We start from the raw sequence: 115343 nt of genomic DNA on the forward strand, positions 1-115343 counted from the left end.
AACGTTATGTTTTCAATGTCGTAAATTCTCTTTTTACTCTCTGGATCTTTCTGTTTATTCACCCCAATAAAGTTGATACTTCTTCGCTTGGTATAATCCGTTGCGCGTTTTTCAATTTCATCTGCCATTGCTGAAGAACCAGCTACAGATTTCATGGTTTTCAACTTCACGTCTGGGTTTGCCGGATCGAACTCTGGTGTAATAAACTCCTCGCTAATTGCATAGTTAAACGGTAGGTTAATTCTCCAGTTCTTTGGAAGTAATTGTCCCAAGTTCACATTCGTAACAATGCTATACGATTTAAAGTCTTCTTTGCTTCGTTGATTTGGCCCTTGTTCCAATCCTCCAAATCCGATGGTGCGTTTTGTTCCGGTTGCAGAAATATTAGCAAAGTCAGCCAAGTTTGCATCCACACTTAATGTCGCTGCCCAACCTCCTTTATTATCCATGTCTGACATTCTCAATTCGTCAAACCAGAATTCACCTGCTAAATCTCCTGTTGCCCCGTAACGATCTAAATCATTACGCAAACCAATCATAATCACGCGGACATTTCCAAAGTTCGGATTCCCCTTAATTCCGTATCGCAATTTATTTTCACGCGAAGCTCCTCCGCTCAATTCCTCTTCTTCTTTAAAGAAGATATCTGTTAAGCGTTCTTGCTTTCCAACCTCATTCATAAACATCACTTTCAACTTGGTCAAAAGTTCTAGTTTCAGTTCTAACTCATTCGCTTCTGGCCAGATTAAATCTGGATTTGCTTCTCCAAAATTCGTTACTTTCAACGGAATTTCCACTTGGTAGAAGTTATCCGTAATATCCGTTCCCAAACGAATAAAGGCCACCATTTCATCATCGCGTAAACGCATGGTACTATTTTCTAACGCTTCTGCGTGGATAAACATACGTAGCTTATTGTAACGACGAAGATCTAGGTTGAAGTTTTTATATACTCCTCTTGAATCACCAGGCGCTAGCCCATCTGGAGCTTTTCCTGTTTCAATTGGATATACTTTTAATGACAATGATTGCTCATTTTGTGCAACAACTGTATTGTTCACATAATATTGTTCGCGTTTAACTCCTGGAGGAATTACATACGGAATTGGTTTTCTGTCATAGTTATCTTGTACACTTACTGACGTAACATCGAATCCTGTATTTGGACGTAATGGCAATGGGTTATTATCCTTGTCATTTTGCAAACTCGCATTGTATCTTCTCCAGTCAGAACGCACTAAATCTAAACTTCCAAAACGCAAGGTGATGTCACTTTCAAATCCAGTTAAATACATACGCATAAAACGCATCGAACGGAAATCGTCAATCATTCCAATTTTCTTTCCATTTTCATCGATAGGCACTTTATACTGAACCCAACGTACTGGAGTTACAGATCCGTCTGCTAATTGCGCCGTAGTATTTCTAATATCCGTTACGTAATTTTCACCTACTTCTGGATTTGCTTTAATTTTTACTGCGTATTCAAAATAAGCATCGATGGTATTCATAGTATTATCCCCATCAATATCTTCTGCATCTGGTTGGTTATTTCCTCCTCTTGTTCCTGTTGTTGGTGAATTTCCTTCTAGTCCGTTGTAATTCTTATAACGCTCTAAGATACTTCCCTCCGCATCAAGGTAGTGTACAAAATTATCCGCAGCAGGATCAGAAAATCCAGCAAAATCTGCAAATTTTATACGTTCTTCCTCATCGCTTAATCCATCTAATCCGACGTCTTGTAAACGTCTACTTTCTGCATTTACATCAAACGCATAAATTAACGATGGAGCTGCAGGGACTTTTCCCCAAATTGTTTCAATTGTTGCAACAGTACTACCAACACCTGGCAATCCATTTTCATATTGTTTGTAACCATCACGCAAAATATCTTCCGAAATAAATCCGAAGTTCAGACGTAATTCTCCACTATTTCGTTCAGGCAACATATCATTAGATCGTCCCACATACGGGTCTAACACCCAAAATTCAACGAACTCAATATTGGCCTGTTCAAAGTTAGTTGTTGCCAATCCACGCATAACACCTCCCCAGTTTTTACGCGGTGTCTTCGATTTTAAAGACTGCAAATAATCAGGGTTAAAGTTATACGGTCCGCGTTCTTCAGGATAGAAAGACATATCTAACGTTGTAATTACGCGACTCTCACCATAGGCGATATCTTTGGTAGCAAATAACTCTTCACTATAAATTCTTCTTGTACGGTTCGAAGACATATCTTCTATACCAACTCCATTCGGTTTAGCTCCTACATAAAAAGTAGGGTCAATGGTATACCAGGCTAATTTACCTCTGCGGAATCCATCTTCTAATGAATGTGGTAAGTTATTAGGATCCTCATAGGTATTCGCATCTTTTTTGAAAAACCCAACTGGAGTACTCGATAATTTCCACGCTAAAGGTGATCGAATATCAATACGCGATTGTGCTCCTTCAAAATCATCAATATAAACGGTTGCTTCACCATTCATCTGGTCATTCTTCGAAGCTCCAGGTTGTAAATAAGCAAACTCTCCACGTACTGAAACACGAGATTCAACATCAGTGTCAATGTTTGGTAATTTATTAACCATACGCGTCAAGAACGGTACTTCTGTCGAATATTGCATATTGAATCCCCAAATCGTATTGTTTACAGACTCTTGTCCATAGACGGATTTATGTGTCATTGGTTTTTCAGACAAGCGCAAGAATGTACCTCCGATTTTGAAATCTTTACTAAATTGGTGATCAATATTCAATCCAAAGAAACGTTTGGTTTGTTGCCCAAACATTGTATTATTTTCAACAGAAATATTAATTGGCGTATTCGAAGCAAGCAAAGCTTCATCTAGAATCATAACACGACCTCCTGTATAGTCAACCGTATAATCTACTCCTTCAGCTAACACCCTTCCACCTGCATTCACGACAACTGATCCTGGTGCAATATTAAACGCCCCAATCGGAATTCCTTGTCCACTTACGCTTGAATACTTTCCTTTTAATTGAAATTTATTCTTGCTACTTTGATTTCGAATTGCAGATGATTTGGTATTCGAATATAATTCGCGGAATACATATTTTTTCTGGTTGGAGTTATATGACGCAGAAACATCATAATCTTCATCCATTTTATTCTTTAACTTATCGAATAAATGCGTTCCAAAAGGCTCTGCTGTTGTAAAAATAATTCGCCCATTAACGGCATCAATGGTTATACCATCAAAGATATTATTGTTGTATTGGTTTTGGTTGGAGTTATTTCCATATCCTCCACCATAAGAATTATTTCCACCGTATCCGTTGTTGTTATTGTTATTTCCAAAACTTCCGGTAGCAGGATCTAATCCATTGGTTGCACTTCCTTGTGCCAAGTAATCGAAAAATCCATCCCCTCCATTTTGTGGGTTATTCGATGAATCCAAGCGATCCAAGTGGAATACTTTCAATAATGGCGTGCGATCTACACCTTCTGGTAAAGGTAAATCTCCCGCTTGACTGATGTAATTCAGCGGACTTGGGTCAGTATATAATAAGTTAAAGCGGAATTTATCTTGTGAAATATTCATCGCGTTTGGTATCTGATAGATATTTTTCATCATCAAATTCCAAACTGGCGCACTCGTTAAAGTTAAAGAACTCTTCAACATCTTCACCACTAGGGCTTGTGCTAATGGTACTTGAGCATCCGGATCTGTTTGTCCAGGAATATTTGTTTCAACGTTTGAACTTCCACCATCTGTTCCGAATTCCCCTACTTGGTATACTTTATCTCCGATGGTATATTGGAAAGCAACAGCTAAAACTTCATCATTTGACAAACGTTGTTGAAGGGAGATATACCCCAATTGCGGATGAAAGGTAAACTCATTTGGGCTTAATTTTCTTGCACTTTCCAAACGAGCGTAATCCAATCCTTCTTGTACGCTATTGGTAAACCCACTACCTCCGATACCTGGAGTTCGTATAGAAGGTGTTAAGTAGTTGCTTCCTATTTTTCCCGGATCATACTGGTTATTTTTATTATCTGTCGGTGCGTCAATTATTTTATTCAATACGAAAGCAGCAGGATCAACACGTGGAGAAAATATTTTCTCCGACTTGACATTGCGTAAAAATCCTTCCCCTAAATCTTGAATCGCCACAATGTTTCGCAAGTTATTATTCGTTTGACTCACGCGATTATAGCGATTGGTTACCCAAACTTCCACACGTGTAATACGCACTCTCGAATTGATGTAAGGGTAATTTTTCAATGCCTCGTCATACTTGCTTCTAAAGTATTGTGATAAGAAGAAGTGTCGGTCTTCATCGTAGTCTAAAGCATACAATTCAAAATCTTCTAACATCCCACCTCCTTCAGCATTGACTGAAGTTGTCTGTGATTTTTGTTCCGAGAAAACCCCTGTAATTGTTGTTTTACCGAATTTAAGTTCCGTTTTCACCCCGAATAAACTTTGTGCCCCTCGAATTAAGGAACCACTAATCGGCATACTCACGTTACCCACTTCCACTTTTTGTACAATATCATCTTCATCGGGTGCATATTCCAATTTCATGATATTCTGGAAGTCAAAACTCGCTTGGGTGTCATAATTGGCATTCACGGCTAATCGCGTACCAACCATCCCTTGCAATCCCATGCTAATGCGCTGATCAAAATCAAACGTAGTCGATTTTCTATTTCGGCTCGACATCAATGGATTTTCTTGTTTCGTATGGCGAATTCCCATATCGAATTCCACAGAACCGGTTGGTTTCACATCAATTTCATTGGATCCGAATATTCCGGAAAACAATTTTGAATTGACATAATAGCGCGGTAACATATCGCGTTGTGCAGCTGGATCTTCTAATGTTCCATTGACTGCATTAAACTTCTGAGAGAAATAACGACGCATTTCTGCACGCATCAAGATTTTTTCATACTCTTGGCGCGACAAAATCAGCGGTAAACTCAAATTAAAATCACTCACCACTTTGGTGTAGTAATATTGATCCGTTAATGGATCATAGCTATACGATTCCTTGATAATTTCTGGATCAGGTAATGCAATATTACCCATATCATAAGCTGGCTGTGGAATAGAATCATTGGGTTGATTCAATGCGTTATTTTGTGCAAGACCACTCCACGTGCTGCACAAAACAAAAAGTAAACAGAAAGCCAACTTCCGGTGAAAAACAAAGAAACCTCCCAAGACTTACAACTTTTTTAATGCTTGTTTAATAATATCTTCTACAGAGGCCTCAGGATTAGCTTTTAGAATTACATCTACCACCTTTTCAGCAGTTTTGCGCACAAAACCAAGAACCTCTAAAGCAGATAACGCTTCATCGGCATTTGTATTGTTAATTGTAGGCAAAACTTCATCAATATTATAAAGTTTCAGTACTTTTTCCTGTAAGTCTAATATAATTCGTTGAGCTGTTTTAGCTCCAATCCCCTTGATACGCTGAATGCTCTTTGCATCCGCATTCGCAATCATTTGCAATAATTCTTTGGGTACAGTAGAAGATAAAATGTTTCGAGCGGTATTTCCACCCACTCCAGAAACAGAGATTAAAAGTTTAAATAACTCACGCTCCACTTTATCGATAAATCCGAATAAAGTATGCGCATCATCTTTAATTTGAAGAAAAGTATACAACTTAAGGTTCTCATCAGCACCAATAAGCGAATACGTATAAAGTGATATATTTATTTGGTATCCTACACCGTGACAATCAATAATCACTTCGGTAGGTGTTTTTTCAATTAATCTTCCTTGAATCTGCGCAATCATACTATCTAATTTTCATCAAAAATAGTAAATAATTTTAACTATTTACTAACATAATGAAAGGCAAACCAAGGAAGATTTTTGTTTTTATTTTTTTATTTTTTCTTGCGGCTCTCTCTTACTTGAGCATCCACCACAGCTACCGCTGTCATATTCACCATTTCATCAACGCTTGCGCCTAATTGGAAAATGTGAACGGCTTTTTCAAGTCCCATAATAATTGGTCCGATTGAAGTCGCTTTATTTAATTCTTTCAACATTTTGTAGGTAATATTTGCTGAATCCAAGTTTGGAAAAACTAATGTATTCACTTTTTTATTTACCAATTTAGAGAAAGGAAACTTCGATTTTAACATCTCGTTATTCAAGGCAAAATCCATTTGAATTTCTCCATCCACTACCATTTCTGGGTAGTGCTCATGTAAAATCTTCACTGCTTCTTTTACTTTCGTTGGAGAAGCATGCTCTGCTGAACCAAAGTTAGTGTATGATAACATAGCGATAACTGGATCTAAACCAAACATTTTCACTGTTTTCTCTACCATAACCGCGATTTTCGCTAATTCTTCAGCTGTTGGATTTGGATTAATTGCTGTATCTGCCAAGAACATCGGACCTCTTTTGGTCATCATCAAGTTCGCTGTAGCAATTTTATCTACTCCTTGTGCACGAGGAATTAACTCCAAGATTGGTTTTACCACAGTAGGGTAACTACGAGAATATCCAGTTAACAATACATCTGCTTGTCCAGTATTCACTAACATCGCTGCAAAATAGTTACGCTCACGCATTAATTTTGACGCTTCGTATTGTGTAATTCCTTTGCGTTGTCTTGTTTTCCAGTATAAGTCTGCAAATACAGCTCTTCTTTCTTTTTCAATGTCTGCTTTAGGGTCGATAATTTCAACATCTGCATGAAACTCAATCTCTTTTTTCAACTCTAAGATGGTTTCTTTATCTCCCAATAAAATTGGAGTAGCAATTCCTTCTTCGTAAGCGATTTGAGCAGCCTTCAATACATCCAAGTGATCTGCTTCAGCGTAAACCACGCGTTTTGCATCAATTTTAGCGCGATTAAACAACATACGCACTAATTTGTTATCAGAACCCATACGCTCTTCTAACTCTTGCTTATATTTATCCCAATCGGTAATCGGAGCTTCTGCCAATCCAGATTCCATTGCAGCTTTAGCAACTGCCGGTGGAACTACAGCAATTAAACGAGGGTCAAATGGCTTAGGAATGATATACTCACGACCAAAGCTCAATTTAGTTTCTCCGTATGCGATATTCACTTGTTCTGGCACAGGTTCTTTAGCTAATTTAGCTAGAGCAACTACCGCTGCCATCTTCATTTCTTCATTGATTTTCGTAGAACGAACATCCAAAGCTCCTCTAAAGATATAAGGGAATCCTAATACGTTATTCACTTGGTTTGGATAATCAGATCTACCTGTAGCCATAATCACGTCTTTACGTGTTTGAACCGCTACATTGTAATCGATTTCTGGTTTTGGATTAGCCATTGCAAATACAATAGGATTATCCGCCATACCCAATAACATTTCTGGAGTTACGACATCCGCAGTAGAAAGACCGATGAATACATCACTTCCTTTCATTGCATCCATCAATGAAATATCGTAATCTACAGCAAATTCACGTTGCATATCAGAAATGCGATCATCGCCTTTCTTCAATACCCCTTTACTGTTGAACATCAAAATGTTTTCTTGTTTTACACCAAATGCAACGTATAAATTAGCACAAGCAATCGCAGCAGATCCTGCTCCAGAAACCACCATTTTCACTTCGTCAATTTTCTTTCCTGCCAATTCTAAAGCATTTAATAAAGCTGCCGCAGAAATAATTGCTGTTCCGTGTTGATCATCGTGCATCACTGGAATGTTCAATTCCTCTTTCAATCTTCTTTCAATTTCGAAAGACTCTGGTGCCTTGATGTCTTCTAAGTTAATTCCCCCAAAGGTTGGAGCAATGTTTTTTACTGTCTCAATAAATTTATCGATATCTGTAGTATCTACTTCAATATCAAAAACATCTATATCAGCAAAGATCTTAAATAAAAGACCTTTCCCTTCCATTACAGGTTTTGATGCTTCAGGACCGATATTACCTAATCCTAAAACGGCAGTACCATTGGATATAACAGCAACTAAGTTTCCTTTTGCTGTATATTTATAAACATTATTTACATCTTTTGCAATTTCTAAACAAGGCTCTGCTACTCCAGGTGAGTAAGCCAATGCTAAATCTCGTTGAGAAGAATATTTTTTTGTAGGTACTACTTGAATTTTTCCAGGTGTTGGTTTTGCGTGATATAACAACGCTTCCCTACGTAAGCTTTCTTTATTCATAAAAATATTTTTAACCGAATAAACAAAGTTACCTCTTTTTAAAGATAATTTAATGTTAGAATTTTATTCCTTTAAAAATTTAATATTCCTCACTAAACCCGTATACTTTGTTCTTTTTACTGCGGATTTTCTAAAGATATCATTAAAAACCTCATTTGTAAGTTCTTCCCACTCCTTGTTGGAATAATTCATTAACGCCTCGTTAGGAGTAAATCGAGGTTCATTATGAGGTTTAGCAAAGCGATTCCATGGGCAAACGTCTTGGCAGACGTCACAACCGTACATCCAATTGTCAAATTGACCTGCAAATTCGGCTGGAATATCGTCTTTTAATTCAATGGTAAAGTAGGAAATACACTTGGATCCATTCACGATATAAGCACTTTCAATAGCCCCTGTTGGGCAAGCGTCTATACAACGGGTGCACTTTCCGCAATGATCTGTAGTAGCTCCATCTGATTCTAGTTCTAAATCAATGATTAATTCAGCAATAAAGAAAAAAGACCCCACCTGTTTTGAAATAAGATTGCTGTTTTTTCCAACCCAACCTAATCCGCTTTTTGCTGCCCAAGCTTTATCTAAAATTGGAGCAGAATCCACAAAAGCACGGCCATCCACAGCGCCAATATTGTCGTGAATAAAATGCAGTAGTTCTTTTAATTTGTCTTTAACCACATAGTGATAGTCCTCACCATATGCGTATTTTGAAATTTTATACGCTCCATCTGTCTGTTCTTGTTCCGGATAGTAATTAAACAAGAGTGAAACAACACTCTTGGCTCCTTCGACAAGTAAGGTTGGATTCAAGCGCTTGTCGAAATGGTTTTCCATGTATTGCATACTTCCATGCATATTGGCATTCAACCACTTTTCTAAGCGCGGAGCATCTTCTTCTAAAAAACCAGCTTCAGAAATACCACAAGACAAAAAACCTAAGCGCTTTGCTTCTGCTTTAATGAGTGCAGCATAATGAGATTTTTTATCCATAAAGATTTACAAGTCAAATAATCCACCGACGGATTTAGTACGTCCTAGGTGTTTAAACGCTAACTCCGTAGCTTCACGACCACGGGGAGTTCGGATAATGAATCCTTCTTGAATCAAGTATGGTTCATATACTTCTTCTAGAGTTTCCGCATTCTCCGATACTGCAGTAGCCAAAGTAGATAGACCTACAGGTCCTCCCTTAAATTTATCAATGATGGTAGAGAGAATTTTATTATCCATTTCATCCAATCCACGAGCATCCACATGGAGTGCATTTAAGGCGTATTTAGAGATTTCGATATCAATGCTACCATTACCCTTAATTTGTGCGAAATCGCGCACCCTACGCAGTAATGCGTTGGCAATACGCGGCGTTCCACGACTACGTCCAGCAATTTCAATCGCTGCTTCTAAATCGATTGGTACATTGAGAATCGATGCACTTCGTTCGATAATCGTTGCCAACAATTCTTTAGAATAATATTGCAAACGGCTTTGAATCCCGAAACGGGCACGCATTGGAGCCGTCAACAAACCAGAACGCGTCGTTGCACCAACTAAGGTAAAGGGATTAAGATGGATTTGAACTGAGCGCGCATTGGGCCCAGATTCAATCATAATATCAATTTTGAAGTCTTCCATTGCAGAATATAAGTACTCCTCTACAATAGGACTTAAACGATGAATCTCGTCAATAAACAAGACATCTCGTTCTTCCAGATTCGTCAATAATCCAGCTAAGTCTCCCGGTTTATCCAAAACTGGACCTGAAGTAATTTTGATTCCTACATTCAACTCATTCGCTAAAATATTAGCCAACGTCGTTTTTCCCAATCCTGGAGGCCCGTGAAATAAAGCATGATCCAAGGCTTCCCCACGTTGATTTGCAGCAGCCACAAATATTTTCAGGTTTTCCAAAACACTATCTTGACCCGCAAAATCATCAAATGACAGGGGTCTCAGTCTTTTTTCAACATCGAATTCCTCTTGGTTGAAATGCTTGGTAGTAGGATCTAAATTCTCATTCATAGAACAAAGATAAATCAAAAAATGGGATACAAAAAAACGCCATTCAAAAATGAATGGCGTTTTTATATTTAAACTAAAATATAATTCTAGTGGTGTAATTGCTCCTCACCTTCCATATAAGGCATAGTTTGAGGCGCGTAATCTTCTGGTAATCCAGGTTTACTATAGTCATAAGGCCATCTGTAAACAACTGGTAACTCACCAGGCCAGTTTCCATGGATGTGTTCTACTGGAGTAGTCCACTCTAAACTGTTTGATCTCCAAGGGTTTTGAGGTGCTCTCTTACCGTAGAAAATACTAACAAAGAAGTTCCATAAGAATACTAATTGGAATGCCGCTCCTACTAAAGCAAATACTGTAATCAATACGTTCACATCATAGAATTCATCGAATAATGGGAATGCTGTATTTGAGTAGTAACGACGAGGTAAACCTGCTAATCCGATGAAGTGCATTGGGAAGAATACTCCGTACGCACAAACTGCAGTTACCCAGAAGTGAATATAACCTAAGTTTTTATTCATCATTCTTCCGAACATTTTAGGGAACCAGTGGTAGATACCAGCGAACATTCCGTAAAGTGCAGAGATACCCATTACTAAGTGGAAGTGAGCGATAACGAAATATGTATCGTGTACGTTAATATCTAAAGTTGAATCTCCTAAGATAATTCCTGTTAAACCTCCTGTAATGAACGTAGAAACGAAACCAATACAGAATAACATTGCAGGGTTCATCTGGATATTACCACTCCAAATTGTAGTAATGTAGTTGAACGCTTTTACTGCAGAAGGAATTGCGATCAATAACGTTGTAAAAGTAAACACAGATCCTAAGAACGGGTTCATACCCGATACGAACATGTGGTGACCCCAAACGATTGTTGATAAGAACGCAATACCTAAGATTGAAGCAATCATCGCACGGTATCCGAAGATTGGTTTACGTGCAGAAGTTGCGATAATTTCAGATGTAATACCCATTGCAGGTAAGATTACGATATATACCTCAGGGTGACCTAAGAACCAGAATAAGTGTTCAAACAATACTGGTGATCCTCCTTGGTAATGTAAAACTTCTCCAGCTAAATAAATATCTGACAAGAAGAATGAAGTACCGAAACTTCTATCGAAAATCAATAATAATGCAGCAGATAAAAGAACTGGGAACGATACGATACCGATAATAGCTGTAACAAATAACGCCCAAATTGTCAAAGGCATTCTTGTCATCGTCATTCCTTTTGTTCTTAAGTTAACTACAGTAGCTACGTAGTTCAACGATCCCATTGTAGAAGAAACGATGAAGATAGCCATAGAGATTAACCATAATGTCATCCCCATACCAGAACCTGGGATTGCTTGTGGAAGTGCACTTAAAGGAGGATAAATTGTCCATCCTGAAGAAGCAGGTCCACCTTCTGCGAAGATTGAGATAACCATTAATACCGCAGAAACAAAGAAGAACCAGTAAGATAACATGTTCATGAATCCTGAAGCCATATCACGTGCTCCAATTTGCAATGGAATAAGTAAGTTCGAGAACGTACCACTTAAACCAGCAGTTAATACGAAGAATACCATGATTGTTCCGTGCATTGTAACCAAAGCAAGGTAGATATCATTTCTCATTACTCCGTCTGGAGCCATTTTTTCTCCTAATAACCATTTGAATACCTGAAAAGATTCTTCAGGCCACGCAATTTGCATTCTAAATAAAAGGGACATTACAATCCCGATGATTCCCATAATAATACCTGTGATTAGGTATTGTTTTGCAATCATCTTGTGATCTAAACTAAATACGTATTTAGTAAAGAAATTTCCTTTATCGTGATGATCGTGATCGTGATCATTAATTATTTCGTGTCCTATTGCTGACATAGTATAAGTTTTAATTTAATTCGTGAATTATTTAACTACTTGAGCGATAGCTTCCGTTTCTACTTCTTCTGTGATAACTTCTGTTTCAACAGCAGGAGCAGCTACTTCTTCTTCTTTAGCCCCATTTTCAGCAGCAACTTGATCTGCTAAAGTAGGTAACTCTTTTAACCAAGATTTAAATTCTTCTTCTGTAGACACAACAACTTTAAGTTGCATGTTATAGTGCGAAGCTCCACAAATTTTATTACATAATAATAAGTAATCAAATGTATATGGATCTAAAGGCTCATGACCTCCAGCAACAAGCTCTTGACTTCTTTCAGCTCTAATATTATTAATATTATTCACTTTACTAACAATCGATTCACGAGTTCTCATTTCTTCTGTTGTAACGCTAGGTACAAAAGCGAATTGAGTAACCATTCCTGGTACACAGTTCATTTGCGCTCTAAAGTGAGGCAAATAAGCTGAGTGTAATACGTCTTGAGATCTAAATTTCAAAACAACCTTCTTTCCAACTGGTAAGTGAAGTTCTTTTGCCATTTTATCATCTTGAGCATTCGGGTCTGTCATATCAACCCCTGCTACGTTAACGCCTTTAATAAAACGCACGTTAGCTTTTCCTAATGTATTGTCTTCACCAGAATAACGAACATCCCAAGCGAATTGTTTTGCATACACTTCGATGTTGATTACCTCTTCTTCTTGATCAACAAACATGATATCATTCCAAGCGAATAAACCGTAAAGGATCAAACCTGTTAACGTAATTGTTGGGATGATTGTCCAAGCTGCTTCTAATTTATCATTATCAGAAAAGTATCTTGCTTTTCTTCCTTTAATACCACGTGCTTTAAATGCGAAGTAGTGTAATAAGAATTGAGTAACAATCTGAACAAAGAAAATTAATCCCATTGAAATCCACATAAGATTATCAACTGTTTTTCCGTGTTCCGATGCTGAATCACCCATTAATGGGAAACTTCCATATTCTACTAAACAAAATATTGTAAATACGTAGATGAAAGCTAGGAAACCGAAAACGACATAACCTTGTATGTTATTATCTTTCGGATTCGCTACTTGAGATGAATAGTCATCAGGACCTGACCCTACTTGCGTTAAATCAAATATCTTAGTCAATTGCCAAATTGCAATTCCCAATAATACAACTATCGCTACTATTAATAAACTAGTCATTGGTTTATTTTTAATTATTAATAATGAAAATGTTTACTTTCTTCGATTAGCGGGTTGTTCTTAGCTAATAATGGAGTTTTAGAAATTGCTGTAAATCCAACATAGATAAATAATCCAATGAAGAACATTAACGCTGCAATTTCCGGAACACCGATAAACCAAGATCCACCAACAGTACCAGGGCTAATCATAATAAAGAAGTCTAAATAGTGACCTACAATAATACAAGTACCAGCCATAACTACAATCCAAGATAGACGTTTGAAGTCTGTGTTGATCAATAATAATAAAGGCAACACGAAATTCAATACTAACATTCCGAAGAATGGTAAGTTATACTCTTGAATTCTGAAGATAAAGTATGTAACCTCTTCTGGAATATTTGAGTACCACTGTAACATGAATTGCGAGAACCAAAGATAAGTCCAGAAAATACTTAAACCAAACATAAATTTAGCTAAATCGTGAATGTGACTTGTGTTCACGAATTCTAAGTAACCTTTTCCTTTCAAATACAAAGTAGTAAACGCGATAGTAGTAATACCAGTTACAAAGAAACTAGCAAATACGTACCATCCGAATAAAGTACTGTACCAGTGTGTATCAATAGACATAATCCAGTCCCATGAAGCCATTGATTCAGTAACAATAAAGAAAGCTAAGAAACCAGCAGATGCTTTAAACATTTTTTTGTGGAATGTTAAATCACCTGTTTCATCTAATTTCAACGATTGCTTTCTCATATAAATTCTATATAAGTTCCAACCACCTAAGAAAATGATTGCTCTTATCAAGAAAAATGGAATATTCAAGTAACCTGTTTTTCCTTGGATCAAAGCGTCATGTTCAACAATAGCAGGATCCATCCAAATGAATAGGTGGTTACCTCCTAGTGAACTTGCTACTAATAAAAGGAAGAATATAATAGACCCAGGCAATAAGTAAGCCGTCAATCCTTCCATAACACGGAAAAGAACTGGAGACCATCCTGCTGCTGCTGCGTGATTGATTCCGTAAAAAGCTAAAATCCCAAGAGAAACAAGCATTACAAAAATACAAGCAACATATACAGCTGTCCAAGGTTTATTTTGCATCTGTGTTAGCACATGCTCTAAATGTTTTTGATGAGCATCATGATCCGCTTGCGAAACTTCGCTGTGATCTGCGTGATGTCCACCACCATGGTGAGCTTGCTCATTTAAAATCTGCTCTACATCAGCAGTTGTCTTTGGTGCACTGAAAAACCCATACGCAATCCCTACTAATCCTAGAACCATCAGGACTAACGCAAAGGTTTTCAAATTTTTTGATAATGTGTACATATCTAAACTTTCAACTAAGTTTTACAATTTATTATTCTGATTTCAATTTAAGCACATAATCAGTAACTAACCAACGCTCATGTTGCGTTAATTGGTTTTTATGTGATCCCATTGAATTCAAACCATAAGTAATAACGTGATAAATTCCTCCTTCTGTAAGTTCTCTATCATGATAGTTAGGAACCCCTAAGAATTTCTCTCTTTTCACTAAATTACCTTTTCCATCTCCTTTTGCACCGTGACAAACTGAGCAGTAAATTGCATACAACGCTTTACCTTTCTCTAAATCCTTTTCATCTGCAGTTAAGGGTGATTTTAAATGTAGTCTTGCTTCAGCCAAACCTTCTGGAGTATCTGCATACTCTTCTGGTTGAAATCCACGAGGCACAGATCCCTCTGCAGGAAGTTGTCCTTCCTTACCATTTGCAAAAACAGTAGTCGGAACTTCAGCGTATGTTTCATATGCAACAGATTCGTACATATTAGGCATAAACTGATAGTTAGGACGCTCTTTATTAAAACACGACGTAGTCAAAACAGCTACACCTGCTAAAGTTACTATTTTATATATCGATTTCATGCTACTATTACTTTTCAATTACTTTAACTTCAACTGCTCCTGTACCTTTGAAAAATTCAATTGCAGTATTTTCGTCTCCATGTAAAGCAACCTCCATTAAGAAATGGTCATCAGTTGTTCTTACATCTGGGTTTTCAGCTGTTTTAAATGGCCATAATTTACTTCTAAAGAAGAAAGTTAATACCATTAAGTGAGCAGAAAACAACACAGTCATCTCAAACATAATAGGCACAAAAGCTGGCATATTTTGAATAAAACTAAAACTAGGTTTACCTCCAATATCTTGTGGCCAATCCACAATCATAATGAAATACATCATGCTTGTTCCAAATGCTAAACCTACTAAACCGTATAAGAATGCACAAATAGCTAATCTAGTTGGTTTTAATCCCATCGCCTTATCTAGTCCGTGAACTGGGAAAGGCGTGTATATCTCTTCAATGTGATGGTGAGCAGATCTCGTTTCTTTAACTGCATCTAACAACACATCATCATCATTGTATATTGCGTGAATAAACTTATTACTCATAACGAATTAGTGATTTAATGATTGATGACCTTCTTTACTATCTCTTTCTTTTTTGTAGTATTCACCTGATGATTTCAAGATAGTTTTCACCTCTGCTTGCGCAATTACAGGGAAACTTCTTGAATATAACAAGAATAATACGAAGAAGAAACCGATTGTTCCAATATAGATACCAGCATCAACAAATGTTGGTTGGAACATTGTCCAAGATGACGGTAAGTAATCTCTGTGTAACGACGTCACGATAATTACGAAACGCTCGAACCACATCCCCACGTTTACAACGATTGAGATAATAAACGAAGCTAAAATGTTAGTTCTAATCTTTTTCACCCACATAACTTGTGGAGAAATTACGTTACAAGTCATCATCAACCAGTATGACCACCAGTATGGACCAGAAGCACGGTTCAAGAAAGCGTATTGTTCATACTCAACTCCAGAATACCAAGCTACCCATAACTCTGTGATATAAGCAACCCCAACCACAGATCCTGTAATCATTACGATGATGTTCATCAACTCAATGTGCTGAACTGTAATATAATCTTCTAAGTTCGATACTTTTTCTCATGATGATCAACAACGTGTTTACCATTGCGAATCCAGAGAAGATCGCACCCGCAACGAAGTACGGAGGTAAGATTGTTGTATGCCATCCTGGGATTACTGACGTAGCAAAGTCAAAAGATACAATCGTGTGTACAGAAAGTACAAGTGGAGTAGCTAAACCAGCTAATACTAAGTGAACTTCCTCAAAACGTTGCCAGTCTTTTGCTCTACCCGACCAACCGAAAGATAGAATTGAATAAACTCTTTTTGTAAATGGGGTGATAGCTCTATCACGTAACATTGCGAAGTCAGGTAATAAACCAGTCCACCAGAATACTAATGATACTGATAAATACGTAGAAATCGCGAATACGTCCCATAATAACGGTGAGTTAAAGTTTACCCATAACGAACCGAATTGGTTTGGAATAGGTAATACCCAGTACGCTAACCAAGGGCGACCCATATGTATAATAGGGAATAAACCAGCCTGAACTACTGAGAAAATTGTCATTGCCTCAGCAGAACGGTTAATAGCCATTCTCCATTTTTGTCTAAATAATAATAATACAGCAGAAATTAATGTACCGGCGTGACCGATACCAACCCACCAAACGAAATTGGTAATATCCCAAGCCCATCCAACAGTTTTATTTAATCCCCAAGTACCTATACCTGTTCCTACAGTATAAGCCATACAGCCTACTCCCCATAGGAAAGCTAACAAAGCAATAGTGAAAACTCTCCACCATAATTTATTTGCTCGTCCTTCAACAGGTCTAGCCACATCCACAGTTATATCGTGGTAAGATTTCTTACCGATAACTAAAGGTTTTCTAATGGGTGCTTCGTAATGTGACGACATAATCCTTTATATGTTTCTTTAATTAATAATTCTTTTTAAACTAGATATTTCTAACCTTAACGTGGTAGAATACATTTGGTTTTGTACCAATGTGCTCTAACAGGTGGTATGTTCTATCTGATTCAGCTAATTTAGTAATTTCTGATTCTTTTTCATTAACATCTCCGAATACCATAGCTCCACTTGAACAAGCTGCAGAACAAGCAGTTTCGAATTCGTTTGGACGAACCGCTCTACCTTCATTCTTCGCTTTCAAGATTGTTGCTTGTGTCATTTGGATACACAATGAACATTTTTCCATTACCCCTCTTGAACGAACTACAACGTCTGGATTTAATACCATACGTCCTAAATCATCATTCATGTGGAAATCGAACTCATCATTTTGAGCATATAAGAACCAGTTGAAACGTCTAACCTTATAAGGACAGTTGTTTGCACAGTATCTAGTACCAACACAACGGTTATAAGCCATATGGTTTTGACCTTGGCGACCGTGTGATGTAGCAGCTACTGGACATACTGTTTCACAAGGAGCATGATTACAATGCTGACACATTACAGGTTGGAAAACAACTTGTGGATTATCCGCAGGGTGCTCTAATTCCATATAAGCAGAACGAGCTTCTGAGAATCCTTTAGCTGTTACTTTCTTATCAACATCTGCAGCAAATGTATCTTCTGATGAATAGTATCTATCAATACGCAACCAGTGCATATCTCTACTTCTTCTTACCTCTGATTTACCAACTACTGGTACGTTATTTTCAGCGTGACATGCGATAACACATGCTCCACATCCAGTACAAGCATTTAAGTCAATCGATAAATTAAAGTGGTGACCTACTGTACGATCGAATGATTCCCAGATATCAATTGATGCAGCTCTTACTTCTTGGTGATCGTAAGAAACCATTGGGAATACGTTCCACTCCTCAGCATCTTTTGTATTGAAAATTTCTAATGTAGTATCTTTAACGATATCCCCTCTACTCATTAATGTATTTTGTAACTGAACACAAGCAAACTCATGGTTTCCTGATGCTTTAGCTACAGTAACATTTTGTACATTTTCGAAGTTGTGATATAATGTGTAAGCATTAACACCTACTTGCATATCTTCTTTTAAGCTTGCTTTTCTTCCGTAACCGAAAGCTAAACCAACTGTTCCAGCCGCTTGTCCTGGTTGAATTAATGCAGGTACATTTTCTAATGCAACACCATTTGCAGTAATTGTAACATAGCTACCATCTAAACCACCGTTAGCTACGTGGAAGTTTTCAATTCCTAAAGCTTCTGCATCAACGCGAGAGATAGTTAAGTAGTTATCCCATGAAACACGTGTGATTGGATCTGGAAACTCTTGTAACCAAGGGTTATTTGCTTGTTGTCCATCTCCCATACCCGTTTTAGAGTATAATACTAACTCTAAACCTTCTCCTTTTTTCGCTTTGCTTAAAGCAGCAACAGCAGAAGAGAAATCAGCAGTAGCTGATACTTTAGTATTTTCACCTGATACAGCGAAACCATCGTGAACCAATTGATTCCAAGTCAATCCATTTACATATGAAGCGCTAGTTGCTTTGATGTAGTCATAATACGCTGTATTATTTCCATTCCACAACAATAAAGCCTCTTGGAATTGTCTTGTATCAAATAATGGTCTGATAGTAGGTTGTGTAACTGAATAGTGACCGTTTTTGATCATCACATCACCCCAAGCCTCTAAATAATGAGGAGTAGCTGCTGCGATTGTAGCCTCTAAAGCAGTTTCGTCTTCTTTCATTGAGAAGCTTACTGAAGTTTTCACTTTCTTCAATCCTTCAACGAAAGCAGCACTATTTGCTAACGTATATACTGGGTTGATTCCTGACATGATTAAAGTGTGAACTTTACCTGCGTTCATTTCTTTAATCAACTCAGTAACTTTTGCAGCATTACCTTGTCTTACGTATTTTGTTTGTTCTGGCATGAAAGCCTCTGCTTGTAATGCTTCGTTAATTGCAAGAACAACTAATTGAGCATTCACATCATCTAAACCTGTAACAACAACTCCTTTTGAACCTGCTGCTTTTACTTGTTTAGCTGCTTTCATAATAGCTTCATCGTACGTTGTATTAGCAGAAGAAACAGATCCTCCTACGATTGCGTTGTACAATTTCACTAATGCTGCTTTTTGATCAGCAACAGATAATGGAAGACGAACGTCAGCATTAGCTCCAGAAAGACTCATATTAGCTTCGATCTGAATGTGCTTAGACATTACTCCATTTTTAGGAATACGATTTTGAGCGTAAGCTGAATCGTATCCTCCACCTTGCCAATCTCCTAAGAAATCTGCACCTACAGAAACGATTACACTAGCTTTACCGAAATCGTAATCAGCTAATCCACGTTTTCCGTATGCTTGTTCATAAGCATCTGCTGCTGCAGAAGATGAAATCGCATCGTACACTACGTGTTTCGCATTTGGATAAGTTTCGATAAACTCTCCGATTAATTTATCAGTAGAAGGACTTGCCATTGTATTGGTCAATAACACAACGCTACCTCCTGTTGCTTTAGCATCTTGTAAACTTGCTCTAACCTTAGCATCTACATCATCCCAAGAAGCATTTTTTCCTTCGATTTTTGGCGCTTTTAATCGCAAGCTATCATACATCGAAAGTACTGATGCATGCACACGTGCATTCGCACCAGAATATGCATTTGCAAGTTTGTTATTATCAATTTTGATTGGACGACCCTCACGAGTCTTAACCAAAACATTCACAAAATCAAAACCATCTGCGATTGTAGTCGCGTAGTAGTCAGCAATTCCAGGGATAATTTCCTCTGGTTGAACTACGTAAGGAATTGACTTTATTACTGGTCCCTCACAAGCAGCTAACGTTGCTGCAGCTGTTGAAAAACCAACATATTTCAAAAAGTCTCGACGAGTTGTTGAAGAAGAAGACAATTTGTTTTTGTCTCCAAGAAATTCATCTGTAGGAATTTCCTCAACAAACTCATTGTTTCTTAGCGTCTCAACAATAGAACTATTATCATTCAGCTCTTCAACACTTTTCCAGTATTTTTTGTTTGATGCCATTGTATATAAATATTAGCTTCTTATTCTTAAATAATTCTTAATAGTGACATTTACCACACTCAAGTCCCCCCATTTGAGCAACTGTCAACTTCTCTACTCCGTACTTGTTTGCAAGTTCTTCATGGATTTTAGCATAGTAAGCATTATCCTTTAACTTAACATCAGTCGTTCTGTGACAGTCAATACACCATCCCATTGTCAATGGAGAGTGTTGTCTCATGATTTCCATTTCTTCAACTGGTCCGTGACAAGTTTGACATTCTAAACCAGCAACATTTACGTGTTGTGAGTGATTGTAGTAAACGAAATCAGGTAAATTATGAATACGAACCCATTTTACAGGCTTCTCTTTACCAGTATATTTTTGAGTTGAAGGATCCCATCCAACAGCGTCATATAACTTTTGAATCTCAGCAGTGTAAAACTCTGGAGTATATTTTCCATAGTCTGTTCCAGCATCACCTGTAAACTCACTGATGCTCTTATGACAGTTCATACAAACATTCAATGATGGAATTCCTGAAGTTTTACTTGATCTTGCAGATGAGTGACAGTATTTACAATCAATACCATTATCTCCTGCGTGAATTTTGTGTGAAAAGTGAATTGGTTGTACAGGCTCATATCCTTTATCTACTCCTATTTGCATCATAAAGCCATAAGCAAAATACGATCCAATTAGAATAAAGATAATTGTAGAGCAGATTACTAAGAATTGGTTTTTCACAAACGCTTTCCACAATGGAACTGTTTGACGAACTTCTTCTGTCAATCCATTAGCCTCAACAACTTTATTCAATACTTTTTTAACAAGGAAAAGCATCGTTACTAACAATAACAATACTACTACTAATGCTCCTAATACAATCATATTAGAAACTGCATCTCCACCTGCTCCTTGTCCTTTAGCAGCATCAGCACCTCCAGCCACAGCGGCAGCAGGTTCAGCTTTTGGTTCAGATACATACGCCAAAATATCGTCAATATTTTGGTCAGATAAACCTGGGAAGTCGTTCATTACAACTTTGTTCCACTCGCTGAACAGTTTTACTGCACGAGCGTCACCAGATTTAATCAAAGATGAACTACTTTTAATCCACTTGTGTAGCCATTCTACATCCCCGTCGTGACGTTCAACAACTCCACGAAGTGCAGGTCCTGTAGAAGCCCCGTCTAACTTATGACATGCCGCACAGTTAGAATTAAACAATTCCTTACCTTTTGCTGCATCCTGCGCAAACGAAATTGTAGAAAACGATAGCATTAATGCTAAACAAAAGAATAAAATCTTTGAAAACGAATTATGGTTACCCACTTTTTTCATAGTTATAAATTGATTTTCAACTAAACTTGGTCTTTCTAATAACAGCAATAATCAACTATTATTCAATACACCTTATTTACAAACTCCGACAAAAATACAATTTATGCATAACTCTTAAAACCTTTAACGACCTTAATCTTTAATTTATACGCGTTCTAAATAAAGGCTTTCCACGCAATTTTCAAGAATAATTGTAAATTTGCTTCAAATACATTTCATTATGAGAATTTTAAGAATATTTCCGGTTCTTTTTTGCTTGTTTTTTACGCATCTTATAAGTTATGCTCAAGAGCGAAATAACGCCATTCAAGAGCCCTTAGCCATAAAAAAACTAGTTGAAGCGAAAAGAAGTACAACAACTTCAGGCCTAAACACTGATAAATACAATATTCAAGTTTTTTATGGAAAAAACAATGAGGCAAAAGCCGCGCTAAGTCGCGTCAAAAGACTCTACCCAGACCTAGAAGCAACCTTAGTTTATTCTAACCCTTCCTACAAGGTTTTAGCAGGAAATTTCAAGACGCGTTTAGAAGCAGAGCGATACCTTCAAACCATTAAAAAGGATTTCGACAATTCACTCCTTCTCCGTCCAGGAAAATAAAAAATAAAAATCCCGTTGTACAATTGCACAACGGGATTTTCTTTTATTTGTTCACTTCGAAACATTATCCAACAATGTTGATAATTTTTCCAGGTACTACGATCAATTTTTTAGGCTCGCGTCCTTGTAATTGCGCTTGTGTTCTTTCGTCAGCTAAAATTATTTGCTCAATTTCTGCCACACTTAAATCCAATGGCAATTCAATTTTAAAACGCATTTTCCCATTAAAAGAAACAGGATACTCTTTTGCATCTTCTACCAAATATTCTGCTTTAAATTCCGGGAATGCTTGATCCGCGATAGTCTCCGTATGCCCTAACATACTCCAAAGTTCTTCAGCAATATGCGGTGCATAAGGAGCAACCAAAACAGCCAATGGCTCTAAAATAGCTCGGTGGTGACATTTTTGTTGTCCCAACTCATTGACACAAATCATAAACTGAGAAACAGAAGTATTGAATGAGAAAGCCTCGATATCTTCCTGTACTTTTTTAATGGTTTTATGTAGTGACTTGTACATCTCTTTCGTTGGTTCCTCATCCACAACGACAACAGCTGTATCATCCGCATACAGTCTCCACAATTTTTTCAAGAAACCAAAAACTCCAGAAATACCTGCTGTATTCCAAGGTTTAGCTTGCTCTAATGGTCCTAAGAACATTTCGTATAAACGCAACGTATCCGCACCATATTCTTGGCAAATATCATCTGGATTAACTACATTGTAGTATGACTTAGACATTTTCTCTACTTCATGTCCAACGATATATTTTCCATTTGCGTTGCAAATAAATTCTGCGGTAGCATAATCAGGTCTCCACGCTTTAAATCCTTCCGTATCTAATTCGGATGAATTATTCACCAAACCAACATAAGCATATAACTGCTGTACTTTTTCATCCTTAATCATATCCTTAGAGATGAATGTATTTGTTCCTTCAATTCGGTAAACGAAAGCAGAAGTACCCAAAATCATCCCTTGGTTGATCAATTTAGCAAAAGGCTCTTCCGTTGGAGCTACGCCCATATCTTTTAAAAACTTATTCCAAAAACGGCTGTACAATAAATGCCCTGTTGCGTGTTCGCTTCCTCCTATATATAGGTCAACATTTTGCCAGTAATTCAATGCTTCTTCCGATGCGATAAATTCTTCGTTTGTAGGATCCATATAACGCATCCAGTACCAAGAAGAACCTGCCCAACCTGGCATTGTATTTAATTCCAATGGGAAAATCGTTTGCTCGTCAATCAAGTCATTCGAAACTACCTTATTATTCACGGTATCCCAAGCCCATGTATGTGCATTCCCTAAAGGCGGTTGTCCATCCTCAGTTGGTAAATACTTTTCCACTTCTGGCAATAAGATTGGCAAATACGCTTTGTCAATCATCTTAGGTAATCCATTCACATAAAACACAGGAAATGGTTCTCCCCAATAACGTTGACGTGAAAACACAGCATCACGTAAACGGTAATTTGTTTTTCCCTTTCCTTGACCTAATGCCTCAATAGCAGCAATTGCTTTAGCCGAAGCTTCTTTATAAGCTAATCCATTCAAGAAATCAGAGTTTTCTAAAACGAAACCTTCTTTTTCAGCAAATGCTTCTTCACTGATATCTTGATTGAAAATATTTTTAATTGCAATTCCAAAGTGTTTTGCAAAAGCATAATCACGTGTGTCTCCAGCAGGAACAGCCATAACAGCTCCTGTTCCATATCCCGCTAATACATAATCCCCAATCCAAATTTCAATTGGTTCTTTCGTAAAAGGATGTTCTGCATAAGCCCCAGTAAAAACACCTGAGATTTTCTTCACATCTGCCATACGATCGCGCTCACTTCTTTTCGACGTTGCTTCGATATACGCTTCTACTTCTGCTTTTTGCTCTGCTATTGTGATTTTTCTTACTAAATCATGCTCTGGCGCTAAAGTCATAAAACTCACCCCAAAGATTGTATCTGGACGTGTTGTAAACACTTCAATGGTATCTGTAGATTCTTTTAAATTAAAAATTACAGAAGCACCTACTGATTTACCAATCCAGTTGCGTTGACTTTCCTTTAAACTTTCTGTCCAGTCAATTGTATTTAATCCTTCTAACAAACGTTCTGCATACGCAGAAATACGCATACTCCATTGCTTCATCTTTTTGCGAATCACCGGATGACCACCACGTTCTGATAAACCATCTTTAATTTCGTCATTCGCCAATACAGTCCCCAAAGCTGGACACCAGTTCACTTCTGTTTCTGCTAAATAAGTTAAACGGTATTGCAACAACACTTGTTCTTTTTCTTCTACTGAAAAAGCGTTCCATTGTGCTGCGGTAAAGATTTCAATCGACTCATCGCAAACCGCTTGTACCGTTGCATTTCCTTCTTGCTCAAATAACGCTACTAAAGTCGAGATTGCTTCCGCTTTATCTGACACCTTATTATACCATGCATTGAACAATTGGATAAAAATCCATTGAGTATGTTTATAGTAATCCGCATTGGAAGTGCGAATTTCACGAGACCAATCAAAAGAAAATCCGATTTGATCTAATTGCTCTCTATAACGTGTAATATTTACTTCTGTAGTAATAGCTGGATGCTGTCCTGTTTGAATCGCATATTGTTCAGCAGGTAATCCAAAGCTATCATATCCTTGAGGATGTAGCACATTAAAACCTTTGTGTCTTTTGTAACGCGCAAAAATATCTGATGCGATATACCCCAGTGGGTGTCCCACGTGCAGTCCTGCTCCTGATGGATAAGGAAACATATCTAGTACATAATACTTCGGTTTATCAGATGTATTTGAGGTTTTAAAAGTTTCATTCTCTTTCCAAAACTTTTGCCATTTCGCTTCAATTTCGCTTGGATTGTATTTCATAGTAAAAATATCATTTATTACACCTGTTCTTTCTCGATGACTTCGAAAAAAAACGCCAACTTGTCGCAAAAATAAACTATATTTATAACAATTAGAAAAGTTTAATCGTAATTGTGTTTTAAAAACACTTTTGTTTTTTAATTTTACAGCTTTAAAAATTGCATTATGACGTCTACTTATGAAAAATACCAAAAGCGAAAATTAATTTCGTCTTATTTTTCTGTAATACTGAGTATTTTCTTGGTTCTATCTTTATTAGGGGCCTTGAGTTTATTTGTGATTAACTCCAAAAGGATATCGAATAATTTCCGAGAAAATATTCCCATGACTATTTTCTTTAACGATAAGGCTTCTCAATCAGAATTTGATGCATTTTCTAAGAAATTAGGTGAAGCTCCGTATATCAAGAGTTTCGACTTCATCTCTAAAGAAGCTGCAGCAGAAAGTCAAAAAGAAGATTTAGGCGAGAATTTCTTAGAATTCTTGGGTTACAACCCGCTTCAAAACTCGTATGACATCTATATCCAAGGAGATTATGTCGTAACGGATAGTTTAGCTACTATAGAAAAGGATTTTCTGAAGACGCCAAATATTGAAGAAATTCTCTATGACAAACAATTAGTTGAATTAGTCAATCACAACATTACACGCATCACCAATTGGGTACTGATTATTGCAGCTATCTTAACGGTTGTTTCTATGTTATTAATCAACAGCTCTTTGCGTTTATTAATTTTCTCAAGCCGCTTTACTATTAAAACCATGCAAATGGTTGGAGCAACTAAAAACTTTATTCGCCGTCCATTTATTTGGCACAGCCTGCGCTTAGGACTTATCGGATCGATACTAGCTGTTCTTGCTTTAGTTGGCTTAACCTTCTACCTAGATAAGAAATTCCCAGATCTTGAACTTAATCCTATGGTCAATTATATGCCATTGGTTATTGTTGGAATGGGTATCATCCTAACGGGGATTATTATTACAACCATTAGTACATACTTCGCTACACAGCGATTCTTGAATCTTAAATCAGACGAACTATACTAGATATGAAAAAAGATAACAACCCTTCAGGCTTTTTGTTTTCTAAACAAAATTACACCTTACTCCTTGTAAGTTTTGCGGTTATAGCCTTGAGTTTTATCCTTATGGGTGGAGCTTCTAATGATGATCCTACACAATTTAATGAGGCCATCTATAGTTTTAGAAGAATTCACTTGGCACCAGCTGTGTTTTTTATTGGTATTGGTGTAGCCATTTATTCTATTTTTAAAAAAGATAAAAAACAATCATAACAAACTAATTTTATGGATTTAATACAAGCCATCCTTCTAGCTATTGTAGAAGGACTCACTGAATATTTACCTGTTTCATCTACCGCTCATATGATCTTTTTGAGCTCGTATTACGGGATTCAGGAAGATGATTTCGTCAAACTCTTTCAAACTGCTATTCAATTCGGAGCTATCTTAGCTGTAGTTGTTCTTTACTGGCGTAAATTCTTTGATTTCAGTCGTATTTCATTCTATAAAAAATTAGTTTTTGCTGTTATTCCAGCCCTTGTTTTAGGGAAGTTATTGGACGATAAAATCGATGCTGTTTTAGGAGAAACCATCTACATTGCTATTATGCTAATTGTCGGAGGATTTGTTCTAATTTTCATTGATAAATACTTCAAAAATCCAAAAACAGTACGCGAAGAAGATATTACCATTAAGCAAGCGGTAACGATTGGTTTTTGGCAATGTTTAGCGATGATGCCTGGAACAAGTCGCTCTGCAGCCTCAATTATTGGAGGAATGCAACAAGGACTTTCTCGTCAGGTAGCAGCTGAATTTTCATTCTTTTTAGCGGTACCTACTATGGCAGCTGTAACGGTTTATTCAATCGTATTCAAAAAATACGAATCTGGAAAAATGGGATATGAATTGCTTTTTGACAATACAGACAACTTAAAATTATTCCTTTTAGGCAATGTTCTAGCGTTTATCGTTTCTATTTTTGCCATCAAATTTTTCATTGGAATTATCAAAAAATACGGATTTAAACCTTGGGGATATTACCGCATCATTGCGGGTGTCCTTTTATTGATTTACTTCGGATACTTAAAAAACTAAACATGCAATTTTCAGCTGAAGCTTTTCAGGAAGGTCAAGTCTTATTGATTGACAAGCCTTTACATTGGTCTTCTTTCCAAGCCGTAAACAAAATTAAATGGCTTTTAAAGAAAGAATACGGTCTTAAAAAAATCAAAGTTAGGACACGCAGGAACGCTAGATCCTTTAGCTACTGGGTTATTACTGATTTGTACAGGAAAAGCAACTAAAACAATTACCGATTTACAAGGTCAGGAAAAAGAATACACGGGTACTTTTTGTTTGGGAGTTACAACACCTTCCTATGATCTTGAAACGGAGATTAATCAAACCTTCCCTATCGATCATATCACGCCCGAAATGATAGAGCAAATAAGAGCAAGTTTCTTAGGGACAACGGAACAACGTCCTCCTATCTTTTCTGCATTAAAAAAAGACGGAAAAAGACTATATGAACACGCTCGAAAAGGAGAAGAAGTAGAAATAAGCACACGTCCTATTACTATTTCTGACTTTGAATTAACACGTGTTGCACTACCTGAAATTGATTTCAGAGTTGCTTGTTCTAAAGGAACGTATATTCGTTCACTTGCTTTTGATTTTGGAGAAAAACTAAATAGCGGAGGCCATTTAAGTGCTTTACGTCGAACTAAAATTGGCGATTACGATGTAGCGAATGCCTTGAGTATAGAAGCATTCGAGAAAATGGTAACAGTTGACGGTTAACAATTGACTATTAAACTGTACACTGTAAACTAAAATACAAAAGGCTACCCTAAAAGGTAGCCTTTCTCACTCATCGTATTAAAGCAATTATTCATTTAAAATTACCTCCTCAAGCTTTGGTAGCTCTTCTGGTGTAAACATACGATAATGTATCTGGAAGGTTTTCTGTTTGGGCGTTTCTAAAGAGAAACCACCGGCTCCAAAACCATCTGTTACGTCTAATGTGAAATGAGCGTGTTTCCAATACTCGAATAAATCGCGATCTACCCAAAAATCAAAACCACACACCTCTCCAATTTTGACATCTCTTCGTCTTAAGTAATACCCTCCCTTCACAAAACACATCGGTTGTGTACCTTCACAACAGCCTCCAGCCTGATAGAACATCAAATCTCCGTGTTCGGCTTGTAGTTCTTGTATCAAGGCCTTTGCTTTTTCTGTTACATCAATTCGGCTAACTTTCGACATCTTATTTTCTTTTTAAAAGAATCCTAATTTGTTTTTATTGTACGAAATCAACATGTTTTTTGTTTGGCGATAATGGCCTAACATCATTTTGTGATTTTCACGTCCAATACCCGATTGCTTATATCCTCCAAACGGAGCTCCTGCAGGGTAATTATGGTAATTGTTCACCCAAACACGTCCTGCTTTAATTGCTCTTGGAATTTGGTATAATTGGTGCGCATCACGCGTCCATACTCCTGCTCCTAATCCATACAATGTATCATTGGCAATTTCAATTGCCTCTTTTTCATCTTTGAAGGTCGTTACAGCTAATACAGGTCCGAAAATTTCCTCTTGGAAAATACGCATCTTATTGTGTCCTTTAAATAAAGTTGGTTGGATATAATATCCTGTTTCTAGATCCCCTCCTAAATGGTTCACTTCTCCTCCAACTAATACTTCAGCACCTTCTTCTTTACCCAGTTTTAGGTACGAATTAATCTTGTCGTATTGAATTTTAGATGCTTGTGCACCCATCATGGTTGTTGGATCTAATGGATTTCCAACCTTAATTGCTTTTACGCGCTCAATAACACGTGCAATAAATTTATCGTAAATGCTTTCTTGAATCAACAAACGAGACGGACAAGTACAAATTTCACCTTGGTTAAAGGCGAATAATACTGCACCTTCAATAGCTTTGTCTAGGTATTCATCGTCGTGATCCATAATCGATTCAAAGAATACGTTTGGCGACTTCCCTCCTAACTCTAAAGTAACGGGAATAATATTTTCTGTTGCGTATTGCATCACTAAGCGCCCTGTTGCTGTAGAACCTGTAAATGCCGCTTTGCTAATTTTAGGATTGGTTACTAGTTTCTGTCCTAATTCAGAACCAAATCCATTGACAATATTGATTACCCCTACTGGAACTAAATCTCCAATCAATTCCATCAATACCATGATCGAAATTGGCGTGCTTTCTGCTGGTTTCAGTACCACACAGTTTCCAGCTGCTAATGCTGGGGCTAATTTCCAAACCGCCATTAGAATCGGGAAGTTCCAAGGAATAATTTGAGCTACCACACCAAGTGGTTCATGTACAATCATAGAAACTGTATGCTCATCAAGTTCTACTACCGAACCTTCTTCTGCGCGAATCACACCTGCAAAATAACGGAAATGGTCAATAGCCAATGGAATATCGGCATTCAGCGTTTCGCGAATAGCTTTTCCATTGTCTATGGTTTCCACTTGAGCGATATAATCTAAATTTTGCTCCATTCGATCCGCAATGCGATTCAAAATATTACTGCGTTCTGTTGCTGATGTACGGCTCCATGTTTCAAACGCTTTATCTGCCGCATCAATGGCTAAAATTAAATCATCTTCTGTTGAATGAGCTGCTTTGGCGAATGGTTTTCCCGTAATAGGCGTAATCGAATCAAAGTAGTTTCCTTTTACTGGTTCAACGAATTTTCCGTTGATATAATTGCCGTATTTTTCTTTAAACTTGGGGAATTGCATGTTGTTTGACATAAATAATTCTGTTTTTTTATGGTTAATCTTCCTAAGATACAATTAATTACAGTTCAGAACAATCCCAAGCAATGGATTATATAAAATTTAACACAAGCGTAAAAGCAAGCTTTTCAACCAATCAGATAAAGGATTGATTTCTTTCCTTGTTTATCTAAGGAGAAATTTTACTTTTGTCCAAACACGAAAAGATTATGAAAAAAATACTAGCGCTTATTGTTTTACTATCCACGATAAGCTATGCTCAGCAGACAACGTTTAAAGAAGGAGATTTGATTTTTCAAAACCTAAAATGTGGTCCACTTTGTGACGCAATTAATGAAGTGACCTATGGATATGAAGGGTTAAACTTCAATCACATGGGAATGGTTATTGAACACGATGGCAGCTTACAAGTAATAGAAGCTACTTCGCCAGAAGTATGTATCACTCCGCTAGATCAGTTTTTAAACAAGACTACAGAGCCTATGTATTTAGGACGAGTACTTGCAAAATATGAGAAATTACTTCCGAAAGCGAAGGCCTTTGCTTTGGAACAAGTTGGCGTTCCTTATGACGATAATTATTTATATGCCAATGGTAAATACTACTGTTCAGAGCTTATTTACGATGCTTTTAAATCAGCCAATAAAAACAAGGAGTTTTTTAGAATGCACCCCATGACCTATCGCTCAAAATACACAGGAGAATTTTTTCCTGTTTGGGTACAATACTTTGAAAAATTAGATCAAACCATCCCTGAAGGAGCTATAGGATGTAATCCAGCAGGCATGTCTTGGTCAAAAAACATCACTATTGTAGGCCCTATCGTACAATAGTGATATTATAGATTTAGTTATCAATTGAGGTCATCAATGCTGCAACTTCTTGTTGTACTTGTTGACCTTTATTTTTTGTATACCACTTATTCAACAAGATGATTCCATCTTCATCAAATTTCCCGTGTGCTGTTTTGTAATCATTTACTAATTGAACTGCATCAGCAGGACGTGGTCCCCAATCACCTAGAACTTCCAACGTTTCTTTGTCTACGATTAACAATTTTGGAATTGCTCGTCCCCCATTGGTTAAGTACTGATCCATCAACTCCAAGTTTTGGTCGCGAAAAACAATACGCAACTCCACCTTTCCAGTAAGTTCAGCCATTTTATTTAGCATGGGTACAGACTGAGCCGCATCACCACACCAGCTTTCAGAAATTACCAGCCAAATGTACTCTTTCCCTAAGTTTTCCATTACTAAAGCAACTTCAGGCTCCACACGCAACGTTTTGTCTAAGCGATGTAAGCGCGCTTCATTCAATTCAGCATATGGTAAATAATCAGCTGAAAGATTTAATTTTTCTGGGTTATTTTGCAGAGCCTCCGTCACATACGAACGGAACGCTGCATACGAAAAGCTATTATTCAATTCTTTTATCTCGACTTTGTTCATTTTTGTTTAATTTTATTAGTTTGAATTCAAAGTTAAACTTTTAAACACTAATCTATCAATACTTTATTTATGAAAACCCCAAAAATAGGTTTGGCTTTATCTGGAGGTGGCTATAAAGGGATAGCTCATGCCGGTGTTCTTTCCTTTTTACTTGAGCAAGACATCAAACCTAAAATCCTCGCTGGAACAAGTGCTGGATCCATTGTTTCTTGTTTATACGCAATGGGATTGACTCCACATGAGATCTTGGATTTTTTTAAATCTGTCAATGTTTTAAACTGGCATTTTTTTACGTTTAAAAAAGCAGGGCTAATTGATTCAAATGCATTTGAGAAATATCTATTCTCTATTTTTGAGAATAGAACCCTGGATGACTTGCCGATTCCAGTCCTGATTAACTCCACCGATATTGCAAAAGGGGAAGTACACGTTTTTGATCCTAGTACGCGTGTAATTGATGCGATTTTAGCTTCTAGTGCTTTTCCCGCTATTTTTTCACCGCACAGTATCAACGAGCAATTATATAGCGATGGAGGGATTCTCAACAATTTCGCTACAGATTTAATTCGAGAGGATTGTGATGTTCTCATTGGGAGTAATGTTTGCCCTATTGAGCAATTAGACAAGAAAAATCTAACCTCCCTTCGATCCGTGGCTATACGAGCCTATGATTTAATGGCGGCTAATCACAACCGTTCCCAATCGATTTTATGTGATTGGTTAATTGAATCGCACCACATCACTCAATATTCAACTTTTGAGCGAAATAAGCAACGAATGGATGAAATTTTTGACTTGGGATATCAAGCAGCTAGCAGAACGTTTAAAAATCATCAGGATAAATTCGCAAAAGCTATTTTATAGTAGTATATAATCTTTATATTTGCAAAACTTTAAAAATATCATATCCATGAAATACAAAAGAATTCTACTTAAATTAAGTGGAGAAGCTTTAATGGGAGAGAATCAATATGGAATTGACCCTAAGAGATTAGCTGAGTACGCAGCTGAAGTAAAAAAAGTACATGATCTAGGTGTTGAAATAGCGATTGTTATTGGTGGTGGAAATATTTTTAGAGGAGTAGCAGGAGCAAGTGTAGGTATGGATCGCGTTCAAGGAGACTATATGGGAATGCTTGCAACGATTATCAACGGAATGGCACTTCAAGGTGCTTTAGAAGATGCCGGAATGCTAACTCGTTTACAGACAGCCTTGAAAATCGAAGCTGTTGCTGAGCCTTATATCAAAAGAAGAGCTGTTCGTCACTTGGAAAAAAGTAGAATTGTAATTTTTGGAGCAGGAACAGGAAACCCTTATTTCACTACAGATACAGCTGCAGTATTAAGAGGGGTTGAAATCAACGCTGATGTAATTTTAAAAGGAACACGTGTTGATGGCGTGTACAATGCAGATCCTGAAAAAGATCCTACTGCCGTTAAATTTGAGCAAATCACATTTAGCGACGTGTTAACAAAAGGATTGAATGTAATGGATACTACAGCATTTACCTTGAGTAGAGAAAACGAGTTACCGATTGTGGTATTCGATATGAATAAAGAAAACAATTTACTAAAAGTTTGCCAAGGAGATGATTCAGTAGGAACTACTGTTTCCGTAAACATTAATTAATAAACGTTATGACAGAAGAAATAGATTTAATTATTGCAAGTGCAAAAGAGGCAATGGACAGTTCTATTGCTCACTTAGAAAAATCTTTATTAAATATTCGCGCTGGAAAAGCATCACCTCAAATGTTAGGTGCCGTTTTTGTAGACTATTACGGTTCACAAACTCCGCTATCACAAGTAGCAAGTGTAAACGTTCCAGATGCTCGTACATTAACGGTTACCCCTTGGGAAAAAAGCATGTTACAACCAATCGAAAAAGCAATTATGATTGCTAATTTAGGGTTGAATCCAATGAATAATGGAGATAATATCATCATCAATATCCCTGCTTTAACAGAAGAAAGACGTAAAGACTTGGTAAAACAAGCCAAAGCAGAAACAGAAGAAGCAAAAATTGGTATTCGAAATGCACGTAAAGATGCAAACAACGATATCAAGAAAGAAGAAAAAAACGGAGTTTCTGAAGATGTTTGTAAAGATGCTGAAGAGCAAGTACAAAAATTGACCGATGCTTTTGTAAAGAAGATTGACGATATCTTAGTGAGAAAAGAAGAAGAAATTCTAAAAGTATAAGGAAAGCCCGCTGATGCGGGCTTTTTTATTGCTACATATTTCAACGTTTTTAAGGCAATTTGTTTCTTTTACAAATCAACCTTCCGATGCAACGGCTCTAAAAGCGTTATTTCACACCGAATGTTTGATTAATAACCTGATTGTTTACACCAATATCTATTGTTTTTTTAGTACATTTGTTCGTATTTCAATTCCAAGAATTGATCTACCAGGTAACAAAAATATAATCAAAAATGAAACACACCAAAATTATCGATCTACTTACCGGGAAGGCACTTTTGCACGAAGTAAAAGCAAAAGGTTGGGTAAAGACATTTAGAAACAACCAATTTATTGCTTTAAATGACGGATCGACAATCAATAACATCCAATGTGTTGTTGACTTAGATAAGTTTCCTGCTGAATTATTAAAAAAGATTCACACAGGAGCAGCTATTTCTGTAAGAGGTACCCTAATTGAAAGTAGAGGAGCTGGACAAAATGTAGAAATCCAAGTTGAAAACTTAAAAGTTTATGGTGAATCCAATCCAGAAGAGTATCCAATTCAACCGAAAAAACACTCGTTAGAGTTTTTACGTGAAAATGCTCACTTACGAATTAGAACAAACATTTTTGGTGCTATTATGCGCGTAAGAAGTACACTTTCTTATGCTGTACATAAATATTTCCAAGACAATGGTTTCTTTTATTTCAATGCACCAATCATCACAGGATCTGATGCTGAAGGAGCTGGAGAAATGTTTAAAGTAACCAATTTCAATTTAAATAAACTTCCACGTACTGAAGAAGGAGCGGTTGATTTCTCTGAAGATTTCTTTGGAAAAGCAACAAACCTAACTGTATCTGGACAATTAGAAGCGGAAACGTATGCTATGGCATTGGGATCAGTATATACATTTGGCCCAACTTTCCGTGCAGAAAATTCAAATACATCTCGTCACTTAGCTGAATTCTGGATGATCGAACCTGAGGTTGCTTTCAACAAATTAGCAGACAACATGGATTTAGCAGAGGATTTCATTAAATATGTAATCAACTATACGCTAGAAAAATGTCAAGATGATTTGGCTTTCTTAGAGAAGAGATTACAAGAAGAAGAAAAAAATAAACCGCAAGCGGAACGCAGTGAAATGGCTTTACTTGAGAAACTTCGTTTTATCACAGAAAACAATTTCAAACGCGTAAGCTATACAGAGGCTATTGATATTTTAAAAGCTTCTAAGCCTAATAAAAACAAGAAATTCAACTATATCATTGAAGAATGGGGTGCTGATTTACAAAGTGAGCACGAGCGTTATTTAGTTGAGAAACACTTCAAATGCCCTGTAATCTTATTTGATTACCCAGCAGATATCAAAGCCTTCTATATGCGTATGAACGAGGATGGAAAAACAGTTCGCGCTATGGATATCTTATTTCCTGGAATTGGAGAGATTGTAGGTGGTTCTGAAAGAGAAGAGCGCTATGACGTTTTATTAGACAAAATCGAGTCAATGGGAATTGACAAAGAAGAGCTTTGGTGGTATTTAGATACCCGTAAGTTTGGTACAGCTCCACACAGTGGATTTGGTCTTGGGTTTGAGCGTTTAGTACTATTCGTTACAGGTATGACGAACATTAGAGACGTTATTCCTTTCCCTAGAACTCCGCAAAATGCAGCGTTTTAATTATTCATAGAAAGAAACCTATCAAATGTTTACTTTTATCGTATTTTTTCTTTAATTTAGAGGGAATACCGATTAAAAGTAAACATTTTTATTTCGTTAATTTTATTTAGCATGCTAAAACAAAGTTTACAGCTTAAATTATCTCAAAAATTATCTCCTCAGCAAATCCAGTTGATGAAGCTGATTCAATTGCCTACTTTAGCCTTTGAACAAAGGTTGAAAGAAGAACTAATTGAAAATCCTGCCTTGGAAACTGGGAAAGAAGAAACAGGGGATGACTTCGATAGTTTAGACAATGATTTTGACGACTTTGACAATGAACGCATTGACACAGAGGACATCAATATTGATGACTACCTCAGCGATGATGAAATTCCTGATTACAAATTACAGGCGAATAATTATAGTTCTGATGATGATGATTATGAAGCACCAATAATTGCTACAGAATCCTTTCATCAAAATCTAATCAATCAACTCAATACCTTCATCCTTTCTGACCACGATAGAGCCATTGCGGAATTCTTAGTGGGTAGTATTGATGAAATGGGGTATATCCGTCGTGATGTACAAGACATCGTGGATGACTTGGCCTTTACTCAAGGGATTTACACCGATTTAGAAACGGTGGAAAACATCTTGAGCATTGTTCATGAACTTGAGCCAATTGGCGTAGGTGCACGTGATCTACAAGAGTGTTTATTGTTGCAATTGAAACACAAAACACCCACAGATGCTATTACAATAGCCAAAGACATCATTGAGAATCAATTCGATGCCTTTACTAAAAAACATTATGACAAGCTATTAACGCGTTATAATATTACTAAAGATCAATTGCGTAAAGCCATTGATGAAATTGAAAAACTCAATCCGAAACCAGGAGGAGCTTACACGGGATCTAATCGCTTTATTGAGCAAGTGATTCCCGATTTTACCATCAAAATTGTCGATGGTGAAATCGAATTATCCTTAAACAATAGAAATGCACCTGAGCTCCACGTCTCTCGCGATTACCAAGAGATGTTACAGACCTATAAAGATTCTACGCAAGCTAGTGCTTCTCAAAAAGATGCAGTTCAATTCATCAAACAAAAGTTAGATGGAGCAAAGTGGTTCATTGACGCCATCAAACAACGTCATGAAACGCTTTATGTTACCATGAGTGCTATTATACACTATCAACAAGAATATTTTTTAACGGGAGACGAGACCAAACTTAAGCCAATGATTCTGAAAGACATTGCCGATTTAGTTGGGTTAGATATCTCTACGATTTCACGTGTTGCTAATAGTAAATATGTTGAAACTCCTTATGGAACTAAATTGATCAAGAATTTCTTTTCAGAAGCAATGATGAATGATCAAGGAGAAGAAGTATCTACGATTGAAATCAAGAAGATTCTAGAAAATATCATCATGGAGGAGGATAAAAAGAAACCGTATCCCGATGATAAAATTGCGGAATTATTGAAAGAAAAAGGATATCCTATTGCTCGAAGAACTATTGCAAAATACAGAGAACAATTGGACATTCCAGTCGCTCGAATGAGAAAGAAAATTTAATTAGAAATACAAACCATTCACTAACCTAGCGGTAGGCCATCATGAAAAAATTAGCTCAACTTGTTTCCTATCTTTTTCATCCTATTTTGGTTCCTTTACAAACTGTTGGGTTGTACTTTCTTATTCAGTACTATTATTTTACGCCTTTAGAACTGTCTATTATTCTCAGTCAAGTAGCCATTGTTACTTTTTTCATTCCCATTTCCATTTACTATTTGATGCGTTCCTTACGTATTCTTAAATCTAGTGTAATGGTCAATGAAACCAAAGAACGCATCTTTCCTTTTGCCATTAATATTTTACTGCTTTATACGCTTAAATCACTGGTTTTGTACAACAACAGTGCGTATGAACTGAAGATTTATTTTTGGGGCTTAATTGGATCGTATTCTCTCTTGTTACTTGGCGCATTTTTGAAACAAAAATTCAGTGTTCACACTACTTTATTAACTGCAGGATTAACGTTTCTCATCCTGTTGCTTATCCACCAAAAAACACCTGCTTTAATTCTAGTTATTGGCTGTATATTAATTACGGGGATAACCGCTAGTGCTCGTTTATTTTTACGTGCACATACCTCGTATGAAGTTATTCTAGGTGGGTTAATTGGAATTGTTCCTCAAATTTTGTGCTGGGTGCTTTTAACCAAATAAAAAAAGAGCCTTTTCAAGCTCTTTTACTTATAAAATATAAAATATCACGCCCACTTTAAACAAGCGCAATTTTTCTGAATCATCTTTGATTGGAGCCTCTTTATAAATGGGATTCAAACCGTAATAGGCATAGAAGTTCCATGTATTAAATCCAGCTCCCACATACATGCCCAACAACCATTTGTTGATATTATCATCTCCTCTAACCGTTGTGGAATAGGTATCGGTTGAAGTTTTAAGACGACTTCCCAAAACATAACTCGCTTTGAACCCTACATAAGTACGCCAAAATTTATGGCTTTCTGGAGTAGAAGTTCTCCATCGCAATTCGATAGGAAAATCTAACATATGCAACGAAAGACTATTTCTTTTATAATTTGGTAACGTAGTATAAGTCCCATCTTCTGCTAGTCCAAAGTTGTTGCGCCAAATTTTGATATGAAAATCCAAAACCTGGAGCAATAGCTATGGTACGACTTTTATTGATTGGAAAATCCCTCAAAAAACCAACATCCATCCCCACAGAAACCGAATTTCCTTTAAATCCAACAGGTTTACCTTGCATCAAGGTATGCGATATACCGAAGTAAAATTGATCTTCTCTATATTTATAGTCTAGAGCTACGCTATCCTTTTTATTGGTCAACTCATCAATTCCTCCTAGTTCTTGTGCAAAAGAAAAGGAAGATATAAAACAACATAAACCGAGTAAAAAGACATTCTTCATTGTACTAATTTATAAAATTAAAAGGAATAAACTAGCCCTACTCCTAGTGTTTGTTTGAATTGAATTTTTGGTCCTTCCATTACTTGTACACCATTGCGTTCAACTTTTGTTTTTACGTTGTCATCGTAAATCAAGTTAATTCCAACATTAGCACGTACAAAATCATTCACCTTCATATCGAGTTTTAAGTCCCACATCACATCAATATTACCAAATCGATCAATGTAATCACTATATAACGTCAATTTTGTATCAATAAATATATTCGTAAATACTTCTTTCTTCCATTCTGTACTCACCAACAAACCAACCTCCGCTTTAGAGCGTTTTCCGTGTTTCAGAATATTTCCATCAGCATCTTTGATCGCTTGATCCACACCAAAAGCTCCTTGATCTGCCAAGCGTTGATCATTAACAAACGTTGCTTTATAGGTCAAAGGTGAGATATAGTATTTAATTCCTGTTTTAGAATCCATATATTCCCCCCCGATCCCGACAAATAGATAAGCTGGAGCTAACCATCTTGAAACTGGATCATCCGTATTAGGATAATTAAATCCATCTGTAAACTGAGTTCTAAAGTTTAATTTAGAAACATAGTACCAATCGGATGCTACCGAAGATTTATAGCCAAAGGTTGAATTAAGTTCTAAAACATCATCTGTTTTGCGCAACTCTCGATCAGATTGTTTATTTACACCGTAGCGCACATTTAAAACATTATCCCAAATCAAACGCCCTTTAATATACTTTCTACTGAAATCTCCTTTTAGTAAGCCTGAAATCGAATTATCTCCCCCAGCACTCCAATTGACAAAAGCAATTTGATTGAAATCTAACCCTACTCTATTTTTTTTCTCCCAGTACCCTATAATTTCATTATTCACAGGAATAGCAGATAACTGAATTTGAGGGTTAAACTTTGTTTTGATTTGCGTGTATTTGGGCTTACTGCGTTCCACAAAAACCTCTGGTTTAAAGAAGCCTAAATCTTCTCTACTCCCGATATTCATATAGCTCATCAGCAAATCTTCTTCCGCATAATTTTGACGAGGTAAAAAGTTCATCAAGGGATTAAAAGGATTCTCTTGAACTTTTACCGTATCCTGAGCTACTTGTGTATTGGGTTGAGGATTGCCAGCAGGGGTTTGTCCCTCTTGAGCTAATGCACCAACACCAGATAAACTTAATACAGAAGAAAAAAAAGCAATCTTGCCTAACTTATTCAAAACTTTCACTAATTAATTTAACAATTGAATCTATGTCTATTCCACAAATTTCTTGTTGTTCTCTTACGGTTGCATGTTCGATGAATACATCGGGAACACCTAAATTTTCAACTGGAATCCCTGGATAATGTTGTGCTACAAATTGAGCAATCACACTTCCAAAACCTCCTTTTATTGCGCCATCTTCGATGGTTACAATACGTTCATGCGTTTGACAAATGTGGTGTAGTTCTTCCTCATTTAATGGTTTCACAAACATAAAATGATAATGCGACCAATCTTCAGTCTCGCATTTTTTAAAGGCTTCTATCACATTATTGCCAATAACTCCCGTAGAAATCATCGCAAATTTATTGCCTTTTCTTAAATTTTTAGTTATTGATACGTTAACTTTTTTGAATTCTTCTCGCCAATTGGATTCTTTTACCCCTTTTCCTCTAGGATAGCGAATTGCCCAAGGTGTATCAATTCCCAACTGAACCGTATATAATAAATTGCGCAATTCTATTTCATCTAAAGGCGCAGCAATCACCATATTGGGAATGCAGTTCAGGTACGCTAAATCAAAAACGCCTTGATGTGTTGCACCGTCCTCTCCTACTAATCCTGCGCGATCCAAGCAAAATACTACAGGAAGTTTTTGCAGTGCTACATCGTGAATCAACTGATCATAAGCGCGTTGTAGAAAAGTGGAGTAAATGGCACAATATGGGATTAATCCTTGCGTCGCCATTCCTGCGGCTAAAGTCACCGCGTGTTGCTCTGCAATTCCGACATCTAATGCCCGTTCAGGAAATGCTTCCATCATATACTTCATTGAACTTCCTGTAGGCATTGCGGGAGTAATCCCTACAATTAACGGGTTTTGTTCTGCTAGTTCTACTAATGTATGTCCGAAAACATCCTGATACTTTGCTGGGTATTCCTTTTCCTCTTTGCGAATCAGCTCTCCCGTTGCGCTATCAAATTTACCTGGAGCATGATATTTTACCTGATCTTCTTCTGCTTGTTTTAATCCTTTTCCCTTAGTCGTAATGACATGTAAGAACTTAGGTCCTTGATGTTGCTTTAACTTCGTTAATTCTTTAATCAACTGTTTCAAATCATGACCGTCTACAGGACCGCGATAATCAAAGTGCAAGGATTTAATCATGTTATTTCGCTTGTGATTGCGTCCTTCTTTCACTGCCGTTAAGTAATCTTTCAATGCTCCTACACTTGGATCAATTCCAATTGCATTATCATTTAAGATGACCAACATATTGGCATCACTCACGCCAGCGTGATTAAGACCTTCAAAAGCCATCCCCGCAGCAATAGAAGCATCTCCAATAACAGCAATATGCTGTTTATCGTATTCTCCTTTTAACTTTGAAGCAATGGCCATACCTAAAACAGCAGAAATAGAAGTCGATGAATGCCCTACGCCAAAAGCATCGTATATGCTTTCAAAGCGATTGGGAAATCCACTCACTCCATCTTTTTGTCGATTGGTATGAAAATCAGCTTGACGTCCAGTTAATAACTTATGTCCATATGCTTGATGTCCCACATCCCAAACCAATAAATCATTCGGTGTATCAAAAACATAATGCAAGGCAATTGTCAATTCAACAACCCCTAAACTCGCTCCTAGATGTCCTTCCTTCGTGGCTACAATATCAATGATAAATCGTCGAATTTCAGCAGCTAAATCTTCCAACTGAGGCAAACTCAATTGTCTAATGTCTGAAGGATCTTTGATTTTTTCTAATAACATACGACTATTTCTACTCTTTTATACAAAAGACAAAATTACAACTTTGTTTTTACTCAAACGCCAATCCAATTAAATAATACCACGCTTCCTATCGGAATTCCCAGTATATAAAATTGCTATGCACAACGCAGACGAATGGGCATTCGTCCCTAGTTGTAGTGATTTTTTAACATTATTTAAAAGGGAAAACCTTTTTCATTTAACTTTGCTTGAAATAAAAAGAGACCATGGATATTTTTACAGATGAATATTTTATGCGCATTGCTTTAAGTGAAGCTCAAATTGCCTTTGAAAAAGGAGAAATTCCCGTTGGAGCGATTGTTGTTTCTGATCAAAAGATCATTGCCAAATGCCATAATCTCACAGAATTACTTCACGATGTTACGGCTCATGCAGAATTGCAAGCAGTTTCTTCTGCAGCAAACTATTTAGACGCTAAATATCTGAAATCATGCACTTTATTTGTAACTTTAGAACCTTGTCAGATGTGTGCAGGCGCCTTATATTGGAGCCAAGTTTCACGCGTAGTCTGGGGAGCAAGTGATGAAAAAAGAGGATTTCAAACGATGGGCGGACAACTTCATCCTAAAACAAAAGTGACTGCTGGAATTTTAGCCGATGAATGTGCAGCACTTATGCGCTCATTTTTTGAGAAAAAAAGATAAAACGATAAAAAGCTATGAAGAACAGAATTGTATTAACCGTAGTGTGTCTACTTTTAGCCTTTCTACAGGCTTGTAAAAAAGACGCTACACAGGATTTTCCATTATCGGATCCCAAAGATTTTAGCGAATACATCAGCGCTTTTACCACAGGAATGATTTCCTCTAAATCGCCGATTGATATTGCCTTAACCAAAAACTGGGGCGAATGGCAAGATCAAGAGGAAGTTGATGCTAAATTTTTCACCATTTCACCTGCTGTGAAGGGAAAATTACACTATTTAGCTAATCAAACACTGCGTTTTGAACCTGCAGAACGACTGAAACAAGACCAGAAATATTACATTACTTTTCATTTAGGAAAGTTAACCAAAGTAGAAGAAGATCAACAAGCGTTTTCGTTTTTAGTGCATACGGTACCTCAACAGTTTACTACGGAATTTGCAGACTTACAATCAACAGACAAGGATACCTACATGCTCAATGGTGTGATTAAATCAAGTGATTGGATTAGCACAGAAACCATTAAAAAGATTGCAACAGCTCAACAAGGAAAACAAGCCCTTGAACTTTCTTTTCAAACCAATGATGCCCAAGAAGGAAAGGAATTTCCTTTTAGTATTCGTGGAATCAAACGTCAAAAAGAAAGCAGTGAATTGACCTTAACAATTGATGCAAAAGCGATTCAATTGGAACAAAAAGCAACGCAAACTTTTGATATTCCTGCAAAAGATGTCTTCCATGTACACCAAGTACTGACAACGGTTGGAGATAATCACGCTTTTGCTATTAACTTTTCCAATCCCATCAAAAAGAATCAAAACTTAGAGGGATTAGTTCGCTTACAAGGATTAGAAAGTTTACCTCTTACTTTTTTAGTGGAAGGTAACTTAATCAAAGTATACAGTGAAAAAACACTACCTGAAGAGGTAACCTTAGTGGTTCAAGAAGGAATCAGCGATAGTTATGGCAATAAATTAAGCAATAACTATACAGAAAACATCACGTTTGCTATTCCAAAACCAGAAGTGCAACTCTTGCAAAATGGAACAATCCTCCCTTCTTCAGAGAATTTGAAAATCAACTTTAAAGCGACCTCTTTAAAGGCAGTTGATGTGAAGGTTTACAAAGTATTCCAAAACAATATTTTACAATTCTTACAATCCAATAACCTTGATGGTTCGTATTCGTTATACACCGTTGCAGCACCTATTGCTAAAACAACAATTGAATTGACGAATCCTGATCCTAAAGCGCTATTGCGTTGGAATGCGTATGCCTTAGATTTATCGACCTTAATCAAACCTGATCCAGGCGCTATTTATCATGTGAAGTTTTCTTTCAAGAAAGCCTATGCGATCAACTGTGAAACAGATGGAGAGGAAGAAATTGAAGTGGAAGAAGAAGAGTTATCTCCTGAGGACGATGAATATGAATATTACTATCGTTACTATCCTTGGGAAGAAAAAGAAGACCCTTGTTCTGATGCTTACTATTACTATATGCAAATGCCTTCAACGAATGTATTAGCTAGTGATTTAGCACTTATTGTAAAAGGAGGAAATGACAATGTATATACTGCTGTTGTAACTAATATTTTAACGACAGCCCCTGTGAATGGAGCTACAGTTGAATTCTATAGTTATCAACAACAATTATTGGCTACGGCTAAAACAGATAATGAAGGAATTGCCAAAGTAAATTTAGGCAAGAACAAAGCTTATTTTGCTATTGCAAAACAAGACAACAATACGACGTACATTAAAATTGATCAAGCGAATGCGCTTTCTGTTAGTAATTACGACGTAGATGGTACAACCCTACAAAAGGGAATGAATGGTTATATGTATACGGAACGCGGCGTTTGGCGTCCTGGAGATTATATTCACATTGGTTTCATCTTAGATGATATCGCCAATCCTTTACCAGAAAATCACCCTATTAAATTGACGTTATCTGATCCGTTTGGAAAAGTAACAGAACAAATGGTTCAAAAGAAAAACGAAGCCAACCACTATGCCTTTAAAATCAAAACAGATGCCGAAGCCCCAACAGGAAACTGGGAAGCGGTGATTCAGGTAGGTGGAGCTAAGTTTTACAAACGCATCAAAGTAGAAACCATCAAACCCAATCGTTTGAAGATTAAAAATAATGCAGAAGGGAAAGTGATTACTTCTGATTATTACAACAAGCAAATTGATTACAACGTAGAATGGCTACAGGGAAGTACAGCTAAAAATTTAAGAGCAGAGGTACAAATCAAATTACTTCCTGAACAAACAACGTTTAAAACGTATCCAAACTATCGTTTCAACAATAGTTTGTCTTCTTATGCAACCGAAGACATCAATGTATTTTCTGGACGAACAAGTGAAAGTGGTGCTTTTTCTTTCGCTTTAAATCTGAAGAATACAGTAGAAAACTCAGCGATGTTAAAAGCAATTTTAACGACCAAAGTATATGAAAACGGTGGAGATGTATCTACTGATGTATCTACATTGACCTACTCTCCTTATGCTAGCTATGTAGGTATTAAAGCACCTGAGGCTAATAAATACGGGTATTACGAAACAGATAAACCGTTGGATTTTTCCATTGTAACGGTGGATAGTGAAGGAAAAGCATTAGGTCAAAATGTACGCGTAGATGTTTATAGAAAAAAAGGATACTGGTGGTGGAGTTCTAATGAGTATGGAGTATCAAATTACAATGCTTCAGAATATTATAGTTTATACAGCACAGATGAAATCAGTACTTCCTCAAAAGGAGGAACGAAATACGAATTAAAAATTCCCGAACAAGATTGGGGGAATTACGAAGTTGTATTAACCAATTTAAACAGTGGACATGTTGCTTCTCAACAAGTGTATGTAGACTGGCCGTATTGGTCAGCCAAAACCAAACACAGAGAAGGTAAAGATGCCATTGCACTCTCTATTGCAACAGATAAAAAAGAATATACTGTAGGCGAAAAAGTAAACCTATCCTTCCCGTCAAGTGAAGGAGGGCGAGCGTTAGTTTCTGTTGAAAGTGGCAGTAGTGTTTTATCTACACATTGGGTACAAACCAAACAAGGAGAAACGACGTTTGAGTTACCTACTACGGCTGCGATGGCACCAAATGCTTACATCAATATTACGTTGATTCAACCGCATGCTTACACCATCAATAATGCTCCTATTCGCTTGTATGGTATTGCACCAATTAGCGTATACAACAAAAAGACGAAGTTAGAACCTGAGATTATCATGCCTGACAAATTGCGTCCAGAAGAAAAATTCACCTTAAAAGTGAAAGAGAAAAATGGAAGCAAAATGACATATACAGTAGCTATCGTTGAAGATGGTTTATTAGATCTAACACGTTTCAAAACACCAACTCCTTGGCAAAATTTCTATAGTAAAGCAGCCTTAGGTGTTCGCACATGGGATGTTTTTGACTATATCATTGGAGCCTATGGAGGAACTATCAACCAAGTATTTAGCATTGGTGGAGATGAAGATTTAGGCGCAGGTCAGGTGAAGAAAGCCAATCGCTTTAAACCAGTTGTTATTTTCTCTGGTCCACATACCTTAGAAAAAGGGAAGACTGCTTCTCATGAAATTAAACTACCTAAATATATTGGGTCGGTTCGAACCATGATTGTGGCTTCAAATACAGAAAACAGAGCTTACGGAAATACAGATAAAACGGTAAAAGTGAATAATCCGTTGATGATTCTAGGTTCCTTACCACGCAGAGCTGTTCCAGGAGAAAAAATCACTCTACCTGTTACCGTATTCGCTATGGAGAACCACGTTAAAAACGTTCAGATTTCCGTAAAAACAGATGATAAATTCAAAATCAGTGGTTCTTCCTCTCAACAACTTACATTCAGTGAGCCTGATGAAAAAATCGCTTATTTTGAGCTAGAAGTAGCGAATAAAACAGGAATTTCTAAAATTGAAATTGAAGCAACTTCCGGAAAAGAAAAAGCAACTTATAGCATTGAATTGGATGTACTCAATCCAAATCCTGTAACGACACGTACAGAAATTGTAAGTATTGATCCTCAAAGTGAAGCAAACTTAGATTGGAATCCATTTGGTATTGCCGGAAGCAACAAAGCAACCTTAGAGCTTTCCGCTTTCCCGAATATCAATTTGACTTCGCGTTTGAATTACTTGATTACATTCCCACATGGATGTACAGAGCAAATCACTTCTGGTGTATTTCCTCAGCTATATCTTGGCGATTTAATCACGTTGGACGACAGCAAAAAACAAAGCATCCAGCGCAATGTAAACGAAGGAATCCAACGTTTAGCACAGCGTCAATTCTCTGATGGTGGATTTGCGTACTGGCCAGGTAATAGCTATGCGGATGATTGGGCAACGTCTTACGTTGGACATTTCTATCTTGAAGCAGAGAAGAAAGGATACGCGCTTCCGGTAAACAGTAAATCCAACTGGATTTCCTACCAACAAAAAATGGCTCGTCAATGGAAATCTAATACGCGCTATAATACCGATTTTGCACAAGCATATCGTTTATACACTTTAGCTTTAGCAGGGCAACCAGATATTGCTTCAATGAACCGACTAAGAGAAACACAAGGAATCTCTACGAATACCAAATTCCGTTTGGCTGCAGCCTATGCGTTAGCAGGGCAAAAAGAAGCTGCTCAAAAATTAATTGCAAACCTTTCTTTAGATGAAATTGCAGGTTATTCGTACTATGGTTCTTATGAAAGAAACTTAGCAATGGTTTTAGAAACCATGATGTACAGCAATGGCAATAAGATTAAAACGCATGAATACGCTATTGAACTAGCGAATAAATTGGGATCATCTCAATGGATGAGTACACAAACCACAGCGTATGCTTTAAATGCAATCGCTAGCTATGTGAATGTACACAAGCCAAGTGATGGAATTAATACGCTCTATACCTATAACGGACAAACAACAACCGTTAATACAACAAAAGCAATGGTTCACGCTGAATTGAAAAACATCAAATCAAGTAATAACCTAGCGGTTCAGAATAAGAGTAATGCTGTACTGTATGCCCGTTTAACATCGAGTGGTATTTTACCTGTTGGACAAGAACAAGCGGACCAGAGTAACTTAGCCATTAAAACGACATACCGCGCTACAAATGGCCTTGTGATTAACCCTGCGAGTTTACAACAAGGAACAGAGTTTATCTGTGATATTACCATTTCCAATACAAGTAACCGCAGTATTGAAAACGTAGCCTTAACGCATATTGTTCCTTCCGGATGGGAAATTGTCAATTTGCGTTATACAGATGCAGGAGGAACAGAAAATCAAGTGGATTACACCGATATTCGCGATGATCGTTCGCTGTTCTATTTTACATTAAATGCAAATAGTACCAAAACATTAAAAGTAACATTAAATGCATCGTATTTAGGAAACTACTACCTTCCGGGTGTACAAGCCAATGCCATGTATGACAATGCCTACCGCTGTCGAACAATAGGACAATGGGTAGAAGTAATCAAATAACGAAAAATTAAATCAAGATAAATACAGGGATAGCTATCCCTGTATTGCTTTTATATGAAATTCAATCTCAATTTAAAATGGAGTACGTGGAGCACGAAAAAGAAAGTGCTTGTTATTCTTGTAGGCATTGCTTTGATTGCCTACTATTTTTGTTTGCCTCGAACGTTATTTGACGCTCCGTATTCTACTGTTATTGAGAGTAAGGATCACCAACTATTAGCGGCTCAAATTGCTCCTGATGGTCAATGGAGGTTTCCTGAAATGCAAGCGGTACCCGATAAGTTTAAAACCTGTATCACATTATACGAAGATGAATATTTCCAATACCATTGGGGATTCAATCCCGTATCTATGGTCAAGGCTTTTATGTCCAACCTATCTTCTAATAAAATAAAAAGAGGAGGAAGTACATTAACCCAACAAACTATTCGTCTAGCTAGAGATGGACAGAAGCGAACCTATTTTGAAAAAATCATTGAACTGATTCAAGCAACACGCTTAGAATTCAAATACAGCAAACAATCCATTTTAAACTTATATGCCTCCCATGCTCCTTTTGGAGGAAATGTTGTAGGCCTGGATGTTGCAGCTTGGCGTTACTTCGGAACAGCTCCTGAGCAACTTTCTTGGGCTGAAAGTGCTACATTGGCTGTATTACCGAATGCTCCTCGTTTAATTTATCCTGGTAAGAACCAAGAAATTCTATTAAACAAGCGCAATGCTCTATTGAAAAAGCTCCTCGAAGCAAATAAGATTGATCAAAGCACCTACGAACTAGCACTTACAGAACCCTTGCCTCAAAAGCCTCATGAGTTACCCCAAATAGCTCCCCATCTCTTACAGTATGTTGCCAAAACCAATAAAGAAGAGCGCCTGGTTACCACAATTGATTACCAGGTACAACAAAGAGCAAATGATATTATCGCCAACTATTACCTGCATTACAGACAAGCGGAGGTATACAATATTGCGGCACTGATTGTAGATGTTGAAAACCGAGATGTTATTGCTTACATCGGCAACTCACCAACCACTGTTACCCATCAAAAAGATGTAGATATCATCCAAGCCAATAGAAGTACGGGTAGTATTTTAAAACCCTTTCTCTATGCAGCTATGTTGGATGACGCTTCCCTTCTTCCTCATCAATTAGTTGCGGATATTCCGGTGGTAATCTCTGGCTATAAACCGACCAACTTTTCGAATAGTTATGAAGGGGCTACAACAGCCAATGAAGCTTTATCTCGATCGTTGAATATTCCCTTTGTTTTGATGCTACAACAGTATGGGGTGTATCGCTTTTATGACAATTTACAACAGCTGCAACTATCCTCCATCAACAAATACCCGGATCATTATGGTTTATCCTTAATTTTAGGAGGAGCCGAAAGTAGTTTATGGCAACTAACAAGAGCCTATGCTGGACTGGTCGGTACTGTGAATCATTACAACACAGCGCATGAATACCGCACCAAAGAAATACAAGAATTAAACTGGAAAGCCGATTATACACAAACTTACGGCGAAAGCTCCAAAGAAAAGACCATTTGGGGCGCAGGAGCGATTTACAACACATTTGAGGCCTTAACGAAAGTAAATAGACCCGAAGGTGATGAAGCTTGGCAATACTACGACTCAGCGCTTAAAATCGCATGGAAGACAGGAACCAGTTTTGGAGGACGAGATGCTTGGGCGATTGGTGTCAACAAAAAATATGTAGTCAGTGTGTGGGTAGGAAATGCAACTGGAGAAGGACGTCCTTCTATCAGTGGTGTTCGCATGGCAGGTCCTATTCTCTTTGATTTGTTCAAGCTGCTGCCTAAGCAAAAAGACATGACTGCACCACTTAACGATCTGGAAGAAGTGTCGATTTGTTCAACTTCTGGTTATTTAGCGGGACCTAATTGCCCTCAAACTAAAACAGACCTCGCTCCTTTTCGCGCAAAGAAAACGGTACTTTGCCCTTACCATAAACTCGTGCACTTAGATGCTAGCTTACAGTATCAAGTCAATAGTCAATGTGAAGCTGTGGATCAAATTGTACCAACCCCATGGTTTATTTTACCGCCAACGATGGCTTATTTCTATCGAAAGTCACACAGTGATTATCAAGACCTCCCGCCATTCAGGGCTGATTGTGGTCCACAGGATCAACTCAAAAAGATAGAATTTATCTATCCGAAACACGGGGAACACATTTATCTCACTAAAAATTTCTATGCCGAACTGCAACCTTTTGTAGCAAAAGCAAGTACAAGTAGCGCAAACAAAACACTGTTTTGGTATTTAAATGAAGAATATATTGGATCAACAAGGCAGTTTCACGAATTGGCCATACATGGAAAAACAGGAACTAATTACCTGACCATTACCGATGAAGAAGGTCATACACAAACGATTGAATTCTACCTTGAAAAACAATCCTAACAAAAAACCCAAAACGGTGTCCGTTTTGGGTTTTTCGTTATTCTGATATTTCCTTTCCTTTATCATCAAAGAAATGGTATTCTAAATACGTGTAAGCGTCACGCGGTACAATTTTGACCCATTTCTTGAATTCCATCCACCACTTCATTCTCAAAGAAGGCAATCCTTTCGTTAGATAGGCCGCCACAAAAGGGTGTGTATTCAAGATTATTTTGCAAGATGGATCTCTTGCAATAATATTTTCGATTCGAGCTCTAATTTTATCAATAACTAAAATTGGCGCTTCAATCTCACCGTGTTCATTTGGATCTTCTTCTCTAGTTTCGATTGACACTTCAGGTCTCACGCGTTGTCTAGTGATTTGGATCAATCCAAATTTACTTGGTGGTAAAATTTTGTGTTTGGCTTTATCATCGCTCATCTCCTCTTTCAAGAAGTCATAAAGGGTTTTTCTATTCTCTGGATTACCCATATCAATAAAATCGACCACGATAATTCCGCCCATATCTCTTAATCTCAACTGACGTGCAATTTCTGCAGCAGCAATTAAGTTTACTTCAAGGGCTGTGTCTTCTTGTGATTGTGCTTTGTTTGAACGATTTCCACTATTCACATCAATGACATGCAACGCCTCCGTATGCTCTATGATCAGATAAGCACCTTTGCTCATAGAAACGGTTTTACCAAAAGAGGTTTTAATTTGGCGTTCAATGCTGTACTTCTCAAAAATTGGAACTTCTCTCGATTGATAATGTTTTACAATCGACACCTTGGCAGGGGCAATTTCTTGCAAATAGTCCTTAGTTTGATAATACAAATCCTCATCATCCGTAATGATCCCCGTAAAAGTATCATTAAAAACATCTCGTAATATTGAGGAAGCTTTGTTTACTTCACCCAACACTTTCGAAGGATGATGTGCGGTTGTTAACTTTTTGCACATGTTATTCCACTTCGACATCAAGTTGCGCAAATCTTTATCGATCTCGCTTACTTTCATATCTTCGGCCACTGTGCGTACGATTACACCAAAACCTTTGGGTTTAATGGACTGTACTAATTTCTTTAATCGTTCCTTCTCTTCTTTCGACTCAATTTTTTGAGAAATTGAGATGCGATTTGAAAAAGGCACAAGTACTACATATCTACCTGCGATTGATAATTCAGAACTAATACGCGGTCCTTTTGTCGAAATAGGTTCTTTAACTATTTGTACTAGCAAAGATTGATTGGCACTCAATACATCTGTAATTGCACCATCTTTATCTATTTCTTCTTCAAAAACAAAGTTTTCTAAGGCGAAATCTTTTAATTTACCTCCACTTACAAGTTTAGTGAACTTCAGTAGCGTTTTTAAGTTCGGACCTAAGTCATGATAATGCAAAAAAGCATCTTTTTCAAAACCTACGTGTACGAACGCGGCATTCAATCCAGGAACGGGTTTTCTAATTTTGGCGATAAAAATATCACCTACTTGAAAACCATTACCTTCATCAGCCTCACGCTCTCTGTGTAGTTCAATTAGTTTTCCATCTTTTAATAAGGCAAAATCTACTGTATCAGAATTCGACCTAATAATTAGCTCTTTATTCACACTGTACATTTTTATCCATACTCATTCATTACACTGTTTTGATTATTTTGGAGAATCCCGTCAAAACAAAAAGAGTTTGTATAGATGGATTAAACATTATTTTAAAAACAAGTTAGACTTGTTTATTCCTTCTTCAACTTGATAAGATATCTATCAATGAGCGTACTTTGAAATTTCTTAGAAAAGAAAAAAGTAGTATTAAACTACTTTTTCTTTTTGTGACGGTTAGCTCTCGCTCTTTTTTTACGCTTATGCGTTGCTACCTTATGTCTTTTTCTTTTTTTACCACTTGGCATAATGTGTGTAATTTAGAGATTAATAAATTATTTTACTTTTACTTCTGTGTTTGATTTTACACCTTCTACAAACACTTTAGCTGGTTTAAATGCAGGAATGTTGTGAGCTGGAATCCTAATTGTTGTGTTTTTAGAAATGTTTCTTCCAGTTTTCTCAGCTCTTGTTTTGATGATAAAACTTCCAAAACCTCTTAAATACACATTTTCACCTGTTTCTAACGACGCTTTTACTTCATCCATAAAAGATTCTACTGTCGCTTGAACGTCACCTTTCTCAAGCCCTAATTTCTCTGAAATTTTAGCTACAATGTCCGCTTTAGTCATTTTAGATATTAATTATATTTGTTGTTGTCCGTTTTTTTTAGAGTGTGCAAATATATTAATTTATAATCCAATAATTCAATCTTAATCGATTAAAATTTAATTATATATCGTTTATTTTTGCCTTTCACACATTTTAATCATGATTTTCTCTAACAAACTAATAGCTTGGTACTTAGACAACAAACGCTTTTTACCTTGGCGTGAAACAAAAGATCCGTATTACATTTGGCTATCAGAAATTATTCTTCAACAGACGCGCGTAGCGCAAGGATTACCCTATTTTGAGGCTTTTAAACAGACTTATCCTACTGTTTTTGATCTAGCAAATGCCCAAGAAGATGATGTTTTACTACTTTGGCAAGGTTTAGGATACTACAGTCGTGCACGTAATTTACATGCAACAGCTAAGAAAGTAGCCTATGAACTAAATGGACAGTTCCCAACAACTTATAAAGACTTACTCACCCTAAAAGGCGTAGGTGAATACACCGCTGCCGCAATAGCCTCTATTGCTTATGATGAAGTCGTTCCCGTTGTTGATGGGAATGTTTTTCGAGTTCTCGCACGAATTTACGGAATTACATCTGATATATCTACTCAAAGAACAAAAAAAGAGTTTCAGCAGGTAGCAGCAGGCCTAATCTGTCCTGAACAACCCGCTATTTTCAATCAAGCCATCATGGATTTTGGCGCCATTCAATGCACGCCTAAAGGAACAGATTGCACCCCTTGTCCTTTTATAACGACCTGTGTAGCGTATCAAACCAACCAAGTGGACAAGCTACCAGTAAAACTGAGTAAAACTAAGGTAAAGAATCGCTATATGGACTTCCTGATTTACCTCGATGAGGCTGGGAATACCCAACTGGAACAACGCACCAAAAAAGACATTTGGCAAAACCTCTATCAATTCCCTGTAGTAGATCGATTTGAGGACACCCCAATCAACATAGAAGAATACCTTCAGCAACAGCCTAGTTCTTCTGCTATCACGCATATAGAATGCCTGACACAAGAAGTGATTATTCATCAACTCTCACACCAAAAACTACACATTCACTTTTGGCTCGTTAAAACCAATACTACACCAGCGAATCCTATTCCTTGGGAGGAATTAAATAAATTTGGTTTTCCAATTGTAATTCATAACTTTATTCAATCCTTAACTGTCTAATTTTTTCACTTATGAATGGCACATTGAACAAAGTAACCCTTATTGGCCACCTAGGCGAAAATGTCAAAATACACTATTTTGAAAATGGCAATTGCATTGGGCGTTTTCCCTTAGCTACCAACGAAGTTTACATTAATAAGTCAACCAATGAACGCATCACTTCAACGGAATGGCATAATATTGTAGTCCGCAATAAACAAGCGGAAATCTGCGAAAAACACCTCACAAAAGGGGATCGTATTTATGTAGAAGGTAGAATTCGCACCAGACAATGGATTACAGAAGAAGGATTACAAAAACAAATTGTAGAAATTATTGTAACGGAATTCATGTTCTTGGATACGAAAAAAGAAGGTGGAAAAACAGCTTCACCAGAAGAAATAGAACGCAAGAAGGCCATTGATAACTTCTCTATTCCTGGAGAAAATAACAATGATAATTTGCCTTTTTAAACGGATAAGTAAATCAACCCTATGTTCCAAAAAACATTTGCCCTTTATGGCGCTGCCTTTTTAGGCGCATTGCTAGTACTAGGTTCTTGCAAAAAAGAAACAACACCAAGACCAAATGCCTATCTAGCTCTTGAGTACCCTCAACAAGAATATCAAAGCTACGAGAACTCCTATCATCATTTTACCTTTGATTTAAACAAGACTGCATCAGTGAAGGAAATTAAGTCAACCGCATTCGAGGTACACTACCCTGAAATGAAAGCGACTATTTTCATGAATTATAAAACCGTAGACAACAATTTAGATGCTTTACTTAAAGATGCTCAAAAATTGACCTATGAACATTTTATCAAAGCAGATGAGATTATCGAACAACCCTATTTAAACGCAGAAGATCGCGTTTACGGTATGTTTTATCACGTAGGAGGTAATGCGGCTACCAATGTGCAGTTTTACGCTACAGACAGCGTTAAAAACTTCGTTGTAGCTTCGTTGTATTTTTATGCTAAGCCAAACTTTGATTCCATCCTTCCAGCTAGTAACTATATCCAACAGGATATGCGAAAAATGCTAGAATCGTTGCGTTGGGAACAAACGAAGAAATAAAAAAAAAAGCTTTCGATGATCGAAAGCTTTTTTTTTATTCTATTGCGATTAAAGCGCTTTAATATCTAAGTTCTCTACTTTATAACTGCCATTTGCAATTTTCTGAACCGTTTGTGTTAAAGACTCTCCATTTTGCTTAGCGTCATCAAAAACAACCGTAGCTGTTTTGCTGTCAAAGTCAACAGTAGCTTCTTTTACACCTTGTAATCCAGTTAACTTTCCTTCAATCATTTTAGCACATCCCAAAGCACAAGTCATTCCTTCAATTTGAAAGGTAGCTTGTTCCATGTTTCCTGCCACTTCATTCGTTTCTGTCGCAGTTGTTTCTACTTGCTCTACAGTTTCTGCTTGCTCTGCTTCTTTTTTAGTTTCGCTTTTACATCCCACTAAAAAAACTCCTCCTAATAAGGCAACTAATCCTAGTTTTACTATTTTCATCTTGTTCTTGTTAATGCTTTGATTTACACAATGCTTTTCTTAGGTACAAAAATACAAAAAAATAAATCCCTTGCTCCCTCTAATTCACTCTTTTTGTTTTGAGAATCAATACCTCAGCATCCACTTGGCTTTTGTATTTTTATTTTTCTACAACTCCTACGTATTCCCCAATAAAAAAAGTCGCTATTCGATTAGAATAGCGACTTCTCAAAAGAATTATAATTAATTTTAAAAAAGATTATTTAAAATCCGCATCCGAAACTCCTTCGTTAACTTTAACTTCCTTGATTTTCATTTCGATTTCAATACCAACATTCATCGATTGAACGAATGGAAATTTAATTCCTTTTACTTCTTTGTAATCTGAATAGTTAACTACTTGTTGCATTTTTTGCCCCATTTGCTCTACTTCTTGAACAACAGCTACTTTTAATCCTGTTGCTGTATCGTAATAGCTTGTTGTATTTCCAACTTTCACACCATAAGCATCAACACCATTGATTGACTCAATTCCTGTTAATACTGCTGTTGCATTTGCTTTTAACTCACTAAATGGAGTTGCTTCCGCTTGAGCCTCTTTCAATTCTTCTCCAGTGATTTCTGCTTTTTGTCCTTGGATAACCGAATACCCCACTTTAGGTGTAATCACTTGCTTAGACATTACTGCTCCCATCATTTTTTGTTCTGATGATAAAAAGCCGTCTTTTACTTTATTCACCATCTCCAACTTCATACCTTGTACTTCAGCCTCACTTGTAATCATCAACGATTTCACTGCTTTTACTTTAGCATCTCCTCCAATCGCTTGGATGTAGTTTGCTAAAACAGTTTGTACCGTTACTCCAGCAGGAACTTCTTTTTTGAATACTGTTTTTTCAACCGCATTTGCTTCTTTATCATAGAAGAACATTGGTTTTTGTAATCCTTCTAATGCAGGTACAACATCCGCTCCTTTTCCAACAATTACAATGCGCATATTGTCATTCAAGAAATATTTTTGCGCTGCTTTTTGAATATCTTGTGGCGTTACTGCATTGATACTCTTGATATAGTTTTCATAGAAATCAGCAGGTAATTGGTGTAATTCTTTATTTAAAGCATAACGCGCTACCGTTTCTGGTTTTTGAATTTCCATCACAAAGTTTCCGATATACTTCGCCTTTGCCATTTTCAATTCCTCATCCTTCACTAGCGTTGTACGCATTAAGTTGATTTCTTTGATAAATTCAGTTACAGCACTATCTGTTACTACGTTACGCACAGAAGCACTTGCTCTAAATTTACCTGGGTATTTACGCGCTGTACTAATTGAAGAATACGCACCATACGTCCATCCATGTGCTTCACGTAAGTTCAAGAACAAACGTCCTTCTCCACCACCACCTAAGATTTGATTCGCTAAAAGAGCAGCGAAATAGTCTGAGTCAGTCATTTTTAAATTCACCTCATTAACCAAGGCAATCTCTGACTGTACAGCATTTGGCATATTGACAAAGTCAATTTGCGTTGCAGCAACATTTTTATTTGTTGTTCCTTCAGTGAATGTTGTCGTTGATTTTTTCCAATTGTTGAATAACGACTTCACTGCTTTCTCTGTTTTCTTGTAATCAACATCACCAACCACCACTAAATAAGCGTTGTTTGGAGCAAAATATTTCGCGTAGTATTCTTGTACATCGGCTAAAGTAACGTTCGATACTGTTGCTTCTGTTTCAAACTCTCCCGCTGCTGTATTTTTACCATATAACAAAGCATCTTCTACACGACCTGCAACAGCAGACACACTTTTCTCACTTGTTTTTAAAGACTCAATTACTTGAGCTTTTGCTTTGTCAAATTCTTCTTGTGTGATTACTGAGTTTAAAGCTCCATCCGCTAATAAACCTAAAATAGTTTCATTGTACTTTGACAATCCACTTGCAAAAGCACCACCAGCAGAAAAACGAACATTTGCTCCTAAGAAATCAATCTCATCATTGAATTGTTCCTTAGACATTTTCTTTGTTTGATTTCCTAGTACTTCTGATAAAATAGAAGTTACCCCTGCTTTATCTCCTTCTACGACCAATGGATTATCAATCGTCAACATATAAGAAACTTGAGGTAATTTATGATTGGGAACAACCAAAACTTTTAATCCATTTTTTAATACAAATGAAGTCGGTTGTCCTACATGTACAGTTGGTACTGGTCCCGATAGGGGTTGTTTTCTATCTTGTGCTTGTAATTGAGCAGCTGCTAAAGCAAAAACTAAACTAGCTGCATATATATATACTTTTTTCATTTTTCTTTTACTTGTTTAGCCTTAGTTATTTGCGTCTTTTTCTGGAGTATAATCTAAAATCAATCGCTGATTTTTATTCAAATATTTTTTAGCTACCTCGCGGATTTCTTCACGCGTAATGTCTCTATACATTTCAATATTTGTATTGATTAGATTTGTATCTCCATATAACAAGCTATAAGTAGCTAAGTTATGAGCCAATCCTTCTAAGTCAGAGTTTCCTCTTACGTATTCATTTTCTAATACGTTTTGTAATTTTTGAAAATCGCGTTCAGAAATTAATTCGGTTTGTAATTTTTCAATTTCTTTATCGATTTCAGTTACTAAATCTTCCGTTGTATACCCTTGCATTGGTAAACCGTAGATTAAGTACGCTCCGTAATCTTCTTGACTTAAGTTGAATGCACCAATTTCTAGCGCTTTTTTCTGCTCATCTACGATTTTTCTTGTATAATCTAGAGCTTTTTCCATTTGATAAGATGGAAGAAATCATATCCAATACACGAGCATCACGTGTTTTCATTGATGGTGTACGGTACGCTTGAACTAACATCGGAATCTGAACATTCGGATCTTGGTATTCTGCTCTGATTTCTTTTGTAATTGGATCTTCTTGGATTGCAGCACGCGTTACTGGTGTTCCTTTTGCAATGGAACCAAAATATTGCTTAATCCAATTTTTAGCTTGTGCTGTTTCAAAATCTCCTGCTACAACTAATACAGCATTATTTGGGATATAGAATTTTTTATTAAAAGCCAAGAACTCCTCTAAAGTAGCAGCATCTAAATGCTCCATTGATCCAATAGGAGCCCAACGGTATGGGTGTTTCTTGAATAAATTTTCTTTTACTTGAGGTAATAATTGCCCGTAAGGTTGGTTGTCCATACGTAAACGCTTCTCCTCTTTTACTACCTCATTTTGTGTATCAACACCAATTTGGTTGATAATTGGGTGCATCAAACGCTCAGACTCCATCCATAACGATAATTCTAAATTATTTGACGGGAATACCTCATAATAGTACGTTCTATCGTCTGATGTATTGGCGTTGTTTTTACCTCCGTTTGCTGTTACCAACTTAAACCATTCTCCACGCTCAATATTTTTTGTTCCTTCAAACAATAAGTGTTCAAAGAAATGCGCGAATCCTGTACGCTCTGGATTTTCATCCTTTGCTCCTACGTGATACATCACAGAAGTAATAATAACAGGCGCTGATTTATCCTGATGTAAAATAACTTTTAGCCCATTGTCTAACGTGTATTCTTCGAATTCCACTTTTTGAGCTGACGCTGTCATTCCGTAAAATAATGCGCCCAAAATCAAGAGTGATCTTTTCATTTTGTAGTTTTTGAATTTAGTTTATACGTGGATTAGACGCATTTTTTTTAAAATGTTACAGGGGAGTTAATCTAAATAGTGAGATTTAACATTCCGTTAACAAAACTGCAAGGATGCTTTTTTTTGTTTTTGTGTTTTCGCTTTTTTGAAGAATTTTCGATTAAAGAAAGAAGGCCCTTCAATCCAAAAAGAAAAATCTCGCTCATTTCATGAACTTAGAACTTACGAATCACAACATTACAAAACAAATAATCAAAAAGATTTGACCAATTAAAAAAGATTTGTAAATTTGCACACTTAAATAAACCTTAATAATTTATTGTTATGTACGCAATCGTAGAGATAGCTGGGCAACAATTCAAAGTTAGCAAAGACCTTAAAGTTTATGTTCACCGTTTGGCAACAGAAGAAGGAGCGACTATCACTTTTGATAAAGTTCTTTTAGTTGATGACAACAATAACATTACTGTAGGCGCCCCAGTTATAGAAGGTGCTTCTGTAGAAGCTAAAGTTTTACAACACCTTAAAGGTGACAAAGTAGTCGTTTTCAAAAAGAAACGAAGAAAAGGTTACAAAAAGAAAAACGGTCACAGACAAGCTTTGACTCAAATCGTAATTGAAGGAATCAACTTCGGTGGAGCAAAGAAAAAAGCGGCTAAAAAAGAAACAGCTGAAGCAGCTGAGTAATTAACAATTTAAAATTATAACGTCATGGCTCACAAAAAAGGTGTCGGAAGTTCGAAGAACGGTAGAGAATCAGAATCGAAACGCTTAGGTGTTAAGATTTACGGTGGTCAAGCAGCTATCGCTGGAAACATCCTTGTAAGACAAAGAGGTTCTAAGCATAATCCTGGTGAAAACGTTTATATGGGAAAAGACCATACTTTACATGCTAAAGTTGACGGTGTTGTTAAATTCCAAAAGAAAAAAGACAACAAGTCTTACGTTTCTATCTTACCATTTGAAGCTTAAGAATCTACTTATCTGTTTACACAGATAAAAGATTACAAAATAAAAAAAGGTACTGTGTTTGCACAGTACCTTTTTTTTTGGATTCGATTTTGCAATATACAGGGCAAATTGCCATTTGCTCCTACGGAATTCTTTTGGATTCGATTCTTCAATATACAAGGCAAATTGCCATTTGCCCCTACTCACCCTCTCATCGCCAATTCCCCTTGTTGGTTATTCTTATTTAGAAAAAATAAAAATAATATTGCACATCTCATTTTTCTTATTTATTTTTGGTCTAAATTAAATTATAACTAAAAACATAATAATCTACTCATGATGAAAGTAACTAAATTCCTATCTGCTTTAGCAATACTTGCATTCATTTCATTTGGTACTACTAGTTGTTCTAGTGATGATAACGTAATCAGACCAGAGAAACCAGACGAAAATGGACAAACAGAAGTAGGTACTGAACTTCATTTTGAAGGTACTTACGCTTACGGGCATGCTGGAAATCCAATTCCATTTGATTTTAAAAAGAAATCAATCTCAATGCAAATGTCATTAATGGCAGGAAGCGGACAAGAAGATGACCTATACAACATCATCAAAATTTATAAAAATACAGATGGTGTATTAAAAGTAGTTTCGAAACATGAAACAGAAAGCGAATACAAAGCGTTTTTCTTACGCAATATTAAAGACGGTGAATCATTAGATATCAATATTGACTATTCTTTCACTTCAGAAATTGAAGCAATTAAAGCGGTTTACCCTGCAAGTGGAAATTCAACACCAGATCATGCAAACAACAAATTTGGTTGGTTGAAATTGACTAAAATGAATGGTGAGCCTTCAGAAAAAATTAATCTTCCTGTACAAGGAAAATACGTTTTCTCACAATCAGGACATACTTATTTCTATACTTTCTCAAATGAAACAGTAAACTTCAATGGTTCATATGACATGAAAGTTTTAAAGCACAACAAGAATACCAACAAAATCTTACTTGAAGGTTTAGCTGAAAAAGCAGGAACATTCTACGTGGTTCAATTAAAAAACATCACAGCTAACACAGTAGATGTAGCAAGATTAACGTTTGGTGAAGCAGATGCAAAAACCAAAGCAGAAGCTGAATTTGCTTTAGCAACTGACTTAACTGAAGGTAGATTTAATACTTATACAAAAGAAGATAGTGAAGCTTCATTTGAAGGATTAAAAGGTACTTATGTTTCTGCTACAATCGGCAATAACTTAGGATACTATCAATTCACAATGGGAGAAAACAACGAAGCGTTCTTATTCATGGGAGATTTCGCTGGATCAGGTACCTTTGATGAAGGTGGAAAATTAGAATTGAAAAAAGTTTTTGCTGACAAAGCTAAAGGACAAATCATTTTCGAAATCACAAACTCTGAAGGATACTACGCAGAAAGAAATGGGCAATTCTTAACGTTATACGTTAAAGATTATGCAGATGGAACAAAAGCAACATTTGCTATTGCAACAAAAGGTGGTGTAACATCTATCTCTACGAGTAAAGGAAACGTAATTGGAACAACACTAGAAGAAGCAAAAGCACTTGCTGCTCCAGATGCTATGAAAGCATGGGACGGAGGAATGATGGCTTACGCTCACGTTTGGATCCCAACAACTAAAAAATAAGGCATTTCCATATTTGTTTAGATAATGAAAAAGGGCTTTTGAAATGAATTTCAAAAGCCCTTTTTTTATTTGGTTACTTTTATGGTATGATACAATTCTAATGCTTTTCCATCCGTCAGCATCGAAACAAAATGACAGATACTCATCAAGCGTTCATACATGCTATCACTTTCTATAATATAGCGTTCTGGAAGTAGTTTAATGATTAACCCATCATAATGGTTATCTTCTCCGTAATAACGATTATTTGTAGCCGTAATAAAGCGTTCTAAAAGTGTTTCTATTACTTGGTAGCCAATGATTTCCTTTTCAATGACTTCTTTACTCTGATAGACATTATTGATGCTTACAGCTAAGATATCCTTCATTTGAGCGATGTAAGAACACTTCTCTGTCAAAGCAAAAGGATAATCCCCTGCTAAAATCTTTTCTTCATTCTCAATAAACAAACGAGTTACATCGTCAATTAAACTTCCGATGGCCAAAGCACGTAAATAACTTACGCGGTCTTCTTTCGAATTTAATTGTGAATACTTTTGCGTATTAATGCTATTTTGAACAATCATGATCAAGAACTCCAAAGCGTGTTCTTCTGGAATCCATCCTAGATTAATCCCATCTTCAAAATCGGTAATAGTATAACAGATATCATCTGCTGCTTCTACTAAATAAGCCAGTGGATGGCGATAGAATGCAGTTTCTACACGATCATCTTTCATGATCATTCCCAATTCAGAAGCGACATCAATAAATGCTTCTTTGTCTCCTTGGAAAAAACCATACTTCTTATCCGAAATATCACGTGTTGGTTTTTTAGGTAAACTCTCCTTTGGGTATTTCATAAAAGCACCTAAGGTAGCATATGAAATACGCAACCCTCCTTCAATACCAGGACGCGATTTAGTCAAAATTGAAAAACCATTGGCATTTCCTTCAAAATCAATCAAGTCTTGCCATTCTTTTTCTGTTAGTTGTTCTTTAAACACTTGGCCTTTGCCTCGGCTAAAATAATCGCCAATTGCCTTTTCACCAGAATGACCAAATGGAGGGTTTCCAATATCATGTGCTAAGGATGCTGCGGCAACAATTGCGCCAAAATCATTAACTGTATAACCATATTCTTCTGACAAATAGGTATATTTCTTCAAGAGCTTCTCTCCTACATTTCGTCCTAATGAACGACCTACCACAGAAACTTCTAAACTATGTGTCAACCTTGTGTGAACAAAGTCTGTTTTTGATAAAGGGATAACTTGTGTTTTATCTTGTAAACTGCGAAAAGGAGAAGAAAAGATAATGCGATCATAATCTACTTCAAACCCAATTCTCGTCTGACTTTCATCTAAGCGATTTCGTACAAATGTGTCACCGTGTTTCTTTAAAGACAGTAACTTTTCCCATTTCATCATATATTCTATTCTTTTATTCTTTACTAATTTTCTAACTCTAGTTGGCTTGTAATAATATTGTTCTTTACTGTACGATAAATATGCGTCTTGGCCTCTGCATACGAAATATCATACAATCGTTCTACAGCTGCATACTCAGCAGGATAAACAGCCAACATTTTATCATAATACAAATCTAAGGCCTCTTTTTCCGGCGCTGTATATTCGAGTTTTAACTCAAAGCGACGCACTAATGCTTCATCAATCATTTGTATTTGATTAGTCGCTGCAATTAAAATAGACTTTTGTGGAAAGTTATCAATGAGTTGTAAGATGGCATTGACCACGCGTTTCATCTCACTATTATCTTTGTTGTCATAATCGCGAATTTGCCCTAAAGAGTCAAACTCATCAAAAAACAAAACAGCACTCTCATATTGAATTTCTTTAAATAGACTTTCGATATTTTTTGCCGTTTCACCCAGTTTAGACGAAACAATAGTCGCCAAGTTTACAATGATTAGCTTTTTATCTAACTGCTTTGCAATGGCTTTTGCGGTCATTGTTTTACCACAACCTGTTTTACCGTAGAGTAAGATCTTATTACTTACTGGTAGGTTGTATTTCGTCAAAATTTCACGATACTTATATTCCTTTAAGAACGCTTCGATTTCTCTTGCTACTGCTTCCGTAAACATAACGTCTTCTAAGCGAGTATCCGTTCGATCGATATAATACAAAGAACTCATCTCAAAAAATAGGATTTGAACATTATTAACTACAAATATAAGCTAAAAAAAACGTTACACTCCAACGAGTTTCTGTAAAAAAGCAAAGGAAAAACAATCTCTATTTAAACCCATTTAATCCAGTTAAAACTTCGGTTTACGGCCATGCTTATTGGGTAAGTCTTCTCCTTTTAGCAAGAGTAAGATAAGCAACACAACAATATTCAACAACGGAATCAACAACAGTAAAGCGAGTATTCCATGTCGATTGACATCGTGAAGACGTCTAGCAGAACAAATAATCAAGACATAAATTAAGGCCGTACAAATAAAAGAATAGGTTCCTTCAACCTTAAAATGAGGGGCATAAAAAAAGGCGCTTAAAAATAGGCTTCCGAGAAGGGCCACACGCAATCCATAATCCTTTCTTGAGCTTCTCCCTAAAGGCGCTAGAAATCCCATACTCCAATGGTGAGGATTTGCATAGTTCACCTGATCTTGCAGGTTAGCCTCTGTGAAATTCATATACACGCCATTATTCAAGTGAATACTACGCTTTTCTACATGTGCACTATACTTATTCGTTGCTGTCAACTCAAAAGACAAGTACTTCGCATCTAATTCTTTTACACGATAAATAACCTTCCCTCTTAATTCATCCATATAGCCCATCGGATAAATTCGAATCACATCTGCTTGTTTGCATTCCCAGCTAATTTCAATCCAATCTCCCATAAAGAAATACGTCTGATTGCAACTAAAATTCACCACTTCGGGTTTATAATAATCTGCAGTGGGTTGGGCTTGTCTGGTTGTTTGTGCACTAGAAGAGGTAGAGATTGATTGATACAGTGTCAAATCATAGGCTTTTCGCTCTACTTCATTCCCTAATATCTCATAAGCTTTAATCACCTCAAACAACTTGTTTTGATACGTTGTATTGCCTTGATTCATATCGGGATGATACAGCTTAGACAATCGTCGAAACGCTTGTTTGATCTCGTTTGAACTAGCTGTGGGATTCACTTCTAAAATAGCATAATAGCTGCGCATATACTTGTGCAAATTAAATACTTGACCTTCTTTCTTTGTCTTCTAATCACAGAAGACACCTTACCTAATGGAACGGTAATGTAGCGCAATACCAGCAGTTAACAAAATAAATTAATCGCTAATTCTCACTTTGAGTTTTCTTTATTCGTAGGTCTGATGGTTGGGGGTTAGGAGTTATGGGTTAGGAGTTATGGGTTAGGAGTTATGGGTTAGGAGTTATGGGGTTAGGAGTTGGGGGTTAGGAGTTGGGGGTTAGGAGTTGGGGGTTAGGGGTTATGGGCTGGGAGTTAGGAGTTAAGGGTTAATGTAAAGGCATAAAAAAAGGAGACAATTACCCATTATCTCCTCAATTCCTTTATAGCCTTTCGCCTAAATACAGCTATTTATTCTTCATCTGCTAAGAAAAACTTCATCGACTTCATTGGATAAGCTGTTCTACTTTTTCCACTTGGATTCGCAATTACCGTTTTGATACTAATCATATCTCCCAATTTGAATTGAGCTTCTGTGTATTGGTAATCCAATAAGTAAGGTCCACAAAAATAGTTTCCTAATTCGTCCTTTTCTATAATCCCTCTAAATATTCCTTTTTTCGTTTCTTTCGACATGGTCTTGTTATTTTAATGAACAAAGATACGATAGAAAAAGGTTTTTTGGTGCGGTTTCTGATTTTGTTATTTGAGAGGGGATTTGGGTGAGAGAGGGTGAGACGGTGAAATCGTAACGTAGTGAAGATTCATCGAATACGAAAACAAATATAATCCAATGAGATAGATGGTGAGGTGGAGATTGGTGAGGTGGTGAGATTGGTGAGATTGGTGAGGCGATGAGAGGATGAAAAACTGTAGTGGCAAATGGCAATTTGCCAAGTAACTAGATAACAAGCCTAGACAAACCTCCCTTAACCCCTAACTCCCCACCTTTTCCAATAAAAAAAGGCAACTAAACTAGTTGCCTTTTTTCTATATAAACCTTTATTCTACTAAAGTTCTAATGCTTTTTTAGGATTGTTATCCATCAACAATTCAGTTGGGTTTTCTAATGCTTCTTTGATTGCAACTAAGAAACCTACTGATTCACGTCCGTCGATGATACGGTGGTCATACGATAACGCTACATACATCATTGGGTGAATTTCAACTTTTCCATCAACTGCGATTGGGCGCTCAATAATATTGTGCATTCCAAGGATTCCAGATTGTGGAGGGTTGATAATTGGCGTAGATAACATCGATCCAAATACACCACCATTTGTGATTGTAAATGTACCACCAGTCATTTCATCTACTGTAATTTGTCCATCACGAGCTCTTGTTGCTAAACGTTTAATTTCAGCTTCAACTCCACGGAAAGACAATAATTCAGCGTTGCGAACAACAGGAACCATTAAACCTTTTGGTCCAGATACTGCAATTGAAATATCACAGAAGTCATATACAATTTGCTCTTGTCCGTCAATCATTGAGTTTACATCTGGGTACAATGCTAAAGCACGCGTAACCGCTTTTGTAAAGAAAGACATGAAACCTAAACCAACACCGTGTTTTGCTTTGAAAGCGTCTTTGTATTCGCTTCTTAGCTTGTTTACGTTTGTCAAGTTAACCTCATTAAATGTGGTTAACATTGCAGTTGTATTTTTAGCTTCAACCAAACGCTCTGCTACTTTACGACGTAACATAGACATTCTTCTACGCTCTTCTCCTCTTGATCCTCCTGTTGGAGTACCCATTGAATGTTTCGCGTTTAAAGCATCTTCTTTCGTGATTCTACCATCTTTTCCTGTTCCAGAAACTGTAGCAGCATCAATATTTTTTTCATCTAGTATCTTCTTAGCCGCTGGAGAAGCTGTTCCTGTTGCATACGTTGCTGCAGCTGCAGGTGCTTGTACAGGTTCTGCTTTTGGAGCCTCCGCTTTTGGAGCTTCAGCCGCAGGCTTAGCCTCAGTAGAAGAACCTCCTGCCGGTTTTGCAGCACTAGTATCGATTAAACAAACCACTTGACCTACCGCTACTGCGTCACCTTCTTCTGCTTTTAAAGTAATGATTCCGCTTGCTTCAGCAGGCAATTCTAATGTTGCTTTATCTGAATCAACCTCAGCAATTGCTTGGTCTTTTTCAACATAGTCTCCATCTTTTACCAACCAAGTAGCAATTTCAACCTCTGTAATTGATTCACCTGGTGAAGGAACTTTCATTTCTAAGATGCTCATCGTATATTCTTTAATTAAATATTGTTATGTAAAAATACTCTTTTTTTATTATAAGTTCTTATTAAAAACTTTCTCAATTGCATAGGCAAAACGCTTTTTAGAACGTGTTGAACTACCTGATGCTGGTGCACTGTATGCTTTATTACCTGCATAACGCAATGGTTTTTCGTCAAAATTCATCAACATATAACCATAAGCTCCCATGTTTTTAGGTTCTTCTTGTGCCCATACGAAATCATCTGCATTTGGATAAGAAGCGATTACTTCTTTGATTTGCTCGATTGGTAATGGGAACAATTGTTCTAAACGTACAAATGCAATATCATCTCTTCCTAATTCTTCTCTTTTCGCTACTAAATCATAGTAGAATTTCCCTGAACAGAATACCAATGATTTCACTTTTACTTTATCTACAGCAGCATCGTCAATTACATATTGGAATTTACCATCCGTTAAATCGCTAATTTTTGAAGTAGCTAATGGATGTCTCAATAAACTCTTAGGCGACATTACGATTAATGGTTTTCTGAAATCAGTTACCATTTGTCTTCTCAATAAGTGGAAGAAGTTAGCTGGTGTTGTACAGTTTGCAACGAACATATTGTGTTCTGCACAAAGCTGTAAATAGCGTTCTAAACGAGCAGAAGAGTGTTCTGCACCTTGGTTTTCATACCCGTGAGGCAACAACATCACTAAACCATTTTGGTTGTTCCATTTATCTTCTGCTGCAGAGATATATTGATCTAGCATGATTTGAGCTCCGTTAGAGAAATCTCCAAACTGTGCTTCCCAAATTGTCAATGTATTTGGATTAGTTAAAGCATAACCATATTCAAATCCTACAACAGCATATTCAGACAATAAAGAATTGTAAATTCTCATTTGTCCTTTTTGGTCTTTCAACTCATTTAATAAAACAACTAGTTCCTCCGTATCTTCTGTTTTAACCACAGCATGACGGTGAGAGAACGTACCGCGTTCTACGTCTTGTCCTGACATACGAACATCATATCCTTCTGAAAGTAAAGATCCGTAAGCCAATAATTCACCCATAGCCCAGTCTAACTTGTCATTTTCAAAGAACATCGCTTTGCGGTCTCCGATTAGACGTTTTACTTTGCTAATGAATTTCTTATCTTCTGGAAGATTGGTAATTACCTCAGCAATATCCGTCAATACTTGTTTAGATACTTTCGTATCATAATCCACAACCATTTCTTTTTCGTCTACTGTTCTGAAATCTTTCCAGTTTTCTTGCATGAACGTTCTGATTTTAGCAAATTCATTCTCACGAGAAATTTGTAAATCTTGTTCTAATACATCTTTATATTGTTGTTCTAAGTCTTTCACAAAGCTTTCATCTACAATTTTGTCTTCCAACAATCTTGCGTTATAGATATTTCTAGCATTTGGATGCTTTGCAATTAACTTATATAAAAGAGGTTGAGTGAATTTTGGTTCATCTCCCTCGTTATGTCCATATTTACGGTACCCTACTAAATCGATGAATACATCTCTCCCGAATGTCATACGGTATTCTAAAGCAAATAAAAATGCGCGTACTGCTGCTTCTGTATCATCTGCATTTACGTGCAATACAGGGAAGAAGCGGTAACTTTTGCGATATCTGTTGAATACGTTGATGAACGTCCATCTGTATAGTTTGTAGTAAATCCTACTTGGTTGTTTAATACAATGTGGATAGTACCTTCTGTTTTGTATCCTCTTAATTGAGCCATTTGTACGATTTCATACACAATTCCTTGTCCAGAAATAGCGGCATCTCCGTGTAAAGCGATTGGCAATACTTTCGAAGGTTGGCTAGCGAATACTGTATCTTGTTTTGCTCTTGCAATCCCCTCAATAACAGCACCAACCGTCTCTAAGTGAGAAGGGTTTGGCGTCAAGTTTACGTGGATATCTTTACCTGAGCGTGTTTTACGTGTTGAGCTTAATCCTAAGTGGTATTTTACGTCTCCATCATATCCCTCTACCGCATCATAGTCTTTTCCGTCAAATTCCGAGAAGATCTCTTGTGTTGGTTTTTTGAATACGTTAGCTAAAACGTTCAAACGACCACGGTGAGCCATACCTACTACGATTTCCTCTACTCCTTTTGCAGCAGCAGATTCAATTAAAAAGTCCATCGCTGGGATAGCAGCTTCTAAACCTTCTAATGAGAAACGCTTTTGACCTACATATTTTGTATTTAAGAAGTTCTCGAAAGAAACAGCTTCAATTAATTTATGTAAGATTTCTTTCTTCTCTTCTGCGTTAAATTTTGCTTCTGGAATTTCGAAGTGGTCTTGAATCCAGTTCACTTCTTTTTCGTCTGTGATATATTTGAATTCAATTCCTAAAGTAGCACAGTAAATTTTCTCTAATTGAGCGATAATTTGTGCTAATGAAGAAGCAGGTAATTGAATTGCTTTAGCAGCGTCGAATGTAGTATTCAAATCAGCTGAAGACAATCCGAATTTCTCTAAACTTAAATCTGGATGAACGACTCTTCTTTCTCTAAGCGGGTTTGTTTTAGTCAATAGGTGTCCATAAGTCCTGTAGCCATCGATTAGTTTTAGTACAGCTAACTCTTTTGTAATTTGGCTTGTATCAACCGAACTACCTGTATTTGAATTATTTGTTGGGGATGAAACATACGTTACTTTCTCTACTGTGCCGTCACTAAATTCATTTGCAAAATCGAAACCTTGAAAGAAGGCTCTCCAACTTGGTTCTACGCTATCTGGATTTTCTAAATATTGATCATACAAATCTGCAAAAAATGCAGTGTGTGCCGCGTTTAAAAAGGAAAATCTATCCATAATTTTCGTCTAAAGACCTATTGATTAAATATTATATATACAAAAATACAACTCTTTGATTACAAAAGTATAAACTTTTTCTTATTTTTATCTCACAACAATTTCATAAAACAGCTATGAGAAGATTTTATGTCAAAAAAATGAGTGTTTTATTCATTTTTTCATTTTTTTTATTGTCCAATTTTTCACTTTTTGCACAACAAAACCGAAATAACTCAGAAAATTACGATTCTGTCAAAAAATGGAGATTCGGTGGAGGTTTCGGATTAGGCTTTGGCAACGGGTATACCGATGTGATGTTAGCGCCAAGTGCCTTGTACGAAGTGAACCCCTATTTGAATCTAGGTGTGGGTTTACAAGGAAGTTACATCAACAGCAAAAATCGCTCTTTTTACTATAGTAGTGTAAAAGAATACCAATCTTGGATTTATGGAGGAAGCTTGATTGCGCTCTCCAATCCCATCCCACAATTACAACTATCAATCGAATTGGAACAATTGCGTGTAAACAACACCTATACCTATAAGGAAGATTTACACAAGTTGGATGCCAACTTTTGGAATACCGCCTTATTCTTAGGTGCGGGTTACAGCAGTGGACCTGCCACAGTAGGAATCCGATACAATGTATTATATCGCGAGAAAGATATGGTATACGGAAGCGCTTTTATGCCCTTTATTCGCGTATACTTCTAATAAACACCTTAACCGATAAGGTACAAAAAAAGAGCCGATTAAACAAATCGGCTCTTTTTTTATACTTTTTATTGCTATTCTTTCGATAAACTGGTTCTGAAGTATACCTTTTGAAACTCGCGTTTCACAATTAGGTAAGTCAGCTGTTGAAAATAATTAAATACATCCCCTTCTTCTAGCGCTCTGATGTCCTTTTCTGCTACATCAATGCGATATAACAACATGGACAACTTTGCAGGAGCACGAGAAGCAATAGCCTCCAACACTTCTTGAATTTGTTGAACGAGCTCAAGAGGCGTTGAAACAGGAAACGCTAAATCCTCATCCACACTCATTCTAAAGTCACGTTCCACCTGCTGAACCAAAAGTTCAAATAAATTATCCTGCTCCTTTAATTGATTTTCGAGATAAGTGACTGCTACTTCCATCTATTTTTACATTTGTCTGTTCATTAATTCTTTACTGAAAACGCGAAGCAGTTCTTTTTTATCTTCTTCAATAGCCAAGATATCCAAAATCTTTAATGCCTCTTCAGTATATTGTTCAATCAACTTTGAGGATGCTTGTTGAGATCCTGTTTCAATAAATAGTTGTTTGACACGTGTAATTTTTTGCTCTTCATCAGCACAATCTACTGTCGCATAAAAATGAAGTAACTCTTCTTTTTGTGCAGGATTCGCTTGTTCTAACGCTTTTAAGTACAAGAAAGTCTTTTTATTTTCTAAGATATCTCCGCCAATTCGCTTACCAAACGTCGCTTCGTCTCCAAAGGCATCCAAGTGATCATCTAGTAATTGGAAGGCAATACCTAAATTCAAACCAAAGTTGTAAATCTGATCGCCGTTTTCTGCTGTTGTTTTAGCTACAATAGCTCCCATCTTCAGTGCTGCAGCAACTAAAACCGCAGTTTTGTACTCAATCATCTTGATGTATTGTTCAATCTGTACATCAGAACGTCCTTCAAAACAAATATCGTATTGCTGTCCTTCGCAAACTTGAATCGCTGTTTTACTAAACAACTTCGCCAAATCTCTGAAAATAACAGGCTCGTAGTGTTCAAAATATTGATAAGCTAAAATCAACATGGCATCTCCAGAAAGGATAGCCGTATTGATATCCCATTTTTCATGTACGGTTTGATGTCCTCTTCGCAAAGAAGCATCATCCATGATATCGTCATGCATCAAGGAAAAGTTGTGAAACAACTCAATCGCTGTTGCCGCATAAATAGCTTTTTTAGGATCTTCATTGAAAACATCCGCTGCCATCAACGTTAAAACCGGTCTAATTTGTTTTCCTCCTAACGAAAGAATATAAGAAATAGGCTCATAAAGTTCTATGGGTTGACCATCTAATTGAATTGAATTTAGATAATCTGCGATCTGTTCTTTGTATTTTGCTATTGACTGCATGTTCAAAAAAATTTTGGTAAAAATACGCGTTTTTTAAAGACTTTTCGTTTCTCTCCGCTATTCTCCCTTTTGACTGACGCAAATATCCTAAAAATAGATTAGTAATCCACTAGTTTTTCTTTAAAAACAACGTGCAATCTTCCTCTATTCGCTTTCTATCGACAAGTCTGTTCCTCCTTATACTCCCTCAATTTGAATGCCTATTGAACACCGGAAACTTTTGGATACGTTAAAGTTTTCATAATAGAAAAGGAAACTTTTAAACGATATAAGTTTCCTATCTATATTTGCCCGACTAAAAAGAGATACATGGAAACTTTAATACTAGAAAAAGCAACACATTTGTTTTTATCCCAAGGATTTAAAAGCATTACAATGGACGATATCGCAGCTGAATTGTCTATATCTAAAAAAACAATCTACCAACACTATGCTTCTAAGCCAGAATTGATCGAAAAATGCTTGGTTTATATCAATGATAAATTCTTAAAATCACTCGAACTAGTTATTGCACAAAATAGACCTGCTGTTGCAGAAATTATAGCGGCACATAATAATATGAATGAGGTATTTGCTGTAGAGACATCCGTTTGTTTGTACCAATTGAACAAGTATTATCCTAAGATTGCACAAAAGCAAAAGGTTATCCATAAGAAAAAATATGTAGGTATTATTGAACGCAACTTAGAAAAGGGAATCAAAGAAGGGGTATACCGCGCGAGCTTGGATGTAGAATTTACGGCACGTTTACACATTGCTTCTGTCGTATCCATTGATGATCAAGATTACTTTGAGCCGGAAGAATACACGCATATGCAATTACACGCTTTACATCTCGAACATCACATTCGAAGCATCAGCACAGAAAAAGGATTGAAACAATACTTGGAATTAAAAGAAAGCATCAAAAATGAATAAGACCTTCTTAACCGTATGTAGCCTATTACTCTCTTGCAGCCTCTGGGCTCAAGAGCCTCTGACTTTACCCGAAGCTTTACACTATGCCTTGGAGCACAAAGCAGAAGCTAGACAAGCCGCTTTGGATATCACCAACAGTGATTATCAAATTCAAGAGGTGAAAGCCAATGCGCTTCCGCATTTAAATATTGAAGCCAACATTGCCAATAACGTCAAGATTCAAGAGATGCCTTTAACGTTAGGTGGACAAACGCAAATGATTCCTTTCAATTTGAAGTGGAATTCCCAAGTTACGGCGACTGCCTCGCAGATTTTATTCAATCAGGCGGTATTTATGGGGTTAAAAGCGGCCCGTTCAGCGAAAGAGTTTTACATCATCAACAAAGAGCTAACCGATGAACAAATCATCGAAAAAGTAGCCTCGACTTACTATCAAGTATTTCAATCGAAAGCGATGTTAAAAACCCTGGATACCACGATAGGCAGTACAACGCGTATCAAAGATATCATTGAGGATTTACACCGCAACGGTTTAGCTACTCAAATTGATTTAGATCGTACTAAGGTAAGTTTAAGCAACTTAAAAGCAAACAGACAGCAAATCATTAATGCGATTGATTTACAAGAAAATGCTTTGAAGTTTTTCATGGGAATGGATTTACAAACTGCCATTCAATTACCTGAAAACACGTTTAGCATTGATGAAAGTGCCCTTCTAGCTGATAATAAAATTGATACGAGAACTGAAATACACTTGTTAGAGAAGCAAAAAGAATTGTTAGCCTATAAACTCAAATCCATCCAAGCGGATTATTATCCTTCTTTAGCGGCCTTTGGTACTTTTGGTTATCAAGGGATGGGAGATAAATTTCCGTGGGGAAATAAACCCAGTGATGGTGCGTTCTGGACGAGTGCTTCAGCGGTAGGGATATCATTAAAGTTACCTATTTTCAATGGTTTTGAAACCCGATCAAGAGTGAGACAAGCCAAAATTGACATCGAGAAAATTGACGTTCAATTAGACGATACCAAACAAGCCTTGGCTTTGGATTTTGCCAATGCGCAGAAATCAATTGAAAACGCCTTAATTACCATCAATCTTCAAAAGGAAAACGTGGACTTGGCGCATAGTATTTTAACGAATATGCAAAACAATTACAAGCATGGTTTAGCTTCCTTGACTGATTTATTGAATGCAGAAAATGCCTATACCGAAGCAGAGAACAATTACACTACTGCCCTACTAGACTTTAAACTCGCGGAAATTCAAATCATCAAATCACAAGGCGAATTAAAAACCTTACTCGACTAATTCTTTTACCAAATCTCAAACAACCATGAAAAAAATAATAACAGCTATAGTCCTAGTTGCCTTAATTGGAGGGACCATCTACATATTAAACCGAAACAAAACGAATAATGATGCTGAAACTGCCATTGTAGCGGAGCAAAATGCGACCATTACCGTACGTGTGGAAAAAGCAACAGTTCGCGTTGTGGATGCAACTTATAAAGCAAATGGAAACTTTGTTCCCTATCAAGAAGTAACTCTTTCAGCAGAAACCCCTGGTCGTGTTGTAAAACTACTCGTTGATGAAGGAGCACAAGTGCGCAAAGGACAAGTAGTTGCCTTAGTGAATAGCGATCAAATCAATGTACAGGTGCGCAATGCTGAAGCGGCCTATGCAACAGCCAAAGCTGATGCTGCACGTTTTGAAAGTGCGTATACAACAGGAGGAGTTACCAAGCAACAATTGGATCAAGTGAAACTGATGCTTCAAAATGCAGAAGCCAACTTGAAGTCTGCTCAAATTACGGCTGGCGATGCTCATATCAAAGCACCTATTGATGGAATTATCAATAAAAAACACGTAGAACAAGGTAGTTTTGTTGCTCCTGGAGCCCCTATTTTTGACCTCGTTAATGTCAATCAATTGAAATTGAGAGTAAATGTAGACGAAAGTCACGTAGCCAATCTAAAAGAAGGAGATATCATTGAAGTGAAAGCGAGTGTTTTCCCTAATGATCGTTTTGAAGGAAAAGTAACTTTCATTGCACCTAAAGCAGATGCTGCATTAAATTACCCCGTAGACTTATTACTGACGAATAATCAAGGCAATAAATTACGCGCAGGGATGTATGGTTCTGCTTATTTTGATGCAGATCAAAATCAAGACACCCCATTACTCCTTGTTCCTCGTAATGCATTTGTTGGAAGTGTGAGTTCTAATTTAATCTATCGTGTCATTGACAATAAAGCCGTGGCTACTACCGTAGTATCAGGTAGAAACCTAGGAGACTTTGTTGAGATTCTAGAGGGATTAAAAGAAGGAGAGATTGTTATTACATCTGGGCAGATCAACCTTACTGATCAAGCTCCTGTATCAATTATTAACTAACGGACTAAAGAAAAGGATTGACATATGAAAATAGCCGAAATATCCATCAAGCGTCCGAGCATCATTATTGTGCTCTTTATTGCACTTGTACTCGGAGGTATATTTAGTTATAAAAACTTGAGTTACGAATTGATTCCCAAATTTGAAGTAAACGTGATTACTGTAGCAACAGTATACCCAGGAGCTTCCCCTTCGGAAATCGAAAACACAGTAACCAAGAAAATTGAAGATGCTGTTGCCTCTTTAGAAAATGTAAAAAAGGTTGAAGCGCTTTCTTTTGAGAGCTTATCAACGGTAATGATATACTTGACTTCTGAAGCCAATGTGGATTTGTCATTGAATGATGCACAACGCAAAATTCAATGCGATTCTCAAAGATTTACCTAAAGATGTAGACCCACCTTCGTTACAGAAATATTCGTTGAGTGATTTACCGATTATGACATTGAGTGTAACGAGTAACTTAACGGAAAAGGAATTATTCGATTTATTGGACAAGAAAATTCAACCGATCTTCTCACGTGTTGCGGGAGTAGCAAAAGTTGAATTAGTAGGAGGAGAAGAAAGAGAGATTCAAGTACTCTTGGACCCAAAGAAAATCGAAGCTTACGGGTTGAGTGTACCAATGGTACAACAAGCGGTGTTGAGCTCTAACTTAGACTTCCCAACAGGAAGTGTAAAATCAGGAGATAAGCAAACCTTAATCCGTTTAGCAGGAAAGTACAAGAACATCGAAGAGATGCGTAATCTTGTGATTGCTTCTCAAGGTGGAATTGACATTCGATTAAGTGATATTGCCGATGTCCAAGATGGAATCAAAGAAGTAGAAAAAATTGCTCGTTTGAACCAGCAATCAACTATTTTGATGCAAGTCATCAAACAATCTGATGCCAATGCGGTAACCGTAAGTGAATTGACACAACAATCAATCGCTGAAGTTGAAAAGAACTATGCGGACATCCAATTGAATATTAAAACAGCTAATGACTCTTCTCAATTTACATTAGAAGCAGCCAATGCGGTAATGTTTGACTTATTCTTGGCTATTGTATTAGTAGCTTTTGTTATGCTATTTTTCTTACACAGCTTTAGAAATGCACTTATTGTAATGGTCGCTATTCCACTGTCCTTAGTTGCTACCTTTATTGGAATCTATCTCTTAGGCTATTCTTTGAACTTATTAAGTTTACTTGCTCTATCTCTAGTTGTAGGTATTTTAGTGGATGATGCCATTGTGGTGATTGAAAATATTCACCGTCACATGGAAATGGGTAAAAACAAAGTACGTGCTTCCTTTGATGGAGCAAAAGAAATTGGATTTACCGTTACTGCTATTACCTTAGTTATTGTGGTAGTATTCTTACCTATTGCGATGTCTTCTGGTTTAGTACCGAATATCATTAAGCAATTCTGTGTGACTGTAATTATTGCAACGATGTTATCGTTATTAGTATCCTTTACCATTGTGCCTTGGTTATTCTCTAGATATGGTAAAATTGAGGTCATTCAACCAACTTCTTTCTTTGGAAAGATTTTACATGGATTTGAAAAAGGGTTAACCTCTTTTACACACAGTATCTCTGGTTTATTAGTATGGTCATTAAACTCAACAAAGAACACCATCATTGTGTTAGTGATTGTAGCCTTTGCTTTCTTCGGATCGTTAGCCCTACCTTCTTTAGGTTATATTGGAGGAGAGTTTTTCCCTAAAACAGATAAAGGTGAATTCTTAGTACAGCTGGAATTAGACAAAGATGCTTCTGTGCAACAGACCAACCACATGACGCAAAAGGCAGAGGAATTCTTGCGTACCAAGCCAGAAGTCGTAGATATGATCACTACAGTGGGGCAATCTTCTGAGGGATATGGAGGAAGTCAAGCGACCAAATACAAATCGGAGATTCACGTTATCTTGACGGACAAAAAAGAACGCAGTGAGAGTTCATTCGTCTATGCGGCCAAGTTGAAAAAAGAATTAGCACCGCTGATGGTGGGGGTAAAAGTAAAGACTGTTCCCGTGGGGTTAATTGGTGCAGAAGAAGCTCCGTTAGCCTTAACTATAACAGGATCTAATTTGGATGATGCGATGGATTTTGCCATTCAAGCGAAAGCCTTATTAGATGCAATTCCAGGTACCATGGAAACGAAGTTGACCACAGAAACTGGAAGCCCTGAAATCAATGTACAAGTGGATCGCGATAAAATGGCAGCACTTGGTTTAGATATGTTTACCGTAGGGATGACAATGCAAACAGCATTTAACGGAAATACCGATGGAAAATATAGAGCAGGTGAATATGAATACGACATCAACATCCGCTTTCAAGAATATGCCAGAACAACGATTGATGATGTAAAAACCATCAACTTTAAAAACAATCAAGGCCAAGATGTGAAATTAGAACAATTCGCTACAGTAAGCTATAGTTCAGGACCTTCTATCTTAGAGCGCAGAGATAAGAGTCCGTCAGTAACCATTAAATCACAAACCATTGGACGTTCACCTGGTGATATTGCCAATGAATGGTTACCTCAATTTGATCAGTTGACCTTAAAACCTGGCGTAAAATACCAATGGACAGGAACGATGGAAGATCAAGAAGAAGGATTTGGTACCTTGGGAATTGCTTTATTAGCGGCTATTATCTTGGTTTACCTCGTAATGGTAGCCTTGTATGACAGTTTCTCAAAACCGTTTATCGTTATTTTCTCCGTGCCATTATCGTTTATTGGCGCTTTATTAGCCCTAGCTATTGCCAATATTTCATTGAACATTTTCACCATTTTGGGGATTATCATGTTGATTGGATTGGTGTGTAAGAATGCCATCTTATTGGTTGACTTTGCCAACCATAGAGTGGAAGCTGGTGACAGTGTACACGATGCTTTAATCGCAGCCAATCACGCGCGTTTACGTCCGATTTTAATGACGACGATTGCCATGGTTATCGGAATGGTACCTATTGCTTTAGCCAACGGAGCAGGTGCAGAAATGAACAATGGATTAGCCGTGGTTATTATTGGAGGACTATTGTCATCCTTGCTGCTTACTTTGGTTATTGTACCCATCATCTACTCCATTTTTGACAAAATAGGCAAGCGATTCGGAAACAAAGAAAAAGTAGATTATCAAGCCGCTATGGAGGCAGATTATGAACCTAACCACAACTTTGTAGATCATCACTAGGAGAATATCCTCGTTGACCTAAATAAAACTAAACAGCAATAGAGTAGAAAAATGTTTTTTCTACTCTATTTTTTTTTCTTAACCTAAAACAACTTTTTTATCCGTTGGACTTCTTATTTTTATCCCTTTAACTATGTCATCGTATTGTGAAGAATAATTATATACAATCCTACTCTATTTCCGATATCCTAAATCGATATGAACGTTTTATTGTGGATAAGCGATTAGCTGTGGTAGAGATTGGCCCCAAGCACAGTCAGTATTTTGTTATTGGTAAACCGTATAAATTCGCTTCTTTTGGTTTGATCCTAATCACCTCTGGAGAATGCGAAATTACCATCAATTTAGAACCAACTAAGGTAAAGAAGAACGATATTCTTGTTGTTTTACCCCAACAGTTCTTTGAGATTATCCAATACACGAAAGATTTTAGTGTTCAAGCCTTTTTCGCCAGTGGTGAATTGTTCTTAGATGCCGGATTTCACTTAAAATCCAATAATCTCATTCAATTCTTCTCTTCTCAATACCCTAAAGTCTTACCCTTAAACAGCTATATAATTAAGGAGATCAAGTACCACTTGAAACGATTGAATAAACTCGTTTTTGCTAAGGACAATATGTTTACCCATCAATTGATCTTGCATCACTTTTCTATCTTGATGTATGAACTGGGGCATTTTTACAACAAAAGAGTACTAGCCAAAACAGAGAAAAAGACGCTTCGCAAGGAAGAATTAACCAAAAACTTTCTCTTGCTTGTTTCTTCTCATTTCAAAAAAGAAAGAAGTGTGCAGTTTTATGCCGATCACATGTTCATTAGTCGCAAGCACCTTACTAAGATCATTGCGGATGTATTTGGCAAGGCGCCTAAAGATATTATCGTGGAGACTATCATCCTCGAAGCGAAGATTTTGTTGAAAGATCCGAACAATTCGATCACCCAAGTAGCCACGGAACTGAACTTTCAAGATGTTGCACTTTTCAGTAAGTTTTTCAAAAACAGTACGGGTGTCTCCCCTCGAGAATTTAAGTTAATAAATTAACATTTGATTAAATTTATGCGTCTTTTTGACAACTTGTTCCGTTTATTTAACTACTAATATTTAGCTAAAAATAGCGAGATTTGAGTTCTTTATTAGGGAAACACAGCCTAAAGTGTAATGAATTATTATTTGCACATAAGACGCAAAATAAACAACAATGTTGAAGAATAAACAACAATATGCTCAAATAACAGCCATTGGTGGATATCTACCGACAACGAAACGGACCAATGCTGATTTAGAACGTTTGTCAGACACATCTGATGAATGGATCATGAAAAGAACAGGAATCAAAGAGCGCAGAATTTTAGAAGATGGTCTAGCGACATCTGATATGGCTGTAGAAGCTATCAAAGAGCTTTGTTCTACTTATCAAAAAAACGCAACAGACATTGATGCCATCCTTATTGCGACTTCCTCTCCCGATATGCCTATGCCATCAACGGCTAATATCGTTTGCGATAAATTAAACCTCCACAACGTATGGGCTTTCGACATGAATGCAGCTTGTTCTGGTTTCTTATATGCTCTTGATATGGGTGCCGCTTTAATTGAGACAGGACGCTACAAAAATGTAGTTGTTGTAGGAGCTGATAAAATCAGTGCTTATGTAGATAGCAAAGACCGTTCAACCAATATTTTATTTGGAGATGGTGCAGGTGCCGTTTGGTTAGAGCCTTCTGCAGAGACGGGTATTTTAGATGCATTACTCTTAAGTGATGGGAAGGGAATCGAATTCCTCAACATCAAAGGAGGAGGTTCTTTATATCCTTATGATGCGGAAGATTGGAATGACGAACACCGCTATTTAAAACAAGATGGTAAAGTCGTATTCAAAAATGCTGTAACAGCGATGAGTGCTGCTTGTCAAACGCTATTAACGAAGAATGACTTAACCGTTGATGATGTCAACTGGCTAGTGGCTCATCAGGCAAATAAGCGCATCATTGATGCTGTAGGAAAAGAATTGGGGATTGAAGAACACAAAGCCTTAAATAACATTACCTATTCAGGCAATACAATTGCAGCTACCATTCCCCTTTGCATGTGGGAATTTAAAGATCAAATTAAAAAAGGTGATTTGCTATTACTCACTGCTTTTGGAGCAGGTTTTTCTTGGGGAGCAAGCTTATTACAATGGAACATATAAAAAAAGAGGTCTCACATAGAGACCTCTTTTTGATTATAGATTATTTAAACGATCAGGTTCAGGTATAGACCACAGGTCTATCAAGCAAATTCATCTGGAAAATCAACACCTTTTTCTTGAAGATATTGAAGAAGCTGACCGTGCTTTGTCTGTAAATCCGAAGTACAATCACATGCAATAGGGCAAATTTGAAACGGAGAGATTTCTAAAATTATAGCAATCTCATTTAATACATCATTCTTCAATTTCGTCTTTCCGCTTTCAATATCAGAGTACGCTTTTTGTGAAATATTAAGCTTCATCGCTACATATTCCTGAGAAAAGCCTAATTCTTTACGCCTTGAACGCATCTTTTCTGATTGAATCTTACATTTTTGGGCTGGTGTTTGCATAATAAACCTTATAGTTTAATAAATTATCTCACACAAAGGTAACACTTTATTATATTTTAGTTCCTTTTTATTAAACTTTATCGTACCTTTGATTAACATAAACAACAAAATCAATGTCAAGCTTAAAATGAATATAATGAAAATTGATGTTCAAAAATTCATATATGCTTAACGAAAAAACTGCTTTCCCCAAAAGCAGTTTTTTTTATGTCCACTTTCGTTCTGTTCACTGTTCACAATCGAACACTCACTTAAAATAGCAATATTGCAAGATACTAATTTTCAACGAATTAAAAAAACATTAATTTCTTGGCACGCCTTTGGTTTTCTATTTAGTAAATAAAACTAATCATGAAAACTAAACTAATCATCCTCATCTGTTTCACTGCATCACTTGTAAGCTTTGCACAAACTAAACTTTCTGGTTCTGTTGTTGATGCCACACAACAACCCATTGACTTTGCAGAAATCTTACTATTATCTCCAGAGGAAAAGCTAATCCAACATACCTATACAGATGAAGCGGGTAAATTCTCCTTTGAATCTATCGCATCTGATTCTTACAAGATACGCGTAAATAATTTAGGCACCAAACAATATGAAACGGCACTAACCATTTCTCAAGATAGCACCCTTGCCCCTTTTGTTATTCAAAATGATAAAATGCTAGATGAAATTGTCGTTGCTGCTCAAGCAAAGGTATTTGAACGCAAAGTAGACCGTACAGTTTTCAATATCGAACAATCGGTACACGCCAATAACAGCAATGCCAAAGACTTATTAAAACTTACTCCAGGACTGAAAGTCGATAAGGATCAAATTTCCCTTATCGGAAAGAACAGCATGCAAGTAATGATCAATGATAAAATGCTGCCCTTAACAGGAGAAGAATTAATCAACTACCTGAATACCATTCCATCGGAGAATATTCAAAAAATTGAGATTATTAGCACACCTCCTGCGAAATATGAAGCGAGTGGAAACAGCGGATTAATCAATATTGTTTTAAAACAAGCGAAACACAATGCGTGGAACAACCAAATCAGTACCGGTTTTGAGGCTGCCGATAAAGCAACCTGGAAGATTAGTGATGTATTCAACTACAGCAAAAATAAAGTATCTATTGCCGCGGCTTTCAATGCAAGCACAGGATACAACCAAGAAATTGGAAAAATGGATTTGCATTACCCTACTGAAACCTGGAATACCGTGTACCGCGAGACGAAGAAAAATAAAGATATTTCGGGTAGTTTTCAATTGGATTATCAAGCGACACCACGCACTGGATTTGGCGTTCAGTACCGAGGCAGTAAAAACACACAAGAAACAACAGATAAAAACCAAGTAGGTGTTTATAACCTTGTTGATAACTTGCTTAAAAACATTGATACAAAGGGAAAATCTGCTCCAGATTTCAACAATCACGCAATCAATTTAAATTTAGCTCATAAATTTGATACTGTGGGAACTAAACTTAATATAGACATGGATTACTTCAACTATATTACCAACAAATCACGAGTTTTCAACACAATTACAAGCGATGTTAATAACGTTGTTAACAAAAAACAACAAGCGCAAACAACAGGCGATCAAAAAATCGACAATTACAGTGCTAAAATCGATATTGAACAACCGTTGTCTTTTGTTAATTTATCGTATGGAGCAAAAGTGAGTTTTGTCAAAACAGTCAACAATGCAAACTCGTTCAATTTCAACAACCAAACCTTAGTGAATGAGATTTTACAAGCCGACCATTTCATTTACAAAGAAAACATTCAAGCCGCTTACATCAGTGCAACAAAAACCATTTCTAAAAAATGGGAAGCACAACTCGGTTTACGTGTGGAAAGCACACAAACGATAGGAGAATCTGTGGCGACAAAAAGTATTGAAAAAACAAATTACACTGAGCTTTTCCCGACGCTGTATGTGAGTTATAAAATGAATGACGAGAACAACTTCACTTTAAGCGCAAATCGCCGCATTAACAGACCGAGCTTTTGGCAACTGAATCCATTCAGATGGTATATCAATGAATACAACTATGTGACAGGAGATCCGACCTTAAAACCAACGTATGTCAATGCAGTGAATGTAGGCTATACCTTTAAAAATAAATTGTTCATCAATGCATCCTATTCGAAAATAACCAATTTAGCTTCGCAATATTCTAACATTGATTCAGCAACAAACATTCAAATACTTAAACAAGGAAATATTTTTGATGCAGCTAGCACAAACCTAAGCATCACGCATACTTTCGACACTTGGCACTGGTTGAATTCACAAAACACCGTATCGGCATTTTACAATTCATCAAAATTAATTCAAGACGTCAATGTAGAAACGAATAACGGAATGGGGTATTATTTCAATTCCAATAACACGATTCAGTTGAACGCGGACAAAACCTTCCAAGTCCAAGTTGATTTCTGGTATCAATCGAAATTAAACAATGGAAACTGGAAATTAAAACCGATGTATGGATTGAACTTAGGATTAAAATATGCGATGTTAGACAAAAAACTGAATGTTTCTGCTTACATGAATGATATATTAAGAACCTCAAATCTACGCGCACAAGCAACATCTGATGGGGTAAAACAACAATACAACATGTATAACGATAATCGCTATTTCACTTTTGGTTTGAGCTATAATTTTGGCAACGCTAAAATCAAAGTAAAAGAACGTCAAGGAAGCAACAAAGATATTATCAACAGAAAATAAAACAATTGTTTATAACCTAGTTAATAACTTATAGAATTCGTTGATTTTCAAGCCACAATTAATTCTAAAAAATAAAAGTTATAAACAATTATAAAATAATAGTAACAAATGAGTTAAATGAGCTACCTATAGGCATCATTCAAGTTATAAACAGAAATAAGACCACTTGTTAACAACCTTATCAACATTGTTAATAAGTATACACCAACCTTATCACTATGAAAAAGAACATTACCCTATTTATTGCTTTTTTTTGTGGACTTACCCTTATGCATGCGCAACACATCATAAAGGGTAGAGTCCTCAACAAAGACAAACAACCGATTGATTTTGCAGAGTTGCACCTATTGAAAGAAAACAGCGATCAATTAATACAACAAGGATTTACTACAGAGACGGGAGAATTCGCCTTAAAGAACCTACCCACCGAACAATACAAATTGAACATTCAGTATTTAGGAGAATTACTCTACACCCAAACGATCAAGTTGGATCAAACCATTGACTTAGGTGATATTATTGCTGAGTCTTCCACTCAATTGGGCGAGATTGTTGTACAAGCAGAGAAAAAACTGGTAGAGCGCAAAGCCGATCGCTTGGTATTTAATACCGCGCATAGTGTTGCCTCACAAGGAATGGATGCGATAGAAGCCTTGACCAATACCCCTTTAGTAAAAGTACAGAATGACAAAATCAGCATTGTTGGAAAAAGTAGTGTAACCATTATGATCAACGATAAAATTGTACAACTACAAGGCGATGCTTTAACCAATTACCTAAAGACATTGCGCTCAGACGATATTGAAAAAATTGAAGTAATTACCAATCCACCTGCCAAATATGAAGCGAGTGGTAATAGTGGACTCATCAATATTGTTTTAAAGAAGAACAAAACACTTGGAATGTATGGATCAGTTAGTACTTCATACTCGTATAACAAGTACAATTGGTATTCGATGAATGGTAGTTTGAATTACCAAAACAAAAAGTGGAACGTGATGTTAAAAGCCAATGGAGGCGATGGAAAATACGGAAATGAGAATACCTATACGTTTCAAAATGACACGCGTATCTTGGATTCTTATGCCAATCCAACAGGTAGTTATACGTCAGGAGGAATAAACTTAACGACCAACTATCAACTATCCGATAAGGATGTAATTGGAGCAACGTATGATTTATCCAAATACAAAAACGACAATACCAACCCCCATACAGCAAAATATATTGCCTTGCCAGAAAACAAAACAGATTCGATTATCAAATCCCTATCCAAGGCAACAAACAACAATATCTACCATACAGCTAATTTATTTTACGATCGAAACTTAGATACGCTAGGCAGTAAATTATCCTTAGGGGTGAATTATTTCTCTAATATTCCGGAAGGGTCAACAGATATGAGAGATTATAACGCACAGAGTAATATTAGAAATGCAACTTACTACACCAATGATTTAAAATATCAAGTATGGAGTGGAACGGCGGATGTATCATATAAATTACCTTGGGCGGATGTAGAATTTGGAGGAAAATACTCGAATTACGACAACAAATCGAAAGTATTCTACTACAACCGCATGAATGAGGATTTAATTTATGACGATACGCGTAGTAACCGATTCAATTACAAAGAAGACAACTTTGCTGGATATGTAAGTTTACACAAAAAATTAACGGAACAATGGAGCGTTAAAGCAGGTATGCGATTTGAGCAAACGGAAGTAACGGGTCATTTACTCGAAACGGATGAAACATTTAAAAAATCCTATGGCAAATGGTTCCCAACAGCTTATGTGTCTTATGACCCTAGTGAAAAACACTCATTTAACCTAAATTACTCGAAGCGAATTAATCGTCCTTATTCAGGCATATTAAATCCGTTCCGTTACTATGCCAATAGTTACTCCTACAACAGTGGAAATCCAGAATTAGATCCTTCATTTACGGATAATTTTGAATTAAACTACTTGTTTAATGGTTCCTTGTCTGTTGGATTAAACTACTACCACATTACAAACTCATTCGACCAATATTCAACATTAATCGACGATGTTTTTATAAGTACGTATTACAATATGCTCAATAGCGATAACTATGGATTAAGTGTATCCTATAGCAATAAAATAACAGGATGGTGGCAAACGAGTACAGGAGCAGATGCGAATTATTCGAATTCCTATTACCGAAATCAAATAGCGAATCAAGTTCCACAAAATGGAGTGTATTTTAGTTATTATTCACAAAATACCTTTACCGTTAATACAGCGAAAACACTGAACCTATTTTTGAATTGGTATCACCAAGTACCACATAAAGAAGACAACTCTAAATATGGTTCATACCAAGCGTTGACTACAGGAATCAAAGCTAGTTTACTAAACAAGAAACTCAACGTCAATGTTACGTTATACGATATCTTCAATACAGGAAAATCGAATGGAACGAGTTACTTCAACGACAACATACAAAAATTCAGCAATTCATGGAATAGCCGAAGATTATCAATTGGAGCGACATATACCTTTGGCGATAGTTCAAACAAGAAAAGTATCAAAGAAGCAAACTTTGAAGATAAAAGCAGAAGTAGTAAATAACGAAAAAATAAAGTGTGATTTACAGCAACTTACACCCTTAGTAAAATTTAACAAAAAAACATTTTCAAAGGCTGTAACAAAACAATCGAAAGTGCTACCAATAGTGCACAAACAAGCGATACTACTGGAGTTCGCGAAAAAAAGTAAATTTTAATTCTCAGGAAAGTCTGTTTCACTTTTTTCTCTTCTTCACCGAAGAACAATAAAGCTTGAAGCACTTTTATAAAAATGGCGTGATGACCCATTTTAATTGATTAGTTAGTTGAGCGTCCTTTGTATTTCCATACAAGGGACGTTCTTATTTATAGCCATTGGTGTTCTTGTTGCACTTGCGGTTCTTCCATCCTATTGACAATAGCAAATGCACGAGCATGTAAGAGCTCTTTTCGACCCTCTGGAGTTCGGGTATAAACAATACTATTCTTTCCAACTTCTTGCGTCCATTGTTGCGCAAAGTAATTCACCCGCGCTCTATTCACCCCGATACATTCAGGAACAGCATGGAAATCAGATTCGCTATCTTGAATCGGCAACAAGGTTTTGCGGGCTAAGACATACCGTGGATTTTCAATAGGCGATAAAATTTCTTTCATACAAGAAGCGAACACATGACTTTCTCTCAGTGTAGCTCCTTCTAACGAACAAAATACACCACCACCCAATTCTAAGGTAGTAACCACGCGAAGAGAAGCCTTGGGTGTAGTCAAAAGGTCAAAGGCACATAAAGTAGAACAAAGCGCCTCCCCGATTCCCTGTACATCTTTTCGCATATCGCCAAACTTGCGATACATGCGATAATACGTCCATCCTTTCCATCCAAAACGGAAGCCCAAGCCCAATACAAACGTTTGAAAAACCCAGTACCCAAAAGACCACAAACTCACCCCATGCAGTAAGATGCCCTTGCCTAAACCAATAAATTGATAGGTCAAAAATAAAATAGCTGAACACACTAGCGTAAACAAAGCAGAGACTAACGTCTTATTCGTATAGAATTGCTTGGCTTTATTCACGTCTCTTCTTTCTTTGGCCGAAGAAAATAGCACCTTTACTCCTTCTGCCAGATGAGTTCCGTTTTGAATAGCAGCCATCCAACGCGATTTTAATGCTGCTCTTTGCTGTGCCAGTTGTAGCGTTTGTTGATTTTGCTGTGTGATATACACCTCATCACGGGTTCTTTTTTTCTGTGTTTCTTCCTTTAATCGTTCAATGCCATTTGAGATAAACGTTTCCACTACTTGTTCACTATTTGATATCCCTACAAAAGTTTGAAAACGACGGTGAATAATCTCCCAGTCCTTTCCTCCATCCGCTGCATACGCATCCACACAGGCTAAATGCCAAATATGTGCCGTTTTATTTGGGTCTTGGGGATTAATGCGAAACGCACGTCCTCTCACCTGATTGGAAGTAATATACGCACCGATTGAACTCGCCATCACTAAGGCATTCAATGCAGGCGCATCCCATCCCTCACCAAGTAGCGCTTTTGTTCCAATCAATACTTGAATTGTACCGTCCTGAAACAATGCGGTCATCCAATGAACAACCTGTGAGCGTTGCTGTGCAGTTAATTGCAAGGCTACATAATTTGGGTCATACGCTAAAGGCACTGCGGATATCCCTGATTCTTTTTCTTGGGCTACTTGATGTAAAGCCCCTAAACAAGAAGTTGGAATAATCACCACCGAACCGGTCAACACAGCCATAGTAAGCGCATTAACATTGTTGCGCCTCAGCGTTTCAAAAATGGACAGTACGCCCAACTTAGACAGCACAGCAGGGGGTGCTTCGGTTGTACTGTAGTATTCTTTTCGAATATAATCAGTCAATACCGCCAAGCGCAAATCGCGGCCTAAACTGGCGTATTCAAAAGCAAGAATCTCTGCAATACTTTGCAATTTACTCAAACTAGAAAGCAGAAGATCATCCCCTTTGTTATCTTGAACCAATTGAACCTGTCGAAAGGCAATGAGACCTCTCTTCTTCAGTTCAGCTGTCAATTCATTTTTACACGCTAGATAATCGGGAACCTCTTGTAATACATCCTGTCCTTGAAAGCAGTAAAAATTAAGCATCTTCTCAAACCACACAAAATCCAAAGGCGGAATTTCTTCTTCTTGCAAGCCCAACACTTTCTTGTGCACCTTATCAATCCCTCCATTGACCTCTTGAAGAAAAACCAAACAAGCCACATAGGTTGTCAAGTTCTCATAAATCCAATCCAAATGAGCTAGAGGTTGCTGGAAAATAGCAGCTTGTTGCAGTGTATGAGCGAGTAGTGCATGTGATTTAAATATCGTATAAAAGGAATAAACCTCACTTTTATGCAAGGCTATTTTTTCGCGTTCTTCCGCTAAAGGAGTACAATAGTAAATAAAATCTTGGTGAGGGCACAAATCTTCCACCTCAACCAAGGTAGGTACTGCAATTTCCTCATCAACAGGCCCAGCTAAAGCCATATAGCGTTGCCATTCAAAACTAGACGCCCCATAAGGAGGAGTCGCCGTTAAGCCTACTACGGTCGATTTTAATTCATTATCTAATAAGTCTAATGCTTTCCACCATTCTTTTCGCAAGTGATGTACCTCATCCACCAATAGCGTTTTGATGCCAACGGCACGCAACTTGCCAATGATTTCCTGCGCATGTATATTGGTATACGTAACCGCAGTATCCCCAGGCATTTCTTCATCACTTTCCTCCTCTTCTTTCAGGTAATTAAAAGCAGCATGCAGCCCTTGATAGGTAGAAACCGTCAAAAACTTCGGTTGCGTTAATTGCGTTGAAATCCAATCTGGAACCTCATCCACTTGAAGAAAAAGAGAACAAAAGCGGTCAATCCACTGGTTTTTGACAGCCAATGTAGGAGCTAAAATTAACGTCGGTTGATTCAGCCGTAAAATCACTTCCAACCCCAAAACAGTTTTACCCGATCCAGGCGGTGCTACTACATGTAATTTATCATCTTGTAGATGTGTTTCTAATTGATCTAACACTTTTTTTTGGTAGCTACGCCAAGGATATTTAAATGCGATAGGAGTGGGAAACTTTTTCAATAGTATCGATATTTCTTCCTTAAAAATAAGCAAGCTTTTGGTAGGAAACAAAGCCTTTTAAATGTTTTTACGAACACCGTGTAAAGTCATATTTTTTTCATTATTTTGTAGAACTATCAATATTTGAAACGACTTAACTGGCTTTCCACTAATTACAATGACGACAAAAATTCAATTTAAATTAAGTAACGACATCCTTCTTACTGTTATTCAGATGGTTGAAAAAACCGATGACTATGTTGTACAATCTATAAAAGACGCTTTATTGGTTAGTATAAAAGAAGATTTACTTGCTAAACTTGAAGACAAAGCCAAGAATATTCAGAAACAAGTTTCTATTTTAGACCACAATAAAAAGCATGCCATCGTTTTAAAGTACCACGAAGCGTACACGATGTACAAACTTTTAGAGCTCGTTTACGAAAAAGAAACCTTTGCTGATCATCCGCACATCAAAAAAATCAAGCGTTTATTGGTGGATTTGGAGAACAAAGTAGAAAGTTTTACAACAGAAAATAACCCGTCAGATATCGCCCAAACAGCAACTCCTGTTTTGGCTAGTTTCCCTCGTTTGGGTGTCAATGAAATTATCATTGAAGAAGCTACCATTTTAGAGGGAGAAATCAACGAGGACATGCAAGCCCTAATTCAAGAGGAAGAGGCTAATCCTACCTTGGACCCTACCATTGATATCAATGAAATAGTGGTGAAAAATTATTCCATTTTTGATCTTTTGGAAGAAAGTCAACCTGTGGATACATTAGCTGAAGAGACTGCAAGTAAAGCCATAGAAGTTATTGCTGAACCAGTCATCGCTTTAGACGAAATACCACAAGAGGAAGAGAAACCTACTCGTACTGAAGAAGAGTCGACAGATGTTTTTGTTCAAGCTACACAAGTAGAAGAACAAAAAGAACAAGAGTTAACGTTAGAAGAAGAAGCAAGCCTAGAAACAGAGGAAATCACAGCTCCTCTACTAGAAACTAGTACTGATGAACCCGTTTCAGAAGAAGCTGTAGTCGAAGAAAACGAAGAAATTGTTCAAGCTGAAACAATCGCTGAAACAGAAACAACAAAAGAAGAAGAAGAAGTTCCTTTTTGGGCTCAACAAGCACCACCACCTATTTTTGATGGTATTGTTACTAAAACCTCGATTTGTATTGAATCTGAAGAAGCTACAACAGCTTGCACACCTGAAGAAGAAACACTCAATCTCTTTGAAGAAGCTACACTTCCCCTACAACCCCTAGAAGAAAAAGTGGAAAAGGAAGTCAAAAAAGAAAAAAGAAAACCTGCAAAAGACAATACCCAACAGGGACAAATTAGTCTTTTCTAAAATAAGTGAATGAAGAGAGGTAGTGCTGGCACTACCTCTCTTCATTTCACCTCACCACCCCCTCTCACCTATTTCATATTGGTTTTAGTGTTCGATGAATCTACACTTCGTTCCGATTTCACCCTCTCAACACTTCCTCACCACCACACCCTCTCACCCTCTCACCACCTTCCCCCTTTCTCAATAAAAAAAAATCCCTATCTTTGTTCTAGTATTAACGAATAAATAATCGGATGAAACTATAAATAAGTATTTCGTTTTAGTAGTACGAGTTGTTTTCAACTTGTAGGAGCAAACATTTTCTAATGGCCTCTATCTTCCATAGAGCCACAATACTTATTTATTTATGTGAATTCATTTCCAATACCGTGAGTAGTGGTGTACGGGCCACAATAGTATATTACTCATTCAATTACATTTGATTATTATGTCTATCGTTATAAAAAATCTATCTTACGAACATTCGGATAAAACACCTTTATTTCACCAAGTTGACCTTGTCTTGAATAAGGGAGAAAAAGCCAATTTAATTGGTGCAAACGGAACAGGTAAAAGCACCCTATTGAAGCTTATTGCTACCACATCACTACCAGCTATTCAGCTCGGCGGTACAGCCTATTATTTACCTCAAATTAACACCAATCAAATTACGGGGCAAACCATTCAGGAAGCCTTACAAACAGATAAAAAACTACAAGCCTTACATCGCATTTTACAAGGCTCAGTAGAAGAACAAGATTATGTTGACTTAGATGATGATTGGCAAATTGAAGAAAATATTGCGCAAGCCCTTCAATACTGGCAACTAGAAGGAAAGGATTTGACCCTTCCCATGCATCAGCTGAGTGGAGGACAACAGATGCCGCGTGTATTTTGCTAGTATTCACATTCACCAACCGGATATACTCCTACTGGATGAACCAACCAATCACATTGATCAAGCTACGCGACAATTGTTGTTTGACTTTTTAGATCAATACAGAGGAACAGTACTCCTTGTGAGTCACGATATTGAGCTATTAAATAGACAATCGCTTACGTTTGAAATTACCACACAAGGGATTCAAGCGTACAAAGGCAATTATGACTTTTACAAAATGCAAAAACAAGAAGAGTTATCTTCCCTTCAACATCGAATTGATACCCTTTCTAAGGATTTGCGTCAGGTAAAAACGGACCAACAGAAATTACTTCAAAAGCAACAAAAAGCGGTAGGGCAACACAAAAAAGCAGAGCAAAAAGGAGGTTTACCTAAGATTGTTGTCAATACACTTAAAAATGCTGCAGAAAACAGCAGTGCGAAAAGTACAGAAGTACAAGTAGAGAAACAACAAAAACTACAGGGAGAGCTTTGGGAGTTAAACAGATCAATTGGAACAAGTCAAACCCTTTCATTTGAACTTCAACTCCTCGAACTTACATACCAATAAGGTGTTATTTCAGGTAAAAGAAGTCAACTATCAATATGAATCGACAGCGGATTGTATCTGGTCAACTCCCTTGAATCTAGAAATTCGAAGTGGAGAACGCCTTTTAATCGAAGGAGTGAATGGTTCTGGGAAATCAACGTTATTGCAGCTATTAGCAGGAAAGCTACAACCTACTATAGGTCAGGTTGAGCGATTGACTCCCAATATCGTTTACTTGGATCAATTTTACGCCCTTCTCGACCATCACAAGACGATACTGGAACAAGCTCAAGCATTTAACCACAACTTACTGGATGAAGCTAGTTTAAAAAACACCTTATTTCAATATGGTTTTCGACCTGAAAGTTGGACCAAACCAATAATGCAATTAAGTGGTGGAGAATGCCTGCGTTTAACGGTTTGTTGTTTGAATCTTTCGTTGGCCTCTATTGATGTATTATTACTCGATGAACCCAGCAATAACCTCGATATTTTCGGTTTAGAAAGTTTGTATCAAGCACTAAAAACATACCAAGGAACGATTGTATTTGTCTCTCATGATATGAATTTACGTGAAGCAATTCAACCTAATCGCGTAATTGAAATGTAATTTTTGTTGGAAGAGAATTTCCATAAAAAAATGACATCCCCCACACAGCATATCCACACCGTATGCCATGTTGGGGGATTATGAGACGGTGAGGAGGTGAGACGATGAGGCGATGAGGAGGTGAGGAGGTGAGGCGATGAGCAGATCTCACAAAGTACGAACCTCACAAAGCACAGTTGTGTGAACGCAAGATGCGACCCTTCCTGCGTCAGGGAGACATACTATTCGTGAGCGCGATCAGACTGGTAATTCCTTATAAAAAGGAATAAATTTTCTATTTCAGCAAATCTTGCAACCTCACAAAAAACAAACCTCACAAAGAGCAAAAAACAAACCTCACTCCTTTCTTTTTTAAAGGGTAAAAAAGAAACAAAAAACCCTTCAACTAACTCAAATAAAGGTCAAATTAGTTTTCAAGGCTGAAAATAAAAGAACTCGCTACGCTCAAACACCTTTTATTTTTACAGCCTTTTCAAACATTTGACGCTCTTTATTTGACTTACGTTGGAGGTAGATTATCTTTTGTAAAGATGTTTTTTGCTTTTAAATAAATTGGTTTTCTATTATCTGCTAGATTGCTTTTTTGTTTTTTTGCTAGAAGCTTTTTTGCAAATTGCCTTTAATCGATAAACCCTACAACTTCACGCTTTGTGCGGGGTGTATGTCATGCTGACAAAGGAAGCATCGCATCTGTCAATCAACGCTTGTTAATCAAAAAAAGAGAAGAGAAGCACTGGATGCGACCCTTCCTCCGTCAGGACATCGCGTGTGTAAGCTTGATGAGGTTAGTGTTGTGCTATCTTTTAATGCATTTTCCCCTCTCGTTTTTCTTTCATAAGCCTTAAAACTTCTTTTTCTCTCTCTTGTTCTTCAGGTGTCATTAAGTCCCATTCTAATAGCCTGATTTTTTCTTGATTATCATTATATTCCTGAAATATTTCTAAATTATCACCTCTATATGTATCCAGTTCCTTAACCGTTTTATAGTCTTTAAAAATTTTAGGTTTAAGTTCCTCATTTCTTATTTTCAGCTCTTCTAATCTTTTCTTATTATTTTCCATAATTATTTTTCTTTAAGCATGATTTCTACAATTGTTTCCATAATATTTGTTGGATTTGGAATTAGTATTACGCTTTCCACAGTAAAAACAGTCTTTGATTTAAATAGTACTTCCGCTTCATATACAGTAGGAGTGAAATGAGGATTTAAAGAGCATTCCTACAAAAAAGCAACCTTTCAAAAAAATTAGAAATTTTATCCTTTTTTCATTGATCTCACAAATTTTATATTTGTTTTTGCGTTCGATAAATCTTCACTACGTTTCGATTTTTATTCGCCCTTCTCTCTTTTCCATTCATCTCCGATTACATATTTCCCATTCTTTTCGAGAATTTCTAAATCTGGTGTTCGTCCTTCTGCCCCACCATCGTGAAACATAAAAGGCTCTAATGTATCTTCTTTGAAAAAGATAAAATATGGGCTTTGCCCTCCAAATTGTTCATCAGGGACTTGTACAACGACTTCCCACACATCAAAATTAAATTTATCAATATCTAATTCTTTAATTTTATGTGGAGTATAAATTTTGAATGTTTCTTCGAAGAATTCTCTTCCAAAATCTTGTAAAATATCTTTTGCTTTTTCTATCAATACTTCTTGAGTTTCCATTTATTCAAATTTTATTAATTCTTCTTCTAACTTCCATCTTTTATAGTATTCTAGATCAACTTTAGGGAATCTAATTCTATTACTTTATTCAAAAGCTTTTTAAGCTCCTGATACAATTCGTCACCCTTTTTACTCAGTAAAACAATTACTTCTTCCAGCCATTTCACTAGTGCTTTACTCTCTTTTAACGCTCTTACTTTGGCTATGTTGAGGCTACTTACACACTCATCAATTATTATCTATTTTCTCTTTCCACTCCTCCCCAATTACATATTTCCCATTCTTAATTAAGATGTTTAAAAAGGGTACCCTCCCTTCAGCACCTCCATCGTGAAACATAAAAGGCTCCATTGTTTCATCTTTTATATAAATAGAAAATAATCCGGTACCGCCAAACTGCTCTTGAGGTACGCTTACTACTACTTTCCATATATTTTGAGAAAAGTTAAATACAGTTATTTTTTTTACTTCCTCAGGATCGAACACTTTAAATGAATCGGACAAAAAATTATCCCTTTTAAAATCATTTAACACTTGCTTCGCTTTGTCTAAAGCTATTTTATCTTTTGCCATTTATTCAAATTTTAATAATTCTTCTTCTAACTTCCATTTTTTATAATATTCTAGATCAACCTTTTGCAATCCTTTTTGTGTTCTTAGTCCATTAATATTTTCCAAATCATTCAACAAATCAACTTCCAACCATTTACTCGAATCTTTCATAAACTCAGACAATACATATTCTTCGTGAAATAATACATTTTCTCTTCCTAAAGTTTTTTGAAAAAGTGGTTGTAATTCTGGAAATTCCCTAGTCATTTTATACCATAACTTCATATGAAACATTTCATGTTGTACCGTATAAGCTGTTACACTTTTCCGCAGATACATTACGCCCTCTACCATATTAAAAGAGCCTGCAACTCTTCTCGCTGTCCAATCTTTTAATTTGCTTTTAAGTTTAGGGGTTTGATCAACTAATTCCAAAGGCACATCAAACGTCTCTTTCAATAATCTTCGCAGTTTTTTTAAGTCATATGTAGATAAGATTTGTTCTCCTGCAAGGTTGAATTTTTTCTCTATCTTTCTAAAGTATTCTTCTGTTTTTCCTTCTTTAAAAAACGCTTCTCTTACTTTAGACAGTGTACTTTCAAATCGCTTACTATTTTTCTTAATCCATTCTATTATCTTATTCAAAAGCTTTTTAAGCTCCTGATACAATTCGTCACCCTTTTTACTCAGCAAAACAGCTACTTCTTCCAGCCATTTTATTAAAGCTTTGCTGCCTTTAAGCTCCCGTACTTTGGCTATGTTGAGGCTGCTTACAAACTCATCAATTATTATCTATTTTCTCTTTCCACTCCTCCCCAATTACATATTTTCCATTCTTTTTGAGAATTTCTAAATCTGGTGTTCTTCCTTCTGCTCCTCCATCGTGAAACATAAAAGGCTCCATTGTATCATCTTTTATATAAATAGAAAATAATCCAATACCTCCAAATTGTTCTTGAGGAACATCTACAAAAATTTCCCACACATTATAAGGGAATTTATAATATGTATTATTCTCAACTTTTTCTGGATCATATACCTTAAATGAATCTGAGAAATACTTCTTTTTAAAATCACTTAAAACTTGCTTCGCTTTGTCTAAAGCTATTTTATCTTTTTCCATAATTATTCAAAATTTTAATAATTCCTCTTCTAACTCCCATTTTTATAGTATTCTAGATCAACTTTAGGAAATCTAATTCTATTACTTTGTTCAAAAACTTTTTAAACTCCTGATACAATTCATTACCTTTTTTATGCAAAAAACTGGGCTATTTCCAGCAATCTAACCATTGCCTTATAGTCTTTAACGCTTTGGATTCGGGCTACATTTAATCTTGCAACAAACTCTTCGGGTATAAATTTATAGGGTTAAATTTTAGGTTCGGCTAAGATATTTTAAGGTAGAACAAAGTTTATCTCCTTAGGAATAAGCACTGTTCAAATATTACATAAAATACATCGCTCTGTTAAAACTCTATAGTTGGTCTATCATCTGTTAGTATCTCATATTCTTTATTCTCCATAAACTCTTTAAATTTCATAAGGTAGTAATAGACTTCTTTATTAGAAAATTCTAATTTATGTGGTACAGGCGCGTTTTTCATAATCCCTTTAAAATTGTAATTAGGATTATCTTTAGCCCACTGCAAAGCTTCATAAATATTGTTCCTTTCTTCTATTCCATATCCGTCCTTTATGTAATTACTACTTTCTAAAGTAAACTTTACTTCTTCCAATGAAGATATTTCGTAAAGCCAAAATATCGGAATCATCAAATTATTTTTTTTCATAATAAATATTATTTAATGTCTGTAATAATAATATCATCAATATTAACTCCTTCATTTTTTATAAGCTTTAAAAATTGATTATTGAAGCTCTTTGAAGGCTTATAATGTCCACTTTTATTAGTCACCTCTTTAAGTATTCCCTCGATGATTTCTAATTCGCCCGCACTCGCTACAGGCTTACCTGATAAAAAACTTGAATGATGAAACACTCCTGCATAATGATATGTGCTTGCATAAATCCTCCCATCTTCGGTCATAACAAATATTGCTTTGCTTTTAGTAAATAGGGATTTTGTATGAGAAGTGTTGAAGAGTTTTCCGTTAACAGTATAAAATTTTCCATTGACAATAGCAAGTTCATATTTAGCTCTTTCAGCTTCATTCAGATATTTTACTTTATTTGGCATACACCAACCTTTACCCGTTTCCTCACCTATATACTGCTTCAGCATTTTGGTGGCTCTAAATCTCACTATCCTGCTTTTTTTTAAATATTTATTAATATTAACATCTTCATTTTCAAACTTTTTCCTATTGGTCTTAATCCATTCTATTATCTTGTTCAAAAGCTTTTTAAGCTCCTGATACAATTCGTCACCCTTTTTACTCAGCAAAACAGCTACTTCTTCCAGCCATTTTATTAAAGCTTTACTGCCTTTAAGCTCCCGTACTTTGGCTATGTTAAGGCTACTTACAAACTCCTCAGGTATAAATTTACTGAATTTTGCAATAGCACTTACTTTAGAAACGTTAGCTAATGGTATGAAAAGTGATGCGATAAAGCCAAAACCAAAACCACTTGTATAAGCTATTCGATCAAAGTTATAGTTTTCTCGAGGATTAGATGTATCCAAAAACACCAACAGTTCAACAAGCATATCTTGCTGTAATTGAAATGGAATTTTATAAAAATCCGCAAACGAAAACGCTTCCCATGCTTCTCTGAAATCGTCTATAGCTTCTTGCACTGCCTGAAAATTTTGAGCAATGTCATACTGCGCTTGTAATAAGGTCCCTAGAAACTTAAATGTACCAGCTACAAAATCAACTAGTCCGTTCCACAGCCCACACAAAAAGGCAATCTGTTCTGAAAGGTAAATAAATTCATCAAGCTGCTCCACACCTTTTTCTTGCCGTTCGTAAATCAGATTTACCACAAGTGCCGCTTCAATATTGTACCAGTTCGCCATACTTTGTACTGAACCCAATATTTGGGGCATCCATTTCGCTACAGGTGATAGTGTTGCTAAAATTATCCAGTTCTCAGACTGCTCTATATGCTGCTGCCACTGCTTTATAAAAGAAGTGTCTAGTTGCATATCCTTCACAACGTTTTCTTTCTTTAAAAAATAATCCTCACTTTTGGAATCCCATAAACTCTCAGGTATCATTAAGAATTCCACTGCTTCACCAATCTGTTCACTTAACCAACCAAGAGCTTTACCTGCTGCTCCAGTTAAAACGACTACCTGTAAAGCACCATTCAATAAAGCTCGTAATGGAGTTATTGAAGCTTTTACCTCTCCGGTACTGATAAGTTCGCGTAGTTTATTTTTATCAAAATCAGGCATATTTTGGGCAATAAAATCCAAATTTTTATTGCTCATCTTCAGTAAAAAATCCTTATCAACCTTATTGCCAAAACGCACATACAAGCTCTGATCACTTAAATCACCTGTATTGTCCTCCATAAAAAACAATATTTCATCATCTGCCACCCCTTGCTTCATACAATCATACAGCTTCTTCAACTTTGCGTTATTAGTAGAAATGTAAATTTTAATCGTATAAATTAACTCATCTTTTCCCGTTTGATAACCATTTTTTTTATTGCTTTCTCTATATATCCAAATTGTTTTGGGATCTATTTCTGTTCTACATTCTGGTTCTTTAATCCATTGAATATTCTTACCTATTTTGTGTTGCGGTAACTTATAAAAATAACTGTCTGCGATTTCCCATGAAGCAATAGTTGAAAACTCAAAATTTTGTACTAAAGGGTTTAAATAATTGGTTGAAGCTTCATTTTCTACTAAAGCATCTGGAAAGAGAGGCGCTATAGGAAAATTCCCTTCTTCTAACTCTTCGGTTGTGTTTTGTAATCCCCAATGCTTTGGAAACAAAGAATCTGTACTCATTCACTTGCTATTTAATGGAGCTGGTAATACCAGCTCCATGATTAAACCTACTTTCTTTCTTTTTTTAATTCACCGGTTCTGGTTCAGGTCCCGTATCCCCGCCAATTAAATTATCATTGAGTACAAAGGCATCAGTACAAGGAACTTGAGACGGATCTTCGAAATCTGCTGTGTCGTCACAGTTACACGGTAAGGCTTTTTCTACTTCTAGTCCAGCACTTTTCGCTTGTAAGATGGTCAGTGAAGTAGGAATACGTGTAATCCACGCTTTCCCTTCTTTTACAGTTTCTGCTTGGCGTACCTCATCAATCAACGACAGGTACAACTCATCACCAATAACGGGTATTTCACCGCCATTCCATATTTTCCCTGTACTCATATACAACTGTACGGCTTCCTCAAAGCCTGGACGAACGGTTGCCACAACACGAGCCATACCCGATTGCATAAAGCTTCTGAAAATAGGATCATCACTTTCATCATAAGTGTATAAATCTGCCCAATGGCCTTTGCCTCCCCAATAAAAAGGGTAGAAATTGTAAGAAATTGCCTCCCATTCAAAAGCTTGTTCCAAGAATTTAGCTAAACTAGCATAAGCTTCTAGTTCCTTACTTTGTTGTACGCCAAAGTCAGCAATTGTCGAACCACTCGTAAAGCTTTTGCCCATATCGTTAAAGCGAGTCAAGTAAGCAATACAGTTTTTACGCAACACTGTATTTTCAATTTGACGATAAAACCCAGGATTGGTGCGTTTGATTTCTACGGCTTTATTCTGTTCTGTGGCTAACTTATCATTATACGCCTTTACTTCTATATTATAGGCCTCTATAATTGCTTGAAAACACTCTTGTTGCCATCTTTTACAAGCTTCATTTTTTAATTTACATTTTATTTTAAGACTCGCTGAAATAGCTCCTAGGTCCCCACCTGATAAGATGAGTTCTAATTTTTCTGATATACCCTTAAGATTAGTAAAATCAAAACTAACATCTCTGTATTGATTGCTATTTACATTCCTATAATGGATCTCTTTTTGTTCTTGTCCTATAGATATAATTCCATGAGAATAGGCTTTGATATTAGTTGGAATTAAAATATAATGCAGATTGCCTAATACAGTAAAAGTCTCATAATCTTCGGGTAACTCGACAGAAAAACTTTTTGCTCCTACATAATTTTCATTTTGAATATAGCTTTCACTATTTCCATGATCTGCGAAAGCAGCAGTTATCGTAATATTTTCGTCTTTTTTTTCTGGAATCTCCGCATTGTATTGTGCAGCCCAATACAATGCTTTTTCTTCCGTAATTTGATCCGCAGTTGCTATAGAATTACTACTATGCTTTCTAGGATCAATCGGTTGCTTAATCGTAAGTATCGTTGATTCTTGTTCATCTTGCATCGCTAAAAGATGTAAACGAGCGGGTTCTGGAATCATAAATTCAAACATCATGCGCTTGCCATAGTTATACACCTGATTCTTATACAACTTATCCACCCAACGATATACCCCAACTACGTGTTTATCTCCTTTTCGGTTGTCAAAGCCATGTTTGTTGTTTTCTTCAAACTCCTCCACCATTTTCTGCATGCGTTCGCGTTTGATGCGATTGACCACGCGATCTTGTGCCTGATAAGTCAACTCTTTGGCTTCAGTTACGGAGCGTCGTATACTCTCTTCTTGAGCGGTATTACTCGCTTGGGCTACTCCTCCTTCAATGTGAAATTTACCATACGAATATCCTGTATTAACATAAGCATTCGTGCTTTTATTCTTTTGCAACATAGAATCAATTTCACTCTGCATTTCATAACGATCCGTAGTAATTGTATCCGTAAATGCTTCAATTTCTTGTTCCGTGGTTTCGGTTGTCGTTTCTTCTGTTCGTCTCAAACGGCGGGTTGACTTTTCACGATATTCCCTCGCCATGATGTTTTCAATATTCGACACCTCTCCTTCAATATAACAATGCACGGTTTGTTCTACTTTTTTATAATCAGCGATTCCCAATAAACGAACACCAAATTTCTTTGGATAAGTCGGTAAAGGCGCTATTACATTCGTCCCACAGATTCCTTCGAGTTCTCCCCTATAACACACCCGAGCAGCAATGTCAAGAGCTGGCATACGCTTAACACAACCATTGGTGAATTGAAAATCTATTGCCATTGTTGATGGAGTTCTATCCAACATAGTAGCAGCGGAATAGCCTTCAACATTGTATAGGGTAACTTCATTTCCACTTCTATTTATAGCAGAAGCATCCAATATGTAACTTTCCTTTAGCGCTTCTTTTGCAATGGATACTGTAATTGTAGCTATTCGCCAAGATGAATCAGGAAGCTTGATTGTAATAGTGGCCATACGTTGAAGATTCGTCACAGTTCCACAAGCATTATATTCTAATACTTTAGAATTAATTTCATTATTAATGGGAAATAAAACTCCTCCAATACTCTTTACAGCTTGGTAAGCCTCAATATTCCCTGTTAATAGTGCCTGATTATTTTGCATATTTGCCTGTACATACGTATTTAAATTCGCATAAGAACCTATGGTATTTAATAAACGCTGAGGGGTAGCTTCTTCAGCCTTAATGCTTCTTCGACTAGGATTAGCCGTTTGTTTTTCCTGATAACCGATACTTTGTAAAAGTGTTTGGTAACTAATAGGATCCAATTTCTCCTCGAGTTCTTTGACTGATAATTCTTCTTTAAACTTAAATTCAAATTTCGGAAGGGTTGGCATGGGCACATTAGGCACTTGTTGACAAGGATCATACGGGTTGTATTCTCTCTTTTCTATCGGCACTGTACTACAAAAACTTTTTCGAGCCTCCTCTAGCTCTTGGTAGTATTTGGTATAAATTGGTGCGACATCCTTATCATAAGCTTCTTGAGCAGCAGTATAGGCCTTTTGATACTCTTTTTGGTATTCATCTGCTAAAACAGCTAAATCTTGCTGTAAGATTGTTAATTGTTCCTCTTGCAATTTAGCCTTTGAAATATTGATGTTCTGCGTCATCAAACGATTGGGTAAAACAATCTGAGGCTTTTCCATTGCAGCCTTTGGCTGTACCTTATCATCTTCAATCCCTTCTTCGTTAAAAAGTTCAGCAGGCAATACAAAGCTTGCTGTTGCTTTCTCATAAACCACATCATTAGTTGCCTTGAGCTTCAATTGCTCTAATAACGCATTTGCCTTGAGAATCTCAATCATTTGATCGTTAAGCACTAAATTATCTTGAACCGTTGCTTGATAAAAAACATTATTCCACAATTTGCCTTGCTGTTTTGTATCGATAGCTTTAATGCCTTCTGCTTTCTTGCTAATTTCTTCTGGGGTTGCCGTAGTTTTATTTTGCGCTAACCAAGTAGAAAAAGGTTGGATACCCGCAAACTCTTCTTGTAATGCTTTGGTTGTAGGAATGACTTCTTTAAAACTCGCTGCCGCTTTGAGCATGGTTTCATATTTAGTTGCATCTACTGGACGTTTTTGTATGGCTTCATAAAAAACGCCTTGTCCAACTAAGTCCTTTCCAATTTGAACGTAGCGCTGAAGCAGATCTTGAGCATCGGGAATTTGAACGCTTCGCAAACTGACAAAGCGAAATAAAGTATTTGAAATCGTATTCTCCATAATAATATCTTGTTTTTTATTTACCCAAAATACCAATTATACCAATACATTAACTTAAATTTTAATAACAAAAATCAACTATTTTAACTAAATTAAATTATTCAAATAAAATATTTCCCCATCAATAGAAAAAAAACAATAAAACAACAAACAACACAGAATCCTTGATAAAAAATCATTTTATCAAGGATTAATTTTTCTAAACTATTCAACTATTTTCAAGAAAACGACGTTAACCACAAAAAAAGGGGAGCATCAACATGCTCCCCTTCGGTTATTTTTTATCCTCAACGAAAAATTTCACTCGCTTTTTGTATTACAATGCCGCAATTTCCGTTGTGTAATTGGTATTCTTATTTCTCACATCAAAACGCGAAGCGAATGACTCCGCTTGTGCTTTGAAGTGGGTGTATAAATCTTCTAAATGGTACTCCCCACTCTCTTGGTAATAAGCCAATTGTGGAGAAAGATGTAAGGTTTTCGTTCCACCTTGTTTCATGATTGGCATCATGTAACGCGCAAAATTATAACGGTGAATATCTTCTGCTTCAATATCCCATGTTGCGATACGCTCAAAGAAAGACCACGTTTCGGGGTGATTTATTGCATGCATGTACGACATCAACAACCCCATTGAATAGCCTACAGAGCTATCATATTGATCATGTGCTACGTATTCTTCAATCGCTCTGTTGAAATACTTCTCTGCTTCTGCGGCATCTCCGGCTAACCAAGAATAGTAGGTCAAACTACAAAACGTTTGGAACGGCATCGAATAACACGTCAATTTCTTGTGAATCAAATCTTGTGCTTTCACGATCGCATCTTCCAATTTTCCTTGGAACAGCAATAATTCTACTTCTGTATCCAATTCACAAGCTGAACAATTCGTCATATCATCCACCAACTCGCTATTCGCTGCATCGATGTATTTTTTCGCCAAATCATAATCGCGCAAGTGGAAAGCTAAGCCCGTCATCACATTGTGATACGCACGGGTACTGAATCCATTTTTCACCAAACGGCGTTTCAAGTCTTCCCCAATTTTTTCAATTTCTTCTAGCGGAATTAAAGCACTGCGATACGCTGAGCAAAACATCCATTTGTATTCCCATAGGAATTCAGATTCATCGAAATAATCTTCATTGGCATCACTAGTGTGTAAAATCCAAGCAAAAGCCGGAAAACTCTCATTACAACGCGAAGTATTGCGTTCTTGGCGAATTAAATCCAAACGCAAATCAAATCCCCAATCAATATCATTGTGTTGATCAGCCAATTGTATAGCCTCTTTCAAAGCGACAATCTTATCTTCTAAACTCTTTAAACCTTCTACTTCAAGTAGAATTTTCTGGATTTCTAAATTGTAATTCATAGCTATTTTTTTCTTTTATTTTCTTCCTCCATTCGCTTGATTTCCTCTTGAGCAGCAGTATTTCCATTTCGGATGTCAAAGCGTTGAGCCCAATCATACGCACTTGCTTTATAAGCCTCTGACAATTCCTTGAGGTCATACCACCCATCTTCTTGATAGAAGGAAACCCCAGGCGATAGGGTTAATTGTTTTTTCTCTTTTTGGTCTAAGACAAACATCATGTGGCGACTCAACATCAGTTTTAAGTCATCTTCAGCGTCAATATCCCAACCTGCGATAATTTCATAGTAATGCCAAAGACTTTCATCTCCCAGCAAGTGTAAGGCGTAAATCAGACGCGTTAACCCATAAAGCAAAGAGCTGTTTACTTCTGATAATTGAGTAAACTCTTCTTTGGCTTTCTCTAAATATACCGCAGCGCGATCATCTCCATAGCGAACCATAAAATACCCCATGGAAACATAGGTTTCAAAAGGCAAGGAGAAATCGCGTATTTTTTTGTACTCCATTTGTTGCATCAAAGCAATCGCCTCATCAAAATGCCCCAAACGAGAAGCACTTTCAATCTCATTGTCATACACCACGGCTTCCCCACAAATATCATCTAAAGCCTCTTCTCTTGCTTTCACCACATAAGCTCCTCCAAGTTCATAATCCCCTAAATGTTGGGCAAAACCGGCCATAGTATAATAATAGCTTCGCTTAGAAAACTTAAAATGCTCTAACTTTTGTTCCAAATCTGCAGCAATAGCATGTACTTGTTCCAAGGGAATATTCACATTGCCATAAGCAGAACAGATCATCCATTCGTATTCTTCCAAAAATTCAGACTCTGATAGTTGATCCGGATGCAAACGCGCTTGTTCCAATAACCAGGCAAAAGCCAACGGACTTTCAATGCAAGCGGAAGAGCAGCGTTCTTCGCGTATCAACATGATGCGCAAATCAATAGCCCAACTCAAATCTGCATGCTTATCTGCCAAGTAAATGGCCTGTTTCAATTGAGCAATACAGTGTTTGGAATCGGTGTATTCCTCTTGGATCTGCAACAGTATTTTTTGTATTTCTAAACGATGTAGCATCTTAAAATTCAGGTAAAAAATTAGTCATTCCCAAGATTACGAATTGATATAAGGCATGGTTAAAAATATCCATTTCTTGTTTGTTGATGGTATAGCCCCCCCAACATCAAGGCCTGTACATATAATACGTGAATCAAGGCTTCAAAAAGCTCGGGATCCTTAATGACCAACAACTTCGAAACTAAGTCGTTTTGCTGATTGAAACACAACGTAGGCAATACTTCTTCTTGCTTTTTAAAATGCCCTAAAGCAGCGGCAAAAGGATTAGCACTTTGCGCTAAATTCTGCATGCTTTTATTGCTTAAGGCTTCTTCATTGGCAATGTAAATAGCCGTAGTATCTTGCGGTTCAAATCGCTTTACTTCTGCTTTACAGTATTGTGCTTTTAATATTTTATTGGCCTTCTCCAGAAAAACCGCAATGCGATCATCTTCTATTGAGGCCTCTTCAAAGCTATTTAAGACATCATTGGGTTTCATTAATTCAATAGACAATCCCGGATTACTCGCTTTGATTTTTTGAATTAAATCTGCCTCATAGCTATAAGCTGCGTTGATTACTAATTTCTTTTGAGAACCCGCAATACGTCGAATTTGTCTAAAATCATCCAAAGAAGGGGTGTAGAAAATCGAACCGTAATTCGCTCTAATATCTCTGAACAACAAAGTACCTTGATTGGTTTCAAAAGGCAAATAATCTTCAAATAACTTGAGAATTTCATTATCAGAAGCAGCCAACGACTTGATATACAAATGGTGAATGGAGATAATCTGTTCTAATTTATCCAAATTTGAAACAGACAGTAGTTTCAAATAATCTTTAAAACAAGTGGTCAATTCTTTTTTTGCCTCGATTAACAAGGCATTATTCATGAGAGATTCTCGAGAAGCTGTTGGTTGTAAGCTATTGGAATTCATGATACAACGCACAAAAGAGGTCCATTCTGGCAATAGATTAGTCGCTTGATCACACAAATACATGCGTTTCAAGAAAATCTTGTGCTCTTTAGACGTTGTCATATTCACCTTGTTGGGAATAACATAAGCCATTCCTTGAATATCTCCAGCTGCTGAAGCAATGGGAAATACATCCAAGAATTTCGTCTTAAATAGTTCTTTTCCGAACGCTAATAACTCTTCTTTTGAAGCTTTGGGATTCATCCAAATCGGATTCCCATCCGAAACGATTTCTTCTTCTCCCTTTTCAATAAATTTTATTTCGATTGGCAAAGCACTCCCGTAAAATAAAACGTTTTGCTTCACTTCTTCTCTTTTAAACAGGGTTCTCCAGTTCTTTTTCGCTTGCAGAATCACGCGAGTTCCTACTTCTGGCAATAGATCAATGCTTTCTACATCATAGGTTCCATCTGCTCTTCCAACCCAACGCACAGATTCCTCTTTATACAGAGAGCGAGATTCTACTACAATTTCCTCTGAAACAACTAAACAAGAAAGCAAACCGATACCAAAACGTCCGATTAGATCTTTCTCGGCTAATTCGCCTCGTTTAGAACTTTGTCCGATAACCGACAAAAACTGGTGCATATCCTCTAAGGATAAGCCCACGCCATTATCTTGAAAAATCAACTGATCATTATCAAAAAACAGGGTTATTTTACCCTGAAAACTTTCATCAATTCCCTTTCTTACGGTCACAGCATCAACGCCATTTTGCAGTAATTCACGAATGAAAACCGTTGGCGAACTATAAATGTGTTCGCTCAACAGTTCTATCATTCCTTTCATATTTACTTGGAACTGATAATTCTTTTTATTGTCCATTATCTTCTTCTTTTTCTTGGGCCACCAATGATTTTCTGCGCATCTTCATTTCCATTTTCCGCAGCTTGTTGGTACCAATGTAAAGCCAATTCATCATTTTGCTCTACACCTTCTCCTTTTAAATAACAATTACCCAATTCATACTGAGCCGAATCATATCCCGCATTAGCCGCTTGCTCTAAATAAGCAATTCCTTCCGCTAATTCTTGAGCTACGCCTTCTCCTTTTACTAACATTACCCCTACATAACCTGCAGCTTCTAGGTTGCCACGGTCTGCTACTTCTCTCAGGTAGTATAATGCTTCTACATAATCTTTTTCTGTTCCAATTGCGTAATAATAGCACAGTCCCAAACGGAAATAAGCGGCATCATATCCGCGTTCTACTGCAATTTTATAGAATTGGAAGGCTTTTTTCTCATCGCGTTCTACGCCAATTGCAAATTGGTAACAGATTCCCAATCCTTCCGAAACATACCCACGTTGTTCTGCTTCTTCATAATAAGGGAACGCTAAATCATACGGTTGATCTTCTTCATATCCGTATAAATAGTAATCTCCTAGCGTCAACATGGCTAAAGCAGATCCATTTTCTCTGGCTTTTTCTAACCAATATTTAGCTAATTCTAGGTCTTTCTCTAAACCATAGGCATAGAGGTAATAACAACCTAGTTTATATTGTGCGTAGCTGAATCCTATTTCTGCTGCAGTAGTCATATATTCTACTGCTTTAGCAGCATTTTCTTCAACTCCTCCTGATCCTTCTTCATACGCTAAGGCTAAATCTACGTTTGCATCGTTATAACCATATTCCAATGCTTTTTCAAATAATTCAAAAGCCAAGGCACGATCTTCGGCACCTCCGATTCCATAGCGGTTGCAACGAGCCAATTGATACATTCCCTCTGCTAAATCTGCATTAGCTGCAATTTCGAAATGTTCTCTTGCTTTTTCAGCATCTACCTCACCTAGTAATCCATCTTCATACATATACCCTAAGCGAACTGCCGCAAATGGATAATTATTTTCTAACGCTTCTTGATAGAATTGTTCTGCTTGCGTTGGATTTGCCTCTAAACCATAGCCGCGCTCCAACATCATTGCCAATTCTACTTTACAATAGTTTGAATTATAAAGTTCAACTCCTTTTTCGTAATACGCAATTGCTTTATCTAAATCTGGATTTTCATTGTAACGGTAGTATCGTCCAGCATATTCAATTCCCAAACCATTGTTTCTTTCAGCAGCTACTTCGTAGAATTCAATACATTTATCAAACTCTTCTTCTGTACCGAATTCTCCAACTTGGTATCCATACCCCAGGCGGTAAGGAGCATAATCATCTCCCAATTCAATCGACCCTAACAATAGTGCTTGTGCTTCTTCTACGTTGCGTTCAAGGTCTTGGTGTTCCAATAAAGCAATCGCTTTTTCATTTCTTGCACGGGTGGATTTAGCCGCAATAGCGCGATCTAAATACTCCATGGCTTTGTCTATATTTTTATAATCGTTGTGGTATAGGTATAAAATAGCCAATTCTAATAAAGCCTCATTTGAACAATATAAAGCTGCTCTTTCAAGTGCTTGAATTGCTTTGTCAAATTGTGGTTCACTTTGATCTGCTGGGTATAGGTAATAGTATCCTAATACGAATCCAGCATAAGCGATTCCATGTTCAAAACCTACTTGTAAATAAGGAGCTCCTTGTTCAATTTCATAGCCTAGTGGAGCAAAACGCGTATTGCTGATCATCAATCCCAACATATAGTTGCAATACCCGCTGTTGTATTGAATTCCTTCTAAATACGTTTCTAATGCTTTTTGATCTTCTCCTTCACGCAGGTAATAATCTGCTAAAACATATAATCCTCGTTTTTCAACGTGAAGTAAATCGTGGTATTCTTCCAAAACAGTAGCAGCCTCTTCTCCAGATCCACAGCTGTGAAATTTAATATTTAAAGCAAATAACTTCCCAGATCTATTATCCGGAGCATACGAACTTTCAATTAAAGCCAATCCTTTTTCCGCATCTTGTTCAAAACCTAAATTTCCATAATAGGTATTGTACCCAACAAAGGCTTGTGCGGTTTTATCTCCAGCTTCATATCCTTTGATGATGTATTCCGCTGCTTTAGCTTCATCTTTAAACCCATAACGAGCATTCATGTACAATTCATGCATGAACGTATAGGCTTTGGCATAGCCTTTATCAATAAATAATTGATTCAGCAAAATCACATCGTCAAACCAAAGGGCATAGTCTTTATCGTTTAAATAAAAGCTACTGCGTTCGCGATTAGAGTCTTCGTTAATTTGCTCGTATAGTTGTTGGAATATCGTTCCTTCTTTTCCTGTTTGTTGAGCTAACATACAAAGTGCATGTGCCTTGAACCAACGGATAGGATCCGCATAATCGTCTGCGTTAAAATACAGTTGTGCCGCTTGGGTTAAACTTTCTTGCCCATTGGCAAACTCGCTGATATAGCTCAAGTATTTTACATTAAACTCGCCCATAATTTTTTTCTTTTTCTATTAAAACAATTTTTTATTCCGTCGATTAATCCAACTACCAACAAATTTAAGAAACACCCGCGACATAATTTGTTAATTATGACAAAGTGTTCTTTCTCTAAATAAAAATCCCCATTTATAGGGAAAGAAATAAAAAGACAAGAGGCATCCTAGCAGTTGTTTACCGCTAAATTGATCTTGTAATTCTGATGATTAAAGGAAAAACTATGCGTGTAAGTACTTTTTATTCACGCGACTTGAGGCAATATACGATGCGATAAAGCCTAAAATAAAAATAGAGAAAAACACCACAAAGATATCGCTGATGTTAAATTCTACGGGATATGCGAAACCTGGTCGGATTAGGATAAGTCCGAAATGTTCTTGAATCAACACCCCGATAATCCCCAACGTAATCCCCAATAACCCACCTACCGTACTGATGATTAATCCTTGCAAAAGGAAGATTCGCTTCAGCTGTTTTAGTGAAACACCAAGGTCATTCAGTGTTTTGATGTTGTTTTTTTTCTCTAAGATAATCATGAGTAATGCTCCTACTAAGTTGAAAAGAGCAATAATCACAACCAATAAAAAGATGAAGTAAACGACTGCATTTTCCGTATTCAACATGCGGTATAAGCTATCGTTCAATTGAATTCGATTTTTGACAACTACGTTATCGCCGAGTACTTGTTGAATATAGGCGATTGCTTCTTTTTCAGTAACCCCTGGATTTAAGGCAAATTCGATATTGGTATATGCATTTTCATCCAAACTGAGTAAATGTTGCGCCAGTTCAATGTCACAAAATACATATTTGCTATCTAGTTCTTCATTGCGCAAAGAATAAATCCCCACAGTATGAAGATAGGTACGAAGAAAGGCATCTTCTGGATTACTTACCACACCAGAGCCGGGTTTGATGGACAAAGCTTGTAAACTATGTTCGATATCAAACAATCCCATGGATAGGTAATACGCCATCCCTAAACCGACCACAACCTCATCGGAACCAGGTTCAATCCAATTTCCCAATTCCACTTTTTCTGGAAATTGACTGACTTTAGGAAAATCAGCATCCACTCCTTTGAGTATAGCAACGGTTTGCTTTTCATTGTAGGTAAAAAGCAAACGGTCTTCTACTACTCGAGCCACCCCTGAAAAAAGGGGGGATTGACTCAATTCTTGGTATTGAGCTTGGTTTACGACGAAGTTTTTTCCTTGTTTGCTAAAAACTTTTAGCTCCGGATCTAATTCGTTCGTAAAAGATAAACTGAAAGATCGAAGTCCACTAAACACAGCTAATACAATTAACATCGCCATGGCACTTACTACGATTCCCATAGAGGCAATCGCCGTAATGACGTTAACTGCTTTGCTCTTGCTTTTACTAAAAGCATAGCGTTTGGCTATGTAAAATGCTATCTTCAACGGCTTACTTTTTCTTTCTCTTCGCTAATAAATCTGGATTAGCAATTGGATTCTCGTCTCCTTTTAATGCTTTGTCAATTTGGTCAATATACTCCAAACTATCGTCAACGTAAAACATTAAATCTGGCACTTTACGCATTTGGTTTTTCACGCGTTGCGCTAAGTCGTGCTTGATTAATGGTGCATTGGATTGAATCGCTTTCAACAATTCTTTTCCACGCTCCGCTGGGAAAATGCTCAAAAACACTTTCGCGATTGATAAATCTGAGGTAATATTTACTTTAGAAACTGAAATAATCAAATTGCTTATTCCGTTCTTGCGCACTTCTCCTTGTAATATATCTACTAGGTCACTTTGTAGAAGTGCTCCCATCTTCTTTTGTCTATTTGTCTCCATGGTGCAAAAATACAATTTTTTGCATCATATTTTTTTATATTTCACGCTTCAATTGCTTCTGTTCGATAAAATTACTTCTCCGCCCTTGAAAAAGAAAAGTTCCTCCGTCTGAATACCTCAACGCTTTGATTTTATCCTGAAGCTAAAACCGCTTTATCCAAAGAAAAAAGCAAAGACTGCATCTCCGTTCTTCCCTCTTTGCTTCATCGTGGAATTGAAACAAGAGAAGCCTAATGAAATAGTCTAGGGTAAACAAGAGGTTTAGTCGAGATTCTTTTGAGTTCGTTTGGAGTTTCCTTCGAGTTCCCTTGGAGATTCCTTCGACAAAAAGGCCTTTTTTCGAGGCGTAGTCCAAGGAAACTCCAAGGAAGGTCGAAGAAACCCCACAGTATCCCTTTACGAACAGCGAATCATCTAGCAACAAGAGATCTCCTTCTCCAAACTGTTGGATACTAAAAACGAAGGATTTACAGTTTTCATTTAGGGAACTGTATTCAGCTAACACGAGTCAAATGGGGGAATCAAAAAAATAAAAAAACGGCAATAGGGAAAACAAATAAGTTGAGGAAGTTAAAAAAGGAACTGAGTACAAATTAGTTACCTCAAAACGAGGGAATCAAGGCGTAAATAAGGAGAGGAAAATAAATATTTTTTGGTTGTATTTCTTGCAAAAACCAATAATACGCAGTAATATTGCAACCGCTAATCGTCAATTTGACTGGTCCTATAACTCAGCTGGTTAGAGTAGCTGACTCATAATCAGCAAGTCCCTGGTTCGAGCCCAGGTGGGACCACAAATATTACAGTCAAATAGGCCGGTCCTATAACTCAGCTGGTTAGAGTAGCTGACTCATAATCAGCAAGTCCCTGGTTCGAGCCCAGGTGGGACCACAACAAAAAAGCATCTATTTTTCAATAGATGCTTTTTTTTATTTGTAGCTCTGAGCAATAAAATCTTTAAGTTCAATTCCTCTTCACTCACTTTACTATTTATCCATTATTGGATCGGTTCATGTTCTACTCTTAGTATAACATCATCCACTTTAATATCGTATGTAAACTTTTTATCTGTTAGTTCAAAGATAAAAACAGCACGCTCAGATGCCACCGAACCATCAGCAGCTCTTTCAATTAATGTTTGCAAATCCCCATCTAGAGAAACATACCAATCCCCTTGAGCAGTCACTTTTTCTTTGTCCCCATAAGCAGTAAACAAAAATGTTCCATTACTATATTTTCCTTCAGCATTTTTAGGAAAATACGCTTTTCCATTTTTGTTTTCATAGTAAGCATCTCCAGAGAAATTAACTGCAGGAGCAATGGTTTTATCTAATTCAACAACAGGCGTAACTCCATTAGTAATATCAAAAACTTGAGTTGTTTTCCATGCTGTACTAGCTAAAATTTCAGCTGGAATTTTTGGCTCTGGGTGATTCGTAACCGGTTTATGCTCTACATTGTACACAACTTCTCCGTTGTCATGATCCTCTATTTTATAGGTGAACATCGTATTATTTAGTTCCACAATATCAACAGTACGTTCAAAAGCTACTTTGTTCTCTGAGTTATAAACAACCAAGTGTCTTTTTGTATCCTGATCTTTCAACGACCATAAACCAAACATTTTATGCCCATCTTTAAAATCAACAATTCTAAAGGTACCATTCGCATTATAATAAGCATAACCTGCATATGTTTCTCCAGGCTTAACATCTAAACTGATATTTTCTCCTTTGTTGTCAACTATTTTTGACGTCATCCATACATGTTTAGCTAAAATTTCCGAACCCGTTTCTGGTTTAATCGGTTGTTTTACATTGTCATCGCTAGAACAAGCAACAGTAGCAGCAAAGGCTAATAATACTCCGCTTACACTTAGTAAGCTCAAAAGTTTTTTTCTCATTATTTTTTATTTAACTGATGCAAAAATATACATAAATTACAGAAAACAAAATTAAAATTACATTTTTTAACCAAAAAGATATAAAAAATACAACAAAAAGTAAATTACACCACAAATAATTCATTTTGTTATGTTTTGTGTTTTTTTATATTGTAATAGAGCATAATAGAAGCTAAATGGAGGTACGATTCCACCTGCATCAGAAAGAAATAACGAATGGAATGCTTGATGGTATAACAAGCGTTGAATAACCGGAGCAATACCTCCTGTATCAGAAAGAAATAACGAATAAAATGCTTGATGATATAACAAGCGTTGAATAACCGGAGCAATACCTCCTACGTCAAAAAAAATAATGTATGAAATGCTTGATGGTATAACAAGCGTTGAATAACACGTACGATGCCTATAGCATCACAAAGAACAAAAGGGACTATCTCTTAAAGTGTGTAAGTTAAAAATAAAGCTTGGGTTAGGTTTTCACTTTTTCTAACTAAAACAGAGTTCCTTCATTAATCGATAAATCTTACAACTTCACGAAAAAGCAAAAAAACAAACCTCACAAAAAACAAACGGCACAAAGAGCAAACCTCACCTTCTCACCCCCTCACAAAATACCTACCTCCTCCTCCGCAGTTTATGCACCACGTGACGACCTAGCACCACCACCATCATAAATCCCATATAAATTAGATTCATAACCAGGTTGACTACGAAGCTCACAGCTACAAGGAGTTTATCTAACCACGATTCTTTCATTATGCTATTAGAAATTAAACAGTACAAACACGAGCATAAATACACTAGCAAATAAAAGTACAGCAGATACGAGAGCTAATCCTGCAGCACGCCACATGGAATAAAAAGCATTATTTTCTTCCTGGTGTTTACGAAGGACATCTCCTTGTTTGACTTCTACAATCCAACTTACTATTCCTGTAAATAGCAGCGGAAAAATAAAATTGGGAATGCGATCAATAACCATAGTAGGTACCAAAAAGAGTAAACCAAAAAAGGCAACTGTCGAAACGATACCTAAGAGAAGTGCTTGTTTTGCTTTTTTCTCTTCTTGTAAAGCAAGGTAATTTTCGCGAATCAAATACCCCGCGATTAAAGGGCCTCCTAAAAAAGTAGCCAACCGAATAGCATTCGGTGAATATAATTTTAAATCTTGTGTTGGATTTTCTTGTGCTATCATACTATTTATCTTATTCAAGGAAGTATCCGTGTTTATTTCCTTTTCGTTTTATTTTTAAAAAGCGGTGGCTTTGAATAAAGGTATTATTCGTCGATTCTCTTGTATCAACCAAAAGCCTAGTTTTTCCATATTGCACCAAAGTATCTTTTCCAATTATTGTATCTCGAAAAACATCCTGGAGCAAAACACCAGTCAAATGATGATCAATGGTATTCCTATAATAAAACTCCAAGCGATTACTACGTTCAGAAATTACAGAACTCAAAATTACACTATCTGTAATTTCATCGTATAACAATTGCAAACGACGTCTATTTTTAGCATCAATTGGCATCTTACCAAACATCGTATGTAAAGTCAATGTGCCTTTATACCGATCTAGTGTATCCGTTGGAAAAATTTCTAACGTATAAAATTCGCTTTCGAGTGTATCAATAACTCTTTCTTGATTGTAGTAATAGTATTGATTTAATATCGTATCTCCTACTTCAGAAATATAATATTGAATTTCTTGACCAATTCCTTCAGGTGATACAGCATAAAACCATTTCACCTCATACAAGGTATCACCAAACATCTCATAACTCCAGGTTCTTTTGATATCTCTTTTTCCACAACCGAATATTAAAAGTCCTACGAATAAAAATATTAATTTATGCATCAACTACATCATTTAAAGGTAAAACGAAAATAGACATTCTTTAGCGAACATTCCCTCTTTCAACTAAAAAACACCTATTCTTATTTATTTCTGGCCTTGCCGTATTACTTTTCTCATTCAATTTGAGAAGTAAGCAACTTAATCTCCGCAAATTATGCGGTGATTAAACGATTTATTCGCCGCATCCTCTTCTATTCCTTTAAGTATCAGCATAAAAAAAAGCCCAATGAATAATAGATTCACTGAGCTTAACATAATATAGTTTGATTGGTTTTTGTGCTATTTTACAAGTTCTCTTTCGCGTAAAAGCGTTTTCTCGCCCTCTTCTACTTTGTATTTTTTGGTCCAAATACAATCACCATCATATTCATAGGCAAATTCTTCTTTTTCAATCACAGGACGAACTGGTGGTGTTTTATCCTTTTTGCGTCTCTTCTGTTTAGTATAGTTCGGCGCAATGGTTGTACGCGTACTCACTTCACTAACATTCCCACAAGAATCGTATTTGTATGTACTTGTGCGAATCTTCTTTTCTCCTTCCTCAAAAAATGTAGTCTTTTCCAAGCGAATCGTTCCGCTCTCATTATAAGCACGAACGGTACTGAATCCACGTTGATAGTCTTCCGAATACTCCCTAGAAGTAACAATCATGGGTCTTCCTTTTACGATTTTCGTATAAGTATGTTCTCCATCATCAATTAATACCCCATTATCATCATACGTAAAAGAACTCTCGAAAACCACTTCACGCACTTGGCCGCGATCCGCATCATACATCAATACCTCTTGATACACTCGCCCTTGATCATCGTAAAACACATCAAATACTTTCCCTAGTTCATCATTGTTATAATACAAACGATAGCTTTTAATTCGCCCATCTTCTAGTTCATATTCAATTCGATCATGAGGATATATACTGGATGCATCGCGTTCATAAAAATGGTCATATTGTTTCCATTTTGGATTTGCGTCAATTCGATCTAGTGCCATTTGAGCAAATGCGCCAGTACTCATCGTTAACAAAAGTAAAGTAAGAATAGCTGGCTTTTTCATTAATCATTGGAGTTTTTGTTGTACATTTTTCCCTTAGGAGTACGCAAAGTAGAAAAAAAACCAGCCATTACAAAAAATAAAGCCAACGAATACAAAAAATTAACTTAATACACCTCTCGTTTTTAGCATTGTAACATGCCATTCAGGAAGTTACAACAAGTCTACTTGTAGCAGTTGCTTTTGATAGAGCAGTCCGACTTCTATTAATAAAGGGGCGCGACGGGACTGATCCAACCCAA

The 115343-nt window shown here is 36.7% G+C and carries 86 protein-coding genes, 2 tRNA genes and 4 pseudogenes (2 of these 92 cut by a window edge); 36 read left to right on the top strand and 56 right to left on the bottom strand.

Annotated features, from left to right (window positions below):
* The 13 genes and pseudogenes from sov to M2306_RS12055 all read right to left on the bottom strand — a co-directional run.
* Window positions 1-5204, bottom strand: partial view of a T9SS outer membrane translocon Sov/SprA gene (gene sov / locus M2306_RS11995; RefSeq protein ID WP_374759759.1) — the 5' portion only. 2167 nt of this gene lie to the left of the window's left edge; 5204 of the gene's 7371 nt are visible here — the first part of the coding sequence; its start codon is at window positions 5202-5204; its stop codon lies off the left edge, out of view.
* 3 nt (window positions 5205-5207) lie between these two features.
* Window positions 5208-5789: a Holliday junction branch migration protein RuvA gene (ruvA, locus tag M2306_RS12000; protein WP_002989866.1), complete on the bottom strand. Its 582-nt coding sequence runs from the start codon at window positions 5787-5789 to the stop codon at window positions 5208-5210.
* 92 nt (window positions 5790-5881) lie between these two features.
* Entirely contained in the window at window positions 5882-8161 is a 2280-nt protein-coding gene (locus M2306_RS12005) for an NADP-dependent malic enzyme (RefSeq protein ID WP_115092448.1), read from the bottom strand.
* Window positions 8162-8224: 63 nt separating this feature from the next.
* On the bottom strand, window positions 8225-9148 hold the full coding sequence (queG, locus tag M2306_RS12010; protein WP_115092447.1) for a tRNA epoxyqueuosine(34) reductase QueG: 924 nt from the start codon (window positions 9146-9148) through the stop codon (window positions 8225-8227).
* 6 nt (window positions 9149-9154) lie between these two features.
* Entirely contained in the window at window positions 9155-10177 is a 1023-nt protein-coding gene (gene ruvB / locus M2306_RS12015) for a Holliday junction branch migration DNA helicase RuvB (RefSeq protein ID WP_002989861.1), read from the bottom strand.
* An 86-nt stretch (window positions 10178-10263) separates the two neighbouring features.
* Window positions 10264-12060, bottom strand: coding sequence for a cytochrome c oxidase subunit I (locus M2306_RS12020; RefSeq protein WP_060872673.1), 1797 nt, complete (start codon window positions 12058-12060; stop codon window positions 10264-10266).
* 27 nt (window positions 12061-12087) lie between these two features.
* Window positions 12088-13260 (bottom strand): cytochrome c oxidase subunit II, encoded by a 1173-nt coding sequence (locus M2306_RS12025; protein WP_259187751.1) that lies wholly within the window; start codon window positions 13258-13260, stop codon window positions 12088-12090.
* 17 nt (window positions 13261-13277) lie between these two features.
* Window positions 13278-14582: a quinol:cytochrome C oxidoreductase gene (locus M2306_RS12030; protein ID WP_259187750.1), complete on the bottom strand. Its 1305-nt coding sequence runs from the start codon at window positions 14580-14582 to the stop codon at window positions 13278-13280.
* Between the two features lie 31 nt (window positions 14583-14613).
* Window positions 14614-15162, bottom strand: coding sequence for a c-type cytochrome (locus tag M2306_RS12035; protein ID WP_060872985.1), 549 nt, complete (start codon window positions 15160-15162; stop codon window positions 14614-14616).
* A 7-nt stretch (window positions 15163-15169) separates the two neighbouring features.
* On the bottom strand, window positions 15170-15691 hold the full coding sequence (locus tag M2306_RS12040; RefSeq protein ID WP_002989852.1) for a DUF3341 domain-containing protein: 522 nt from the start codon (window positions 15689-15691) through the stop codon (window positions 15170-15172).
* A 6-nt stretch (window positions 15692-15697) separates the two neighbouring features.
* Window positions 15698-17108: pseudogene (nrfD, locus tag M2306_RS12045) on the bottom strand (NrfD/PsrC family molybdoenzyme membrane anchor subunit).
* A 40-nt stretch (window positions 17109-17148) separates the two neighbouring features.
* Window positions 17149-20199: a TAT-variant-translocated molybdopterin oxidoreductase gene (locus tag M2306_RS12050; RefSeq protein WP_259187749.1), complete on the bottom strand. Its 3051-nt coding sequence runs from the start codon at window positions 20197-20199 to the stop codon at window positions 17149-17151.
* Between the two features lie 37 nt (window positions 20200-20236).
* Window positions 20237-21523: a c-type cytochrome gene (locus M2306_RS12055; protein ID WP_115092443.1), complete on the bottom strand. Its 1287-nt coding sequence runs from the start codon at window positions 21521-21523 to the stop codon at window positions 20237-20239.
* Between the two features lie 220 nt (window positions 21524-21743).
* On the opposite strand from M2306_RS12055, the gene M2306_RS12060 reads away from it, so the two are divergent.
* The gene (locus M2306_RS12060) at window positions 21744-22124 is read left to right on the top strand and encodes an SPOR domain-containing protein (protein ID WP_002989848.1); all 381 of its coding nucleotides are present in this window, start codon (window positions 21744-21746) and stop codon (window positions 22122-22124) included.
* Window positions 22125-22188: 64 nt separating this feature from the next.
* On the opposite strand, the gene leuS is transcribed toward M2306_RS12060, so the two are convergent.
* On the bottom strand, window positions 22189-25002 hold the full coding sequence (gene leuS / locus M2306_RS12065; protein WP_259187747.1) for a leucine--tRNA ligase: 2814 nt from the start codon (window positions 25000-25002) through the stop codon (window positions 22189-22191).
* A gap of 165 nt (window positions 25003-25167) precedes the next feature.
* Here leuS and M2306_RS12070 point away from each other — a divergent pair, with 165 nt between their 5' ends.
* From M2306_RS12070 to truB, 4 genes and pseudogenes are all read left to right on the top strand, one after another.
* Window positions 25168-26049, top strand: a complete 882-nt coding sequence (locus M2306_RS12070) for a cell division protein FtsX (protein WP_115092442.1) — start codon at window positions 25168-25170, stop codon at window positions 26047-26049.
* A 2-nt stretch (window positions 26050-26051) separates the two neighbouring features.
* Window positions 26052-26297: a DUF3098 domain-containing protein gene (locus M2306_RS12075; RefSeq protein ID WP_115092441.1), complete on the top strand. Its 246-nt coding sequence runs from the start codon at window positions 26052-26054 to the stop codon at window positions 26295-26297.
* A 12-nt stretch (window positions 26298-26309) separates the two neighbouring features.
* Complete coding sequence (locus M2306_RS12080) at window positions 26310-27119, top strand: undecaprenyl-diphosphate phosphatase (protein WP_002989843.1); 810 nt, start codon at window positions 26310-26312, stop codon at window positions 27117-27119.
* 2 nt (window positions 27120-27121) lie between these two features.
* Window positions 27122-27824: pseudogene (gene truB / locus M2306_RS12085) on the top strand (tRNA pseudouridine(55) synthase TruB).
* 87 nt (window positions 27825-27911) lie between these two features.
* Here truB and M2306_RS12090 read toward each other — a convergent pair.
* Both M2306_RS12090 and M2306_RS12095 read right to left on the bottom strand, forming a co-directional pair.
* The gene (locus M2306_RS12090; RefSeq protein ID WP_259187745.1) at window positions 27912-28292 is read right to left on the bottom strand and encodes a DUF779 domain-containing protein; all 381 of its coding nucleotides are present in this window, start codon (window positions 28290-28292) and stop codon (window positions 27912-27914) included.
* A gap of 12 nt (window positions 28293-28304) precedes the next feature.
* Entirely contained in the window at window positions 28305-29810 is a 1506-nt protein-coding gene (locus tag M2306_RS12095; RefSeq protein ID WP_259187744.1) for an aldehyde dehydrogenase family protein, read from the bottom strand.
* 194 nt (window positions 29811-30004) lie between these two features.
* Between M2306_RS12095 and M2306_RS12100 the strand changes: the two genes are divergently transcribed.
* The gene (locus M2306_RS12100; protein ID WP_115092437.1) at window positions 30005-30628 is read left to right on the top strand and encodes a YiiX/YebB-like N1pC/P60 family cysteine hydrolase; all 624 of its coding nucleotides are present in this window, start codon (window positions 30005-30007) and stop codon (window positions 30626-30628) included.
* A 13-nt stretch (window positions 30629-30641) separates the two neighbouring features.
* Here the strand turns inward: M2306_RS12100 and M2306_RS12105 are convergent, their stop codons facing one another.
* Entirely contained in the window at window positions 30642-31244 is a 603-nt protein-coding gene (locus M2306_RS12105) for a thioredoxin family protein (RefSeq protein WP_115092436.1), read from the bottom strand.
* A 69-nt stretch (window positions 31245-31313) separates the two neighbouring features.
* On the opposite strand from M2306_RS12105, the gene M2306_RS12110 reads away from it, so the two are divergent.
* The 6 genes from M2306_RS12110 (at window position 31314) to M2306_RS12135 (ending at window position 37332) form a co-directional block, all read left to right on the top strand.
* Window positions 31314-32108 carry a patatin-like phospholipase family protein gene (locus M2306_RS12110; RefSeq protein ID WP_259187743.1) on the top strand — a complete coding sequence of 265 codons (795 nt, stop codon included), beginning with the start codon at window positions 31314-31316 and terminating at the stop codon, window positions 32106-32108.
* A gap of 46 nt (window positions 32109-32154) precedes the next feature.
* The gene (pyrH, locus tag M2306_RS12115; RefSeq protein ID WP_259187742.1) at window positions 32155-32874 is read left to right on the top strand and encodes a UMP kinase; all 720 of its coding nucleotides are present in this window, start codon (window positions 32155-32157) and stop codon (window positions 32872-32874) included.
* Between the two features lie 8 nt (window positions 32875-32882).
* Window positions 32883-33446: a ribosome recycling factor gene (gene frr, locus M2306_RS12120; RefSeq protein ID WP_259187741.1), complete on the top strand. Its 564-nt coding sequence runs from the start codon at window positions 32883-32885 to the stop codon at window positions 33444-33446.
* Between the two features lie 233 nt (window positions 33447-33679).
* Window positions 33680-35113 (top strand): asparagine--tRNA ligase, encoded by a 1434-nt coding sequence (asnS, locus tag M2306_RS12125; RefSeq protein ID WP_115092433.1) that lies wholly within the window; start codon window positions 33680-33682, stop codon window positions 35111-35113.
* A gap of 111 nt (window positions 35114-35224) precedes the next feature.
* Entirely contained in the window at window positions 35225-36679 is a 1455-nt protein-coding gene (gene rpoN, locus M2306_RS12130) for an RNA polymerase factor sigma-54 (protein WP_259187740.1), read from the top strand.
* 41 nt (window positions 36680-36720) lie between these two features.
* Entirely contained in the window at window positions 36721-37332 is a 612-nt protein-coding gene (locus M2306_RS12135) for a phosphatase PAP2 family protein (RefSeq protein ID WP_259187739.1), read from the top strand.
* A 27-nt stretch (window positions 37333-37359) separates the two neighbouring features.
* Here M2306_RS12135 and M2306_RS12140 read toward each other — a convergent pair whose 3' ends face one another.
* From M2306_RS12140 to M2306_RS12155, 4 genes are read right to left on the bottom strand one after another with little or no spacing between them, the layout of a single operon-like run.
* Window positions 37360-37794 carry an outer membrane beta-barrel protein gene (locus tag M2306_RS12140; RefSeq protein WP_498882864.1) on the bottom strand — a complete coding sequence of 145 codons (435 nt, stop codon included), beginning with the start codon at window positions 37792-37794 and terminating at the stop codon, window positions 37360-37362.
* The gene (locus M2306_RS12145) at window positions 37703-38059 is read right to left on the bottom strand and encodes a hypothetical protein (RefSeq protein ID WP_498882865.1); all 357 of its coding nucleotides are present in this window, start codon (window positions 38057-38059) and stop codon (window positions 37703-37705) included. The genes M2306_RS12140 and M2306_RS12145 overlap by 92 nt, the downstream gene beginning before the upstream one ends.
* A gap of 17 nt (window positions 38060-38076) precedes the next feature.
* On the bottom strand, window positions 38077-39288 hold the full coding sequence (locus M2306_RS12150) for a DUF3078 domain-containing protein (RefSeq protein WP_115092814.1): 1212 nt from the start codon (window positions 39286-39288) through the stop codon (window positions 38077-38079).
* Window positions 39281-41047, bottom strand: a complete 1767-nt coding sequence (locus tag M2306_RS12155; protein ID WP_259187737.1) for a 1-deoxy-D-xylulose-5-phosphate synthase — start codon at window positions 41045-41047, stop codon at window positions 39281-39283. The genes M2306_RS12150 and M2306_RS12155 overlap by 8 nt, the downstream gene beginning before the upstream one ends.
* A gap of 227 nt (window positions 41048-41274) precedes the next feature.
* On the opposite strand from M2306_RS12155, the gene M2306_RS12160 reads away from it, so the two are divergent.
* From M2306_RS12160 to pbpC, 3 genes are read left to right on the top strand one after another with little or no spacing between them, the layout of a single operon-like run.
* Complete coding sequence (locus M2306_RS12160) at window positions 41275-41712, top strand: nucleoside deaminase (protein WP_259187736.1); 438 nt, start codon at window positions 41275-41277, stop codon at window positions 41710-41712.
* A gap of 14 nt (window positions 41713-41726) precedes the next feature.
* Window positions 41727-47222: an alpha-2-macroglobulin family protein gene (locus M2306_RS12165; protein ID WP_259187735.1), complete on the top strand. Its 5496-nt coding sequence runs from the start codon at window positions 41727-41729 to the stop codon at window positions 47220-47222.
* Window positions 47223-47276: 54 nt separating this feature from the next.
* Window positions 47277-49649, top strand: a complete 2373-nt coding sequence (gene pbpC, locus M2306_RS12170) for a penicillin-binding protein 1C (protein WP_259187734.1) — start codon at window positions 47277-47279, stop codon at window positions 49647-49649.
* 37 nt (window positions 49650-49686) lie between these two features.
* On the opposite strand, the gene M2306_RS12175 is transcribed toward pbpC, so the two are convergent.
* Together M2306_RS12175 and M2306_RS12180 are read right to left on the bottom strand one after the other, a co-directional pair.
* Window positions 49687-51243: an Rne/Rng family ribonuclease gene (locus M2306_RS12175; RefSeq protein WP_002989809.1), complete on the bottom strand. Its 1557-nt coding sequence runs from the start codon at window positions 51241-51243 to the stop codon at window positions 49687-49689.
* Window positions 51244-51566: 323 nt separating this feature from the next.
* A complete protein-coding gene (locus M2306_RS12180) occupies window positions 51567-51863 on the bottom strand; it encodes an HU family DNA-binding protein (RefSeq protein WP_002989807.1) in 297 nt (98 codons plus the stop codon).
* 139 nt (window positions 51864-52002) lie between these two features.
* On the opposite strand from M2306_RS12180, the gene mutY reads away from it, so the two are divergent.
* Genes mutY through gldD form a run of 3 tightly spaced genes read left to right on the top strand, consistent with a single transcriptional unit; the run spans window position 52003 to window position 54095 of the window.
* Window positions 52003-53037: an A/G-specific adenine glycosylase gene (gene mutY / locus M2306_RS12185; RefSeq protein ID WP_259187733.1), complete on the top strand. Its 1035-nt coding sequence runs from the start codon at window positions 52003-52005 to the stop codon at window positions 53035-53037.
* Window positions 53038-53048: 11 nt separating this feature from the next.
* Window positions 53049-53489 (top strand): single-stranded DNA-binding protein, encoded by a 441-nt coding sequence (locus M2306_RS12190; protein WP_002989803.1) that lies wholly within the window; start codon window positions 53049-53051, stop codon window positions 53487-53489.
* 21 nt (window positions 53490-53510) lie between these two features.
* Window positions 53511-54095, top strand: coding sequence for a gliding motility lipoprotein GldD (gldD, locus tag M2306_RS12195; RefSeq protein ID WP_259187732.1), 585 nt, complete (start codon window positions 53511-53513; stop codon window positions 54093-54095).
* A 48-nt stretch (window positions 54096-54143) separates the two neighbouring features.
* On the opposite strand, the gene M2306_RS12200 is transcribed toward gldD, so the two are convergent.
* From M2306_RS12200 to M2306_RS12210, 3 genes and pseudogenes are all read right to left on the bottom strand, one after another.
* Window positions 54144-54533, bottom strand: a complete 390-nt coding sequence (locus tag M2306_RS12200) for a heavy-metal-associated domain-containing protein (protein WP_002989799.1) — start codon at window positions 54531-54533, stop codon at window positions 54144-54146.
* Window positions 54534-54771: 238 nt separating this feature from the next.
* Window positions 54772-56817: a M16 family metallopeptidase gene (locus tag M2306_RS12205; protein ID WP_259187731.1), complete on the bottom strand. Its 2046-nt coding sequence runs from the start codon at window positions 56815-56817 to the stop codon at window positions 54772-54774.
* A 21-nt stretch (window positions 56818-56838) separates the two neighbouring features.
* Window positions 56839-58159, bottom strand: a pseudogene (locus M2306_RS12210) (M16 family metallopeptidase).
* 324 nt (window positions 58160-58483) lie between these two features.
* On the opposite strand from M2306_RS12210, the gene rplU reads away from it, so the two are divergent.
* From rplU to M2306_RS12225, 3 genes are all read left to right on the top strand, one after another.
* Window positions 58484-58846 (top strand): 50S ribosomal protein L21, encoded by a 363-nt coding sequence (gene rplU / locus M2306_RS12215; RefSeq protein WP_259187730.1) that lies wholly within the window; start codon window positions 58484-58486, stop codon window positions 58844-58846.
* A gap of 24 nt (window positions 58847-58870) precedes the next feature.
* On the top strand, window positions 58871-59131 hold the full coding sequence (rpmA, locus tag M2306_RS12220; RefSeq protein WP_002989789.1) for a 50S ribosomal protein L27: 261 nt from the start codon (window positions 58871-58873) through the stop codon (window positions 59129-59131).
* A gap of 315 nt (window positions 59132-59446) precedes the next feature.
* Complete coding sequence (locus tag M2306_RS12225) at window positions 59447-60778, top strand: hypothetical protein (RefSeq protein WP_259187729.1); 1332 nt, start codon at window positions 59447-59449, stop codon at window positions 60776-60778.
* A gap of 65 nt (window positions 60779-60843) precedes the next feature.
* On the opposite strand, the gene dgt is transcribed toward M2306_RS12225, so the two are convergent.
* The 7 genes from dgt to M2306_RS12260 form a co-directional block, all read right to left on the bottom strand.
* Window positions 60844-62187, bottom strand: coding sequence for a dGTP triphosphohydrolase (gene dgt / locus M2306_RS12230; protein WP_060872703.1), 1344 nt, complete (start codon window positions 62185-62187; stop codon window positions 60844-60846).
* A 23-nt stretch (window positions 62188-62210) separates the two neighbouring features.
* Window positions 62211-62915 (bottom strand): AAA family ATPase, encoded by a 705-nt coding sequence (locus tag M2306_RS12235; RefSeq protein WP_115092419.1) that lies wholly within the window; start codon window positions 62913-62915, stop codon window positions 62211-62213.
* A gap of 123 nt (window positions 62916-63038) precedes the next feature.
* Complete coding sequence (locus tag M2306_RS12240; RefSeq protein ID WP_259187728.1) at window positions 63039-63947, bottom strand: DnaJ domain-containing protein; 909 nt, start codon at window positions 63945-63947, stop codon at window positions 63039-63041.
* 383 nt (window positions 63948-64330) lie between these two features.
* Entirely contained in the window at window positions 64331-64555 is a 225-nt protein-coding gene (locus M2306_RS12245; RefSeq protein ID WP_060872706.1) for a hypothetical protein, read from the bottom strand.
* Between the two features lie 374 nt (window positions 64556-64929).
* Window positions 64930-66156, bottom strand: coding sequence for a 2-oxoglutarate dehydrogenase complex dihydrolipoyllysine-residue succinyltransferase (gene odhB / locus M2306_RS12250; RefSeq protein WP_115092417.1), 1227 nt, complete (start codon window positions 66154-66156; stop codon window positions 64930-64932).
* Between the two features lie 48 nt (window positions 66157-66204).
* Window positions 66205-67752 (bottom strand): thiamine pyrophosphate-dependent enzyme, encoded by a 1548-nt coding sequence (locus M2306_RS12255; RefSeq protein ID WP_498882866.1) that lies wholly within the window; start codon window positions 67750-67752, stop codon window positions 66205-66207.
* Entirely contained in the window at window positions 67743-68978 is a 1236-nt protein-coding gene (locus M2306_RS12260; protein WP_498882867.1) for a thiamine pyrophosphate-dependent enzyme, read from the bottom strand. The genes M2306_RS12255 and M2306_RS12260 overlap by 10 nt, the downstream gene beginning before the upstream one ends.
* A gap of 116 nt (window positions 68979-69094) precedes the next feature.
* Between M2306_RS12260 and M2306_RS12265 the strand changes: the two genes are divergently transcribed.
* Complete coding sequence (locus M2306_RS12265; protein WP_002989773.1) at window positions 69095-69673, top strand: hypothetical protein; 579 nt, start codon at window positions 69095-69097, stop codon at window positions 69671-69673.
* A 74-nt stretch (window positions 69674-69747) separates the two neighbouring features.
* On the opposite strand, the gene M2306_RS12270 is transcribed toward M2306_RS12265, so the two are convergent.
* Both M2306_RS12270 and M2306_RS12275 read right to left on the bottom strand, forming a co-directional pair.
* On the bottom strand, window positions 69748-70101 hold the full coding sequence (locus M2306_RS12270) for a hypothetical protein (RefSeq protein WP_002989769.1): 354 nt from the start codon (window positions 70099-70101) through the stop codon (window positions 69748-69750).
* A gap of 6 nt (window positions 70102-70107) precedes the next feature.
* Window positions 70108-71085: a polyprenyl synthetase family protein gene (locus M2306_RS12275; protein ID WP_259187727.1), complete on the bottom strand. Its 978-nt coding sequence runs from the start codon at window positions 71083-71085 to the stop codon at window positions 70108-70110.
* 309 nt (window positions 71086-71394) lie between these two features.
* Here M2306_RS12275 and M2306_RS12280 point away from each other — a divergent pair, with 309 nt between their 5' ends.
* From M2306_RS12280 to M2306_RS12305, 6 genes and pseudogenes are all read left to right on the top strand, one after another.
* Window positions 71395-72003, top strand: a complete 609-nt coding sequence (locus tag M2306_RS12280) for a TetR/AcrR family transcriptional regulator (RefSeq protein WP_115092413.1) — start codon at window positions 71395-71397, stop codon at window positions 72001-72003.
* Window positions 71996-73315: a TolC family protein gene (locus tag M2306_RS12285; RefSeq protein WP_259187726.1), complete on the top strand. Its 1320-nt coding sequence runs from the start codon at window positions 71996-71998 to the stop codon at window positions 73313-73315. Before M2306_RS12280 ends, M2306_RS12285 begins: the two co-directional genes overlap by 8 nt.
* Window positions 73316-73340: 25 nt before the next feature.
* Window positions 73341-74402: an efflux RND transporter periplasmic adaptor subunit gene (locus M2306_RS12290; protein WP_115092411.1), complete on the top strand. Its 1062-nt coding sequence runs from the start codon at window positions 73341-73343 to the stop codon at window positions 74400-74402.
* Between the two features lie 24 nt (window positions 74403-74426).
* Window positions 74427-77589: pseudogene (locus M2306_RS12295) on the top strand (efflux RND transporter permease subunit).
* Between the two features lie 146 nt (window positions 77590-77735).
* Window positions 77736-78632 carry a helix-turn-helix domain-containing protein gene (locus tag M2306_RS12300; protein WP_115092409.1) on the top strand — a complete coding sequence of 299 codons (897 nt, stop codon included), beginning with the start codon at window positions 77736-77738 and terminating at the stop codon, window positions 78630-78632.
* A 157-nt stretch (window positions 78633-78789) separates the two neighbouring features.
* Window positions 78790-79782: a beta-ketoacyl-ACP synthase III gene (locus M2306_RS12305; RefSeq protein WP_259187724.1), complete on the top strand. Its 993-nt coding sequence runs from the start codon at window positions 78790-78792 to the stop codon at window positions 79780-79782.
* 80 nt (window positions 79783-79862) lie between these two features.
* Here M2306_RS12305 and M2306_RS12310 read toward each other — a convergent pair whose 3' ends face one another.
* Window positions 79863-80174, bottom strand: coding sequence for a helix-turn-helix domain-containing protein (locus M2306_RS12310; RefSeq protein WP_115092407.1), 312 nt, complete (start codon window positions 80172-80174; stop codon window positions 79863-79865).
* A 351-nt stretch (window positions 80175-80525) separates the two neighbouring features.
* Here M2306_RS12310 and M2306_RS12315 point away from each other — a divergent pair, with 351 nt between their 5' ends.
* Window positions 80526-82907: an outer membrane beta-barrel family protein gene (locus tag M2306_RS12315; RefSeq protein WP_259187723.1), complete on the top strand. Its 2382-nt coding sequence runs from the start codon at window positions 80526-80528 to the stop codon at window positions 82905-82907.
* Between the two features lie 218 nt (window positions 82908-83125).
* Window positions 83126-85504, top strand: a complete 2379-nt coding sequence (locus tag M2306_RS12320; RefSeq protein WP_259187722.1) for an outer membrane beta-barrel family protein — start codon at window positions 83126-83128, stop codon at window positions 85502-85504.
* A 302-nt stretch (window positions 85505-85806) separates the two neighbouring features.
* Here the strand turns inward: M2306_RS12320 and M2306_RS12325 are convergent, their stop codons facing one another.
* Complete coding sequence (locus tag M2306_RS12325) at window positions 85807-88563, bottom strand: DEAD/DEAH box helicase family protein (RefSeq protein ID WP_259187721.1); 2757 nt, start codon at window positions 88561-88563, stop codon at window positions 85807-85809.
* A gap of 157 nt (window positions 88564-88720) precedes the next feature.
* Between M2306_RS12325 and M2306_RS12330 the strand changes: the two genes are divergently transcribed.
* The 4 genes from M2306_RS12330 (at window position 88721) to M2306_RS12345 (ending at window position 91918) form a co-directional block, all read left to right on the top strand.
* The gene (locus tag M2306_RS12330; RefSeq protein ID WP_259187720.1) at window positions 88721-89899 is read left to right on the top strand and encodes a hypothetical protein; all 1179 of its coding nucleotides are present in this window, start codon (window positions 88721-88723) and stop codon (window positions 89897-89899) included.
* Between the two features lie 427 nt (window positions 89900-90326).
* Window positions 90327-90779 carry an ATP-binding cassette domain-containing protein gene (locus tag M2306_RS12335; protein WP_498882868.1) on the top strand — a complete coding sequence of 151 codons (453 nt, stop codon included), beginning with the start codon at window positions 90327-90329 and terminating at the stop codon, window positions 90777-90779.
* Window positions 90766-91329: a hypothetical protein gene (locus M2306_RS12340; protein WP_498882869.1), complete on the top strand. Its 564-nt coding sequence runs from the start codon at window positions 90766-90768 to the stop codon at window positions 91327-91329. The genes M2306_RS12335 and M2306_RS12340 overlap by 14 nt, the downstream gene beginning before the upstream one ends.
* The gene (locus tag M2306_RS12345) at window positions 91295-91918 is read left to right on the top strand and encodes an ATP-binding cassette domain-containing protein (protein ID WP_498882870.1); all 624 of its coding nucleotides are present in this window, start codon (window positions 91295-91297) and stop codon (window positions 91916-91918) included. The genes M2306_RS12340 and M2306_RS12345 overlap by 35 nt, the downstream gene beginning before the upstream one ends.
* Before the next feature lie 803 nt (window positions 91919-92721).
* Here the strand turns inward: M2306_RS12345 and M2306_RS12350 are convergent.
* The 14 genes from M2306_RS12350 to rbfA form a co-directional block, all read right to left on the bottom strand.
* Window positions 92722-92979 (bottom strand): hypothetical protein, encoded by a 258-nt coding sequence (locus M2306_RS12350; protein ID WP_259187718.1) that lies wholly within the window; start codon window positions 92977-92979, stop codon window positions 92722-92724.
* 269 nt (window positions 92980-93248) lie between these two features.
* Window positions 93249-93587 (bottom strand): hypothetical protein, encoded by a 339-nt coding sequence (locus M2306_RS12355; protein ID WP_115092401.1) that lies wholly within the window; start codon window positions 93585-93587, stop codon window positions 93249-93251.
* A 228-nt stretch (window positions 93588-93815) separates the two neighbouring features.
* Entirely contained in the window at window positions 93816-94160 is a 345-nt protein-coding gene (locus M2306_RS12360) for a hypothetical protein (RefSeq protein ID WP_002989728.1), read from the bottom strand.
* Window positions 94161-94784 (bottom strand): zincin-like metallopeptidase toxin domain-containing protein, encoded by a 624-nt coding sequence (locus M2306_RS12365; protein WP_259187717.1) that lies wholly within the window; start codon window positions 94782-94784, stop codon window positions 94161-94163.
* 136 nt (window positions 94785-94920) lie between these two features.
* Window positions 94921-95262, bottom strand: a complete 342-nt coding sequence (locus M2306_RS12370; RefSeq protein ID WP_259187716.1) for a hypothetical protein — start codon at window positions 95260-95262, stop codon at window positions 94921-94923.
* A 346-nt stretch (window positions 95263-95608) separates the two neighbouring features.
* A complete protein-coding gene (locus M2306_RS12375) occupies window positions 95609-95932 on the bottom strand; it encodes a hypothetical protein (protein ID WP_259187715.1) in 324 nt (107 codons plus the stop codon).
* 8 nt (window positions 95933-95940) lie between these two features.
* On the bottom strand, window positions 95941-98070 hold the full coding sequence (locus M2306_RS12380; protein WP_259187714.1) for an IQM protein middle domain-containing protein: 2130 nt from the start codon (window positions 98068-98070) through the stop codon (window positions 95941-95943).
* Window positions 98071-98134: 64 nt separating this feature from the next.
* Window positions 98135-101710 (bottom strand): hypothetical protein, encoded by a 3576-nt coding sequence (locus M2306_RS12385; RefSeq protein ID WP_259187713.1) that lies wholly within the window; start codon window positions 101708-101710, stop codon window positions 98135-98137.
* Between the two features lie 316 nt (window positions 101711-102026).
* Entirely contained in the window at window positions 102027-103085 is a 1059-nt protein-coding gene (locus M2306_RS12390; RefSeq protein ID WP_259187712.1) for a hypothetical protein, read from the bottom strand.
* 2 nt (window positions 103086-103087) lie between these two features.
* Window positions 103088-104167 (bottom strand): hypothetical protein, encoded by a 1080-nt coding sequence (locus tag M2306_RS12395; RefSeq protein WP_002989704.1) that lies wholly within the window; start codon window positions 104165-104167, stop codon window positions 103088-103090.
* A gap of 59 nt (window positions 104168-104226) precedes the next feature.
* Window positions 104227-105948, bottom strand: coding sequence for an HSP90 family protein (locus tag M2306_RS12400; RefSeq protein ID WP_498882871.1), 1722 nt, complete (start codon window positions 105946-105948; stop codon window positions 104227-104229).
* Window positions 105948-108461 (bottom strand): tetratricopeptide repeat protein, encoded by a 2514-nt coding sequence (locus M2306_RS12405; RefSeq protein WP_259187710.1) that lies wholly within the window; start codon window positions 108459-108461, stop codon window positions 105948-105950. Before M2306_RS12405 ends, M2306_RS12400 begins: the two co-directional genes overlap by 1 nt.
* Before the next feature lie 222 nt (window positions 108462-108683).
* Complete coding sequence (locus tag M2306_RS12410; protein WP_259187709.1) at window positions 108684-109889, bottom strand: ABC transporter permease; 1206 nt, start codon at window positions 109887-109889, stop codon at window positions 108684-108686.
* A 4-nt stretch (window positions 109890-109893) separates the two neighbouring features.
* Window positions 109894-110286, bottom strand: coding sequence for a 30S ribosome-binding factor RbfA (gene rbfA / locus M2306_RS12415; RefSeq protein ID WP_002989696.1), 393 nt, complete (start codon window positions 110284-110286; stop codon window positions 109894-109896).
* A 720-nt stretch (window positions 110287-111006) separates the two neighbouring features.
* On the opposite strand from rbfA, the gene M2306_RS12420 reads away from it, so the two are divergent.
* Window positions 111007-111080, top strand: a tRNA-Ile gene (locus M2306_RS12420).
* Between the two features lie 23 nt (window positions 111081-111103).
* Window positions 111104-111177, top strand: a tRNA-Ile gene (locus M2306_RS12425).
* A gap of 106 nt (window positions 111178-111283) precedes the next feature.
* Here M2306_RS12425 and M2306_RS12430 read toward each other — a convergent pair.
* The 5 genes from M2306_RS12430 to M2306_RS12450 all read right to left on the bottom strand — a co-directional run.
* Window positions 111284-112189, bottom strand: coding sequence for a DUF4822 domain-containing protein (locus tag M2306_RS12430; RefSeq protein WP_115092393.1), 906 nt, complete (start codon window positions 112187-112189; stop codon window positions 111284-111286).
* 766 nt (window positions 112190-112955) lie between these two features.
* On the bottom strand, window positions 112956-113387 hold the full coding sequence (locus tag M2306_RS12435) for a hypothetical protein (RefSeq protein ID WP_259187708.1): 432 nt from the start codon (window positions 113385-113387) through the stop codon (window positions 112956-112958).
* Window positions 113388-113397: 10 nt separating this feature from the next.
* Window positions 113398-114048 (bottom strand): hypothetical protein, encoded by a 651-nt coding sequence (locus tag M2306_RS12440; protein WP_236594072.1) that lies wholly within the window; start codon window positions 114046-114048, stop codon window positions 113398-113400.
* Between the two features lie 279 nt (window positions 114049-114327).
* Window positions 114328-115104, bottom strand: coding sequence for a hypothetical protein (locus tag M2306_RS12445; RefSeq protein ID WP_259187707.1), 777 nt, complete (start codon window positions 115102-115104; stop codon window positions 114328-114330).
* Window positions 115105-115254: 150 nt separating this feature from the next.
* Window positions 115255-115343, bottom strand: the 3' portion of a protein-coding gene (locus M2306_RS12450) for a hypothetical protein (RefSeq protein ID WP_259187706.1). The gene runs 247 nt beyond the window's last position; only the last 89 of its 336 coding nucleotides appear in the window; its start codon lies beyond the right edge, outside the window; it ends in the stop codon at window positions 115255-115257.

This window comes from Myroides gitamensis (genome assembly GCF_029894455.1).
Classification (GTDB): domain Bacteria; phylum Bacteroidota; class Bacteroidia; order Flavobacteriales; family Flavobacteriaceae; genus Flavobacterium; species Flavobacterium odoratum.

Excerpts from the sequence above, each read along its gene's own strand:
- M2306_RS12280 (WP_115092413.1), top strand. The coding sequence starts at position 71,395 with ATGGAAACTTTAATACTAGAAAAAGCAACACATTTGTTTTTATCCCAA.
- M2306_RS12035 (WP_060872985.1), bottom strand. The coding sequence starts at position 15,162 with ATGAAATCGATATATAAAATAGTAACTTTAGCAGGTGTAGCTGTTTTG.
- M2306_RS12370 (WP_259187716.1), bottom strand. The coding sequence starts at position 95,262 with ATGGAAAAAGATAAAATAGCTTTAGACAAAGCGAAGCAAGTTTTAAGT.
- M2306_RS12355 (WP_115092401.1), bottom strand. The coding sequence starts at position 93,587 with ATGGAAACTCAAGAAGTATTGATAGAAAAAGCAAAAGATATTTTACAA.
- M2306_RS12200 (WP_002989799.1), bottom strand. The coding sequence starts at position 54,533 with ATGAAAATAGTAAAACTAGGATTAGTTGCCTTATTAGGAGGAGTTTTT.
- mutY (WP_259187733.1), top strand. The coding sequence starts at position 52,003 with ATGATTTTCTCTAACAAACTAATAGCTTGGTACTTAGACAACAAACGC.
- M2306_RS12265 (WP_002989773.1), top strand. The coding sequence starts at position 69,095 with ATGAGAAGATTTTATGTCAAAAAAATGAGTGTTTTATTCATTTTTTCA.
- M2306_RS12095 (WP_259187744.1), bottom strand. The coding sequence starts at position 29,810 with ATGTCAAACAACATGCAATTCCCCAAGTTTAAAGAAAAATACGGCAAT.
- M2306_RS12070 (WP_115092442.1), top strand. The coding sequence starts at position 25,168 with ATGACGTCTACTTATGAAAAATACCAAAAGCGAAAATTAATTTCGTCT.
- M2306_RS12050 (WP_259187749.1), bottom strand. The coding sequence starts at position 20,199 with ATGGCATCAAACAAAAAATACTGGAAAAGTGTTGAAGAGCTGAATGAT.
- M2306_RS12315 (WP_259187723.1), top strand. The coding sequence starts at position 80,526 with ATGAAAACTAAACTAATCATCCTCATCTGTTTCACTGCATCACTTGTA.
- M2306_RS12400 (WP_498882871.1), bottom strand. The coding sequence starts at position 105,948 with ATGGACAATAAAAAGAATTATCAGTTCCAAGTAAATATGAAAGGAATG.
- M2306_RS12405 (WP_259187710.1), bottom strand. The coding sequence starts at position 108,461 with ATGGGCGAGTTTAATGTAAAATACTTGAGCTATATCAGCGAGTTTGCC.
- M2306_RS12165 (WP_259187735.1), top strand. The coding sequence starts at position 41,727 with ATGAAGAACAGAATTGTATTAACCGTAGTGTGTCTACTTTTAGCCTTT.
- M2306_RS12245 (WP_060872706.1), bottom strand. The coding sequence starts at position 64,555 with ATGTCGAAAGAAACGAAAAAAGGAATATTTAGAGGGATTATAGAAAAG.
- M2306_RS12020 (WP_060872673.1), bottom strand. The coding sequence starts at position 12,060 with ATGTCAGCAATAGGACACGAAATAATTAATGATCACGATCACGATCAT.
- leuS (WP_259187747.1), bottom strand. The coding sequence starts at position 25,002 with ATGAAATACAATCCAAGCGAAATTGAAGCGAAATGGCAAAAGTTTTGG.
- rpoN (WP_259187740.1), top strand. The coding sequence starts at position 35,225 with ATGCTAAAACAAAGTTTACAGCTTAAATTATCTCAAAAATTATCTCCT.
- M2306_RS12225 (WP_259187729.1), top strand. The coding sequence starts at position 59,447 with ATGATGAAAGTAACTAAATTCCTATCTGCTTTAGCAATACTTGCATTC.
- M2306_RS12305 (WP_259187724.1), top strand. The coding sequence starts at position 78,790 with ATGTTGAAGAATAAACAACAATATGCTCAAATAACAGCCATTGGTGGA.
- queG (WP_115092447.1), bottom strand. The coding sequence starts at position 9,148 with ATGGATAAAAAATCTCATTATGCTGCACTCATTAAAGCAGAAGCAAAG.
- M2306_RS12235 (WP_115092419.1), bottom strand. The coding sequence starts at position 62,915 with ATGAGTTCTTTGTATTATATCGATCGAACGGATACTCGCTTAGAAGAC.
- M2306_RS12320 (WP_259187722.1), top strand. The coding sequence starts at position 83,126 with ATGAAAAAGAACATTACCCTATTTATTGCTTTTTTTTGTGGACTTACC.
- M2306_RS12030 (WP_259187750.1), bottom strand. The coding sequence starts at position 14,582 with ATGTACACATTATCAAAAAATTTGAAAACCTTTGCGTTAGTCCTGATG.
- M2306_RS12100 (WP_115092437.1), top strand. The coding sequence starts at position 30,005 with ATGAAAAAAATACTAGCGCTTATTGTTTTACTATCCACGATAAGCTAT.
- rpmA (WP_002989789.1), top strand. The coding sequence starts at position 58,871 with ATGGCTCACAAAAAAGGTGTCGGAAGTTCGAAGAACGGTAGAGAATCA.
- M2306_RS12360 (WP_002989728.1), bottom strand. The coding sequence starts at position 94,160 with ATGGCAAAAGATAAAATAGCTTTAGACAAAGCGAAGCAAGTGTTAAAT.
- pbpC (WP_259187734.1), top strand. The coding sequence starts at position 47,277 with ATGAAATTCAATCTCAATTTAAAATGGAGTACGTGGAGCACGAAAAAG.
- M2306_RS12380 (WP_259187714.1), bottom strand. The coding sequence starts at position 98,070 with ATGAGTACAGATTCTTTGTTTCCAAAGCATTGGGGATTACAAAACACA.
- M2306_RS12025 (WP_259187751.1), bottom strand. The coding sequence starts at position 13,260 with ATGACTAGTTTATTAATAGTAGCGATAGTTGTATTATTGGGAATTGCA.
- M2306_RS12005 (WP_115092448.1), bottom strand. The coding sequence starts at position 8,161 with ATGAATAAAGAAAGCTTACGTAGGGAAGCGTTGTTATATCACGCAAAA.
- M2306_RS12135 (WP_259187739.1), top strand. The coding sequence starts at position 36,721 with ATGAAAAAATTAGCTCAACTTGTTTCCTATCTTTTTCATCCTATTTTG.
- M2306_RS12080 (WP_002989843.1), top strand. The coding sequence starts at position 26,310 with ATGGATTTAATACAAGCCATCCTTCTAGCTATTGTAGAAGGACTCACT.
- M2306_RS12335 (WP_498882868.1), top strand. The coding sequence starts at position 90,327 with ATGTCTATCGTTATAAAAAATCTATCTTACGAACATTCGGATAAAACA.
- gldD (WP_259187732.1), top strand. The coding sequence starts at position 53,511 with ATGTTCCAAAAAACATTTGCCCTTTATGGCGCTGCCTTTTTAGGCGCA.
- M2306_RS12390 (WP_259187712.1), bottom strand. The coding sequence starts at position 103,085 with ATGAATTACAATTTAGAAATCCAGAAAATTCTACTTGAAGTAGAAGGT.
- M2306_RS12240 (WP_259187728.1), bottom strand. The coding sequence starts at position 63,947 with ATGCGCAGCTATTATGCTATTTTAGAAGTGAATCCCACAGCTAGTTCA.
- M2306_RS12190 (WP_002989803.1), top strand. The coding sequence starts at position 53,049 with ATGAATGGCACATTGAACAAAGTAACCCTTATTGGCCACCTAGGCGAA.
- M2306_RS12105 (WP_115092436.1), bottom strand. The coding sequence starts at position 31,244 with ATGAACAAAGTCGAGATAAAAGAATTGAATAATAGCTTTTCGTATGCA.
- M2306_RS12270 (WP_002989769.1), bottom strand. The coding sequence starts at position 70,101 with ATGGAAGTAGCAGTCACTTATCTCGAAAATCAATTAAAGGAGCAGGAT.
- frr (WP_259187741.1), top strand. The coding sequence starts at position 32,883 with ATGACAGAAGAAATAGATTTAATTATTGCAAGTGCAAAAGAGGCAATG.
- M2306_RS12160 (WP_259187736.1), top strand. The coding sequence starts at position 41,275 with ATGGATATTTTTACAGATGAATATTTTATGCGCATTGCTTTAAGTGAA.
- M2306_RS12445 (WP_259187707.1), bottom strand. The coding sequence starts at position 115,104 with ATGAAAAAGCCAGCTATTCTTACTTTACTTTTGTTAACGATGAGTACT.
- M2306_RS12435 (WP_259187708.1), bottom strand. The coding sequence starts at position 113,387 with ATGATAGCACAAGAAAATCCAACACAAGATTTAAAATTATATTCACCG.
- M2306_RS12180 (WP_002989807.1), bottom strand. The coding sequence starts at position 51,863 with ATGACTAAAGCGGACATTGTAGCTAAAATTTCAGAGAAATTAGGGCTT.
- dgt (WP_060872703.1), bottom strand. The coding sequence starts at position 62,187 with ATGATGAAATGGGAAAAGTTACTGTCTTTAAAGAAACACGGTGACACA.
- pyrH (WP_259187742.1), top strand. The coding sequence starts at position 32,155 with ATGAAATACAAAAGAATTCTACTTAAATTAAGTGGAGAAGCTTTAATG.
- rplU (WP_259187730.1), top strand. The coding sequence starts at position 58,484 with ATGTACGCAATCGTAGAGATAGCTGGGCAACAATTCAAAGTTAGCAAA.
- odhB (WP_115092417.1), bottom strand. The coding sequence starts at position 66,156 with ATGAGCATCTTAGAAATGAAAGTTCCTTCACCAGGTGAATCAATTACA.
- M2306_RS12285 (WP_259187726.1), top strand. The coding sequence starts at position 71,996 with ATGAATAAGACCTTCTTAACCGTATGTAGCCTATTACTCTCTTGCAGC.
- M2306_RS12155 (WP_259187737.1), bottom strand. The coding sequence starts at position 41,047 with ATGTTATTAGAAAAAATCAAAGATCCTTCAGACATTAGACAATTGAGT.
- ruvA (WP_002989866.1), bottom strand. The coding sequence starts at position 5,789 with ATGATTGCGCAGATTCAAGGAAGATTAATTGAAAAAACACCTACCGAA.
- M2306_RS12075 (WP_115092441.1), top strand. The coding sequence starts at position 26,052 with ATGAAAAAAGATAACAACCCTTCAGGCTTTTTGTTTTCTAAACAAAAT.
- M2306_RS12090 (WP_259187745.1), bottom strand. The coding sequence starts at position 28,292 with ATGTCGAAAGTTAGCCGAATTGATGTAACAGAAAAAGCAAAGGCCTTG.
- M2306_RS12290 (WP_115092411.1), top strand. The coding sequence starts at position 73,341 with ATGAAAAAAATAATAACAGCTATAGTCCTAGTTGCCTTAATTGGAGGG.
- M2306_RS12350 (WP_259187718.1), bottom strand. The coding sequence starts at position 92,979 with ATGGAAAATAATAAGAAAAGATTAGAAGAGCTGAAAATAAGAAATGAG.
- M2306_RS12205 (WP_259187731.1), bottom strand. The coding sequence starts at position 56,817 with ATGAAAAAAGTATATATATATGCAGCTAGTTTAGTTTTTGCTTTAGCA.
- rbfA (WP_002989696.1), bottom strand. The coding sequence starts at position 110,286 with ATGGAGACAAATAGACAAAAGAAGATGGGAGCACTTCTACAAAGTGAC.
- M2306_RS12275 (WP_259187727.1), bottom strand. The coding sequence starts at position 71,085 with ATGCAGTCAATAGCAAAATACAAAGAACAGATCGCAGATTATCTAAAT.
- M2306_RS12110 (WP_259187743.1), top strand. The coding sequence starts at position 31,314 with ATGAAAACCCCAAAAATAGGTTTGGCTTTATCTGGAGGTGGCTATAAA.
- M2306_RS12060 (WP_002989848.1), top strand. The coding sequence starts at position 21,744 with ATGAGAATTTTAAGAATATTTCCGGTTCTTTTTTGCTTGTTTTTTACG.
- M2306_RS12040 (WP_002989852.1), bottom strand. The coding sequence starts at position 15,691 with ATGAGTAATAAGTTTATTCACGCAATATACAATGATGATGATGTGTTG.
- M2306_RS12055 (WP_115092443.1), bottom strand. The coding sequence starts at position 21,523 with ATGAAAAAAGTGGGTAACCATAATTCGTTTTCAAAGATTTTATTCTTT.
- asnS (WP_115092433.1), top strand. The coding sequence starts at position 33,680 with ATGAAACACACCAAAATTATCGATCTACTTACCGGGAAGGCACTTTTG.
- M2306_RS12145 (WP_498882865.1), bottom strand. The coding sequence starts at position 38,059 with ATGAAGAATGTCTTTTTACTCGGTTTATGTTGTTTTATATCTTCCTTT.
- M2306_RS12440 (WP_236594072.1), bottom strand. The coding sequence starts at position 114,048 with ATGCATAAATTAATATTTTTATTCGTAGGACTTTTAATATTCGGTTGT.
- M2306_RS12385 (WP_259187713.1), bottom strand. The coding sequence starts at position 101,710 with ATGGAGAATACGATTTCAAATACTTTATTTCGCTTTGTCAGTTTGCGA.
- M2306_RS12330 (WP_259187720.1), top strand. The coding sequence starts at position 88,721 with ATGACGACAAAAATTCAATTTAAATTAAGTAACGACATCCTTCTTACT.
- M2306_RS12260 (WP_498882867.1), bottom strand. The coding sequence starts at position 68,978 with ATGGATAGATTTTCCTTTTTAAACGCGGCACACACTGCATTTTTTGCA.
- M2306_RS12395 (WP_002989704.1), bottom strand. The coding sequence starts at position 104,167 with ATGCTACATCGTTTAGAAATACAAAAAATACTGTTGCAGATCCAAGAG.
- ruvB (WP_002989861.1), bottom strand. The coding sequence starts at position 10,177 with ATGAATGAGAATTTAGATCCTACTACCAAGCATTTCAACCAAGAGGAA.
- M2306_RS12430 (WP_115092393.1), bottom strand. The coding sequence starts at position 112,189 with ATGAGAAAAAAACTTTTGAGCTTACTAAGTGTAAGCGGAGTATTATTA.
- M2306_RS12310 (WP_115092407.1), bottom strand. The coding sequence starts at position 80,174 with ATGCAAACACCAGCCCAAAAATGTAAGATTCAATCAGAAAAGATGCGT.
- M2306_RS12375 (WP_259187715.1), bottom strand. The coding sequence starts at position 95,932 with ATGAAAAAAAATAATTTGATGATTCCGATATTTTGGCTTTACGAAATA.